Source organism: Ruegeria haliotis (genome assembly GCF_013377785.1).
Classification (GTDB): domain Bacteria; phylum Pseudomonadota; class Alphaproteobacteria; order Rhodobacterales; family Rhodobacteraceae; genus Ruegeria; species Ruegeria haliotis.
Genome location: NZ_JABXWT010000004.1, coordinates 1 through 115343, shown reverse-complemented (window position 1 = coordinate 115343; position 115343 = coordinate 1). Strand labels below are relative to the sequence as shown.

At 57.0% G+C, this 115343-nt stretch carries 103 protein-coding genes, 1 tRNA gene, 1 pseudogene and 1 riboswitch (1 of these 106 running past the window's edge); of the genes and pseudogenes, 46 read left to right on the top strand and 59 right to left on the bottom strand.

Features of this window, described 5'->3' with window-relative positions; all coding sequences use genetic code 11:
• Positions 1 to 403, bottom strand: the start of a protein-coding gene (locus HW561_RS11055) for a TonB-dependent receptor (protein WP_176864677.1). Its footprint begins 1637 nt before the window's first position; only the first 403 of its 2040 coding nucleotides appear in the window; the start codon lies at positions 401 to 403; the stop codon falls past the left edge of the window.
• 311 nt (positions 404 to 714) lie between these two features.
• Here HW561_RS11055 and HW561_RS11050 point away from each other — a divergent pair, with 311 nt between their 5' ends.
• From HW561_RS11050 to HW561_RS11035, 4 genes are read left to right on the top strand one after another with little or no spacing between them, the layout of a single operon-like run.
• Positions 715 to 1770, top strand: a complete 1056-nt coding sequence (locus HW561_RS11050; protein WP_176864675.1) for a hemin-degrading factor — start codon at positions 715 to 717, stop codon at positions 1768 to 1770.
• On the top strand, positions 1767 to 2621 hold the full coding sequence (locus HW561_RS11045; protein ID WP_176864673.1) for a heme/hemin ABC transporter substrate-binding protein: 855 nt from the start codon (positions 1767 to 1769) through the stop codon (positions 2619 to 2621). The genes HW561_RS11050 and HW561_RS11045 overlap by 4 nt, the downstream gene beginning before the upstream one ends.
• A complete protein-coding gene (locus HW561_RS11040) occupies positions 2608 to 3660 on the top strand; it encodes a FecCD family ABC transporter permease (RefSeq protein ID WP_176864672.1) in 1053 nt (350 codons plus the stop codon). Before HW561_RS11045 ends, HW561_RS11040 begins: the two co-directional genes overlap by 14 nt.
• A 4-nt stretch (positions 3661 to 3664) precedes the next feature.
• Positions 3665 to 4441 (top strand): heme ABC transporter ATP-binding protein, encoded by a 777-nt coding sequence (locus tag HW561_RS11035; protein WP_176864670.1) that lies wholly within the window; start codon positions 3665 to 3667, stop codon positions 4439 to 4441.
• An 8-nt stretch (positions 4442 to 4449) separates the two neighbouring features.
• Here the strand turns inward: HW561_RS11035 and HW561_RS11030 are convergent, their stop codons facing one another.
• Positions 4450 to 4686 carry a hypothetical protein gene (locus HW561_RS11030; protein WP_176864668.1) on the bottom strand — a complete coding sequence of 79 codons (237 nt, stop codon included), beginning with the start codon at positions 4684 to 4686 and terminating at the stop codon, positions 4450 to 4452.
• Positions 4687 to 5335: 649 nt separating this feature from the next.
• Between HW561_RS11030 and HW561_RS11025 the strand changes: the two genes are divergently transcribed.
• From HW561_RS11025 to HW561_RS11000, 6 genes are all read left to right on the top strand, one after another.
• A complete protein-coding gene (locus HW561_RS11025) occupies positions 5336 to 6640 on the top strand; it encodes an extracellular solute-binding protein (RefSeq protein WP_176864666.1) in 1305 nt (434 codons plus the stop codon).
• 69 nt (positions 6641 to 6709) lie between these two features.
• Positions 6710 to 7591, top strand: coding sequence for an ABC transporter permease subunit (locus HW561_RS11020; RefSeq protein WP_176864665.1), 882 nt, complete (start codon positions 6710 to 6712; stop codon positions 7589 to 7591).
• 11 nt (positions 7592 to 7602) lie between these two features.
• Complete coding sequence (gene ugpE, locus HW561_RS11015) at positions 7603 to 8496, top strand: sn-glycerol-3-phosphate ABC transporter permease UgpE (RefSeq protein ID WP_176864663.1); 894 nt, start codon at positions 7603 to 7605, stop codon at positions 8494 to 8496.
• A gap of 11 nt (positions 8497 to 8507) precedes the next feature.
• Positions 8508 to 9554, top strand: coding sequence for an ABC transporter ATP-binding protein (locus HW561_RS11010; protein WP_176864661.1), 1047 nt, complete (start codon positions 8508 to 8510; stop codon positions 9552 to 9554).
• On the top strand, positions 9551 to 10549 hold the full coding sequence (locus HW561_RS11005) for an endonuclease/exonuclease/phosphatase family protein (RefSeq protein WP_211198603.1): 999 nt from the start codon (positions 9551 to 9553) through the stop codon (positions 10547 to 10549). The genes HW561_RS11010 and HW561_RS11005 overlap by 4 nt, the downstream gene beginning before the upstream one ends.
• 143 nt (positions 10550 to 10692) lie before the next feature.
• Entirely contained in the window at positions 10693 to 11454 is a 762-nt protein-coding gene (locus HW561_RS11000) for an aspartate/glutamate racemase family protein (RefSeq protein ID WP_176864659.1), read from the top strand.
• Between the two features lie 21 nt (positions 11455 to 11475).
• Here HW561_RS11000 and HW561_RS10995 read toward each other — a convergent pair whose 3' ends face one another.
• Positions 11476 to 12174: a GntR family transcriptional regulator gene (locus tag HW561_RS10995; RefSeq protein WP_176864657.1), complete on the bottom strand. Its 699-nt coding sequence runs from the start codon at positions 12172 to 12174 to the stop codon at positions 11476 to 11478.
• 139 nt (positions 12175 to 12313) lie between these two features.
• On the opposite strand from HW561_RS10995, the gene HW561_RS10990 reads away from it, so the two are divergent.
• The 6 genes from HW561_RS10990 to HW561_RS10965 all read left to right on the top strand — a co-directional run bounded on the left by HW561_RS10990 (position 12314) and on the right by HW561_RS10965 (position 19564).
• Complete coding sequence (locus tag HW561_RS10990) at positions 12314 to 13564, top strand: NAD(P)/FAD-dependent oxidoreductase (protein WP_176864655.1); 1251 nt, start codon at positions 12314 to 12316, stop codon at positions 13562 to 13564.
• A gap of 61 nt (positions 13565 to 13625) precedes the next feature.
• Positions 13626 to 14606: a TRAP transporter substrate-binding protein gene (locus HW561_RS10985; RefSeq protein WP_176864653.1), complete on the top strand. Its 981-nt coding sequence runs from the start codon at positions 13626 to 13628 to the stop codon at positions 14604 to 14606.
• Positions 14607 to 14668: 62 nt separating this feature from the next.
• On the top strand, positions 14669 to 15196 hold the full coding sequence (locus HW561_RS10980) for a TRAP transporter small permease (RefSeq protein ID WP_328803272.1): 528 nt from the start codon (positions 14669 to 14671) through the stop codon (positions 15194 to 15196).
• 4 nt (positions 15197 to 15200) lie between these two features.
• A complete protein-coding gene (locus HW561_RS10975; RefSeq protein WP_176864652.1) occupies positions 15201 to 16514 on the top strand; it encodes a TRAP transporter large permease in 1314 nt (437 codons plus the stop codon).
• Between the two features lie 126 nt (positions 16515 to 16640).
• A complete protein-coding gene (locus HW561_RS24200) occupies positions 16641 to 17765 on the top strand; it encodes an enolase C-terminal domain-like protein (protein ID WP_176864650.1) in 1125 nt (374 codons plus the stop codon).
• A 65-nt stretch (positions 17766 to 17830) separates the two neighbouring features.
• A complete protein-coding gene (locus HW561_RS10965; RefSeq protein WP_176864648.1) occupies positions 17831 to 19564 on the top strand; it encodes a thiamine pyrophosphate-binding protein in 1734 nt (577 codons plus the stop codon).
• A gap of 76 nt (positions 19565 to 19640) precedes the next feature.
• On the opposite strand, the gene HW561_RS10960 is transcribed toward HW561_RS10965, so the two are convergent.
• Positions 19641 to 20507 carry a LysR family transcriptional regulator gene (locus HW561_RS10960; RefSeq protein ID WP_176864646.1) on the bottom strand — a complete coding sequence of 289 codons (867 nt, stop codon included), beginning with the start codon at positions 20505 to 20507 and terminating at the stop codon, positions 19641 to 19643.
• A gap of 116 nt (positions 20508 to 20623) precedes the next feature.
• Between HW561_RS10960 and HW561_RS10955 the strand changes: the two genes are divergently transcribed.
• Positions 20624 to 22174, top strand: coding sequence for a proton-conducting transporter transmembrane domain-containing protein (locus HW561_RS10955; RefSeq protein WP_176864644.1), 1551 nt, complete (start codon positions 20624 to 20626; stop codon positions 22172 to 22174).
• Positions 22175 to 22188: 14 nt separating this feature from the next.
• Positions 22189 to 24603 carry a YbcC family protein gene (locus HW561_RS10950; RefSeq protein ID WP_176864642.1) on the top strand — a complete coding sequence of 805 codons (2415 nt, stop codon included), beginning with the start codon at positions 22189 to 22191 and terminating at the stop codon, positions 24601 to 24603.
• A 38-nt stretch (positions 24604 to 24641) separates the two neighbouring features.
• Here HW561_RS10950 and HW561_RS10945 read toward each other — a convergent pair whose 3' ends face one another.
• From HW561_RS10945 to hutI, 18 genes are all read right to left on the bottom strand, one after another.
• The gene (locus HW561_RS10945; RefSeq protein ID WP_176864640.1) at positions 24642 to 25787 is read right to left on the bottom strand and encodes an iron-containing alcohol dehydrogenase; all 1146 of its coding nucleotides are present in this window, start codon (positions 25785 to 25787) and stop codon (positions 24642 to 24644) included.
• A complete protein-coding gene (locus HW561_RS10940; protein WP_176864637.1) occupies positions 25784 to 27166 on the bottom strand; it encodes an aldehyde dehydrogenase family protein in 1383 nt (460 codons plus the stop codon). Before HW561_RS10940 ends, HW561_RS10945 begins: the two co-directional genes overlap by 4 nt.
• Before the next feature lie 97 nt (positions 27167 to 27263).
• Positions 27264 to 28550 (bottom strand): glutamine synthetase family protein, encoded by a 1287-nt coding sequence (locus HW561_RS10935; RefSeq protein WP_235962869.1) that lies wholly within the window; start codon positions 28548 to 28550, stop codon positions 27264 to 27266.
• Positions 28551 to 28621: 71 nt separating this feature from the next.
• Positions 28622 to 29368 carry an N-formylglutamate amidohydrolase gene (locus HW561_RS10930; RefSeq protein WP_176864633.1) on the bottom strand — a complete coding sequence of 249 codons (747 nt, stop codon included), beginning with the start codon at positions 29366 to 29368 and terminating at the stop codon, positions 28622 to 28624.
• Between the two features lie 34 nt (positions 29369 to 29402).
• On the bottom strand, positions 29403 to 30176 hold the full coding sequence (locus HW561_RS10925; protein WP_176864631.1) for an inositol monophosphatase family protein: 774 nt from the start codon (positions 30174 to 30176) through the stop codon (positions 29403 to 29405).
• Between the two features lie 1066 nt (positions 30177 to 31242).
• Positions 31243 to 31998: a methyltransferase domain-containing protein gene (locus HW561_RS10920; protein ID WP_176864629.1), complete on the bottom strand. Its 756-nt coding sequence runs from the start codon at positions 31996 to 31998 to the stop codon at positions 31243 to 31245.
• Positions 31995 to 32615, bottom strand: a complete 621-nt coding sequence (locus tag HW561_RS10915; RefSeq protein WP_176864626.1) for a pimeloyl-ACP methyl esterase BioG family protein — start codon at positions 32613 to 32615, stop codon at positions 31995 to 31997. Before HW561_RS10915 ends, HW561_RS10920 begins: the two co-directional genes overlap by 4 nt.
• Positions 32612 to 33898, bottom strand: a complete 1287-nt coding sequence (bioA, locus tag HW561_RS10910; RefSeq protein ID WP_176864625.1) for an adenosylmethionine--8-amino-7-oxononanoate transaminase — start codon at positions 33896 to 33898, stop codon at positions 32612 to 32614. The genes HW561_RS10915 and bioA overlap by 4 nt, the downstream gene beginning before the upstream one ends.
• Complete coding sequence (gene bioD / locus HW561_RS10905) at positions 33895 to 34515, bottom strand: dethiobiotin synthase (RefSeq protein WP_176864622.1); 621 nt, start codon at positions 34513 to 34515, stop codon at positions 33895 to 33897. Before bioD ends, bioA begins: the two co-directional genes overlap by 4 nt.
• A complete protein-coding gene (locus tag HW561_RS10900; RefSeq protein ID WP_176864620.1) occupies positions 34512 to 35645 on the bottom strand; it encodes an 8-amino-7-oxononanoate synthase in 1134 nt (377 codons plus the stop codon). The genes bioD and HW561_RS10900 overlap by 4 nt, the downstream gene beginning before the upstream one ends.
• Positions 35642 to 36622: a biotin synthase BioB gene (gene bioB / locus HW561_RS10895; RefSeq protein ID WP_176864617.1), complete on the bottom strand. Its 981-nt coding sequence runs from the start codon at positions 36620 to 36622 to the stop codon at positions 35642 to 35644. Before bioB ends, HW561_RS10900 begins: the two co-directional genes overlap by 4 nt.
• A gap of 115 nt (positions 36623 to 36737) precedes the next feature.
• Positions 36738 to 37586, bottom strand: a complete 849-nt coding sequence (nadC, locus tag HW561_RS10890; protein WP_176864614.1) for a carboxylating nicotinate-nucleotide diphosphorylase — start codon at positions 37584 to 37586, stop codon at positions 36738 to 36740.
• Positions 37583 to 39151: an L-aspartate oxidase gene (locus HW561_RS10885; protein ID WP_176864611.1), complete on the bottom strand. Its 1569-nt coding sequence runs from the start codon at positions 39149 to 39151 to the stop codon at positions 37583 to 37585. The genes nadC and HW561_RS10885 overlap by 4 nt, the downstream gene beginning before the upstream one ends.
• 6 nt (positions 39152 to 39157) lie before the next feature.
• Positions 39158 to 40207, bottom strand: a complete 1050-nt coding sequence (gene nadA / locus HW561_RS10880) for a quinolinate synthase NadA (protein WP_176864608.1) — start codon at positions 40205 to 40207, stop codon at positions 39158 to 39160.
• A 200-nt stretch (positions 40208 to 40407) separates the two neighbouring features.
• A complete protein-coding gene (gene hutU, locus HW561_RS10875) occupies positions 40408 to 42090 on the bottom strand; it encodes a urocanate hydratase (protein WP_176864605.1) in 1683 nt (560 codons plus the stop codon).
• Positions 42087 to 42890 carry an N-formylglutamate deformylase gene (hutG, locus tag HW561_RS10870; protein ID WP_176864602.1) on the bottom strand — a complete coding sequence of 268 codons (804 nt, stop codon included), beginning with the start codon at positions 42888 to 42890 and terminating at the stop codon, positions 42087 to 42089. The genes hutU and hutG overlap by 4 nt, the downstream gene beginning before the upstream one ends.
• Positions 42887 to 44425, bottom strand: coding sequence for a histidine ammonia-lyase (gene hutH, locus HW561_RS10865; protein ID WP_176864599.1), 1539 nt, complete (start codon positions 44423 to 44425; stop codon positions 42887 to 42889). Before hutH ends, hutG begins: the two co-directional genes overlap by 4 nt.
• Entirely contained in the window at positions 44422 to 45633 is a 1212-nt protein-coding gene (gene hutI / locus HW561_RS10860; protein ID WP_176864596.1) for an imidazolonepropionase, read from the bottom strand. Before hutI ends, hutH begins: the two co-directional genes overlap by 4 nt.
• An 82-nt stretch (positions 45634 to 45715) precedes the next feature.
• On the opposite strand from hutI, the gene HW561_RS10855 reads away from it, so the two are divergent.
• The gene (locus HW561_RS10855; RefSeq protein ID WP_176864594.1) at positions 45716 to 47080 is read left to right on the top strand and encodes a formimidoylglutamate deiminase; all 1365 of its coding nucleotides are present in this window, start codon (positions 45716 to 45718) and stop codon (positions 47078 to 47080) included.
• A gap of 82 nt (positions 47081 to 47162) precedes the next feature.
• Positions 47163 to 47864, top strand: coding sequence for a GntR family transcriptional regulator (locus HW561_RS10850; protein ID WP_176864591.1), 702 nt, complete (start codon positions 47163 to 47165; stop codon positions 47862 to 47864).
• Between the two features lie 163 nt (positions 47865 to 48027).
• Here HW561_RS10850 and HW561_RS10845 read toward each other — a convergent pair.
• The 3 genes and pseudogenes from HW561_RS10845 to HW561_RS10840 form a co-directional block, all read right to left on the bottom strand.
• Positions 48028 to 48827: pseudogene (locus tag HW561_RS10845) on the bottom strand (aldehyde dehydrogenase family protein).
• A 46-nt stretch (positions 48828 to 48873) separates the two neighbouring features.
• The gene (locus tag HW561_RS23915) at positions 48874 to 49011 is read right to left on the bottom strand and encodes a hypothetical protein (protein WP_235962865.1); all 138 of its coding nucleotides are present in this window, start codon (positions 49009 to 49011) and stop codon (positions 48874 to 48876) included.
• A gap of 175 nt (positions 49012 to 49186) precedes the next feature.
• Positions 49187 to 50191 carry a LysR family transcriptional regulator gene (locus tag HW561_RS10840; RefSeq protein ID WP_176864588.1) on the bottom strand — a complete coding sequence of 335 codons (1005 nt, stop codon included), beginning with the start codon at positions 50189 to 50191 and terminating at the stop codon, positions 49187 to 49189.
• A 357-nt stretch (positions 50192 to 50548) separates the two neighbouring features.
• Here HW561_RS10840 and HW561_RS10835 point away from each other — a divergent pair, with 357 nt between their 5' ends.
• From HW561_RS10835 to HW561_RS10825, 3 genes are read left to right on the top strand one after another with little or no spacing between them, the layout of a single operon-like run.
• The gene (locus tag HW561_RS10835; RefSeq protein ID WP_176864586.1) at positions 50549 to 53725 is read left to right on the top strand and encodes a beta strand repeat-containing protein; all 3177 of its coding nucleotides are present in this window, start codon (positions 50549 to 50551) and stop codon (positions 53723 to 53725) included.
• A 59-nt stretch (positions 53726 to 53784) separates the two neighbouring features.
• Complete coding sequence (locus HW561_RS10830) at positions 53785 to 55542, top strand: type I secretion system permease/ATPase (RefSeq protein ID WP_176864583.1); 1758 nt, start codon at positions 53785 to 53787, stop codon at positions 55540 to 55542.
• Complete coding sequence (locus HW561_RS10825) at positions 55539 to 56909, top strand: HlyD family type I secretion periplasmic adaptor subunit (protein ID WP_176864582.1); 1371 nt, start codon at positions 55539 to 55541, stop codon at positions 56907 to 56909. The genes HW561_RS10830 and HW561_RS10825 overlap by 4 nt, the downstream gene beginning before the upstream one ends.
• Before the next feature lie 110 nt (positions 56910 to 57019).
• Here the strand turns inward: HW561_RS10825 and HW561_RS10820 are convergent, their stop codons facing one another.
• Positions 57020 to 57637, bottom strand: a complete 618-nt coding sequence (locus HW561_RS10820; protein ID WP_176864581.1) for a TetR/AcrR family transcriptional regulator — start codon at positions 57635 to 57637, stop codon at positions 57020 to 57022.
• 216 nt (positions 57638 to 57853) lie between these two features.
• On the opposite strand from HW561_RS10820, the gene HW561_RS10815 reads away from it, so the two are divergent.
• From HW561_RS10815 to HW561_RS10795, 5 genes are all read left to right on the top strand, one after another.
• Entirely contained in the window at positions 57854 to 58783 is a 930-nt protein-coding gene (locus HW561_RS10815; RefSeq protein ID WP_176864580.1) for an AEC family transporter, read from the top strand.
• Positions 58784 to 58886: 103 nt separating this feature from the next.
• Positions 58887 to 59720, top strand: coding sequence for an S-formylglutathione hydrolase (fghA, locus tag HW561_RS10810; RefSeq protein ID WP_176864579.1), 834 nt, complete (start codon positions 58887 to 58889; stop codon positions 59718 to 59720).
• Positions 59721 to 59723: 3 nt separating this feature from the next.
• Positions 59724 to 61181, top strand: coding sequence for a Si-specific NAD(P)(+) transhydrogenase (sthA, locus tag HW561_RS10805; protein WP_176864578.1), 1458 nt, complete (start codon positions 59724 to 59726; stop codon positions 61179 to 61181).
• Positions 61178 to 61633 carry a YaiI/YqxD family protein gene (locus HW561_RS10800; protein ID WP_176864576.1) on the top strand — a complete coding sequence of 152 codons (456 nt, stop codon included), beginning with the start codon at positions 61178 to 61180 and terminating at the stop codon, positions 61631 to 61633. Before sthA ends, HW561_RS10800 begins: the two co-directional genes overlap by 4 nt.
• 139 nt (positions 61634 to 61772) lie before the next feature.
• Positions 61773 to 62393: an HAD family hydrolase gene (locus HW561_RS10795; protein WP_176864574.1), complete on the top strand. Its 621-nt coding sequence runs from the start codon at positions 61773 to 61775 to the stop codon at positions 62391 to 62393.
• Between the two features lies 1 nt (position 62394).
• Here the strand turns inward: HW561_RS10795 and HW561_RS10790 are convergent, their stop codons facing one another.
• A complete protein-coding gene (locus HW561_RS10790) occupies positions 62395 to 63636 on the bottom strand; it encodes an MFS transporter (RefSeq protein WP_176864572.1) in 1242 nt (413 codons plus the stop codon).
• Between the two features lie 148 nt (positions 63637 to 63784).
• On the opposite strand from HW561_RS10790, the gene zapE reads away from it, so the two are divergent.
• Both zapE and HW561_RS10780 read left to right on the top strand, forming a co-directional pair.
• On the top strand, positions 63785 to 64846 hold the full coding sequence (gene zapE / locus HW561_RS10785; protein WP_176864570.1) for a cell division protein ZapE: 1062 nt from the start codon (positions 63785 to 63787) through the stop codon (positions 64844 to 64846).
• On the top strand, positions 64843 to 65748 hold the full coding sequence (locus HW561_RS10780; RefSeq protein WP_176864568.1) for a bestrophin family protein: 906 nt from the start codon (positions 64843 to 64845) through the stop codon (positions 65746 to 65748). The genes zapE and HW561_RS10780 overlap by 4 nt, the downstream gene beginning before the upstream one ends.
• A gap of 21 nt (positions 65749 to 65769) precedes the next feature.
• Here HW561_RS10780 and HW561_RS10775 read toward each other — a convergent pair whose 3' ends face one another.
• From HW561_RS10775 to HW561_RS10760, 4 genes are read right to left on the bottom strand one after another with little or no spacing between them, the layout of a single operon-like run.
• A complete protein-coding gene (locus tag HW561_RS10775) occupies positions 65770 to 67044 on the bottom strand; it encodes a bifunctional folylpolyglutamate synthase/dihydrofolate synthase (protein WP_176864566.1) in 1275 nt (424 codons plus the stop codon).
• Positions 67041 to 67973, bottom strand: coding sequence for an acetyl-CoA carboxylase, carboxyltransferase subunit beta (accD, locus tag HW561_RS10770; protein ID WP_176864564.1), 933 nt, complete (start codon positions 67971 to 67973; stop codon positions 67041 to 67043). The genes HW561_RS10775 and accD overlap by 4 nt, the downstream gene beginning before the upstream one ends.
• Before the next feature lie 59 nt (positions 67974 to 68032).
• Positions 68033 to 68935: a CPBP family intramembrane glutamic endopeptidase gene (locus tag HW561_RS10765; RefSeq protein ID WP_176864562.1), complete on the bottom strand. Its 903-nt coding sequence runs from the start codon at positions 68933 to 68935 to the stop codon at positions 68033 to 68035.
• Entirely contained in the window at positions 68922 to 72029 is a 3108-nt protein-coding gene (locus tag HW561_RS10760) for an ABC transporter transmembrane domain-containing protein (RefSeq protein ID WP_176864560.1), read from the bottom strand. The genes HW561_RS10765 and HW561_RS10760 overlap by 14 nt, the downstream gene beginning before the upstream one ends.
• Before the next feature lie 236 nt (positions 72030 to 72265).
• Here HW561_RS10760 and HW561_RS10755 point away from each other — a divergent pair, with 236 nt between their 5' ends.
• From HW561_RS10755 to HW561_RS10745, 3 genes are all read left to right on the top strand, one after another.
• Positions 72266 to 73027 carry a DUF6478 family protein gene (locus HW561_RS10755; RefSeq protein ID WP_176864558.1) on the top strand — a complete coding sequence of 254 codons (762 nt, stop codon included), beginning with the start codon at positions 72266 to 72268 and terminating at the stop codon, positions 73025 to 73027.
• 11 nt (positions 73028 to 73038) lie between these two features.
• Entirely contained in the window at positions 73039 to 73398 is a 360-nt protein-coding gene (locus HW561_RS10750; RefSeq protein WP_176864555.1) for a hypothetical protein, read from the top strand.
• Between the two features lie 78 nt (positions 73399 to 73476).
• Complete coding sequence (locus HW561_RS10745; protein WP_176864552.1) at positions 73477 to 75003, top strand: MFS transporter; 1527 nt, start codon at positions 73477 to 73479, stop codon at positions 75001 to 75003.
• A gap of 56 nt (positions 75004 to 75059) precedes the next feature.
• On the opposite strand, the gene HW561_RS10740 is transcribed toward HW561_RS10745, so the two are convergent.
• From HW561_RS10740 to gpmI, 3 genes are read right to left on the bottom strand one after another with little or no spacing between them, the layout of a single operon-like run.
• Positions 75060 to 76400, bottom strand: coding sequence for a S41 family peptidase (locus tag HW561_RS10740; protein WP_176864550.1), 1341 nt, complete (start codon positions 76398 to 76400; stop codon positions 75060 to 75062).
• Between the two features lie 6 nt (positions 76401 to 76406).
• A complete protein-coding gene (locus tag HW561_RS10735; RefSeq protein WP_176864546.1) occupies positions 76407 to 77540 on the bottom strand; it encodes a murein hydrolase activator EnvC family protein in 1134 nt (377 codons plus the stop codon).
• A complete protein-coding gene (gpmI, locus tag HW561_RS10730) occupies positions 77537 to 79054 on the bottom strand; it encodes a 2,3-bisphosphoglycerate-independent phosphoglycerate mutase (RefSeq protein WP_176864543.1) in 1518 nt (505 codons plus the stop codon). The genes HW561_RS10735 and gpmI overlap by 4 nt, the downstream gene beginning before the upstream one ends.
• Positions 79055 to 79288: 234 nt before the next feature.
• On the opposite strand from gpmI, the gene HW561_RS10725 reads away from it, so the two are divergent.
• Entirely contained in the window at positions 79289 to 80428 is a 1140-nt protein-coding gene (locus HW561_RS10725) for a DUF819 family protein (protein WP_176864540.1), read from the top strand.
• 3 nt (positions 80429 to 80431) lie between these two features.
• Positions 80432 to 81853 (top strand): pyridoxal phosphate-dependent decarboxylase family protein, encoded by a 1422-nt coding sequence (locus HW561_RS10720; protein ID WP_176864537.1) that lies wholly within the window; start codon positions 80432 to 80434, stop codon positions 81851 to 81853.
• On the opposite strand, the gene HW561_RS10715 is transcribed toward HW561_RS10720, so the two are convergent.
• The 4 genes from HW561_RS10715 to HW561_RS10700 all read right to left on the bottom strand — a co-directional run bounded on the left by HW561_RS10715 (position 81850) and on the right by HW561_RS10700 (position 85121).
• Complete coding sequence (locus tag HW561_RS10715; protein WP_176864535.1) at positions 81850 to 83520, bottom strand: sulfatase-like hydrolase/transferase; 1671 nt, start codon at positions 83518 to 83520, stop codon at positions 81850 to 81852. The genes HW561_RS10720 and HW561_RS10715 overlap by 4 nt on opposite strands.
• Before the next feature lie 71 nt (positions 83521 to 83591).
• Positions 83592 to 83828, bottom strand: a complete 237-nt coding sequence (gene nqrM, locus HW561_RS10710) for a (Na+)-NQR maturation NqrM (RefSeq protein WP_176864532.1) — start codon at positions 83826 to 83828, stop codon at positions 83592 to 83594.
• Positions 83829 to 83843: 15 nt separating this feature from the next.
• Positions 83844 to 84869, bottom strand: a complete 1026-nt coding sequence (locus HW561_RS10705) for an FAD:protein FMN transferase (protein WP_176864530.1) — start codon at positions 84867 to 84869, stop codon at positions 83844 to 83846.
• Positions 84870 to 84935: 66 nt separating this feature from the next.
• Positions 84936 to 85121 (bottom strand): hypothetical protein, encoded by a 186-nt coding sequence (locus HW561_RS10700; protein ID WP_176864528.1) that lies wholly within the window; start codon positions 85119 to 85121, stop codon positions 84936 to 84938.
• Between the two features lie 122 nt (positions 85122 to 85243).
• On the opposite strand from HW561_RS10700, the gene HW561_RS10695 reads away from it, so the two are divergent.
• On the top strand, positions 85244 to 85768 hold the full coding sequence (locus tag HW561_RS10695) for a CBS domain-containing protein (RefSeq protein WP_176864527.1): 525 nt from the start codon (positions 85244 to 85246) through the stop codon (positions 85766 to 85768).
• A gap of 76 nt (positions 85769 to 85844) precedes the next feature.
• On the opposite strand, the gene HW561_RS10690 is transcribed toward HW561_RS10695, so the two are convergent.
• The gene (locus HW561_RS10690; protein WP_176864525.1) at positions 85845 to 86609 is read right to left on the bottom strand and encodes a metallophosphoesterase; all 765 of its coding nucleotides are present in this window, start codon (positions 86607 to 86609) and stop codon (positions 85845 to 85847) included.
• Between the two features lie 182 nt (positions 86610 to 86791).
• Between HW561_RS10690 and HW561_RS10685 the strand changes: the two genes are divergently transcribed.
• Together HW561_RS10685 and tviB are read left to right on the top strand one after the other, a co-directional pair.
• Entirely contained in the window at positions 86792 to 87805 is a 1014-nt protein-coding gene (locus HW561_RS10685; RefSeq protein ID WP_176864524.1) for an NAD-dependent epimerase/dehydratase family protein, read from the top strand.
• 14 nt (positions 87806 to 87819) lie between these two features.
• Complete coding sequence (gene tviB, locus HW561_RS10680; protein WP_176864523.1) at positions 87820 to 89103, top strand: Vi polysaccharide biosynthesis UDP-N-acetylglucosamine C-6 dehydrogenase TviB; 1284 nt, start codon at positions 87820 to 87822, stop codon at positions 89101 to 89103.
• 61 nt (positions 89104 to 89164) lie between these two features.
• Here tviB and nqrF read toward each other — a convergent pair whose 3' ends face one another.
• Genes nqrF through HW561_RS10650 form a run of 6 tightly spaced genes read right to left on the bottom strand, consistent with a single transcriptional unit; the run spans position 89165 to position 95028 of the window.
• Positions 89165 to 90388 carry an NADH:ubiquinone reductase (Na(+)-transporting) subunit F gene (nqrF, locus tag HW561_RS10675; RefSeq protein WP_176864521.1) on the bottom strand — a complete coding sequence of 408 codons (1224 nt, stop codon included), beginning with the start codon at positions 90386 to 90388 and terminating at the stop codon, positions 89165 to 89167.
• A 13-nt stretch (positions 90389 to 90401) separates the two neighbouring features.
• Complete coding sequence (gene nqrE / locus HW561_RS10670; protein ID WP_176864519.1) at positions 90402 to 91010, bottom strand: NADH:ubiquinone reductase (Na(+)-transporting) subunit E; 609 nt, start codon at positions 91008 to 91010, stop codon at positions 90402 to 90404.
• Entirely contained in the window at positions 91010 to 91663 is a 654-nt protein-coding gene (locus tag HW561_RS10665; protein ID WP_176864517.1) for an NADH:ubiquinone reductase (Na(+)-transporting) subunit D, read from the bottom strand. Before HW561_RS10665 ends, nqrE begins: the two co-directional genes overlap by 1 nt.
• A complete protein-coding gene (locus HW561_RS10660) occupies positions 91663 to 92478 on the bottom strand; it encodes a Na(+)-translocating NADH-quinone reductase subunit C (protein WP_176864515.1) in 816 nt (271 codons plus the stop codon). The genes HW561_RS10665 and HW561_RS10660 overlap by 1 nt, the downstream gene beginning before the upstream one ends.
• Positions 92471 to 93679 carry an NADH:ubiquinone reductase (Na(+)-transporting) subunit B gene (locus HW561_RS10655; RefSeq protein ID WP_176864513.1) on the bottom strand — a complete coding sequence of 403 codons (1209 nt, stop codon included), beginning with the start codon at positions 93677 to 93679 and terminating at the stop codon, positions 92471 to 92473. Before HW561_RS10655 ends, HW561_RS10660 begins: the two co-directional genes overlap by 8 nt.
• A 5-nt stretch (positions 93680 to 93684) precedes the next feature.
• Positions 93685 to 95028, bottom strand: a complete 1344-nt coding sequence (locus HW561_RS10650; RefSeq protein WP_176864511.1) for a Na(+)-translocating NADH-quinone reductase subunit A — start codon at positions 95026 to 95028, stop codon at positions 93685 to 93687.
• Positions 95029 to 95326: 298 nt separating this feature from the next.
• Between HW561_RS10650 and HW561_RS10645 the strand changes: the two genes are divergently transcribed.
• The 3 genes from HW561_RS10645 to HW561_RS10635 all read left to right on the top strand — a co-directional run bounded on the left by HW561_RS10645 (position 95327) and on the right by HW561_RS10635 (position 97985).
• Positions 95327 to 96442, top strand: a complete 1116-nt coding sequence (locus HW561_RS10645) for a THUMP domain-containing class I SAM-dependent RNA methyltransferase (protein ID WP_176864509.1) — start codon at positions 95327 to 95329, stop codon at positions 96440 to 96442.
• A 117-nt stretch (positions 96443 to 96559) separates the two neighbouring features.
• A tRNA-Pro gene (locus HW561_RS10640) sits at positions 96560 to 96636 on the top strand.
• 704 nt (positions 96637 to 97340) lie between these two features.
• Entirely contained in the window at positions 97341 to 97985 is a 645-nt protein-coding gene (locus HW561_RS10635; protein WP_176864507.1) for a hypothetical protein, read from the top strand.
• Positions 97986 to 98120: 135 nt separating this feature from the next.
• Here HW561_RS10635 and HW561_RS10630 read toward each other — a convergent pair whose 3' ends face one another.
• The 3 genes from HW561_RS10630 to HW561_RS10625 form a co-directional block, all read right to left on the bottom strand.
• Positions 98121 to 98327, bottom strand: a complete 207-nt coding sequence (locus HW561_RS10630; protein ID WP_176864505.1) for a hypothetical protein — start codon at positions 98325 to 98327, stop codon at positions 98121 to 98123.
• A gap of 407 nt (positions 98328 to 98734) precedes the next feature.
• Entirely contained in the window at positions 98735 to 98893 is a 159-nt protein-coding gene (locus tag HW561_RS23910) for a hypothetical protein (RefSeq protein ID WP_235962864.1), read from the bottom strand.
• Positions 98894 to 98913: 20 nt separating this feature from the next.
• Entirely contained in the window at positions 98914 to 99498 is a 585-nt protein-coding gene (locus tag HW561_RS10625) for a class I SAM-dependent methyltransferase (protein ID WP_235962863.1), read from the bottom strand.
• 527 nt (positions 99499 to 100025) lie between these two features.
• On the opposite strand from HW561_RS10625, the gene HW561_RS10620 reads away from it, so the two are divergent.
• From HW561_RS10620 to HW561_RS10610, 3 genes are all read left to right on the top strand, one after another.
• A complete protein-coding gene (locus HW561_RS10620) occupies positions 100026 to 100283 on the top strand; it encodes a YjhX family toxin (RefSeq protein ID WP_176864503.1) in 258 nt (85 codons plus the stop codon).
• Positions 100284 to 100292: 9 nt separating this feature from the next.
• Entirely contained in the window at positions 100293 to 100814 is a 522-nt protein-coding gene (locus HW561_RS10615) for a GNAT family N-acetyltransferase (RefSeq protein WP_176864501.1), read from the top strand.
• A gap of 196 nt (positions 100815 to 101010) precedes the next feature.
• Positions 101011 to 101973 (top strand): formylglycine-generating enzyme family protein, encoded by a 963-nt coding sequence (locus tag HW561_RS10610; RefSeq protein WP_176864500.1) that lies wholly within the window; start codon positions 101011 to 101013, stop codon positions 101971 to 101973.
• 70 nt (positions 101974 to 102043) lie between these two features.
• Here the strand turns inward: HW561_RS10610 and HW561_RS10605 are convergent, their stop codons facing one another.
• The 7 genes from HW561_RS10605 to HW561_RS10575 all read right to left on the bottom strand — a co-directional run bounded on the left by HW561_RS10605 (position 102044) and on the right by HW561_RS10575 (position 109481).
• Positions 102044 to 102250, bottom strand: coding sequence for a hypothetical protein (locus tag HW561_RS10605; protein ID WP_176864498.1), 207 nt, complete (start codon positions 102248 to 102250; stop codon positions 102044 to 102046).
• Positions 102251 to 102320: 70 nt separating this feature from the next.
• A complete protein-coding gene (locus HW561_RS10600; RefSeq protein WP_176864496.1) occupies positions 102321 to 103526 on the bottom strand; it encodes an aromatic ring-hydroxylating oxygenase subunit alpha in 1206 nt (401 codons plus the stop codon).
• Entirely contained in the window at positions 103523 to 105592 is a 2070-nt protein-coding gene (locus tag HW561_RS10595; RefSeq protein WP_176864494.1) for an FAD-dependent oxidoreductase, read from the bottom strand. The genes HW561_RS10600 and HW561_RS10595 overlap by 4 nt, the downstream gene beginning before the upstream one ends.
• Before the next feature lie 66 nt (positions 105593 to 105658).
• On the bottom strand, positions 105659 to 106717 hold the full coding sequence (locus tag HW561_RS10590) for an ABC transporter substrate-binding protein (RefSeq protein WP_176864492.1): 1059 nt from the start codon (positions 106715 to 106717) through the stop codon (positions 105659 to 105661).
• A 13-nt stretch (positions 106718 to 106730) separates the two neighbouring features.
• Complete coding sequence (locus tag HW561_RS10585; protein ID WP_176864490.1) at positions 106731 to 107837, bottom strand: ABC transporter ATP-binding protein; 1107 nt, start codon at positions 107835 to 107837, stop codon at positions 106731 to 106733.
• A 10-nt stretch (positions 107838 to 107847) separates the two neighbouring features.
• Positions 107848 to 108633, bottom strand: coding sequence for an ABC transporter permease (locus tag HW561_RS10580; RefSeq protein ID WP_176864488.1), 786 nt, complete (start codon positions 108631 to 108633; stop codon positions 107848 to 107850).
• Positions 108630 to 109481: an ABC transporter permease gene (locus HW561_RS10575; RefSeq protein ID WP_176864486.1), complete on the bottom strand. Its 852-nt coding sequence runs from the start codon at positions 109479 to 109481 to the stop codon at positions 108630 to 108632. Before HW561_RS10575 ends, HW561_RS10580 begins: the two co-directional genes overlap by 4 nt.
• Before the next feature lie 144 nt (positions 109482 to 109625).
• Here HW561_RS10575 and HW561_RS10570 point away from each other — a divergent pair, with 144 nt between their 5' ends.
• A complete protein-coding gene (locus tag HW561_RS10570) occupies positions 109626 to 110273 on the top strand; it encodes a TetR family transcriptional regulator C-terminal domain-containing protein (RefSeq protein ID WP_176864484.1) in 648 nt (215 codons plus the stop codon).
• 436 nt (positions 110274 to 110709) lie between these two features.
• Here the strand turns inward: HW561_RS10570 and thiC are convergent, their stop codons facing one another.
• Both thiC and HW561_RS10560 read right to left on the bottom strand, forming a co-directional pair.
• On the bottom strand, positions 110710 to 112521 hold the full coding sequence (thiC, locus tag HW561_RS10565; RefSeq protein ID WP_176864482.1) for a phosphomethylpyrimidine synthase ThiC: 1812 nt from the start codon (positions 112519 to 112521) through the stop codon (positions 110710 to 110712).
• A gap of 109 nt (positions 112522 to 112630) precedes the next feature.
• Positions 112631 to 112751, bottom strand: a riboswitch (TPP riboswitch).
• Positions 112752 to 113084: 333 nt separating this feature from the next.
• Complete coding sequence (locus tag HW561_RS10560) at positions 113085 to 113705, bottom strand: LysE family translocator (protein ID WP_176864480.1); 621 nt, start codon at positions 113703 to 113705, stop codon at positions 113085 to 113087.
• 119 nt (positions 113706 to 113824) lie between these two features.
• On the opposite strand from HW561_RS10560, the gene HW561_RS10555 reads away from it, so the two are divergent.
• Positions 113825 to 114280, top strand: a complete 456-nt coding sequence (locus HW561_RS10555) for an Lrp/AsnC family transcriptional regulator (protein WP_176864478.1) — start codon at positions 113825 to 113827, stop codon at positions 114278 to 114280.
• 192 nt (positions 114281 to 114472) lie between these two features.
• On the opposite strand, the gene HW561_RS10550 is transcribed toward HW561_RS10555, so the two are convergent.
• Complete coding sequence (locus HW561_RS10550; protein WP_176864476.1) at positions 114473 to 114952, bottom strand: helix-turn-helix transcriptional regulator; 480 nt, start codon at positions 114950 to 114952, stop codon at positions 114473 to 114475.
• A 43-nt stretch (positions 114953 to 114995) separates the two neighbouring features.
• A complete protein-coding gene (locus HW561_RS10545; protein ID WP_176864474.1) occupies positions 114996 to 115157 on the bottom strand; it encodes a hypothetical protein in 162 nt (53 codons plus the stop codon).
• Positions 115158 to 115343 lie beyond the last annotated feature (186 nt).

The window sequence follows — 115343 nt, the reverse complement described above, 5'->3', positions numbered from 1 at the left end:
GCACGATCTCAATCCGTTCGATATCTGTCGGAGACACCAGCAATGGTGTCCCATAGCGATTGTGATCTGACAAACGCTGGCCATCGATCAGGATTGCAACCCGCTGAGAGTCCTCACCCCGGATACGGATGCGATCCAGATCGTTCTCGGTGGCCTGGACGCCTGGAACGTCCGACAACAGGTTTGCGACCGAGCTTGGCGCGATTTCACTGATCTCGTCTGAATCCACCACCGTGACGGACCCCGGGCTTTCGAACACCTCGGTGGGTATCCCGGTGCCGGTGACAATGATGTCGCCCAACTGGATCACGTCTTCTTCTTGTTCCTGCGCCCCCAGCGGCGCTGCATACATAGCGCCAAGCAGCGCCGCGGATGCGGTGGAAAGTTTAAGTACCGATTTCATGGTATCCCCCAGGTCTCTCAAATTGTCGCGCAGTGAGTGATGCACGTGCCGAATTCGGCGGTTTTTTGGTGATACCTGGCTGGCCGCTGGGTGGTTTACGACGGCTACTCCACTTGATTATCTCTGAGTTCTGCCATTTCGGCGGGGTTTCTATGGGACTTCATTTTCAAATACCATAGTTTTTTTGTAAGTTTTTACACCCGTGTCCTTGATACACCGCTCCCGAGCCTGTAGATCGGGCTCAAACGCGCACAGCCCGGCCGGTCTACTCCTAGCAAATTGCGCAGTCAGAAACTGATTTGGAGAAGACAATGGCTGATCTGGCTTTGCCAACCCCATCCGAAATCCGGGCGGTGCGCCTTGAAAATCCAAAAAAACGCGAGCGCGATCTTGCGGACCAACTGGGTATTTCCGAGGCGCAGTTGCTGGCGGCACATACCGGCCCGGACGTTGTCAGGATCAGTCCGAACATGGACCGGTTGATGCCATTGATGAACCAGCTGGGCGACGTCATGGCCCTGACACGCAATGAAAGCTGCGTGATCGAAAAGGTTGGTGTCTATGATGACTATCGTGGCGGTCCGCATGCCGCGCTGATCGCGAACCATGAAATCGATCTGCGCATGTTCCCTGCGCATTGGGTACACGGATTCGCAGTCACCAAAAAGCTGGAGGACGGCGCAGAGCGTCGTTCGATCCAGGTTTTTGACGCTGCCGGGGACGCCGTGCACAAGATTTTCCTGCGGGACACTTCGGTGATCGAAGAGTGGGACGCAATCATCGAAGATCTGCGGGAACCCGGCCAGCCGGATGTGCTGAACGTGGCACCCCGGACCGACGTGGAACCCGCCAAGATAGACGGGACCAAAACCGAGCAGTTGCGCGCAGAATGGGATAAGATCACCGACACTCATCAGTTCTTGCAAATGGTGCGCAAGCTCAAGCTGAACCGGTTGGGGGCGTATCGCATGGCTGGGGCACCCTACGTCCGCCCGCTGGCCCCGCAGGTGGTCGATACCATTCTGCATCGCGCCGCCGAAACCGGGCTGCCAATCATGGTTTTTGTTGGCAATCAGGGTTGCATCGAAATCCACACAGGCCCGATCAAAGAAGTCAAACAGATGGGCCCGTGGCTGAACGTTCTCGACCCGAGGTTCAACCTGCATCTGCGCAGCCACCGGATTGCCGAAGTCTGGCAAGCCACCAAGGCAACACGGCGTGGGGACGCGATCTCAGTCGAAGCCTTTGATGAGCATGGCGCCCTGATCCTGCAAATCTTTGGTGTGCTGGCAGACCCCAAAGCCGCCGACGAATGGAACGCGCTGGTTCTGTCCCTCGATGAACTGACAGAGGAGATCCCGGCATGATCCGCAAGATCACAGCCCTGTTTTCCGGGCTTAGTGTTGCGCTAATCTTAGGGACAGGTGCCACGCAGGCCGAACCTGCGGAACGGATCGTTTCTGCCGGTGGGTCGATCACGGAAATCATCTATGCGCTGGGTCAGGAACACAGGCTGGTGGCGCGTGACAGCACCTCGAATTATCCCGCCGAGGTCAGCGAATTGCCAAATATCGGGTATGTCCGCCGTCTGTCGGCCGAGGGGTTACTGTCCGTCAATCCCGACTTGATCCTAGCCGAAGAAGGCGCAGGGCCACCGGAAACTCTGGCCGTCCTTGAGGAAACCCAGATCCCGATTGTCAGCGTCCCAATGGGTCATAATCGGGCTGCAGTGATGGACAAGATCAGAACGGTTGCCAAGGCGCTGGACGTCCCCGAACAGGGCGAACAACTGGCGGACAGCGTGGGGGCCGCAATTGACTCCGCGACATCTCAGGAAGGGCTTGAGAACAAACGTGTTTTGTTCGTGCTGTCGATGCAGAGCGGCCGAATTCTGGCAGCAGGCACCAACACTGCAGCGCAAGGCATCATCGAAATGGTCGGCGCGACCAATGTGGTGCAGGGGTTCGAGGGTTACAAACCACTTGGAGACGAAGCCATCATCACCGCAGCCCCAGACGTCATTCTGATGATGGAAGCCGGCGGTTTCCTGTCAGTGCCGGACGCGGATGTTCTGGCCCATCCTGCAATCGCCGTGACTCCCGCCGGTCAAAACGGTGACGTGTTGCGGATGGACGGCATGCTACTGCTAGGCTTTTCCGTGCGCACGGGTCAGGCAATCACCGATCTTGCCGCCGGGTTGCGCGATGCCAACGGCTGAACAGATCAGCCCCGCCACAGTGTGTGACGGAGACCGCAGCGCCACAACCCGTCGTATCGTTTGGCTGTTGGGCGCGTTGTTGGCTGCATCCATGATTGTCGCGCTGGCAACAGGATCAGCTGGTACGTCCCTATGGCAGGCTCTTTCGGATGTGTTGCAAGGGCGCGAACTGTCCCTACGTGACCGGGTCGTTTTGCTGGACATTCGGGCACCACGCGTTCTCATGGGATGTCTAGTCGGCGCAGCGCTGGCCGTGTCAGGCGCGGTATTGCAGGGGTTGTTCAGAAACCCGCTGGCCGACCCGGGTATTGTAGGCGTCAGCGCTGGGGCGAGCCTGGGCGCGGTCGGTGCCATCGTTTTGGGCGGGGCCTTGGTCGTATGGACTGTCCCCGTATCCGCATTTTTGGGCGCCTGGATCACTACGATCCTTCTCTATCGTGTGGCGACGCGCCGAGGCCGCACATCTGTGGCTACAATGCTCTTGGCTGGCATTGCGCTAACCGCCTTTGCGATGGCGTTGACCGGTATCCTTGTCTATGTCGCCGACGATACTCAGCTGCGTGATTTTACGTTCTGGACCATGGGCTCGCTGGCAGGCAGCACTTGGAGCAAGATCTACGTAGCGGGACCAATCATCGCCATTCCGCTGTTGCTGACACCCTTTCTGGCAAAGGGATTGAATGGCTTGACGCTTGGCGAAGCGGCTGCCGGTCACATCGGGATTCGGGTGCAGCGCCTCAAGGCCTGTGCTGTTTTGATTGTCGCCGCAGCGACCGGAGCTGCGGTAGCGGTCAGCGGCGGGATCGGGTTTGTGGGCATTGTCGTGCCGCACCTGCTGAGATTGGCCTCGGGGCCGGATCATCGATATCTGTTGATCAACTCGGCCCTGCTAGGCGCCGCACTCCTGGTCATGGCCGATCTGATCTGCCGCGTGATCATCGCCCCAGCCGAGTTACCTATCGGCATCGTGACCGCCGTGATCGGCGCGCCATTCTTTCTGTGGATACTGCTGCGACAGCGCGGCATCGTGGACTTGTAAACCCGTGTTGAACGTCAGAAACCTCACCGTCAACCTTGGGCGACAGACCATTCTGGAAAACCTGACGCTGACGGCTCAGGTCGGTCAAATTACCGCTGTTGTCGGGCCTTCCGGCGCCGGTAAATCCACACTTTTAGCGGCACTGACCGGTGATTTGAGCTTTGACGGGTCCGTGACCCTGAACGGACATGACATCGCTCGGACCAGCACCACCAGATTGGCCGAGATCCGCGCAGTGCTGCCTCAGGCAACACCAATGAGTTTTCCATTCACGGTTCTCGAAGTCGTGCGCATGGGCCGGATTCACAAAACCATGAATAACCGGATGGCTAGCGAGGCCCTTACCCGTGTGGGCCTACATGGGTTCGAGGGGCGCTTTTATCAAGAGCTTTCAGGAGGTGAACAGCAGCGTGTTCAGTTGGCGCGTGTCCTTGTTCAAGTTTGGGAACCTGTCGCGCAAGGTAGCTCTCGCTGGCTGTTTCTGGATGAACCCGTGTCGAGTCTGGATATCGGGCATCAGTTGCAGGTCATGCGGATCATTCAGGACTTCGCCGTCCGCGGTGGTGGCGTCGTGATGGTGATGCACGATCTCAACCTGACTGCAATGTGCGCTGACAGTGTGATCCTTTTGTCGAACAAAATGGTCATGCACCAGGGGTCGCCAAGGGACACGTTTCGGGATGATCTTCTCAGCAGCGCATATGGTTGCAAAATCGCTGTGAACCGCGCGCCGGAAGACGGAATGTTCCTATTGCCTCAAGTCGCCTGCGCAGCAAGCTGATAGCGGGATCAAGAGCATCGTAGGCCATCAGCTCTGCCGCTTACCTGTTTGGTGTGAATGTGTACCTTGTGGCCCGAGGAAAGGGCGATCAGGATCGTTTCACTTTGCTGGCCGGGGTTCTCCAATCTACGTTCTAACAACCAGATGATATGCTCAACGGCCTGGCCTAGCGGATTGTTCACTTTGGGCGCCTCGACAATGCGACCGGGTAAGATCATCGGAACCCCAAATTTGCTGCACTGCATTACCAGCCTCTTCGATATGCTGCCACCGCCGAGAAACAGGGCATCCAACGGGTAACATAAAACATGCTCGATTGCCGTTTCAGCCCTTGCGCCACTGCCATCAATCAGGATCGGCTACTGGTTCAAAGCGCTCAGCTCACCCGCCAGCCCCGTTACAAATTCCATATTGTAAGCGCTGCGCGTATTCGCGACAGAGACCGCAACCAGATGTAAGCGACCATCTTTTACCCCGCGCCAGAGCGGTGGGCTGATAGCCTATTTGGATCGCGACGTTGTGTTTTCTTCGTTTGCTTGAATCAAAACAGGCACCCAGCGTAACGGCGCGTGATACGGCTGAACGGGAAACGCCCGCCGTATCTGCAACGGCTTGCGCGATCACTCTGCGCGACCTTTCGGCAGGTTTGTTACCCTCATCACTCGTGCCTCAAACACCCTCTACCCCCACGTAAATTATTAATATTGTTAAAAATGTTTCATCTGGCTGTCACACGATCCGCATATGCGACCACATGTGCATATTCCGGTTGCCCTTAGGGACACAGCCAGTTCGCACACGAATGAAATCACTATCGGGGCTGACGCTCTGAGTACTGGCGCGATGGCGTATCTAATCACATCGAACGGCGCCACCACCGCCCGGAGGATCAAAATGACAAATCTGAAGTTCAGCGCAACTGCTGCGGCGATCGCGTTCACCGCGACTGCAGCTTTTGCCGAAACCGAAATCACTTGGTGGCACGCAATGGGCGGCCAATTGGGTGAAACCGTCAACAAAATTGCCGATGACTTCAACGCCTCGCAATCCGACTACAAGATCACTCCGGTTTACAAAGGCAGCTACGAAGAAACGCTGACCGCAGGTATCGCATCGTTCCGTGCGGGCGAGCATCCCAACGTCATGCAGGTATTTGATGCTGGCGCCGCCACGGTAATCGGTGCAAAAGGCGCCACCATCCCCGTTCAAGACCTGCTCTCAGACAATGGCGTTGACTTCGACATCAACGACTACATCGCTGGCGTGCGTTACTTCTTTGCCGACAGTGATGGCAAGATGATTGGTATGCCGTTCAACTCGTCGACACCGATTATGTACTACAACGTCGATGCGCTGGCAAAAGCTGGTGTGACACCACCGCAGACTTGGGAAGAGTTCCAGGCAATCACGGCACCCGCCCTGAAAGAGGCTGGCTATGTCGCGCTCAGCCAGTCGCATCTGCCCTGGATCTTCACCGAAAATTTCATGTCGCGCCACAACCTGCCCTTTGCCACCAACAACAATGGCTATGACAGCACCGACACCGAAATTCTGGTAAACAGCGACGCGATCAAAGCCCATTTCACCGCTGTGACCGAGTGGCAGAAAGACGGCATGTTCGAATGGTTTGGCACCGGCTGGGGCGACAACCAAAAGCCTTTTGAGGAAGACAAAGTTGCCATGTGGCTCGGCTCATCCGGTTCGTTCGGCGGCCTGTTGCAGAAAGATCTGCCGTTCCAATTCAGCGCTGTTGAACTACCGTATTGGGAAAGTGTGATCGCAGAGCCTAAGCAAACCTTCATCGGTGGCGCGGCGCTGTTTGCGATGTCCGGGAAATCGGAAGAGGAAAACAAGGCAACCGCCGAATTCTTCCGCTTTCTGACCTCGCCTGAGACCCAGTACTTCTGGCATCAGGAAACCGGGTATGTGCCAATCACCGAAGCCTCCTACGAACTGGCAAAAAAAGACGGCCACTATGATCGCTTCCCGGCGGCCGAAATTGGTGTCACTCAGTTGTCGGCTGAGGCCGGAGAACACACCAAAGGCTATCGCATGGGGTTCTACGTGCAGATCCGCGACATCATGAACCGCGAATATGGCCGTATCCTGACCGGTGAGGTTGACGTCGAAACCGCGTTCAAAAACATCGAAGAGGAAGCCAACGAATTGCTGGCCCGCTTCGCAAAGACCCAGGGCTAAACCCCGGATCGCCCCCAAGATGGTCGCGCTTTTGGTGCGACCATCCCTCTTTTCTACACTGGACGGGTCATGAAACGCGCAGGCTTCGACAATATCTGGCTTCCGGTGGCGCTGCTGCTGCCACAATTAATGATTATCGCCATCTTCTTCTACTGGCCCGCAGCCTGGGCGCTGCAATCATCATTCTTTCTTCAGGACCCGTTCGGCTTCGGCTCGACCTTTGTGGGTGCCGATAACTACACCTCACTGCTGGGCAACAACCAATACAAGCGCATCGCGTGGTTCACGATTGTCTTCTCGGTTTTGGTGACATTCTTTTCTCTGGCCATCGCCCTGTTGCTGGCAGTCAAGGCCGACAAAGTGATCCGAGGTGCCAAGACCTATCGCACACTACTGATGTGGGTTTATGCCATCGCCCCGCCGGTTGCCGGCTTCCTAGGAATTCTGTTTTTTGATCAAAGCACCGGCCCGATGACCAAGTTCTTTCAGTCCTTCGGATGGGATTTCAAATTGGGTGTCGACTATAATGCGACCGCAACCGCAATGGTCATTGCCGCCGTGTGGAAACAGATTCCCGTCAATTTCATCTTCTTCCTGTCAGGCTTGCAATCCATCCCACGATCCGTGCGTGAGGCTGCGATGATTGACAACCGCTCGGCCACCGGCCGGTTCTGGCAAGTGACCTTCCCGCTGCTGGCCCCAACCGCGTTTTTCCTGCTGATCATCAACATCACCTACGCGCTGTTTGACACGTTCGGCATCATCGACGCGCTGATGAAGGGTGAACCGGGCAACAACCCGATGACACTGGTCTACAAGGTCTATCTGGACGGATTCCGTGGTAACGACCTGGGCGGATCTTCAGCTCAATCCGTTGTGTTGATGGTTCTTGTGCTGGTTCTCACCGTCTTTCAGTTCCGGCTGGTTGAACGCCGGATTCATTACACCTGAGGGGGCAGACAATGGCTGACACGACACTAGAGACACCCGCCGTCACCCAGCACCCCCGCAGAATTCGCTGGGAGACGATTGGCGATCACGTGGTGCTAATCCTTGGCTCGCTGCTGATGATGATGCCGCCACTATTGGCGCTGACAACGGCGAGCCATGATGCCGTCACCATCCATCGCGAAGGTCTGCAGCTGGCCTTGGGCGACGATCTGGGCAAGAACTTCCACGCTGCAATGTTCGAAAAGGGCGGCTTTACCCAGACTGTCGATGGCACGCTGATGTTGATGAATTCCTTCATCCTGGGCATCGGCTTTGCTGTCGGCAAAATCATCATCTCGATGATGGCAGCCTATGCCATCGTCTATTTCCGCCTGCGCTTTGCAACACTGGCCTTCTGGGTGATTTTCACGACATTGCTACTGCCGCTCGAAGTGCGCATCTTGCCGTCGTATGAGGCAATCCAGAAACTGGGCTTGACCAACACCTATACTGGCTTGATCGTTCCCTTGATCGCTTCGGCGACCGGAACGTTCTTTTTCCGTCAGTTCTTCATGTCAGTGCCCGAAGAGTTGGCCGAGGCTGCCCGCATTGACGGCGCCGGTCCGTGGAAATTCTTTGTCGATATCCTCGTGCCGCTCAGTCGGACGATGATTGCGGCAATCTTCATCATCATGTTCGTCTTTGGCTGGAACCAGTACCTGTGGCCAACCTTGATCACCACGGATGAAAGCTTTTTCACGCTGGTCCGGGGCATCAAACAGATCGTGCTGTCCTACACCGACAGTCAGATCCCCGAGCACGGGCAGGCCTTGGCCCTGGCCATCGTGGCGATGATCCCTCCGGTGGTCATCGTCGTCTTCTTCCAGAACTGGTTCGTCAAAGGCCTCACTGAATCCGACAAATAAGGAAAACGCGCATGGCTCAGGTTAATTTAGAGGGCATCATCAAGGTCTATCCCAACGGGCATCAGGCGGTCGAGACGACTAATTTCAACATCCAGGATGGCGAGTTCGTCGTTCTGGTTGGCCCCTCGGGCTGCGGTAAGTCCACCTTGCTACGGATGATCGCAGGGCTTGAAGATATAACCGAAGGGACACTTAAGATCGGTAACCGCGTGGTCAACGATGTGGATCCAGCGGATCGCGACATCGCAATGGTGTTCCAGAACTACGCGCTGTATCCGCATATGACAGTCCGCAAGAATATCGGCTACGGTCTAAAGAACCGCGGTATGCCCGCAGCCGAAATCGACGCCAAAGTGCAGGACGCAGCCAAAATGCTGAACCTGACCGAGTATCTTGACCGCAAGCCAGCGCAATTATCTGGTGGTCAGCGTCAGCGTGTTGCCATGGGCCGTGCGGTTGTCCGCGATCCGGCCCTGTTCCTTTTTGACGAGCCGCTGTCGAACTTGGACGCGAAGCTGCGCAACCAGATGCGGATTGAGATCAAGGCGTTGCAACGCCGTTTGGGCACTACGGCAGTATACGTAACCCACGATCAGGTCGAAGCGATGACCATGGCAGATCGTATCATCGTTTTAAGCGAAGGCCGGATCGAACAGATCGGCACACCTTCGGAGATTTACCACAACCCCGCCTCGATCTTCGTCGCCTCATTCATGGGCGCGCCTCCGATGAACTTGATCGAGGCTCAGGCAGATCAGGGGCAGGTTCGGATCAACGGTTATGATGGGCTTATGCCTGCACCGAAATCCGTAATCGGCCCGGTCACATTGGGTATCCGACCCGAGGATATCGAGTTGGACAGCCGGGGCTCTGTGCCATTTCGCGTAGACATTCTGGAAGAGCTTGGCGCACATCGCTTGCTGCACGGCGCGGTTGGTGGGCAGCCCTTCACCGTCATGGTCGGCAAGGATCACTCGGCCCGAATTGGCGAGACACATATTACCCTCAAGCCCGATGCATTGCGGTTGTTTGATGTCGAAACGGGAAAAGTTCTTTGATTACAGAAATCGTTAATGCACTGCCCGCCGTCACCCCGGGTCAACGGGCCAACATCCTGTCTGCTCCGAGCACTGCGGCAGCCCATCGGGGGTTGCTACAGGACATTCCCGCGATGAACGCATTGCAACTGGGCGGTACAGCAAGTACCGCGCGCTTGCCGGCAGAATTCAACGTCGCCGCATGGAATGTCGAACGTTGCCTGTTCCCCGAGGCAACGGCAGCACATCTGGGCCAGATCTCCCCAGATATCGTTCTACTGTCCGAGGTGGACCACGGAATGGCCCGCACCTCGCAACGTCACACGGCCGAGGTAATGGCGACTGAATTGGGCATGGTCTACGCCTTCGGTGTCGAGTTTCTCGAGCTTGATCTGGGCGGTCCGACCGAGCGGCGGTTCTGCAAGGACGATTTCAACACATTCGGCTGGCATGGCAACGCGATCCTGTCCGCGGTGCCATTTGAACGCACCGCACTGATCCGGCTGGACGGTCATGGCCATTGGTTCGCTGCCGATGAAGGGGCCGCCGACCCAGATCAACCGCGTGTCGGAGGTCGCATGGCCATCGCGGCCGTTGTACCCTCAAAAACCGGTTCCATATGTGTCGTCTCGACCCATCTTGAAAGCAACGCGGATGCTGCCCATCGTCATGCCCAGTTCGATGTTCTACTGAATGCGATCGACGCGTTTGCGTCAGGCCTGCCAGTGGTGATCGGCGGCGATTTGAATACCGGCAACCACCTGCCGCCGGATTTCAATTGGCAAAACGAAACCCTGTTCGGCTTGGCCCAAACGCGCGGCTATTCCTGGGATTTCACCACCGAAGGCCCTACCACACGGCCTAGCCTGATCACACCACACCCCCAGCGGGTGATGAAGCTGGATTGGCTGGCCGGACGTGATCTGACATGCAAGGAAAAGGGCTTGCTGACGTCAATCTCGGACGACGGAACCCCACTTTCGGATCACGATTGCGTCTGGTGCAGAGTGGGCTGAAGGACAGCCACCCTGACTGGAAACCAATGCCGACCTCAGTCGCTGCAGGAGCCTGCGCCTATTCCAAGCAGATTTCCGGATTGACACCTCAAAGAACTGTATACAGTAATGTCTACAAATCCTTGAGCAAAGGCAGAACGACGATGCACAGCTGTCACGGCGGCAAAACCGTCTATGGGGCCAATCTGGGTATCCTGATGCTGGAAACCCAGTTTCCACGTATTCCGGGGGACATCGGTAACGCCACAACCTGGCCCTTTCCGGTGCAGTATCGCGTCGTCCGCAGCGCCACCCCAGAGCGGGTGGTCAGAAATGACGCCCGTCAGCTTGTTGACGCGTTCATCGACGCGGCTCAGGATCTGGTTGCCAGCGGGTGTGACGGGATTACGACAAATTGTGGATTTCTATCCATTGTGCAGGATCAGTTGGCGCAAGCGGTGCCGGTTCCCGTGGCAACCTCATCCCTGATGCAGACCCAAATGGTTCAGGCAATGCTGCCACCGGGCAAACGCCCCGGCATCCTGACCATCTCGAAAGAAACGCTGACTGCCGCGCATCTTGAGGCTGCCAAGGTACCGCTTGATACACCAGTTATCGGCACCGAAGGTGGTCGCGTGTTCACCCGGGACATTCTGGGCGATGCGCCAGAGATCGACTTTGCAGCCTGTCGCGAAGACATGCTCGATGCCGCCCAACAACTGGTGACTCAGCACGAAGATGTCGGCGCCATCATTTTGGAATGTACCAACATGACGCCCTACGCTGCTGATGTGCGCAGGCAGACCGGCTTGCCAGTATTTTCAATTTATACATTCCTGCGCTGGTTCCATCAGGCATTGGTTCCCGACCGGTTTTCGCCCGATCTAGATGATCCGCTTCTTGGCCTGGCAAGACAAAGGTCCTAGCCCCGGAAAATCTGGAAGCGACTAAACCCCGGGTACATAAAGCTGCGAATACGCAACCCGGACCAACTCGACGGTCTGCTCACTGCGTCGTTCGATATGACTACGCAAAGCAGCGACCGCTTTGTCCACATTCCGTGCCTTGACCGCTTCGAGAATGGCCCGATGCGCCGACATCGAGGCCTGATCGGTACTGCCATCTGCACGGCGAACCTGAAGCAAACGCAGGTTGATGATCCGAACGTATCGGATGCGCTCGTTGACATTGCACAACAGCCTGATCAGCTCGCTGTTACGCGACAACGAGGCCAGTTTGATGTGGAATTCCTCATCCATGCGCAGCAACTCGTCCAGATCCGTGCAGGCCGAATAGGATTTTTCGACTTCGTCCAGATACGAAATGACCGCGTCGATGTCCTGATCCGCCGCGGATTCGATTGCCCGGATCAGCGCCTCGGTCTCAAGCGCACATCGCAGCTGATACAACTCAAAGACCTTCTCTGGACTCAGCGGGCGGCAGAAGAAACCCTTGCCCAATTCAAAAGTCAGAAACCCTTCGGACACCAACCGGTTAAGGGCCTCGCGCAGGGGTGTCCGGCTGACATCCAATCTTTTGGTCAACACAGTTTCATTCAAGCGCTCACCGGGCTTGAATTCAAAGCTGATCGCCATCTTGCGCAGCGCCTCATAAGCGCGTTCAACACTGCCTTCGGGTCGGGACATGATCTTCTCTGTTGTTTGAGTTTGCGCCTTTTACCAAAGACTACAGCAAAAGAAACATTTGTCTTCACAGAATTCTACAAGCCTGTATACAGATCAGAATATCATTTGAACCAACTGATTCTCGGGGCGGCGAGGGACTATGACTTCCAAGGGTGAGCAAGTGATTGTGGTCGGCGCCGGAATCGTTGGTGTGTCGACAGCAATCTGGTTGCGGCGCAAAGGTGTCGATGTCACCGTCATTGACCGCAACCCACCCGGCGACGCCAAGGCAACTTCATATGGCAATGCCGGTGTGCTGGCCGCCTGCTCGGTTGCCCCGGTGACAGCGCCCGGACTGCTGCGCAAAGGGCCGGGTATGACGCTGGACCCGAACTTTCCCTTGTTCCTGCGCTGGTCTTACCTGCCGCGTTTGCTGCCGTGGCTGCTACGGTACATGTCGCACGCCAACGACAAGGACACGCGCCGTATCGCGGCTGGTCTGACACCGCTGACCAGTGACTCGGTCGAACAACATGCGACGCTGGCACAGGGCACTAAGGCCGCTGGCTGGGTCCAGAACAGTGATTACAGCTTTGTCTACCCATCGCGTAACGCATTCGAAGCCGATGCCTACACTTGGATGCTGCGTAAGACAGCTGGTTTTGAACCAGAGATTTTCGAAGGGGATGCCGTCCGGGAATTCGAACCCAATCTGGCCAAAGATCTGAACCTGCTGGCCGTGATGCACGACCATGGCTTTAGCCGCGATCCGGGTGCCTATGTCGCAGCCTTGGCGGTCGAGGCCGAAAAGCTTGGGGCGACCTTCCGACAGACCGAGGTTGTGGATTTCCATCTGGCCAGCGGGAAAGTCTCTGCCGTGGTGACCGAGGACGGTACACTGACCTGTTCCAACGTGGTTCTGGCCACTGGTGCCTGGTCCAAGCCTCTGGCAAAGAAACTTGGAATCTCCGTGCCGATCGAGACGGAACGCGGCTATCATATGGAGTTTTCCGAACCCGAAAACGGGCCTTCGACGCCGATGATGATGACGACCGGGAAATTCGTGGCCACTCCGATGGAAGGCAGGTTGCGCTGCGCAGGGATCGTCGAGTTTGGCGGATTGGAGGCAGGACCATCAAAGGCACCGCTTGACCTGCTCAAACGCAAGGTTCTTGCAAGCTTTCCAAACCTGACATTCGAACGAGAACAAACATGGATGGGACACCGACCCGCCCCAAGTGACAGCCTGCCGCTGATCGGCGAGATCGGTGCCTCCGGAGTGTTCGCCGGGTTTGGCCACCATCACATCGGCTTGACGGCCGGACCCAAAACCGGCCGGATTCTCGCGGGACTGATCACACAAGACCGTATCAATATCGATCTGAGCGTGTACGATCCACTGCGTTTCTGAACCTAAACACCAATAAGCTCTGTCCACAGAGCACATAACCAAGGCAACAAGGGAGCCAAACATGTCCACAACACTTACCAAGCTCGCCGCCAGCGTCGCTGTCGTCACTGCATCATCCGTTGCCGTGTCGGCGGAAACCTGGGATATGCCGATGGCATATTCAGCCACCAACTTCCATTCGGCCACCGGTGCAGAGTTCGCGGAATGCGTGACCCAGGGAACTGGCGGGGCATTGACCATACAGACCCACCCGGGCGGCTCGCTTTACGCAGGGGCCGAGATCAAACGCGCCATTCAGACGGGTCAGGTCAATATTGGCGAACGCCTGCTGTCGGGTCACCAGAACGAAAACCCGCTGTTTGGCTTCGACTCGGTCCCGTTCCTGGCGACATCGTTTGAAGATTCCGAAAAGCTGTGGGACGTCGCCAAAGAGCCGCTGTCGGAACTATTGTCCGAACAGAACCTCCACTTGCTGTATTCCGTTCCTTGGCCCGGTCAGGGCCTGTATTTCGACCGCGAGGTGAACTCGCTGGCGGATGCCGAGGGTCTGAAGTTCCGCGCCTATAACGCCGCAAGCGCCCGGCTGGCGGAACTGGCTGGCATGCTGCCGGTACAGATCGAGGCTGCGGAGATCAGCCAGGCCTTTGCGACCGGTGTCGCGCAAGGCATGGTTTCGTCCGGGTCCACCGGATATGATCGCAAAGTCTGGGAAAGCCTGTCGCACTATTACGGCGTCGACGCGTGGATGCCGCGCAACTACGTCCTGGTGAACATGGACGCCTGGAACGGTCTGGACGAATCCACGCAGAACGTCATCAACGGTTGCGCGTCTCTGGCGGAATATGCGGGTGACTGGCGCTCGCTCCAGTACACCGAATTCACCGTAAACGAGCTGGCCAATAACGGTATGACCACCGGTCCTGCGAGTGAGGCGCTTGCAGCTGAACTGCGCGCTATCGGTGAAACGATGACCGGCGAATGGCTGGAATCGGCCGGTGATCAGGGCAAGCAAATCGTCGACGCGTTCAAAGCGGCGCAATAACCCTCTGACGACACCTGCTCTGACGCCAATACGGCGTCAGAGCACACGAAAGGAGGATCGCCGTGGCGTTTTTCAATCTTTTGCGCACTGTACTGGACGCCACATACCGATGGGCCGGATACCTTGCCGCTATCTTTCTGATCTTGATCTTGTTGTTTGTCGGTATGCAGATGATTTCCCGTTGGATCGGCGAGATTGTCGTCGGCGGCCCCGACTTTACCGGCTATTGCATGGCAGCCGCGTCATTCCTGGCGCTGCCCTACGCATTGAACAGTGGCAGCCACATCCGGGTGAACCTGCTACTGAACGCGATGGGCCGCTACCGCAGATATGGCGACATCTGGTGCTGGGCTGTTGCCAGCTATCTGACATTCCTGTTTGCGCGTTACGCGATCAAGCTGACCTATGAAAGCTACCGTTTCAACGATATCAGCCAGGGTCAGGATGCCTGGCCGATCTGGATTCCGCAGATGTCGATGGTTGTGGGCACTGTGTTGCTGGCAGTTTGCGCACTGGATAACCTGATCTGCACCCTCTTCGCGGGTAAAGACAACATTCGATCCGCTGCGGTCGATGCGCACGCGGAGTGACCTGATGGATCAGATTTACCTCGTACTCATCTTTCTGTTTGCCCTGTTCCTTTTGCTGGGATCTGGGGTCTGGGTGGCGTTGTCCTTGTTTGGCGTTGCCTATCTGGGACTTGAAATGTTCACCTCGCGCCCCGCTGGCGACGCAATGCTGACCCGAATCTGGACCGGCTCTTCCAGTTGGACCTTAACGGCACTGCCGCTATTCATCTGGATGGGAGAGATCCTGTTCCGAAGCCGATTATCGCAGGACATGTTCCGCGGTCTCAGCCCTTGGATGCAGCGACTGCCCGGCGGACTGGTCCACGTCAATATCGTGGGATGCACCATTTTTGCGGCAGTTTCCGGATCGTCGGCGGCCACGCTCACGACAGTTGGTAAGATGTCGATCCCGGAACTGCGTGCACGCAATTACCCAGAATACATGATCATTGGCACGCTGACCGGGGCTGCCACGCTGGGCCTGATGATCCCGCCATCACTGACCCTGATTGTGTACGGAGTGGCCGTCGAACAATCGATCTCGAAACTGTTCATGGCGGGCATTCTGCCGGGTATCGTTTTGGCCGGTATGTTCATGGCATATGTCGCGGGCTGGTCTTTCATTCGTCCTAAAGAAGTACCTGTGATTGCTGACAAGATGTCATTCGGCCAGAAGTTGAACGAAAGCCGCTTTTTGATCCCGATTATCCTGCTGATCCTTGTGGTTATCGGGTCAATGTATGGTGGGTTCGCCACTGCGACTGAGGCTGCTGCGATTGGCGTTGTCGGAGCCTTCATTCTGGCAGCGTTGCAAGGGTCACTGACCAAGGAAGCATTCATCGAAAGCCTTTTGGGTGCCACACGGACGTCAGCCATGATTGCATTCATCCTGATGGGGGCAATCGCACTGACGCTGGCCATGGGCTTTACCGGGCTGCCACGGGCGCTGGCCGAGTTTATCGAGGCACTGCAACTGTCGCGCTTCTCGCTATTGTTGGCGCTGATGCTGTTCTACATCATCCTCGGCATGTTTCTGGACGGTATTTCCTCGGTCGTGCTGACCATGGCGATCGTCCAGCCGATGGTCGAAGGCGCAGGCATTGATCTGATCTGGTTTGGCATCTTCATCGTGGTCGTTGTGGAAATGGCGCAGATCACCCCGCCGATTGGCTTCAATCTGTTCGTCATGCAGGGGATCACCCGGCACGAAATGGGTTATATTGCCAAGACCGCGCTGCCCTTGTTTCTGATCATGGTGGTGATGGTGTTCGTGTTGATCGGTTTCCCCGAACTGGCGACCTACTTGCCCGACAACATGGTAAATTCGGTTGGCCGATAGCGGGCCAACCGCCCCTGGATTTCCGACATGTTCATCGGTCGGAACGCACCCCGTGTGTCACGCCATGCAGCCTGTAGCGTTCTGGTTGTTCGACCAAAGTAACCCAACCCAAAGACGGAGAAGCGCGTGAGCGAACATAAAATCGAACAGTTTCGCGTTCACAGAATTTCCATTCCGGCCAAGGCCGTACATTCCCATGGCAGTGGCGATGTGGCTGGCATCACCGTCGCCATTCTGGAGATCGTCACAGACACGGGCATTACCGGCTGGGGTGAGGCTTCTCCATGGCCGGTGTTCACGGGCACCGCCGAGGGCAACGCGGCTGCACTGCACATCCACTTGCGTCCGCATCTGATCGGTCAGGACCCAGTTCAGGTCGAAAAGCACATGAACATGGCTGATAAGGTTATCGTTGGTCACCCCGAGGCCAAGGCGGCGTTGGAGATGGCTCTGCTGGACATCACTGGTCAGATCTGCGGCCTTTCGGTCTGCGAGCTTGTGGGCGGGCAGATGCGCGACAGCATGGGCATGAGCTTTTCCATCGCCAATCCGGATTTTGACGCCGATCTGGATGACATTGCGGCGATGTGGGAAGACGGCGTCCGCATCTTCAAATTCAAAACTGGCTTCAAGGACCATAAGTTCGATCTGATGCGCTGCGAGAAACTGCGCGAGATCTACGGCGACGAAGCGGATATTCGTGTCGACTACAATCAGGGCCTGCCTGCCTATGACGCCGTGCGATGCATTCGCGATCTCGAAGCATTTCGCCCGACCTTTGTGGAACAGCCGGTTAAAATGCACGAGCGTGAGGCTCTGGCCCATATCGCCCATGTAATCGATACTCCGATCATGGCGGATGAAAGCGTGTTTGACCCCAAGGGTGCGCTTTATGGCGTTCAACACAGAATTGCAGACATCTTCTCGCTCAAGATCATGAAATCCGGCGGCATCCGACGTGCGCTGGAAGTCGCCGCAATCGCTCGCGCCGCGGGTATCGAAGTTTACGGTGGCTGCATGTTTGAAACCGGGCTGGCCCACGCCGCCGGCACGCACCTGATGGCCGCTGTCCCCGATCTGCTGCTGCAATGCGAATTCTACATGGCCACCTACTATGCCGCCGAAGACATCCTGACCCAGCCTTTCCCCGTCAAGAACGGGCGCGTTTACGTGCCCACCGGGCCCGGCTTGGGCGTCAGAGTCGACCCCGCAATGCTTGAGAAATATGCCGTGGACACTCCTCTGGCCTAAATAAAAAACTGCAAATTTACTGCATACAAAACTGTATGCAGTATGCCTTTGAAAGGTGCAAATCAATGGAACATTCAAAAGCGGAACGGATGAATGGCGCTCAGATCATTCTGAAGATGCTGGAATTGCATGGTGTGAAACACGTCTTCGGATTACCGGGCGAAACCACCATTGGCTGGTACAAAGAGTGGCGCGCGAACAGCGATATCAAGTTCGTCCTGACCCGCGACGAACGCACCGCGTCTTACGCCGCTGAATCCTACGCCAAAATCACCGGTCGCCCCTGCGTGCTCGAGGCGCCCAGCCCCGGTGTGACCCATTGCACACCCGGCATCACCGAGGCTTACCTCAGCTCCGTCCCCGTGATCTTTTTCAGCTCAGACATTCCGATCAATCAGGACAAAAAGCACGGGCTGACAGGCATCGACCAGACCAAGCTGTATGACAGCATCTGCAAGGAATCCTTTGTGCTGACAAACGCCCGGGAAATCCCGTTTCTGATGCGCCGCGCCTTCCGTGTTGCCACCTCAGGTCGTCCGGCTCCGGTGCATATCCGCGTGCCAATCAACATCTTCGGCGAAGAAGCTGAGATCGAAGACCTCTATGCCGAGCCGGATTACAGCTTTTATCCGGCCCATCGGCCCGTGGCCGATCACAGTAAAATCCGCGCAACAATCGACGTGTTGCTGGCTGCGAAAAAGCCCGCCATCGTCTGTGGTCAGGGTGCGCTGATCTCCAAAGCCACCGACGCGATCCTTGAATTGGCTGAGCTGCTACAGATCCCTGTCGGTACCACCACCCCCGGCAAGGGTACGATCCCCGAAGATCATCCACTGGCCCTGCGGGTGATCGGTGGGCGCGGCGGCATGGAGTATTCGAACCAATACGTACACGACGCGGACACCATTTTCTTCATTGGCTCCAACACCGACAGCGCCGCGACCGATCATTGGAAGCTGTACGGCGATCCCAAGACCAAAACCTTCCTGCATCTCGACATTGCCGAGGCGCATGTCGGCAACAACTTCCCGGTGAAGGTCGGCTTGGTCGGCGATGCCCGCGCCAGCATTGAATACATGGTTGAACTCCTCAAATCCGAGCACCCCAATCTTGCCCGCGCACCTGTTGATCTGAACCCGATCAAGCAAACCGCACTGGACAAGGTGTTCAACTCGAACATTCCGATGCCCGAGGGCACGATCTCGCCAGTGAAATTGTCTCAGGTGTTGGACAAGATCATGCCGGATGACGCGGTGGTGACGTCGGAGCCGGGTGTCAGCGCGATCTACCCATCCGCCCTGTTGACGTTCCGCAAACCCGGTCGCCGCTATATCACCAACTATTCGATGGGCGCTTTGGGCTATTCCATCCCTGCCGGTCTGGGTGCGCTTTATGCCACTGACGGCCCGGTGATTTCATTCACCGGTGATGGCTCGTTCGGTTTTGTCATTGGTGACATGGAAACGCTCAAACGCAGCGGCAAGAACATCACGGTGATCCTGACTCGCAACGATACCTTCGGCTGGATCCGGGGTGAGGCGATCCTGTTGGACGACGTGGATGAACCCTGGGCCACCGATTTCGGGCGTGTCGATTATTGCAAGGTTGCCGAGGGTTTCGGGTTCAAAACCGACAAAATCACAAGCGAGGCGGATATCGAACCCATCCTATCCAAGGCCATTGCGAACCCCGGCGCGAATTTCATCGAGATGATGGTGCCGTCGCAGGACAAGATCATCCCTTTTGTCCCCAATTGGGTGCGCGCAGCACGGGCCAAGAACCTGCCCCACTTCTACTAGGCGCAGAATAGCCGGTTAAGGGTCAGACCATTTCAGCTAAGCGCTTTCTGTTCGGGCTGTCATGTCAAAGCCCGAACTATTGGTTCAGCAATTGCTGAACCAAGGGGTTGGGAAACCGGCGCCGGAACGTGACGGCGTGAAAATTCTCTTTGATGCGCGGATGTTCTTGTGCTTCGACCAATCGGCCTGACGACAATTCATCCTGAACCACAATCGGTGCGACCAGGGCCAACCCGATATCCTCGCGCGCCAGAAGGCGCAGCATTGCCATGTCGTCCACTTCAGCCGCAACTTGTGGGCGAACGGACATGCGACTGGCCATGGCATCAAAGGCAGTGCGGACGCTGTTGGTGGTGGTCGGCAGGATGAAGGGTTGCGTCACGAGCAATTCCTTGATCGGACTCGTTGGGTCCAATCGAGCCGGAGTGCCAACAATGCTGACTGGCTGCTCGGCCAGATGATGCGTCTCAAAATTGGTCAGACTGTCATTGGCAGGTTCATGGTTCATCAAAACCAGATCAAAATTGAGCGTTTCCAACCCTTCGAGTAATTCGCTGGGGCTGCCGGACCGCAAGATGACCTCAACATCAGTGCGTGCCAAGATCGGCCTCAGGAAACCGATCTGAAAATTCCGTGACAGAGTGGCCTGAGCCCCAACACGCAAAGCTTGCCGGGTGTTGTCTGCATCCTGCAAAGTGGCCACAAGCTCTCGACCTGTCGCAAAAATTGCATCGGCATGGTCCAAAGCGATGCGCCCGGCCTCAGTCAGGTGCAGCTTGCGTCCGCGCCGTTCGAACAGGAGATGGCCCAGACGTTCTTCAAGCTCTTTGATCTGAACAGACAGAGCGGATTGCGACAGATTCAGACGTTGTGCGGTACGGGTCAGGTGTCCGTCATGGGCGACGGCCCAGAAATACCTCAGGTGATGATAGTTCAATGGCATACTGTTTCATTTATTAGAACGATAACTGACAAACAATGAATTTTTCACAACCCGCGTTCCAAAATATGTCCTGACATACGGGCCGATGCAGCCCGAAATCCAAAAGGACATGCACCATGAGCCACCTGTTTCTTCCAATGCTAAGTCCCTTGATCCTGCTGGTTGTTGCCTATCACGCCAGCCGCCGTCCCGGCCTGCGCCCAGGCAACGTGCCGAATTTGGCCGAATGGGCAGCTTTGGCAGCGTTCGCGGTTTCAACTGTGTCGGCTGCACTGCTTGTGATGCAGGGAGAGGGCACTTCGGGGTTGATCGGGCTCTGGGGTGTGGGGTTTTCGGTACGTTTGGATGCAGTAAGCGCACCGATGCTGGTGCTGGTCAGCTTTATCGGCTGGATCGTTCTGCGCTATTCCGCCACCTGCATGGATGGCGAGCCGCGGCAGGGCGCGTTCACTGGCTGGATGTCTGTCACTTTGGCTGCGGTGCTACTGCTGGTAATGTCCGGCAATCTGGTACAACTTCTGGCCGCGTGGATTGCGACCAGCCTCGCCCTGCACCAACTGTTGTTGTTCTACCCTGAACGCGCTACCGCACGACGCGCGGCGCGTAAAAAGGCTGTGGTCGCCCGGATCAGCGAAGGCGCTTTGACACTGGCCGTGCTGCTGCTGATCCTGGGTTATGGTACAACTGATATTGCCACCATCCTGTCTTCAGCCCAGCCCAACATGACGACCATCGTCGCCGCTTTGTTGATCGCAATCGCTGCCATCATGGCCTCGGCCCAATTCCCGATCCACGGCTGGCTGACCGAGGTGATGGAGGCACCAACACCGGTCTCCGCTTTGCTGCATGCAGGCGTGATCAACGCTGGTGGGTTCCTGTTGATCCGGTTTGCCGATGTCATGTTGACAGCACCGGGGATTATGGCGCTGCTTGTCATGCTGGGCGGATTCACTGCGCTGTTTGGCGGGTTGGTGATGTTGACCCAACCGGCAGTCAAAACATCGCTGGCGTGGTCCACCATTGCACAAATGGCGTTTATGATCATGCAATGCGGTCTGGCCTTATTCCCGCTGGCGCTGCTGCACATCGTGGCCCATTCGCTCTACAAGGCCCATGCGTTTCTTAGTGCGGGCGAAGCCGTGCGCAACATCGCTGCAATCCGCAGACCCGGCCCTGTCGCGGTCCCGAGCGCCCGAAATGTGCTGTTCGCCTTTGCTACTGGCATCCTCATCTACGGTGCGGTGGCCACGGTCTTTGGCATTGATGGGAAATCCATTCAGGCGATTGCACTGGGGGTTATCTTGATCTTCGGCGTCGCTTACTTGCTGGCGCAGGGCTTTGCCGATGCCGCACCCGGAGCTCTGACCCGCCGCACGGCAATTTACGCAAGCGTTACATCGGTCAGCTACTTTCTGCTGCAAATGACCACCCAACACCTGACTGCGGGAACGCTGCCTCCCACCCCTGCCCCGGAGCCTTTGGAATGGGCGTTGATCATCCTTGCGCTCATCAGCTTTGGGGCTGTCGCTGTGGCGCAATCAACCTTCCCGCTATGGGCGTCACATCCGGCCGCTGCCGGTATCCGTGTGCACCTGTCAAACGGGCTTTATGCAAACGCAATCTTTGATCGGCTGTTGGACGAGTGGTCCAAGCGTCAGGCTGCGTAAAAAGGGAACATCAGATGTATATGAAACACGAAAGCTACCCAGCGGCCCTTTTGGAACTGGTTGCGATTGCCGAGGATGCAGTCCGGCAGATCCCGCCTCTGTTTCCTTTGACTTCGAGCGTTGCGGTCAACCCTTTCCTTGGTCAGACAAACGAGACCCTCGCCGTGACCGCTGCCCGTCTGGGCCGCGTCGCAGGCGTACACCTCACGCCGAAACGGTCAGTCTTCGCCAAAAAGCTGGCTTCAAAGGATATACTCGAAATCGACCTCACCGAGGCGATATCGAGCGTCGAAAACCGGTTTGATCCCCCCAGCCTGGAAGATGTCAAAGCAGCGTTAAGGCGTGAAGCCCCGCCCTTGGCGCCGCTACCAACTGTTGCCGATCTGGCGGCTGAAATTTCAGGCATCGACTGGCCCGGTCTGATCGAAGAACGGATTGGCGTGTGGGCCGCCAGCCACTTCGACCAAGGGCAGGCCCTATGGCAACCCAACCGCACCGGCGGGGCCTTCACTGCATGGCGCGAGTTTGCCTCGCGGGATCTGACGCCGGAAATTCATGGGCTGAAAGGGTTTGGCGCCTTTGTTGCTGGGACCAGCCGATCGGCATGGCGGGCGATTGGCCGGGCCTCCGAAGCGCTTGGCGTGACATCCGAGGCGGCTGGAACAGCGTATCACCGCTGGCTCATTACATTGGGCGGCTGGGCACAATATGCTCGCCATCTATTGTGGCAGGCCGAGCTTGAGGGCCAAACCGACACTAGCACATCCGAATTGCTGGCCATCCGGATGGTGTTTGAAGAGGCGCTGTTTAATCGGTATCACGACCAGATCGCCGACCGCTGGGTCGAAACCATCGCCCGGCACAAAGCTCCGATTACACCGTCCCGGGATTTGGTAATCGATGCCATCTTGCAAGATGCAGCCGAGCGCGCGCAGCAGCGACATCTGAGCCGGATCCTTGCTAAGGGTAAACCCGGCAAGGTCAATGATCGACCCCTTGTGCAGGCCGCCTTTTGTATCGACGTACGGTCCGAGGTATTCCGCCGCGCGCTTGAAACCCAAGACGCAAGGATTGAAACCATTGGCTTTGCCGGATTCTTCGGGTTGGCCAGCGCACATTCGACTACGGGTTCCGACGTAACCGAGTTGCGCGGGCCTGTGTTGTTGAACCCCAACGTCGCTTCATCCGCGACCGAGGGCGCACGTTCTGACCTCACCCGCCGCCATACCGCCCGGGCCAAACGGGCCTGGGGCCGGTTCAAAATGGCCGCCGTGTCGTCCTTCGCTTTTGTCGAGGCAACTGGCCCCGTTTACGCCGGAAAACTGCTTCGAGATGCGTTGTCTATAGGAGCTGGATTTGAAAAACTCGAACCTGCGCCACAGCTGGACCCGTCGATTGATCTGACCGCGCGGATCGACATGGCAAAGTCAATTCTGAATGCGATGTCATTAACCGACAACTTTGCGCGCATCACCTTGCTGGCTGGCCATGGTGCGGATGTCATCAACAATCCACATAAAAGTGCCCTGCAATGCGGTGCCTGCGGAGGTCATGCTGGTGATGTCAACGCCCGGCTTCTTGCTGGCCTGCTAAACGACAATGCTGTGCGCGACGGGCTCCATGAGGTGGGAATTGAAATACCACCCGACACGCTCTTCCTGCCTGCTCTTCACCACACCACAACGGATAGGGTTACCCTGTTTGATCAGGATCGCGCCAATGATGGCCTGTGGATGAAGGAAATTGAAAACCTGAAGGACTGGCTGGACAAGGCCGGGCAGCTGGCACGGACCGAACGCGCGCGCCGTCTACCCCGCGCCAAGCGTGCTGACGATATAGCGCGCCGCGCAGTTGATTGGGCCGAGTTGCGCCCCGAGTGGGGGTTGGCAGGGTGTCGGTCCTTCATAGCCGCACCGCGCAACCGAACCAGTGGGACAGCTCTGGCCGGTCAGTCTTTTTTGCACAGTTATGACTGGCACGCGGACAAAGACTTCGGAGTGCTGGAATTGATCATGACCGCGCCAGTTATTGTCGCAAGCTGGATCAGCCTGCAATATTACGGCTCAACCGTCGCCCCCGACTTGTTTGGCGGAGGTAACAAGCTGTTGCACAACGTCGTTGGCGGCATTGGTGTTGTAGAAGGCAACGACGGCGCCTTACGCCCAGGTCTGCCTTGGCAGTCAGTGCATGATGGCAAAAAGTTGCAGCATGATCCGTTGCGTCTATCGGTGATAATAGAAGCGCCGCGTGAAGCCATGAACAACGTCCTTGACCGGAATGCGAGCGTCAAAGAACTGTTCGATAATCGCTGGCTGCATCTGATTGCGATGAACGAAGACGGTGCCTTGGCATGGCGCTATCATCGGGATCTTCAGTGGGTTCCGATGCCAGACGATGCTGGCATCGACCACGCTGTCGCAGCAGCGTAGGCGAAAAGGGTCCGGTTCGGTCACCGGACCCTTTTACGTTACAAAGCTGTTTTGAACAGTGTCGTCAGGTTGTCCTCGGTCAGCTTGATCGGGTTGCCGCCACAAGACGGGTCGATCAGAGCGCCCTGGACCAGTGTCGGGATCGATGCTTCTGTCACGCCCAGATCGGACAGGCGACGGGGAATGCCCAGTTGGTCGTTGAAGTCCTGAACAAACGCCCGGAAACCGTCAAACCCGCCGTCAATACCCAGGTAAGCGGCAGCAGTGTCAAACCGGTCTGCGATTGCGGGGGCATTAAAATCCAGTACGGCTGGCATGCAAACCGCATTAGTGGTGCCGTGATGGGTGTTGAACACCGCGCCGATCGGGTGGCTCATTGCGTGGATTGCGCCCAGCCCTTTCTGGAACGCGGTCGCACCCATTGCGGCCGCGCTCATCATATGGGCTCGGGCTTCGATGTCGGTTCCATCCGCGTAGGCGCGCGGCAAGTAGTCCTTAACCAGCCGCATCCCTTCCAGCGCCATACCCTGGCTCATCGGATGGTAATGCGGGCTCGAGAAGGCCTCGACACAATGGGCAAAGGCATCAAGGCCCGTACCCGCAGTGATGAATTTGGGCATACCCACAGTCAATTCCGGATCGCAGATTACCACCGCCGGCAACACCTTCGGATGGAAGATGATCTTTTTGACGTGTGTTTCGGAATTGGTGATGACACTGGCGCGTCCCACTTCCGAGCCAGTGCCAGCAGTGGTCGGCACGGCGATGATCGGGGCGATGGCATCCGCATCGGCGCGGGTCCACCAATCACCGATGTCCTCGTAATCCCAAACGGGCCGCGTCTGACCAGCCATAAAGGCGACCATCTTGCCCAAATCCAACCCCGAGCCACCGCCAAAAGCGATCACACCATCATGCCCGCCCGCCTTATAGGCCGCGACACCGGCATCCAAGTTCATCTCATTGGGGTTCGGGTCAACATCACTGAACAGGCCGCGCCCCAAACCTGCGGTCTCAAGAATGTCCAGCGTCGCCGTGGTGATCGGCAAATCAGCCAACCCCTTGTCTGTCACCAGCAGGGGTTTCTTCATCCCTGCAGCCGCGCAGGCCTCGGGCAGTTCCCGGATACGTCCGGCACCGAATTTGATTGCGGTCGGATAGGACCAGTTTCCTTGCAGGCTCATGTCGTCACCTTCTTCAGATGGTAGGATTTGGGGCGTGTCAGATTGTGATAGCCGATGACGGACAACCCTCCACCACGCCCGGTATTCTTGCAGCCGGTCCAGCACAGGCCCGGGTCCAGATAGTCGGCCCGGTTCATGAACACGGTGCCGGTCTCAACCTGATCGCCCACCCGCGCCGCGCGGTCCACATCGCGGGTCCACAGGCTAGCGGTCAGGCCGAACTCACTGTCGTTCATCAGTGCAATCGCCTCCGCGTCCGAGGACACCTTCATGATCCCAACAACCGGGCCAAAGCTTTCGTCCCGCATCACCCGCATGTCGTGGGTCACATTGGTCAGAATCTGCGGCGTCAGATAAGCGCCGCCATCATCCCCAGCAAAGGTGTCGATATGCGTTACGGCACCTGCCGCAACGGCCTCGGCAATCTGCGCGCGCACCTCATTGGCAAAGCGCACATTGGCCATCGGGCCCATGGTGGTCCCAGCGTCCAGCGGATTGCCCAGTTTATAGCCTTTCACGATCTCAACCGCCTTTGCGACGAAATCATCATAAAGCCTCTCATGCACATAAATTCGCTCGATCCCGCAGCAGCACTGGCCCGCGTTGAACATCGCCCCATCGATCAGCGTGTCCACGGCCGCGTCCAGATCGGCGTCCTCCATGACATAGCCCGGGTCCTTGCCGCCCAGTTCGGTGCCCACACCGGTAAAGGTGCCCGCTGCCGCGCGCTCCATCGCCTGACCGCCGCCGACCGATCCGGTAAAGTTCACAAAGTCGAACGCATTGCCCGCAATCAGATCGTTGGTCACGTCGTGGCTCAGAAACACGTTCTGAAACACATCCACTGGCACCTCCACCGCATGAAAGGCGTGCGCCATCCGCTCGCCCACCAACAGCGTCTGGGTGGCATGTTTCAAAACCACCGTGTTGCCTGCGATCAATGCCGGCGCCACGGTGTTGATCGCTGTCATATAAGGATAGTTCCAAGGGGCCACCACAAATACCACCCCATGCGGGATGCGTTTGATATAGCGTTTGAACGTCTTATCCTCGCCCACGGCAATATCTGTCAAAGACGTTTCCGCAATCTCCGCCATATGGCTGGCGCGTTCATTGAATCCACCGAACTCACCCCCATAGCGCACCGGGCGGCCCATCATATGCGCCAGTTCGGGCACGATCTCTTCATTCATCGCCCCAACAGCAGCCACACCCGCCATCACCAGATCAATACGCTCCTGCAACGGTCGCGCCGCCCAATCCGCCTGCGCGACCCGAGCCCGCACCGCAACCTCAAACGCCGCGTCCCGAGACAGCGCCTCACGCTCAGCAAATACCGATCCGTCGATCGGAGAGATACATTTCAGTGTCTGAGCCATCCCAACCTCTTGACTGTTCGCAGGGCGCACCCTGCTTCATCTTTTCACAAATACTCTCGCCGAAGGCCTCCGGGCGCGCACGCCCGGACCTGTCAGCTCAAGCCCGCTCAAATCCGCGGGCAATTTCCCAATCGGTTACCACGCGCTCAAACTCTTCGATCTCGACCTCAGCCGCGCGGGCATAATGATCAACCACCTCATCCCCCATGGCACCCCGCAACATAACCGAACCATGCAACGCATCGCGCGCCGCACGCAGGTTGCCCGGGATCATGCCAGTATCCCCCTGATAGACATCGCCGGTGGTGGGCGGCTGTAACTCCAACTCTTCCTCAATGCCCGCGATCCCCGCTGCCAGCATCCCGGCCATCGCCAGATAAGGGTTCATGTCCGAGCCCGGAATGCGGCATTCCACCCGCACCGCCTTGGTGCCATCGCCGCACAACCGGTATCCGGCGGTACGGTTGTCCACTGACCAGATGATCCGCGTGGGCGCGAAAGTGCCCTTCATGAACCGCTTATAGCTGTTGATATAGGGCGCCATGAAACAGGTGTAATCAGGCGCATATTTCAGCAAACCCGCCATATAGCTTTTCATCAGCGCCGACATGCCCAGCTTATCGTCCGCATCGTAAAACGCAGGCTTGCCATCGGCCCAAAGCGACTGATGCACGTGCGAAGAACTGCCCACCTTGTCATGATGCCACTTCGGCAGGAAGGTCGCCGCATGGCCATGCTGCCAGGCAATTTCTTTCACCGCGTTCTTGGCAATCGAGTGGTATTCAGCCGTCTCCATCGCAGGCGCGTATTTGATGTTCAGCTCTTCCTGCCCGGCCTCGGCCTCACCCTTTGAATTCTCAACCGGAATACCCGCATCCCAAAGATGGTTGCGGATCGGGCGCATCACATGCTCTTCCTTAGTGGTCTGCAGGATGTGATAGTCTTCGTTGTAACCCGAGATCGGCTCCAACTCGCGGAAGCCTTCCTTGCGGATCTGGTCAAAGCTTTTCTCGAACAGGAAAAACTCCAGCTCGGTTGCCGTCATCGCATCATAGCCCATGGCCTTCAGGCGATTGACCTGGCGTTTCAGGATCGAGCGTGGCGCATGCGGCACCTCTTCGTGCGTGTGATGATCCAATACATCGCACATCACCATCACCGTGCCATCCAGCCACGGCACCGGGCGCAACGTATCCAGATCAGGCTTCATGACATAATCGCCATATCCCCGCTCCCAACTGGTCGAGGCATAGCCATCCGGCGTCGCCATCTCCAGATCGGTGGCCAGCAGATAGTTGCAGCAATGCGTCTCTTCCCACGCACCTGCCACGAAATGCCCCGCATGAAACCGTTTGCCCATCAACCGGCCTTGCATGTCGACCATGCACACCAGAACCGTATCAACCTCACCCGCTGAAACCTGGGTCTTGAGATGCTCGAATGTGAGAGCTGCGTTCACGATGCCTCCTCCTTGATATCCTGCATGGCCGGCTCCAACAGGGCCAGCACCTCACGCGCCACCGTGGCGACCTGCGCGTCCGAGCGCAACAGATCGTTGCGCACTTCGATCATGACATTCGCCAATCCACGGCTGAGCGCATGCAACCGAAGCGAATGGGTGACGCCGTCCATCGGTCCATAGGGTTCATTCCGTTCAACACGAACGCCCGAAACGCGATCTACATGGTCCAGCATGGCGTCCACCAGACGGCTATCCTCGTCATGCAACAACCCCACCTCAACAGTGCGGGGCTTGCCTAAATAGACGGGGGTGAACGAATGCACCGTTACTAAAATCGTGTCAGGTCCGCGATTGTCCAGAACCTCGGACACAGCCGCGCAGAACGGTGTGTAGATCGCCGCCACGCGCGCGTCGCGTTGCGTCTGGCTCAGCCCGATATTGCCGGGCACCTCGATCAGTTCCGATTTCTCGGGCATGGCACTGGCGGCCTCGGGCGGGCGGTTGCAATCATAGACCAGCCGCGACACGGTTGAGGCCACGGCTGGTGCATCCAGCGCCTGCGACAAGGCCAGCGTCAAAGCCCGCGCACCGGGATCCCAGGCCGCATGGCTCAATTGATCCGCATCGGACAGTCCCAGAGCCTGACACTCAGGCGGCATATAGGCGCTGGCATGCTCACACAACAAAACGACACGTCCGGCGCCGTTTGGGTTCGTGATTTCAACAGGGGCGAGGTTCATGGTTTCTCCGGGCAACTCAGGCACAGCGGGGCCTCTACGTGTTCACAAGTTCAAGCAGCTCGGCGTGCAATTCACGCGTCGCAGCTGAAACAACGGCACCATCGGATTCAAGTGTCAGCGGATGGCCCTGCCAATCAGTCATCACGCCTCCGGCGGCCTCAATCAGCGATGATACCGCAAGAAAATCATAAGGCTGCAAGTCGTAATCCACGACTGCATCTACGTGGCCTGAAGCCAGCAGCGCATGAGGGTAACAGTCATAGGCAAATCGGCGCGTCTGCCCGGCCTGCATCAGTCGGCTGAACACTTCAGGGTAATCCCGATAGATCTTGTCACCCTCGTTCACATACAAAATTGATTGATCCAGTCTCGTCGTACTCGATACGTGGATGGGGTGACCGTTCAGCGCCGCCCCCTCGCCAACAACACCAATATATGTCTCGTTCAACGCTGGCATCCCAACGACGCCCAGCTGCGCCTGCCCATCAATCAGATGCGCCAAAAGAAAACCGAACAGGGGGTGGCCGGACAAAAAGGAACGCGTTCCGTCAATGGGATCAATGACCCACATATGTCGCTCATCACCGGCATCTCTGCCGTGCTCTTCACCAAAAACACCATGACACGGGAAATGCTGTTTCAGATACGAGCGCACCTCTGCTTCGACGCCTTTGTCGGCCTGGGTAACGGGGCTTTCATCCTGTTTGAATTCGACACCCAGAGATCCTCGGAAATAGCGCATGGCAGACCCGGACGCGATTTCCGAGATCTTCTGTGCGTGCTCTGTCAGCGCATTCGCCTCCAACATTTCCCAGTCCTTTCGGCAGGGGCAACCTTCTGTGATGAAGGAGATACCAATGCCTTTTTAGTTATCGAAGAGTTGCAAGTGCAAAGCCCGTTTCGGAATCATGACACCAGTGAATTTGCAATACTATCGGCGGATCATCAACGTAAATACACGCTCATATCAACAAAAACCCACATCACTGTTGGCAAATGTCTGAATTTGAAACCTCATATGCCCCCCCGTGCCGGTACCCAACCCTCTTTCCATCGGCGTGCGATCCGGATCGATATCGAATGCGCAGTGGCGGCCTGCCACTTGACCTCGGTCCAACGCGCCTCGTTACAAACCAGCCGCAACCCGCCATTCATTTCCCACCCAATGCAAGGCCGGTTTCCCCTTCAATCTTGCTGTATAGATCAACGGAATAGCCCAGCAGCTGGGTGATGTTTGAGCAAATCGTCCGAGACGGAGGGTCCGCAACAACTCTCCAGCACTCCGTCTTCCTAGTCAGGTGACAGACCATTGTTCGACACCGGACAGCGCATATTGGGCTCACGCCGACCGACGGATTACTGAGGCACTCGGCTGAGTACGGCGGGGATTCTACGAACTCACTATCATACTTTGCGGGCACCCAATGGAGCACGTAAACTCATAGCATGATGGAGTCCTGCCCTTGATAAGCGGGTTCCAACCTCGCAAACAAAGCCGCATACGTGCCCAACCGGAGCCGTCTCGACCACCGCAAACTCTTCGGCGCAGTCCCTCAGAGATTCTTAATTGGGCGATGTAATCGGCCAGACCGTATTCGACGTTATATCCTGCCTCGGCCTACGCGACCCACGCGCATTGTGATCATAGTGATCTGTTTGTCGCCATAAATTCAGCCATCGCCGCCCATACTCTGGCCTCGCAAACAACAGCCGGGCTTTCATGACAGGTGGCAAAAAGCCTGGAAGACATGCGCTTGTGACATTGGAAGCGCCCAGCAGGATTAACCAGTTCCTCACGGATGCCAAGCCATCTCGGGACACTCAGAACTTGCTGGCAGCAAACGAAATCAATCTTGGCGCGACTGAGTGAGAGTCTATCCCTTTCGGGCGATAATCCAGACGGGGTGATAGGTCAGTGACACCCCCTTTGGTGTCTCGAAATATCGGATATAGTCAGCAGTAAATCGCGCCAACGTGGATTTTGTCCAAGCGCCTTTCGCCCGACCATTCACACCAGTTTTTCGCAAATACTCCAGCACATGACGCGGCGTGGCAAAGTGTGACTTTCGCAGGCTTTCTCCGACTGCGAGCACCTGCAGCTTTGCACCCACGGCGGCAGCCAGAACTTCTGGTCCACACAGGCCCGGCGCACGGGCAGTGGACCCGATCTGAGTGAGTTCTTGATATTGCTTGGGTCCGAACCCGGAAACGGCCAGCCACCCTCCCGGCGCAAGGCCACGTGCCGCCTTGGCGAGAAAATCGGCCGGATCATCCATCCACTGAATCATCGAAGCCGAGGTCAACAGATCGACGTTTCGGGGCCACCTCACATGCCGTGCATCCCCGGCAACAAAATTGGCACCGGCTGCATCCGCCGTATCCCGGGCTTGAGAGGCAATATCATTGACGCTCAACCTATCGAAGCTGAAGTTTTTGCACAGCAATCGGGTCAGGTGACCCGTGCCACAGCCCAGTTCGAACGCAGCACCAAAATGACTCGGCGCGCCATGGCCGCGCAATTCGGTCACAAGTCGGTTGGCAACCCAGGCCTGTTGGCTGGCCGCGTCATGATAGGTGTCAAAACTTCGACTAAAACTGCGTTGCACCTTTTCTGTAAGCTGTAGGGTCATACCAACCACTCTGCCCAGTTTTGCCCAGGCTTGAACGGCACATGCGGCCCGGCCGTGCGTTTGATGACGTTTGAGCGGCTCCTCCATGCGGCGTCCTGTGCCGCGGTCGGAACAATGCGATCACGATCCGGAATCCAGATCCGGTCAAAGCCGGGATCGGCAGCGGGGCCACGCGCAATAACCGAATGCAACTCAGACCGCGCCGCTTCGACATTCAACGCGGGAGGATCGCCGGTCAATCCAGCCCTTCTGCAAAACTTGGCAAAGCTGGCCCGAGACAGCTGGTCTGCCGTGGCGCGTATTACATCGGGTGCAATGCCGTATTCGGCACTGGCAGGATGCAGCGTTCCACTGACCGCAATCATCCGACTGGGTTTGAACCCTGTACGCCGCAGCCAATGCGCGGCAGACACAACCCCAAAGGAAAAGGCCAACAGATCGACCCGGTCGAATTGCGCCAAATCCGGTAGAGGGTCATCAAGGCAGGTGTAGTCTTCTGCCAACAAGACATTTCCAGGCTCAGTCAATCCACTGAATGGCCGCGCGCCAAGCGCCCATCCCCCGAATACAAGGATCAGGTCGGATTGCTCTGATCGTGCCAACCACTGGTGCTTCATCTTGCACCTCCGGCAAGGGCGACCATGGCCGCCGTTACGCGGCTCAATTCATCCGGGGAAATGATAAACGGCGGCATGCAATAGATGTTTCGCCCAAACGGGCGCAGCCAGACACCGGTGTCGGGCGCAAGCTTATGGGCGATGGATGCATCCACCCGGTCCTGCATTTCGATGACACCGATGGCGCCGAGCACACGAACATCAGCCACGCCCGGCAGGTTGCGGGCAAGGGACAGTTCGTGGTTCATCTGACGGGCAATATCCGCAACTTCCTGCCGCCAGTTGCGAAGGCTCAATTGATCCAGACTGGCCACCCCGGCAGCGCAAGCCAACGGGTTGGCCATATAGGTCGGCCCATGCATAAGAACGCCCGCCTCGCTTTCGCCGATGCCACGTGCGACCTCCTCGGTCGCTACCGTCGCGGCCAGTGTGATGTGACCGCCTGTCAGCGCTTTGCCCAAACACAAAATGTCTGGAACAACGCCGGCGTGGTCCATCGCAAACATCTCGCCGCTGCGCCCGAACCCAGTGGCAATCTCATCAAAAATCAACAGCACATCATGCGCGTCACACATCGCACGCGCCCCGCGCAGCCATGCGGGGTGATAGAAGAACATCCCCCCTGCCCCCTGCACCACTGGCTCCAAGATCAACGCTGCGATCTTGGAACCTTTGGTTTCGAGCAACTGCTCCAATGCATCCAGCCCATTCTTTGCGGGATCTTCTAACCAATCCTGATCAAACCGGATAGCCGGGCGTGGCAGAAAGTGCTGGATCGACAACGCGCCGCTAAAAAGCCCGTGCATGCCGTTGACCGGATCACAGACGCTCATCGCTTTCCATGTGTCACCATGATAGCCGCCGCGGATTGTGGCAAACTCTGTCCGCTCGCTGCGCCCTTTGGCAATCTGGTATTGCACCGCCATTTTCAGCGCGACTTCAATCGCGACCGAGCCGCTATCGCTGTAAAAGATACGGTCCAGACCAGCGGGGAGCATTTTGATCAATCTGCGGCCCAGCTCGATGGCAGGCTCGTGGGTCAGTCCGCCAAACATCACATGTGGCATCCGGCCCAGCTGCTTTTGCATTGCGTCAATGATGGCAGGGTGGCGGTGCCCATGTACGGTGCACCACCATGATGACATAGCGTCGATCATTCTGACACCATCGTCTCGGGTCAGCCAGACGCCTTGCGTTTCCGCAATCAGATGCATCGGACCGGGCTCCAGAACATGCGTGTAGGGGTGCCACAGATGACGGGCGTCAAACTCCAGCGGGGTCACAGGAACCTCCGTATTGCTTCGATGTCGATAGCCGTGAATGCGTCCGAGAGGGTCTGTTGGGTCAATTCTGCAAGGAACGGCAAGCGCCCCAAATGCCGGACATCGCACATCTGGACGATGGTCTGTTCGACCTCGGGCTGTGGGTCCCCGACAAAAGCGACGCCTGCAACCTCACACCCTGCATTGCGCAGCGCCATCAAAGATAGCGAAGTATGGTTTATCGTTCCCAATGCCGTGCGCGCGACCAGAATGACCGGAGCGCGCCATTGTGCAAACAGATCAAGATAGAAGGCCTGACGGTTGAGAGGCACCATGACACCCCCCGCCCCTTCGACGACCAGCGGTCCATCAACCTGTGGCAGGGCAAGTCGCGACAGATCGATCTTGACCCCCATATCCTCGGCCGAAAGATGCGGCGAGGCCGGCAGGTTGAGGCGATAGGTCTCCGGCAGCACTTCTGCACCCGAAAAACTGCGCACCGTTTCGCTATCGGTTGCATCCTCCAGGCCCGATTGCACCGGCTTCCAATAGCAAGCGCCCAGCACCGCAGTCAGCCCCGCCGCAAAGACAGTCTTTCCGACACCCGTGTCGGTTCCCGTAACGATCAACGCGCTCATGCGACCTCCGATTGATGCGCAGCGAGTGCAGTGAACAGCGTGGTAATATCCTCGAGTTCGACATTTCCGGTGATCGAAATCCGCAACCGGGATGTGCCACGCGGAACCGTTGGGGGGCGTATGCCGCGAACGTCAAAGCCTTGCGCCTGCAATGTGGCGGCGAGCGTCATTGTACGCGCCTCATCACCCAGCACGACAGGAATGATCTGACTGTTCAGGGCGGTCGCACCAACACCCATGCGCTGCGCGGCATCGTGCGCATGACGCATGCGGTGCTGCGATGCCAGAACAAGGCCGTCATCCGCTGCTAGCTCTTTTATCGCAAATCGCACCAACGCCGCATTCAACGGTGATGGAGAAGTGGCAAAGATGAAAGGTCGCGCGCGATTGATCAGGGCGTCGATCATCACCTTGGCCCCGCAGATCAACCCGCCCGAGACACCCAGCCCTTTGCCACAAGTATGCAGGGTCAGGGTTTCAGCGTTCATACCATGTGCCAGACCCCGTCCACAGGCCCCAAAAACTCCGGTGGCGTGGGCCTCATCGACAACAAGAATAGCGTTAATCCGGCGGGCCATCGCGGCAAGATCATCCAACGGCGCCAGATCGCCTTCCATCGAATAGACGCTTTCAACTGCGAGCCAGACTTGACCCATGCCACCTGCAGCACGCCAATCACCAGCCACCTGATTGGCATCAGCGACATCGTTATGACGAAACGCGCGGGTATCTGCCCGACCTGTGCGCATACCTTCATGAGCGCTGGCGTGAATCAGATCGTCGTACAGCACCAGATCTCCGGCCGCTGGCAGGGACGAAAAGAGGGCCTGATTGGCCTGAAACCCACCACCCATGAACAACGCAGCCTCAGCCCCGAAAAAGGCGGCGGCTTCCTGCTCCAACGCCTCATGTTCGGCGTGATTGCCACGCAGCAGGCGCGAACCACCGGATCCGATCGGGACACCACGCCCCAACGCCTCTTGTGCCGCCTGTCGCAAGATCTGTGACTGGGCCAGCCCGAGATAGTCGTTCGACGCAAAATCCAAGCCGTGCGCGGGCATCAAGACCCGGCGCCGATGCCGGGCCTCAAGCACGCCGAGCATGGAGTCCAGCCGATCGACTGCGTTCATTCGGCCGCTTCCGTGCAGGTCTGCTCATCTGCCTGCTCAGCTTGGAGACCAAGCTTGGCAAAGAGGACATAATCGTTGTCTTCTTCGGGGTTTTCAGCCGTCAGCAGTGTGTCGCCCACAAAAATCGAGTTCGCACCCGCCAGAAAGCACATGGTCTGCATCTCGTCACTCATCTCGCTGCGACCAGCAGACAGGCGCACGTAAGAGGTGGGCATCAGGATACGGGCAGTGGCAATCACGCGCACAAACTCGATCGGCTCGATCGGCTTCGCATCGGCCAGCGGAGTGTCCGCCTGCGGCATCAGCATGTTAATCGGAACCGAATCCGGCGGTGGCGTCATGTTGGCAAGCGTCAACAACATATCGATCCGGTCTCCGGTGTGCTCTCCCATCCCCAGAATACCGCCGGAACAGACCTTGATCCCAGCGTCTTGCACACGGTTCATCGTATCGATGCGATCGGAAAATGTACGGGTGGTGATAACCTCAGAATAATACCGCTCCGACGTGTCGATATTGTGGTTGTAGTAGTCCAACCCCGCGTCGCGCAGCTGAACCACCTGAGTGTCGTCCAGCATGCCCAACGTCATACAGGATTCCATGCCGAGCGCTTTGACCCCTTCGACCATCGCCACCAGCGCACCCATATCCCGCGCCTTGGGTTCGCGCCATGCCGCACCCATACAGAACCGCGTCGCACCGCCATCACGGGCCTTGCGCGCTTCGGTCAAGACGCGTTGAACCTCGATCAGTTTTGACGCCGGCAAGGTCGATCCGTTTCTGGCCGATTGCGAGCAATAGGCGCAGTCTTCGGCACACCCGCCCGTCTTGATGGACAGCAGTTTCGAGGTCTGGATCTTATTGGGATCAAAATGCTCGCGATGCACGGTTTGTGCCCGGAAGAGCAAATCCATCAACGGAAGGTCATGAACGGCTTGCGCGGAGTCTCGGGTCCATTCGGAAGAGGGGATCTTCATTTTATCTATAAAATTTCCTGCAGCTTGCGTTGCCGTGGATTTATTATCGATAAAACTTCATCACGCAACACCCCTGCCTCAAATCAACCAATTTGACGCACGGATCCGCTTGTCGTCAGAAGTCCAGGCCCAGATCGACCGTACGGGCGGAATGGGTCAGCGCACCGGATGAGATATAATCCACCCCGGTCGCCGCAATCGACGCGACCCGGTCGACCGTCACATTCCCGCTGGCTTCGGTTTTTATACGGCCGTCAACCATCGCAACGGCCTTGCCCAGCGTTTCGTTATCCATGTTGTCCAACAACACGACCGAGGCACCGCCAACCTCCAACACCTCGGCAAGCTGATCCAACCGGTCCACTTCGATCTCGACCGCCATCATGTGGCTGGCCTGAGCCTTGGCGGCCTCCAGCACCTGACGGATGCCACCCGCCGCCGCAATGTGATTGTCCTTGATCAAAATCGCGTCGGACAAGGAATAGCGATGGTTGAAGCCACCGCCGTGCAACACAGCCAGTTTCTCAACACTCCGCAGTCCGGGCGTGGTCTTACGCGTGCAGGTAATGCGCGCATCGGTGCCCCCGGTCTGCGCAACAAACGTCGCCGTCTGAGTTGCGATCCCGGTCAGGCGGCCGGCAAAGTTCAAGGCAACCCGCTCACCCGAGAGAATAGACGCGACGGCCCCTTTGATTGTCATCAGCGTGTCGCCCCGTTTGCACGGCGCGCCATCCTTGACATGGGTTTTTATGTCCAACGACGGGTCTACCAAGCAAAAAGCAATCACCGCCACCTGCATACCCGACACAATGGCATCTTCACGCGCATTCAACCGGGCCTCATAGGTTGTACCATCAGGGATCACCACGCGCGTGGTCACATCGCCATAGCTGCCAAGATCCTCCATCAAAGCGTTGCGGATCATCGGCTCGAGGATCAGATCAGGCAGGGTAGCAAAACTCATGATATTTCCTTGCAGGCTTGGCCCCGAATGACGAGCGCGTCAGACAGGTGCATCCGGGATCGCTCACCTTGCCCGTTGGCAGTTTCGGGAAAATCGGATCGTTCATGCGCGCCGCGGCTTTCTTCGCGGATCAGCGCACTGGCCGCTATCAGCGTGGCGGTGGCACACATGTTTCTGAACGTCGGATCATCGGCGTGATCCGCCTCGAGCGCCGCAATGGTCTGAAGCGCCCGGATCAGCCCGGCGCGATCCCGCACCACGCCCACATGACGGGTCATGACCTGCCGCAACTCCTGTACAGCCACCGAGCTGGCAGACATGCCAGCGTTGGCAAATCGAATATCCAGCGGGGCGGCATCGTCGACGGCAGGCAGAATACCTGCAATACCGTCGGCACAAATGCGAGCATAGACCAGCGCCTCTAACAGACCATTCGATGCCAGCCGGTTCGCACCGTGTAGGCCGGTCGAAGACGCCTCGCCACAGACCCACAATCCGTCAAGACTGGCCCGGCCCTGCGTATCCGTGTCAATTCCGCCCATATGGTAATGCGCAGCGGGGGCAACCGGGATTGGGTCTTGCGTCGGATCGATACCATTGCTGAGGCAATAGTCGACAACGGCAGGGAACAGTTCGGTGATACGCTCCCCCAAGGCGGCCCGCGTATCAAGCATTGGTCGATTACCCGCCTGCACTTCGGCAAAAATTGCGCGGGCCACGACATCGCGCGGGGCAAGCTCCGCATCTGGGTGGATGGCTTGCATGAAGCGCACACCATGCTTGTTGATCAGGGTCGCCCCCTCACCGCGCAAGGCTTCGGTCGCCAGAGGCGCGGGGTCGGCGCCCACGTCCATAGCTGTGGGATGAAACTGGACAAACTCGGCATCCGCGATCAAGGCACCGGCGCGCGCAGCCATTCCGATAACCTGCCCACGAATACGTGGCGGATTGGTGGTCAGAGCATAAAGCCCACCCGACCCACCGCCCGCCAGCAGCACAGCAGGACCGTGCACCGTCACGGTGTCCGAACCACCCTCGGATGCGTCCTGAACCGCAACGCCGGTAACGCGCGCATCCGCCACCCCCAAACCGACAGCAATTACACCTTCCAGAACCTGAATAGACGGCGTTTCGCGAACCCGTTCGATCAGGGCCGCCATGATTTCGCTGCCGGCTTGATCACCCTTCACCCGCACCACACGGGCAAAACTATGGGCTGCCTCGCGCGACAAAACGTAATCTCCGCCCTTGGTACGGTCGAACGGTGTGCCCATCGTCGTCAGATCGAGAATGTACGCGCGTGCTTCGCGGGTTACCAGATCGGCAACATCAGGCGCGACCATCCCAGCCCCGGCTTTCACGGTGTCTGCCGCGTGGCTTTCAGGACTGTCCGCGACGTCCATCGCTGCGGCCACACCACCCTGCGCCCAGGCCGAACTGGCCCCCTGCCCCAACGGATCGGGCGAGATCACGACCACCGGACGCGGCGCAAATTTCAACGCAGCATAAAGCGCACCAATACCCGCACCCACGATGATGACACGATCCGTGGTGATGTCCGTCATGTCAGATCAGAGACCAAGCTTGCGCGACAGGTCAATCATCGCCTGCACCGACTTGCGCGCCTTGACGGCCACATCCTCGGCGACTTCGACCTGCCCCTCCATCGTGTGCAAAACGAACAAGATCTTTTCCAGCGTGATTTTCTTCATGTAGGGGCACATGTTGCAGGGCCCGACAAAATCGACCTCTGGCAATTCATCCGCAATGTTCGAGGCCATAGAGCATTCGGTGATCAGCATCGCACGCTCGGGTTTTTCGTCATGCACGTATTTGATGATGCCGCTGGTCGAGCCGGAGAAATCGGCCTCGGCCACCACATCGGGGGGACACTCGGGATGAGCAATCAGACGCGTACCAGGGTTCCACTCGCGGAATTCGCGCAGATCCTGCGGCGTGTATTGTTCGTGCACGATGCAAGAGCCCGGCCAATACACAACATTCTTGTGGCTTTCATTGGCTACATTTTGCGCCAGATACTGATCCGGCGTCATGATGACCGTATCGCTGTCCATCGCGTTCACGATCTGAACCGCGTTGGAGGAGGTACAGCAGATATCCGAACCCGCCTTCACCTCGGCCGTGGTATTCACATAAGAGACAACCGGTGCGCCGGGGTATTTGACGCGCATTTCATCGATTCCCTCGGCGGTGATCGATTCTGCCAGTGAACAACCCGCCTGCATATCCGGCATCAGAACAATCTTTTGCGGGCTCAGAATCTTGGACGTCTCGGCCATGAAATGCACGCCGGCCTGTACGATCACGTCCTCTTCGACCTCACTGGCTTTCATCGCCAGCTGCAGGCTATCGCCGACAAAGTCTGAGACGCCATGAAAAATCTCAGGCGTCATGTAATTGTGCCCCAAGATCACAGCGTTACGCTGTTTCTTAAGCACATTGATCGCGCGGACATAAGGGGCATATATGGCCCAGTCCGGCGGGCTGACCACGCGGTCCATACGCGCGTAGATATCCTGCATTTCGTTGGCCAAAGTGGCCGAAGGGGCGAGGTCGTATTCGTCCGAAAGAACGGAACGGACAGTTGAAAGATCGAGCAACGGACGAGCTACCTTTTCAGTTGTCGTTGGCCTGGCGGGCTACTTAGGAACGTAGGCCTAGCCGATACATTCCATTTCTTAAACCGCAAATTTCGGCGTTAGCGCTAAGGTGTTCTGACAAATTCAAAGGCAACCCGGACAGGGCCATAAAGTTGGTAGTGGTAAAAGCCGGAACGCTCAACACGTTTCGGCCGTCGAATTCAGCCCAAAATGCCGGGCAGACGCAGGCCATGGTCGCGCGCGCAGTCTTTTGCGTCCTCATAACCTGCATCGGCATGACGCCAGACACCTGATGCCGGATCGTTCCATAGAACACGCTCCAACCGCTTGGCCGCCGCGTCGGTCCCATCTGCACAGATCACAACGCCCGCGTGCTGGCTAAAGCCCATCCCAACGCCGCCACCGTGATGCAGCGATACCCAGGTCGCGCCCGAAGCCGTGTTGACCAGCGCGTTCAGCAACGGCCAGTCTGACACGGCATCCGAGCCATCCTTCATCGCTTCGGTCTCGCGATTGGGTGAGGCGACCGAACCGCTGTCCAGATGGTCACGCCCGATGACAACGGGCGCTTTTAATTCACCACTACGCACCATCTCGTTGAAGGCCAGACCGGCCTTGTGGCGATCTCCCAGACCGATCCAGCAGATCCGCGCAGGCAGGCCCTGAAAGGCGATGCGGTCTTGCGCCATATCCAGCCAGTTGTGCAGGTGCGTGTTCTCGGGGAACAGCTCTTTCATCTTGGCGTCGGTTTTATAGATATCCTCGGGATCACCTGACAACGCGCACCAGCGGAATGGACCGATGCCGCGACAGAACAGCGGGCGGATATAGGCCGGGACAAAACCGGGGAAGGCAAAGGCGTTCTCCAACCCTTCATCCTGAGCGACTTGTCGGATGTTGTTGCCATAATCCAGCGTCGGCACATCCGCGTTCCAGAAATCAACCATCGCAGCCACGTGCTGCTTCATCGAGGCACAGGCCGCCTTTTCAACTGCTTTGGGATCGCTTTCTCGCTTGTCTTTCCACTGCGCCATCGACCAGCCCAGCGGCAGATAGCCATTGATAGGATCATGGGCCGAGGTCTGGTCAGTCACAATATCGGGCCGCATACCACCCGCTTGCATGCGGCGGTAGATTTCGGGGAATATCTCGGCGGCATTGCCCAGCAAGCCTACAGACTTGGCCTCTCCCGCCTTGGTCCAGCGGTCGATCATCACAAGCGCCTCATCCAGAGTCTCGGCCTTTTCATCCAGATACTTGGTGCGCAGGCGGAAATCGATGCTGTCGGAGTTACATTCAACCGCCAGACAACAGGCACCGGCAAACACTGCGGCCAAAGGCTGTGCACCGCCCATACCACCCAGACCTCCGGTCAGGATCCACTTGCCGGTGAGGTCACCGCCATAGTGCTGACGCCCCGCCTCGGCAAAGGTCTCATACGTGCCCTGCACGATGCCCTGCGTGCCGATGTAGATCCACGATCCAGCCGTCATCTGGCCGTACATCATCAAGCCCTTCTTATCGAGCTCGTTAAAATGATCCCAATTGGCCCAGTGTGGCACGATGTTCGAATTGGCGATCAATACCCGCGGTGCATCCGTGTGGGTCTTCACAATCGCCACCGGCTTGCCCGATTGCACCACCAGCGTTTCGTCCTCTTCCAGATCCTTGAGGCTGGCAATGATGGTGTCAAAATCCTTCCAGGTCCGCGCGGCACGGCCAATGCCGCCATAAACCACCAGTTCATGCGGGTTCTCGGCCACATCGGGATGCAGGTTGTTCATCAGCATCCGCATCGGGGCTTCGGTCATCCAGCTTTTGGCGTTCAGCTCGGGGCCTGTGGGCGGGTATACGTCACGGGTATTCTTGCGGGGATCGGTCATATCTTTCCTCCGGTCTGCGGGGCCCAATCGGCCAGGCTTTCGAGAATATCTTTCAGGTGAGCGCGCATTCGATCTGCCTTGCCTGTATCAAAGGTCCAAGGTGGGGCTTCGGCACTCAGATACGTGCTTTGTGCCAGCTCCATCTGAATTGCGTGAAACCCATTGGCTGGCTGTCCGTAGTGGCGCGTGGTCCAGCCGCCTTTGAAGCGACCATTCAGAACCAAGCTGTAGCCTTCCGCCGCCTGACATATCGACATCACACGGTTTTCGATTTCCGGGTCACAGGTGGCGCCCAGATTGGTACCAACATTGAAATCCGGCAACACATCGTCGAACAGGAAGGGAACCCGTGACCGGATCGAATGGCAATCGTAGAGTATGGCAAAACCGTGGATCGCCCTTACGCGATCCAGCTCGGCCGCAAGCGCTGCATGATAGGGCGCATGAAAAACGTCTCGCCGCTCTGCGATATCTTTTGCCGTGGGTGGAATATCCCAGATATCCTGCCCATCGAAATCTGTCAGCGGCACAAGCGTTGTTGTGTTTTGCCCCGGATACAGTGACGTGCCCGCTGGGTCACGGTTTGCATCGATCACGTAACGGTGGAATGTCGCACGCACCATCGTGGCATCCGGCAAGACCCCGTCATAGAGCGTGTGAATGTGCCAGTCCGTGTCTGCCAGCGCCTTGCCACAGGCGTTCAGCTTTGCATCGATCGTTGCGGGTACAAATGTGCCCGTATGCGGCAACCCCAGAACGACCGGACTATTACCCCGGCTGATTTCGACAGGATCGGTCATGCCCCTAGCTCTGGCATTTCGACCCCGGTGCCACGGGCGATCTCACCGCTGGCGATCAGGACCGAGGCTGCCTCAATATCCGGAGCGGCATATCGGTCATCTTCCAAGCTTGGCACAACCGCGCGCAGACGCGCCATCACGCTTTGCAGCGCCGCACTTGTTGGCAGCGGCGCGCGGAATTCGATCCCTTGCGTGGCACACAACAATTCGACCCCCAGGATACGCTCAAGATTCGTGACCATCTGCCCCAAACGTCGTGCGCCATGCGCCGCCATCGAGACGTGGTCCTCCTGATTGGCAGAAGTTGGCGTGCTGTCCGTCACACAAGGATTGGCGAGATGCTTGTTCTCGCTCATCAATGCGGCGGTGGTCACCTCGGCAATCATATAGCCTGAATTCAACCCTGGATTAGGGGTCAGGAACGGCGGCAGATCAAAGCTCAGCACCGGATCGACGATCAGGGCGATGCGACGTTGTGCGATAGCACCGATTTCCGCCAAAGCCAGTGCGATCATGTCGGCGGCAAAGCCCACCGGTTCAGCGTGAAAATTCCCACCCGAGACAATCAGTCCTGTCTTGGACAAAACCAGAGGATTGTCGGTGGCAGCATTGGCCTCGATTTCCAGCGTGGTTGCGGCCTGCCGCAGCACATCCATGGCCGCGCCGACAACTTGCGGCTGACAGCGAATGCAATACGGATCCTGCACCCGCGTATCGCCGTCACGATGGCTTTCGCGAATAACCGAGCCCGCCAAAAGGGCGCGCATGGTGGCACCCGCCTCGATCTGACCCCGATGACCCCGCAACGTATGGATTTCCGGCTGCAAGGGGGCCGTCGAGCCCATGATCGCATCTGTCGTCAGCGCCGAGGTGATCAGCGCGCTTTGCGCCGCCTGCCAGGCCCCAAACAGCCCTGCCAGCGCGAAGGCAGTCGAGAATTGCGTGCCGTTGATCAGCGCCAGTCCTTCCTTTGGACCCAGTTCTACGGGGTTCAACCCTGCGGCGGTCAGCGCCGCATCGCCGGGCATCACGGTGCCTTCGAACTCGGCCTCGCCCGCACCCATCATGACAGCAGCCATGTGGGACAAGGGCGCAAGATCGCCCGACGCGCCCACCGACCCTTGTGCCGGGATCACCGGTGTCACGCCAGTTTCAAGCATCCCTTCCAGCAAATCGACCAGTTCAAGCCGAACACCCGATGCGCCGCGACCGAGGCTAAGCAATTTCAGCACCATCATCAGGCGGGCATGGGCGCGGGGGATCGCAGGACCGACCCCGCAGCAATGGCTGAGGATCAGGTTTCGCTGCAATGTGGCGGTATCTTCGGGCGCAATCTTGACGCTGGCCAGTTTTCCAAAGCCGGTATTGACGCCGTAAACCGCTGCATCTCCGGCGGCGGCGTCGGCGATGCGCTGATGCGCTGCCTCAATGGCAGGGCGACAGGACGGGTCCAGCCGCACGGCGCATTCTTCTCGGAATACCTGCTCAAGCTGGTGCAATGAAACTGAGCCAGGGATCAGGGTCAGGGTCGTCACGGATTACCTCCGGAAATTCGGGTGTGAAGGGGATTAAAACCGATGCGATAAGACAGCTCGGCCGGATGGGTTGCATTCCAGACCGCCAGATCCGCACGCAGGCCCCGGGCGATCTGGCCGCAATCGGTCAGACCCAGCGCGCGCGCGGCGTGGACCGTGACACCCTGCAGGGATTCCTCGGGCGTCATGCGGAACAGCGTGCAGCCCATGTTCATCGCCAACAGCAACGACGTCATCGGTGCCGATCCCGGATTGCAATCGGTGGCCAGCGCCATAGGAACGCCTGCCTCACGCAACTGCTCGATTGGCGGTGCCTGCGTTTCCCGCAGAGTGTAGAAGGCCCCAGGCAGGATTACAGCAACGGTGCCCGCGCTGGCCATCGCGTCAACACCATCCTGATCGAGATATTCAATATGATCCGCTGACAAGGCGCCATAGCTGGCCGCCAGTTTCGCTCCGCCCAGATTTGAGAGCTGCTCGGCGTGCACCTTGATGGGCAAGCCCATCTCTTTTGCGGCATCGAACAGCGGAACCAACTGGTCCGGCAGGAATGCAATCCCTTCACAAAATGCGTCAACCGCATCGACCAGACCTTTCAGGTGCGCTTCCTTCAGGGTCGGGATGCACACGTTTTCGATGTAATCCTCGGCGCGACCTTTGTAATTGTCCGGCACCGCGTGAGCGCCCAAAAAACTGGTCACGACACGGATGGGCCGATGACCCGACAGCGCGCGTGCGGCACGCAGCATGTTCAACTCTGTCTCGCGATCCAGCCCATAGCCAGACTTTACCTCGATGACCGAAACACCCTCGGCCAGCATGGCATCTACGCGCGGCAGGGCTTGTGCAACCAATTCCTCCACACTCGCCGCGCGCGTGGCTTTGACGGTCGAGATGATCCCACCACCTGCACGTGCCACCTCTTCGTAGCTGGCGCCGTTGAGGCGCATCTCGAACTCCTCAGCCCGATGCCCGCCATGCACTATATGCGTATGACAATCGATCAGCGAAGGCGTGACTAAACGGCCTTCTAAAGAAACCCGCGCCAAATCTGCATATTCCACAGGCAGTTCAGCCGCGCGTCCAACCCATGCAGTTTGTCCATCCACAACGGCGATCGCAGCGTCCTCGATCAGCCCATACGGCGCAGGGCCCGACGCCATCGTCGCAGCGTTAAGATCTGTAAAAACCCTGCCAAGCGCTTGCATTGGACTCTCGACCTCTCTGCATTTCTCTCTTTTCTAGTACAAATCATTATGCAATATGTCTATCCATAAAATGAGGTGGAAGATGACTGCTGTCTTTGCAAAACGCGCCTTGCTGGGCGCAGGTTGGGTGGAAAATCTGCGGCTCGAAATAGAAGGTGGATACATTTCGAACCTGTACCCGGACAGCAGTCCACAAGGCGGCGACGCCACCGTCGATACTCTGCTGCCAGCGCTGGCCAACCTCCACAGCCACGCTTTTCAGCGCGCTATGGCCGGCATGACGGAATACCGAATGGCCGGGCGTGACAGCTTTTGGACGTGGCGCGATTTGATGTACCGCTTTACTGCGCATCTAAGGCCCGAGCAGGTTCAGGCCATCGCAGCCTTGGTTTATATGGAAATGCAAGAGGCCGGGTATGCCTCGGTCGGAGAGTTCCACTACCTTCACCATCAGCCAAACGGCACGCCCTATGATCACCTCGCAGAACTGTCAGACCGGATCATGGCCGCAGCAGACGAAACCGGGATCGGCCTGACCCATTTGCCGGTCCTGTATTCTTATTCAGGCGTTGGGCAAAAGCCGCTGGAGGTTGGACAGCGACGGTTTGGCAATGATGTCACCCGCTATTGTTCTTTGGTCGAGCAGGCCACCGAAACCCTATCAACACTGCCCGGGGATTGCCGTGTGGGGATCGCGCCGCATTCCCTGCGGGCCACGTCGCCCGGTGACTTGACTGAAGTTCTGAAGATCCACGCAACCGGTCCGGTCCACATCCATATCGCTGAACAGCCCAAGGAAGTGGCTGAGGTCCAGGCCGGGCTAGGCGCGCGTCCGGTTGAGTGGCTTTTGAATAATGCACCCGTTGACGCGCGATGGTGCCTGATCCACGCCACTCACATGACAGATCAGGAAACACGGGACATGGCCGCCAGCCAAGCTGTGGCCGGGCTGTGCCCGATTACCGAAGCCAATTTGGGTGATGGTCCATTCAACGGTGCGATTTACCTGGAGGCCAGCGGTGCATTTGGGGTCGGATCCGATTCCAACGTGTTGATCTCTCTGACGGAAGAATTGCGCACGCTGGAGTATTCTCAGCGCTTGCGTGACCTGTCGCGAAACGTTTTGGTGATGGGCGAGGGCTCTGTCGGGCAAGCCGTCTATTGCGGTGCAGCCGCGGGCGGAGCGCAGGCCTTGGGGCGGCCCGCCGGGCGGATTGCCAAAGGCATGCTGGCAGACTTGGTCGCCATCGACAGTCAGGATCAGGCGCTTTGCAGCCTCAAACCGGAGCAGTTGCTGGATGGGCTGGTCTTTGCCGCAAAAGATCATGTGGTGACGGATCTCTGGTCAGCCGGCCGCCATAAGGTACAAAGCCGCCGCCATGTTGCAAGAGACCGGATTGTTGCCAACTATCGAGCAGCCATGACCAACTTGCTGTCCAACCTATAAATGGCGCGATCAAACACTTTGCGCGTTACCAAAATCTTCGACATAATATGAATATGCATATTTTAATTTCTGCGAGCCACATGTGACAAACCAAAAAAGCGTCAGTTTTCAGGACATTCGCGAAGAGGTGATAGACCGCATCCAGACACGGATATGGCCGCAGGGTAGCCTATTGCCGACCGAGCTGGAGTTGGCCGCTGAATTCGGCTGTGCCCGAGCGACGGTAAACCGGGCGCTGCGCGAGCTTGCCGAACAGGGGATCGTGACCCGCAAGCGCAAGGGAGGCACGCGGGTTGTCACAACGCCCGTAAAACATGCAAAGTTGCCGATTGCGGTCGTGCGCCAAACCATTGAAGACATGAATGCGGGGTACCGATATGCCCTCGTCAGCCGCACTCTGATCGATTGCCCGGCATGGTTGCAGGCAAAACTTGGCATTCCCGAAGGGGCGCAGGTGTTGCATCTGCAGTGCATGCATCACGCCGACAATCGCCCATTTCAGTTCGAAGAACGCTGGATCAATGTCAACGCGGTCCCCCACGTGATGGATGAGGGTTTTCTGACCGTAGGCCCAAACGAATGGCTGTTGGCCGAAGTCCCGTTTTCCAATGCCGAAATCGCGTTTTCTGCCGTTCCTGCCACAGGTCACCTGCAGGAGTTTCTGTCCGTGCCGACAGGAACACCATTGTTTCAGCTTGAACGCACGACATGGTTTCGCAACGATCCGGTCACATTCGTTCGCATGACCTTCCACCAAGGTTACCAGATGCGTACCACTTACTGAGCTTTGTTGCCTTCGCGACCAAGATCCGTCTGGACGTACTGAACTAAAAAAGACCCACTTTGAAACAGCTAAGCGATGGACCCCGTCACAGGACACTGCGTGATCGAGGTCGGGGTCAAGGGGCTGGGCCCTCAGAGCTAGATTGCCGGGCAAACATAACAGATTATTCTGGCCAGGGCAGAGGGTAGGTTTTGACATTTGGGAAGAACTTCATCGCCTCGATGACACCTTCCTTCACACCGTTATCGCTGTCCTTGATCCCGCCGAAAGAGGACATTTCGATGCGGTAACCCGGTTGTTCCCAGATGTTGCAGGTGCCGACATCCAATCCGTTGATGTACGCGATTGCCCGATTCAGATCGTTGGTGCGAACACCAGCGGACAAACCAAACGCGGTCCCGTTCGAAATCACCATCACCGCGGCATCGCTATCCGGCACTCGTACGGTGGGAACGATCGGGCCAAAGGTTTCTTCCATCACCAACTCGCTATCATGAGGCACCCTGTCGATCACGATCGGTGGCAGCAATGCGCCATGCCGGTCCGGATGATAAAGGATTTCGGCCCCTTGGTCCGCTGCCTTATAGACCCGGGCCTCGAAAAGTTCCACCGCCTCAGTGTGGATCACGCAGCCCAACTGTGTCCGGGGGTCCTGCGGATCACCAAAGCGGATGGCCTTGACCTTTCCAGAACCATAGGAACGAACCTGTCGGCCACACTGTCCTGAATCAGAATACGTTTGATCGCCGTGCAGCGCTGACCAGAATTCCCGGTGGCACCCGCGACCGCAATCGTGGCGGCCTTATCCAGATCGACGTCATCAAGATCGTTCAGAACAATCAGCGGGTCGTTTCCGCCCAGTTCCAATGCCTACCACTTGTACCCCGTTTTCGCGGCGATCATCTTGCCCACCGAAACACCGCCCGTGAAGGTGATAATATCGATATGGTCATTGGTGATCATCTCATCACCGATATCCTTGGGCCATCCGGTGACCACCTGAAACATCTCAGGCGGCAAACTGAAAGACGTCCTGCGCACGCTGCGTCTCGTAAGTCGCATGCTGGTGGCAGATACCCAACTCCGATATTAGCCACTTTGTCAGGTAATCGCGTTTCTCTCCGATAAGCTCACCAGCACGTCGCAAAATCTGGCTGCGCTCATATCTACTCAGGTCTGAGGGGAAGTTGGCCGCGATATCGAACGCCTGCCGCAGAGGTGAGACATGATCAAGCTATCCCATATCCGGCGGCAACACCGATAGAACCGCAGTTCGCCTTGCGCCAACACCTTGCTTGAAGAGCGTAAACCAACATTGGGGCTCAGTTGTCAGAAATTGCTATCTCCAGCGGCAGGTTTGAAGGTTGCGCTGTTTTCGTACTGCCAGAAGCATTTCCAGAGGAATAGTCCGGCTGAAACGTCGGAATGACACCCTTTGGCGGCTGCTCCAGAATATAAGTGCCAATCGACGCTAACATCGGCTTGCGGGGGCAATTTGGGCGGGTGGCCGCGCCCAGATCACGCAGATGGCCGGGGGCATCGAAGGGGATAAAACACAGCGGCCAGTTGTCTCGTTTGAACTGTTCTGCCGCCAGTGCCGAGACAATCGTGCAATCATCCGAATGACAGATATGCCTGCAGATCGTCTCGAACCGTAGCGCGGTCAGATCAAAACGCTTGCCAATCCGGGTCGAGGAATCCTGTTTGGGCAACCTGTCTTCAAGTTCATAGCCGAAACTGTGCGGCAAACGGATGAAGTCATGCGCCGGTACGTCCTCGGGGGCGATAGAGGTCAATGTGCACAGCGGATGACCCTCGCGCACCGCCAGAAACAACGGTTCGGACCACATCGAGGTGAAATCCAGCGCCGCACCGTTATTGTTCTTCGCGACCAGCGCCATGTCCAGCGTGTGATCCTCGACCATTTGCAGCATATTCTGCGGCAAGTCTTCGATCAGTGTCACCCGCATTCGTGGAAACACAGCGCCAAACAGCTCGGAGAAATACTTGGTCAGATACGGTGCCAATGTCGGCGTCAGACCGATGTTAAGGGGCACGGCTTCGGGATCCCTGAACTCGGTTGCCGTATCGCGGATCTTCTGGGCGTCATTCAGAATGCGCCCGGCAATTTCGACAATACGCGCGCCGCAAGCCGTCGGGCGGACCTCATTGTTCAGACGCAGAAACAGATCGGCACCCAATTCCTGCTCCAGCTTCTTGATCTGGTTCGACATTGCGGGCTGGGACACATTGCAGGCAATCGCGGCCTGGCTGAACTGACCGTGTTTTGCGATTGCAAGGACGTATTCCAGATCTCTGATGTTCATGGGGTACACAATTCACTGTTCAAAACAAACACCAGTCTAGCAGAGAAATACCATCAGGGGTCGGGATTCAGAAGCCTTGGGCAGGGATTCCGCTGGGATTCGCGTCACATTCGTTAACAAATCTGTCAATTCTCGAAAGTGAATAGGTCGCAAGCCGCGTACGCCCTGTCAAAACCGCCTTGTTTCGTGGGGCCCATCTTGGTCCAGCCTCACAGAGTTCGTGAGTATTCGCATCCGTTATACACCCGATTTGCACTGTGAATTTCAGCTGCGCGTCAGCAGAGCCTACTCCTTTGATGTGTCGGCACCCCAATGTACCGGGCCGCCTGCACAACGCAACTTTTGACGGAGTGATCCATGCTGTCCCAATTCCTTGAAGGCCTGCGCGCCCGTCTCTTGACCACATCATCCTTGGCGCAAGAGACAACCCGCGATGGCCAGACCTTGTTTAACAATTTCTTCCAAAACACGGTGGTGGACGACACCCCTGCCTTTGTTCTTGCGAATGATTTTTCCCGTTTGCTGAACTTTGGGCAGATCACCACCACCAACGCGGCGGCAGCCGTTCAGGCGCAGGGCGAAGACGTTGACGTCTTCAACTTCCGCTCAGGCCGGATCGAAGCCAATAGCGGGCCAGACGCATTGGCCAGCGGCGTTCAGGTCACAGGCAGCGCCTCGGCCCGTAATTTCGGTGACATCGCGGGCGAGTTCAACGGCGTGCAGTTTGCGGGCTCTGGTAGTTCGGGCAGCCTGGATAATTTCCGGGGCGGCACGATCAGTTCGGACAGCCGCGCGGTGGACATTCAGGGCCAGGGCGTCGATGTGCGCAACTTCGGCGACATCATCGGCACCGGTGACCAGCGCAACGGCACGATCTACACCAACAGCACGGCCGAGGATGTGACGATCTCGAACTTCTCGGGCGGCACAATCGATGCCGGCGCGGACAATCAGGGCGCCGGCATCTCGCTGCAAGTCGGGGATGAGATTGGCGACCGTGTTGATACCGACGTTTTCAATGGCTTTGGCGCGACCATTCAGGGGCGCGGTCAGGCGGCGTCGAACACCACTTTGGCCGGTGACGGCATCCGCATCGACGATGGCGCCGAAGGCACCATTCTGGACACCCAGATCATCAACAGCGGCCTGATCTCGACCGAGAGCAATCAGGGCACCGCTGCCGGTATCCGCATTGCTGATGGTGCCAATGCCGAAGGCGAGATCCTGAACACCTCGACCGGTGTGATCGAAGGTCCGCGCAATGGCCTGTATATCGGTAATGGCGAACACGATCTGGACGTGCTGAACTTTGGCACCATCCAGTCGGGCAGCCGCGCAGTGAACATCGACGGCTCAGGTGTTGATCTGATCAATGGCGGCGATATCCTCGGCACCGGCGATCAGCGCAACGGCACCGTCTATGCCGACGACACCGCCCGCGACTTTTCGATCAACAACCTGACGACCGGTACGATTGACGCAGGCGAGCATAATGACGGCGCTGGCATCTCGCTGTCTTTGGCCGAGGACGGCAACGGCGAGGTCGAAATCGACAACGCTGGCACCGTCGCAGGTCGTGGGAACGCGGGCGCTGCCCTGGGCACAGCCGGTGACGGCATCCGTCTGGAAGGCATTCGTCAGGAAGGCGGCGGCTTTGCATCAGCTTCCTTCACCGGAACGATCACCAACAGTGGCACGGTGTCCTCGGAAGGCGCAAACGGCACCGTCGGCGCATTCCGCGCGGTGAACAACGTCAATTTCCAGGGTCAACTGGTGAACGAGGAAACCGGCGTATTCGCAGGCGGTCAGAACGGCGTCTACTTCGGCACCGGTGATCACAGCGGCGGATCGTTCGTCAACCGTGGCACAGTGACCTCGGACAGCCGTGCAGTGAACATCGATGGTGAGGGCCTTGAGGTCATCAACGAAGGCGACATCCTCGGCACCGGCAATCAGCGCAACGGCACTGTCTACGCGGATGGTACGGCTGACAACTATACCTTCAGAAACTCTGGTCTGGTGGACGCAGGCGAAGGCAACAATGGCTCAGCCGTTGCGCTGCAAACCGGCGATGTGGCGGGGGATGTGGTTTCGGCTGCCGTCCTGAATACAGGCACCTTGCAAGGGCGCGGCGACGCTGTCGAGGGCAATCAGGTCGGCGACGGTCTGCGCCTTTTCAGCAGCCAGGACGATGCATCCCTTGCCGGAGTGGTCGTCAACGAAGGCCTGATCGCAGGGTCGGATACCTCGGATGCCGCAGCAGGTCTGCGTGTGGACGGTGGCCTGAACCTGTTGGGCGCTGTCCTCAACGAAGGTGAAATCCGTGGCACCGTCAATGCCATCGATGCCTCGGATGCGGGCACCGTGACGATCATCAATGACGACGAAGGCGTGATCAACGGCAATGTGTTGCTGAGCGATGGTGACGATGTCTTTGTTGATCTGGGTACCACCAATGGCGACATCTTTGGCGGTGCGGGTGATGACGTGCTGGTTGCAGGCGATGCGGACAATGTTCTGACCGGTGGTCTGGGCAATGACTTCATTGACGGCGGCGACGGTATCGACACAGCCGATTTCTCGGATCTGGATGTCGGGGTCGAGGTGCGGCTGGACGCCAATGGCAACGGCACAGCCACCCGCGACACAGGCTTTAACGTCTCGGTCGTGGATGCGGTTGTCGTGGCACCGGACCAGTTCGGATCGAACATCGCCGATGGCGCTGCCTTTGTGGAACAGGCTGTACAGGGTAACCTGTATTACAACATCCACACCTCTGACTTTCCCGCCGGGGAAATCCGTGGGCAACTGCTGGTCGACGGCGATGTGACCGAAAATGGCATCCGCACTGTCACACTCAACAGCAGTCTGGACGCAGCGCAGGAACCGGGGCCGACCTCGGACAGCGATGCGACTGGTGAGGCAACAGTTGTCATCACGCAGGACCTCAACACCGGCCAAGTGACCTATTCCAGCGAGCTGAGCGTTGTGGGTCTGAATGAGGCCGACCTGAGCACGCCGATCCCGGGTGTGGTCTCGGCCATCCATCTGCACAATGCACCGGCGGGCGTGAACGGCCCGGTCGTGCAGGATACGCTGGTGGATGCGGGTGCCACGCTGGATGTGGACGCCATCGGTGGCACAGGGGTCATCGGTCAGGATGTCATCGACAACCAGATCGAAACCGATGTGCTGCGGTCCATCGAAAATGTCATCGGTTCGGATGAGGATGACGTGATCATCGGAAGCGATCTGGACAACATCCTGATTGGTGCGGGCGGCGACGACACTCTGGTCGGCGGCGAGGGATCTGACACGTTCCAGTTCAGCGCCAATTTCGGCAACGACGTGATCGAAGATTACGAGGTCGGTCTGGATCAACTTCAGTTCAACGATTTTGGTCCGGATTTCAACACCCCGGTGAACGTCTCGCAGGATGGCAATGACACCCTGATCTCATTCGGCAGCGCAGGTTCGCTCCGGTTGGCGGGCGTGGACAGCGCCGATCTGACCGAAGACGACTTCGTCGCGTAAACGATCAACAGCGGGGCGGCACACGTCGCCCCGTTAGCCACACCGGAAAGGGTCCTCACATGTTACAGAAATCCAATCCCGTCCAGACTGCCTGGGCTTCGCTGCGTAAGGGCTTTGTCGCGGTCGCTTTCTTCAGCTTGTTCCTGAACCTTTTGATGCTGGCCGGACCGTTGTACATGCTGCAGGTTTATGACCGGGTCCTGACCAGCCAGAACGTCGAGACACTGATCGCGCTGTCCATTCTGTTGGCTGGTGTGTTCCTCGTCATCGCTTGCCTGGACTTGATGCGGATGCGCATTCTCGGCCGTTTGGCCGCCCGGTTCGAGATGGCCGTGGGGGGCCCCGTTCTGGGTGCCGCGATGCGCCGCCGGGTGCAAGGCAACAGCGAAGCGGGCGAAAATCTGGTCGAGGACGTGAACGGCTTTCGTGAGTTCATCTCGGGCACGACCCTGACCGCCTTTTTTGATGCACCCTGGATACCGATCTATTTGATGGTTCTGTACGTGTTGCATCCCCTTCTTGGCCTGCTCGGACTGTTCGGAGCGATCACCCTGACCATCATGGCGCTGATCAACAACGCCCGCGCACGCGCACCGATGCAGCAGGCATCGCAGGCGCGTGGACGCTCGGATGCTCTGTTCGACACCAGCGACCGCAACGCCGAAGTGGTGCATGCGCTTGGTATGAAATCTGATCTGCTCCGTCGCTGGACGGCTTTGCAGATTGACGCGCATCGGCACAAAACCCGCGCCGCTGATCGCGTTGCCGGGTTCTCGGTGATGTCCAAGACCGTTCGCATGGGCCTGCAATCCGCCATCCTGGGGCTTGGTGCTGCACTTGCAATAACTGGCGAATCCACGGCCGGCGTGATGATCGCCTCTACCATCGTGTTGGCCCGCGCCTTGTCTCCGATTGACCAGTTGATCGGCCAATGGCGCACGTTTCTGGCCGCACGCGGCTCTTACACCAAAATCAAGGCACTGACCGAGGAGTTCGCGGAAACGCCACCCAACCTGCACCTGCCACGCGCCTTCAAGACTGTGGATGTGAAAATCGCGCAGGCCGGACCGCCGCGCGCCATCAACGCCACCGTGCGGGCGATAGATTTCAGCCTTGCCGCAGGGGATGTGCTGGCCGTGATCGGCCACAGCGGCTCGGGCAAAACAACGCTGGGAAAAATGTTGGCGGGTATCTGGTTCCCACAGCGGGGCGAAGTTCTGCTGGATGGCAGCCCGATGTCCAAATGGAACCACGAGGATCTGGGCAAGCAGATCGGCTATCTGCCACAGGACGTGGAACTGTTTGACGGAACCATCCGCGAGAACATCGCCCGGTTCTCGACCGCCATCGACGATGCCGAGGTGCTGCGCGCCGCACGCGAAGCCGGTATCCACGACATGACCAGTGCACTACCTGATAGCTATGAGACCCGGATCGGACATGGTTTCTTTCTGTCCGGTGGACAGCGACAGCGGTTGGCTCTGGCGCGGGCGCTTTATGGTGATCCGTTCGTACTGGTGCTGGACGAGCCGAACTCGGATCTGGATGCCGAGGGCGAACAAGCCTTGCGTGATGCAATCCTGTCGGCACAGGCCCGGGGCGCGATTGCGATTGTCATGACCCACCGCCCGGCCACATTACAGGCCGCCAACAAGGTGATGGTGATGCGCAACGGTACCCAGACCCAGTTCGGTGACAAGGACGATGTACTGAAAGTCAACCGCCGCAACGTGCTGGACAGTCAAGCAAAATCGCCCACTGCCGCGCCAGTGCCGCACCCTGCACCCACAACTCAGATCACAGGAGCTGCCCAATGACACAGCTTGTTCCCCGCAATGCGTCCGGCCATGCGATGTCCGTGCAGGACGCGCAGATGATCGATATCACAGACGCAACCCCGCGCATCGGACGCTATGTGCTGTTCGGGATATGTACGTTGCTGGTTTTTGTCGGCGGCAGCGTTTACTGGGCTTTTGCATCAAAACTTGATGGCGCCGTTGTTGCCCCGGCCTCGTTCGTGGTTGAAGGTGACCGCAAGACGGTTGAGCATCTGGATGGCGGCATCATCCGCTCGATCCTGGTCGCGGACGGAGAGTTTGTTCGCAAGGGCCAACCACTGATCCGGCTCGATAGCACTGATATCGATGTGGATCTGAGCGTTCTGGGCAGCCAACTGGGCGAGCTATCCGTCCGCCGCGCCCGCCTGCTGGCACAAATGGCGGGGCAATCCGGGTTCGATGAATCCACTGCCCTGACGGCCTTCGAAGATGGCATGGACCGGCTGCACTGGTATCCGGCCTACCTGACACAGAAGCAATTGTTCAACGCCGAGGCCCGCGCCCGCCGCACCGAGGCTCAAATCAACGAACAGCGCATCACCGGCCTGAAGGATCAGATCGACGGGTTGAATGAGCAGCGCCGCACGACGCAAAACCAGATCGAGATTACCCACACAGAACTGGCCAACCTGCAATCACTGCTGGACAAAGGTCTTGTGGCGGTCACTCGGGTCAGTGCCCGGCAAATCGAGCTGGAGCGTCTGTCCGGCGTCGATGCCGCGCTGCGCACCCAGATCGCGCAGGCAGAAAACCAGGTGCACGAGCTGAGGCTGACACTGATCAGTCAGCAGAAACTGCGGGACGAAGTTTTCGCCGGAGAGTTGGCGATCGTCGAAGCACAGCTTGATCTGATTCGGCCACAATTCGCGGGCAGTTCTGAGCGCCGCAAACGGATCGAAGTCGTAGCCCCAACCAGTGGTCGTGTCGTAAACCTTGGTGTTTCGACAACGGGCGGCGTGATCCGACCCGGCGAACGCATCATGGATATAGTCCCTGCTGATCAGGCACTCATCGTCGAGGCGCGGATTAAAACCGGCGATATCGACAAGCTGAGGGTCGGGCAGGCAACCCGTATCCGGCTGTCCGCGTTTGCCCAAGCCGACGTCCCCGAGGCCAGCGGTCAGATCTTTGACATCTCAGCCGACGCGCTCGAGGACGAACGCACCGGCGAGGCTTACTTCAAAGCGCGGGTCAAGCTGGACGCCGAACAGCCCGACGCTGTCACCGCGCTGGAGTTGGTTCCGGGCATGCCCGCCGACCTGTTCGTCAATACCGGTGAACGCGCCGTGATTGCCTATCTGGCGCAACCCATCAGCGACCGTCTGGCCAAGACCTTTATCGAATAAGGATTTTTCAAATACCTATGCCTTTCAGGGAACCTTTACCGAGTAATACATTTTAATGAGTGAGAGATGGTCTGTGCCCCAAAATCCGGCGTGGACCATCTATTTTTTAGTCAAACGCCGTAGCGGGCCATGAACATGTCCACTGCCTGCAGCGCGACCTCGTCTATCTCGGTTTCGCTAAAGTCGTTCTGTATCCCAAAGGCCGCGCGGGTCCAGATCCGCACCTTGCAGAGTTCAGAGAATTGTTCCGCAGCTATATGGACATCCTCGATCACCAACTCGCCTTTGAGCACGGCCTTTTCCAGATACTCCGCCATCTGACGCTGCCCGTTCTGCGGCCCGGCCTCGTAAAAGGCCTGCCCCAGTTCAGGGAACCGGTCCCGTTCGGCGACGCAAATCCGAAAAACCTGCTGCGCGAAATCCGAGACCAGAAAGCGCGTCAGCTGTCTGGCCGTGATCGTCAGAACCTCGCGTGCGGGTTTGGTTTCGTCGATCATCGAAATAACACGTTCCGCCATACGGCTGCATTCGGTCTGGGCGACCTCCATGAAAAGCAGGCGCTTGTCCGGGAAATAGCTGTACAGCGTCGCCTTGGAGACGCCCGCCGCGCGTGCGATGTCATCCACGCTTGCCCCTTCAAACCCATCCGCCATGAAAACCTCGCGGGCCCCGCGCAAAACCTGGTCGAATTTCCGGCCTGTGCGCAGGATGGTGGCGGTCTGGGTCATGTCATCTCCTCAGATAGGGGGTGGAATGCAGCTTATAAACCGCTCGGTTCAGATACAACGATTCTCAGGACATTCAGGCAGGTTGGCCCAGGATTCCCGACATTTTCGACCAAACTTGCGCCCGCTGAACAAGCACCGCGACATATTCGATGCAATAATAATCAGCGTCCAGTCCGAGCGCTTGCGGCAAGCTCAAACCATGCTAGGACTTTGCGCATGGTCGAGATTTTTCTGCGCACGCTTCCCTTTTTTGCGATCATCGGCCTGGGTTATTGGGCTGGGCGCACCCGATTTTTCACTGCCGAAGCCACGGCCTACCTGACAAAGTTCGTATTTTATTTCGCATTGTCCGCGATGTTGTTCCGCTTTGCCGCCACCCTACCCTTTGCCGAAATTTTCAATGGCAGGCTGATCATTGGCTATCTGATCGGAACTGCCGCCGTTTATTCGGTGGCCACCTGTGTGGCGTGGCTTCGAGGCCTCGACATTCCCACCGCCGCCGTCGAAGCACAGTGTGCCGCCATCGGGAACGTCGGATTTCTTGGGTTACCCATGCTCGCGCTGCTGTTTACGCAAGCGGCCATCGGGCCGGTGATGCTGGTACTGACGGTCGATCTGGTGGTCTTTTCATCTCTGATCGTCATCCTGATCAATGGTGGGCGGGACGGAAGATTGACGCCTTCCACGTTTCGACTGATCGGATTGGGCTTATTGAAAAACCCGATGATCGTGTCCATTTCTGCGGGCCTTATCTGGTCAGCATTGCAAGTTCCGGTTCCGGAGCCACTGAACGATTTCCTGACCATTTTGGGCGGAGCAGCAACCCCCGGAGCTCTGTTCGCCATCGGCGCATCTCTGGCGGGAAAATCGGCGGAACGGGTGCAGGTCGCGGGCTGGCTTAGCTTTTGCAAATTGGTCATCCACCCGGCCTGCGTGGCCATTGCGCTGATCTGGTTGATCCCGATCGACACCTTCCCCGCAACCGTCGCCATCGCAGCTGCGGCACTGCCGGTTGCAGGCAACGTCTATATGTTGGCCGCGCATTACGGGGTAGCACCGCACCGGGCATCGGCTGCGATATTGCTTTCGACCATGGCCAGCATTCTGACAGTGCCTCTGATTATCGCCTGGGTCGGCACTCCGTAGTCTTCATCTTTTCGAAAAATACTCACGCCGAAGGCGCTCGGACTTTACGCCGGGCCCTTGGATCGTTAGCCATGTCGCAACTCTAACGTAAGGACGAAGCCTGATGGAAACCCTTTCGGAAAATGCATGTTTTGGCGGCGTACAGGGCGTGTACCGCCATGCCTCCTCGACCTGTCAATGCGATATGACCTTTGGCCTGTTTCTGCCCGCCGAAGCAAAGGACGGCCCTGTTCCGATCCTGTGGTATCTATCTGGCCTGACCTGCACCCATGAAAACGCCATGACCAAGGCCGGAGCCCAGACCTGGGCGGCCGAGCAGGGCATCGCTGTTGTGTTCCCCGATACATCGCCGCGCGGCGAAGGTGTGGCCGATCACGCGGATTATGATCTTGGCCAGGGCGCCGGGTTTTATGTAAACGCAACTCAGGACCCCTGGGCGCCACACTTTCAGATGTGGGACTATGTGGCAGAAGAGCTGCCTGCCCTGCTGGCCGAGAACTTCGCCATCGACAGCGACCGTCAGGCCATTACCGGGCACTCAATGGGCGGCCACGGCGCGCTGACGCTGGCGATGAACCTGCCGGGACGGTTCCGCTCGGTCTCGGCCTTTGCGCCGATTTCCAACCCCACCGGCGCGGATTGGGGACGCAAACAGCTGAGTGCTTATCTGGGTGAGGATGAGGCCGCTTGGGCCAAGCACGATGCGTCCCTGATGATGAAGGAAACCGGCTTCGATGGCCCGATCCTGATCGACACTGGGGCCGACGACCAGTTCATCGACCTGCTGCGTCCCGAAGCGCTGGCACAGGCCATTGCCGAACGTCGTCAGCAGGCGATCTATCGACTGCAGCCGGGCTATGATCATTCATATTTCTTTGTGTCCACCTTCATGGAAGACCACGTCACCTTCCATGCCGAGGCGCTGTACGGAGACTGATTGATGAGCAAATATGATTACGACCTGATCATTATCGGGTCCGGCCCATCAGGGCGCTCGGCCGCAATTCAGGCAGGCAAGTTGCAGCGACGCGTTTTGGTGATTGATCGCAAAGACCGCTTTGGCGGGGTGTCCGTCCATACCGGCACGATCCCGTCCAAGACCCTGCGCGAGACCGTGCTGAATCTGTCCGGCTGGCGCGAGCGCAGTTTTTATGGCCGTTCCTATCGGGTCAAGGATCAGATCCGTGCCGAGGATCTTAAGGCTCGCCTCCATATGACACTCGATCACGAGGTCGATGTGTTGGAACACCAGTTCAACCGCAACCACGTTGAAACCCTGAACGGGCTGGCCACGTTCGTCGGGCCGCACGAGGTTGAGGTTGCCACCGATGCGGGCGAGACCACGCGCCTGACCGCAGCCAAATTTCTGATTGCGACCGGGACCAAGACCTATCGCCCGGACTATGTTCCCTTCAACGGCAAGACGATCGTTGATGGTGATGACTTTCTGGAAATGGCGGAAATCCCGCGCTCGTTGGTGGTGATCGGCGCCGGGGTGATCGGCGTTGAGTACGCCACCATGTTCTCGACCCTGGACGTGCGGGTGACGCTGATCGAGCCGCGGGACACGTTTCTGGACTTCGTCGACAGTCGGTTGATCCATGATTTCACGCATCAAATCCGCGAAAACGGTGTTGATCTGCGATTGGGATCGGCGGTCGAAAAAATCGAAGATGCAAATGGCCATGTCGAAGTAACGCTTGAAAACGGTCGCCACGTTCGCGCCGAAATGCTGTTGTTCGCCGCCGGGCGCATGGGCGCTACTTCTTCGCTGAATCTGGACGCGGTTGGGCTGGAAACCGACCATCGCAACCGGATCAGCGTAGATCGCAAGACCTATCAGACCGCCGTGCCGCATATCTATGCAACCGGTGACGTGATCGGGCATCCTTCGCTGGCCTCGACTTCGTTGCAACAGGGGCGCGTGGCCGCATGCCATGCGCTGGAAACGCCGACCTTGCCGGAAAGCCCGTGGTATCCTTATGGCATCTATTCGGTGCCCGAGATTTCCACTTGCGGCATGTCCGAAGAGGAATTGCAGGAACGCGGCATCCCCTATGAGGTGGGCGTTGCACGATTCCGCGAAACATCGCGCGGACATATCATGGGGTTGGAGCATGGCATGCTGAAGATGCTGTTCTCGCTGAAAACCCGCCGGGTGCTGGGCGTGCAGATCGTAGGCGAAGGCGCGACCGAGCTGATCCACATCGCGCAGGCGGTTCTGAACCTGAAGGGCACCGTGGACTACTTCGTGCAGAACACGTTCAACTATCCGACCCTGGCCGAGGCCTACAAGATCGCCGGTCTGGACGCGTTCAACCGCATGCCGATCCCCGAAGAGTTCAAAGTGCGCAAGAAAGCCGCAGAACCCGCCAAGAAGGAGGCCAAAAAGGCGTGACCACGGTTTATATCGATGGCGATGCCTGCCCGGTAAAGGCCGAGGCCGAGCGGGTTGCAACGCGGCACAAGATACCGGTCGCGCTGGTGTCGAACGGCGGGTTGCGGCCATCGGCAAACCCTTTGGTGCAGGTAGTCATCGTCGCGGAGGGCGCGGATGAGGCGGACAAGTGGATCGCCGACCGTTGCGGACCCAAAGATGTGGTCATCACCTCGGATATTCCGCTGGCCGCGAAGTGTGTCGAGGCCGGCGCGCGCGTGTTGCGCCCGAATGGCGAGGCGTTCACAGCGGCCAATATAGGCCAGCAGCTTGCGATGCGCGATCTGATGGCAGACCTGCGCGCCGCCAATCCGTTGGGGGCCGGAGGTGGCGGGAAACCGTTTGGAAAGGCGGACCGGTCGCGTTTTCTAGACGCTTTGGAACGGGAGATACGCGCGGCCAAACGAGGGTAACGCTCCCGCCAAGAAGAAGGGCATCACAGATGCACCTCTTACCGTTGGGCCAAGCAGCGCTACGCGCTGCGGTTGAACCTTGAACATTCGTACCGGGATTGGTTCAGTCACGGCACGAACCCAACAACAGGATCGTCATATGTCTGTAGAAGCCGTTGTTTTCGATATCGGCAACGTTCTGATCGAATGGCAACCCGAACGCTATTATGACCGCGTGATCGGCGAACAGCGCCGCCGCGCCATGTTTGCCGAGGTTGACCTGCATGGCATGAACGATCTGGTCGATCAAGGGCACCATTTCACCGACACGATCTATCACTGGGCTGAAAAATATCCTCAATGGCGGGACGAAGTTCGGATGTGGCACGACAATTGGATCGAGCTTGCCGCGCCTGCGATTCCACACTCAGTGCGCCTGCAGCAGGCATTGCGGGCCAAGGGCATCCCAGTCTTTGCGCTGACCAATTTCGGGGTGCAGAATTTTGACTATGCAACCACAGTCTATCCGTTCCTCAACGAATTCGACCGGCAATATGTCTCGGGTCGAATGAAAACCGTCAAACCTCATGTACCTATCTACGAGATGGTCGAAGCCGACTGCGGCGTGCCACCCCACGCCTTGCTGTTCGCCGATGATCGGATCGACAACATCGAGACCGCACGCGCGCGCGGATGGCAAACGCATCACTTCCAGGGGCCTCAAGGTTGGGCGGACCGGCTGGTGACCGAGGGGTTGCTGTCCCCAGACGAGGCCACGTAGATCAGGCTGCGGCTGGCGTCGCGCTGCGGTTCTCGCGGATCGGCAGGTGGACAATGGCACTGAAAGCTCCGATGGCAACGCCGATCCACCATACCGCAGTGTAGTCTCCGTATTGGTCATACAGGCGGCCACCCAACCAGATACCCAGAAAACTGCCGATCTGATGGCTGAAGAAGATAATGCCGTAGAGTGTTCCCATGTACCGCAGACCGTAGAGATGCGCGACCAGCCCCGAGGTCAGCGGTACAGTCGCCAGCCAGAGCGACCCCATCACCAACGAGAAAGCGATCACCGAGAGCGGTGTAATCGGAAAAATGATAAACGCCGCCGCCGCAAGCGTTCGGAACGTGTAGATAGTGGCCAGCAGGTACTTCTTGGGAAAGTGATTGCCCGCCCACCCGGCGAGAAGGGTACCACCAATATTGGCGAAGCCGATCAGTGAAATGGACACGGCGCCAAGGGCGGATGTTGTCGTGATGCCGATGGAATGCAAGACTCCGCCAGGCTGGATTGGCCCACACATCTCGGTCACGAAGGCCGGGAAATGGGCTGTGATAAAACCAAGCTGATAGCCGCAGCTGAAAAATCCCAGAAAAATTAGCGCATAAGAGGGATCGCGGAGTGCTTTCCCAAGGATCTGACCCATGCTTTCTTCCAGCTCGACCCTGCTGATGGGTTGCGGGGCGCGCATGAATGGCAGCGTCAATATCAGCGCCAGAATCGCAATTGCGAAGACGATAAAGACGTGTTGCCAGGGCAGAAAACTCAGCAGCCATTCAGCAATCGGCGCACCAAGAACCTGACCAAAGCTACCGGCTGCGGTGACGATGGCCAGAGACATGGATCTGTTTTCGTCGGAGGACGCGCGGGCCACTACGGCCAGAACAACACCAAACCCGGTTCCCGCGATACCAAACCCGACCAGCCACGCATACATCTGATGCTCGAACGGCGTGACGGACCATGCCGACAAAACCATACCAGCGGCATAGGTCAGCGCCCCCAGAACGATTGCGCGGCGGTCACCTACCTTTTCGGCAATGGCGGCGAAAATCGGCTGTCCAATGCCCCATGCGAGGTTCTGGATCGCGATAGCCAGTGAGAAATCAGTGCGCATCCAGCCGAATTCGTCAGCGACCGGGATCTGAAACACGCCGAACGAGGCCCTCACGGCGAAATTCACCGTGATGATGATGCATCCAACGATCAGAATTGGATTCAGCAAACGGACAGATTGGGGCATAGGGGCCTCGGAGGTTCAATTGCATAACATTAAGAGGTTTGAATCCAGGGTCAAATCAGCAGATTTGCGGCCACGGATAAGCAAAATTGATGCGCCGTTCAAAATGGTTTCTTTTCAAGGCGCAAGCCGGAAGGTATGGCTCGGGCTTATGACGGATCTGATTTCGCTATACGAGGCCCGCATCGCCGAGGGCACCTTGACCCGGGACGACGCGCAAGACGCTGTTCTTCCACATTTCGAGCGCATTCGAACCGCCCTGGCTGAGCCGGTAAAGCGGGGTTTCTTTCGCAAAGCACCGCCACCGCCCAAAGGTCTTTATCTGTGGGGTGGTGTCGGACGTGGCAAATCCATGCTGATGGATATGTTCGTAGATACGTTGGGCGACATTCCGGCACGCCGCGTCCATTTCCACGCCTTCATGCAGGAGATCCACGCAGGCATGCACAAGGCCCGAAAGGACGGTGTCGAGGATGCACTGGCGCCGGTGGCGAAAGAAGTTGTGAATTCCGTTCGGCTGCTGGCCTTTGACGAGATGCAGATCACGGACATCACGGACGCGATGATCGTCGGTCGCCTGTTCGATTTGTTGCATGACGGCGGTGTGGTGGTAATCACAACATCGAACCGTCATCCGGATGACTTGTACAAGGATGGGCTGAACCGACAGCTGTTCCTGCCTTTCATCGCCCATATCAAGGAGCAATTGCAGGTTTGGGAACTGGTCTCACCCACGGATTACCGCCAGAACCGGCTGAAGGGTGAGCCAGTGTATTTCTCTCCGATCGGTCCGGAGGCGCGGCAGAGCATTCGCGCAGTGTGGAATGACCTGGCCGGTGGCCCCGCCGATCCGTTGGTGCTGCAGGTCAACGGGCGTGCTGTCGAGCTTCCAGCGTTTCGAAACGGCGTGGCGCGGGCCTCGTTCTATGATTTGTGTGGCCGAATGCTGGGGCCTGCCGATTATCTGGCCATTGCTGAAGAAGTGAAGGTTCTCGTGCTCGAGGACGTTCCGCTCCTGTCGCGCAACAACTTCAACGAAGCTAAGCGATTCGTTACCCTGATTGATGCTCTATATGAGGCCAAGGTGCGTTTGATCTGCTCTGCGGCCGCAGAGCCCGAGATGCTGTATGTCGAAGGCGAAGGTACGTTCGAGTTTGAACGCACAGCCTCGCGCCTACGGGAAATGCAGGATCAGAATTGGGGTCAGGAATGATTCTTCGGGACACTCCCAGCAGGTGGGAGATCTTTCTGATCCTGAACGGTTCGATCGTGCCACAAATTCTGCCCAATATCATCGGCGCAGCAATGTGGGCCCTGATCGTTCTGCTGCTGGATCAAATGGTCAGCTGGGTGCCGCGCATCTCAATCGGAGTGATGGGGGTATTCGGCCTGTCTTTGTCTCTATTTCTGGGTTTCCGCAACAACGCGGCCTACGACCGGTGGTGGGAGGCGCGTAAGATCTGGGGCAAAATGGTCGCGGATGTCCGCAGTTTCGCGCAAGAGCTGCGGATTTTCGCGAATAGCCATGAAGACGAAGAATTCATCCTGACCCATATTCTGGCCTTTCATCATCTACACCGGGGTCAATTGCGCAGAGACGATGTCCGGAATGATGTCACGCATTGGGTCGGCACAGACGCGGCAGAGCCCCTTATTGCGGATGTGAACGCCCCGAATGCGGCGCTGCGGGCCATTTCCGGTCGATTGCGCAAGATGTCTGAAGCGCGCAAGATCGACGGGTTTGGGCAGAAGGCGCTGGCGGAACGATTGGCGTGTTTCCCGGCGGCTCAAGCAGGCAATGAACGATTGCTGACAACGCCCCTGCCCTTTGTCTATTCCTTGTTGGTTTGGCGCACGACCTACCTGTATTGCCTGTTGTTGCCTTTTGCCCTGTTGGACAGCGCTGGCTGGTTTGAGCCGCTGGTGGCAGCCGTGGCGGCTTATGTCTTTTTTGGTCTCGCGCAGGTGACGCATGAGCTGGAGCACCCGTTCCGCGACAAGGCCGCGGGCATTCCCTTGTCAGCCCTATGCCGAACCATGGAAATATCAGTGTGCAACGCGCTTGGTCGCCCCGCACCCGATCGGCTTGAGCCAGTCAATTACATTCTTGAATGAGGGTCGAGGCCGAAACCGGTCCTATCCGTTTTCGCGTAGAATGTTGCCAGCCAGATAGAGAGAACCGCAAATCAGAACGCGAGCCTGCGGGTCTTTTTCAACAATATCCCTCAGGGCTTCATCCACACTGGCAGCCGTCGATGTTGGCAGACCAACTTTGGCAGCGGCAACAGCCGTCTCTTCGGCACTGAGTGTGTTTGCCTCGCCCGGTATCGAGACAGCGGTCAGGCTTTGGGCCTGCTTGGCCAGCGGGGCCAGATAGCCAGTAACGTCCTTTGTGTTCAGCATACCGCAGATCATATGGGTCGGACGTTGGGGAAGCTTGGCCAGAACATCAGCCAGAGCGAGCCCCGCAGCAGCATTGTGGCCACCGTCCAGCCAGAGTTCTGCCTGTGGTGCCGATTGCACAAGCGGCCCGGTTTTAAGGCGCTGCATGCGGGCGGGCCATTCGGCGCCGGTTACAGCAGCCTCATAAGCGGCATCGCCCAGTTGTAGATAGCGCAGAACGGCAAGCGCAGCACCAGCATTCTGGATCTGATGCGCGCCCAGCAAATTCGGAAGCGATAAATCCCGCAGGCCGGTTTCGTCCTGATAGATCAGACGGCCATTTTCCTCGTGCACATGCCACTGTTGGCCATACGCGATTAGCGGCGCACCCAGGCGCGCGGCAGTGCGTTCAATAACGTCCATCGCCTCATCCGGTTGAGGGCCGACAACGCAGGGAACGCCCCGCTTGATGATGCCGGCCTTTTCCGCTGCAATCTTTGCAAGCGTATCGCCGAGAAACTGTTCGTGATCGATCGAGATCGGCGTAATGACCGTCAGCGCGGGTTTGTCGATGACGTTGGTGGCGTCAAGACGCCCGCCCAATCCAACCTCGAGCAGAGTGTAATCCGCTTTTGACCGAGCAAAGGCCAGCAAGGCGGCACAAGTCGTGATCTCGAAATATGTGATGTTCTCGCCATTATTGGCGGCATAGCATTCGTCAAGAACACCACTCAGATCGGGCTCGGAAATCAACTCTCCAGCCAAACGGATACGCTCGTGAAACCGCGCCAGATGTGGTGAGGTATAGGCATGCGCGGTCAGTCCTGCGCCCTCAAGCCCGGCCCGGATCATCGCCTGCGTCGAACCTTTACCGTTGGTTCCGGCGATATGGATCACGGGCGGCAGCTTGTCCTGCGGATTGTCCAAAGCGGCCAGCAGGCGCCAGACCCGATCCAGTGTCAGGTCGATAATCTTGGGATGCAGTGCCATCATCCGGTCAAGGATAAGGTCGGATGTCGGCGCGGTCATTCCTGACCTGCGTCCTCAGCTGGAGCGTCTTCGGCGGGTGCCTCGGGTTCAGGCGCTGGCAGATCGCCTTTGACCGCTGGCGGCAGATCCATCAGCATGCGTGTGATGGTAATCAGCTCATCCCGCATCTTGGTGCGATTGATGACGCGATCCAGCATGCCATGATCCAACAGGTATTCGGCGCGCTGGAACCCTTCGGGCAGTTTTTCGCGGATTGTCTGTTCAATAACCCGGGGCCCGGCAAAACAGATCAATGCGTTGGGTTCGGAAATGTGCACATCCCCCAGCATCGCATATGAGGCCGTAACGCCGCCCGTGGTCGGGTGGGTCAGGACGACGATATAGGGCAGGTTCGCCTCTTTCAGCATCTCGACCGCAACGGTGGTCCGGGGCATCTGCATCAGGCTTAGGATACCTTCCTGCATGCGCGCGCCGCCCGCAGCCGAGAACAGGATCAGCGGCCGCTTCAGCTTGACCGCTTCTTGGGCCGCCGCGATGATGGCATTGCCGACATACATGCCCATCGATCCGCCCATGAACGAGAAATCCTGCGCCGCCGCGACGATCGGCGTCCGGCCAATCTCGCCTGCAGCGACCAGCATCGCCTCTTTCTCACCCGTTTTCTTCTGCGCTGCTTTCATGCGATCGGGATACTTTTTCTGATCGCGGAATTGCAGTGGGTCGTCCTTGGGGGCGGGAACATTCACCTCGGTAAAGATGCCGCCATCAAACAGATGGTTGAAACGGTCACGTGGCGTGATGGCCATGTGATGATCGCATTGGGTGCACACATTCTGATTTTCCGCCAACTCGCGGTGAAACAGCATCGTTCCGCATCCGGTGCACTTGTGCCAAAGATTTTCCGGCACTTCGCGGCGCGAAAAGATCGAGTTGATCCGGGGGCGGACGTAGTTTGTGATCCAGTTCATATCGGAACCTTGCTGATGCGGCGTTGACGTCAAATAAGACGCTACGGCAGGAATTGCAATCAGCGCCTGATAGCAAGGCGCGCGGTCAGCCAGCAGACAAGCATCACTGCGAAATCCACATACAGCCAGGGCCGCAACATTTCGGTATCCGCCATATCAATGGGCAGAAGAAACAGCGCAAGCCCGCTGAGGTTGCCGGGCAGAGAGATGAGCAACAGCGCAATGACATTGTTGAAGAAATGCAGCGCAATAGCCGGCCCCAATGTTCCAGCCCTTGCCGTGAGGTCCGAGGCGAGCAGACCGAAAAGGCAAGACCACGCGGCGATCAACAGCGCATTATCCCCGGCTGCGGCAGGTGCATAGTGGCCAGCCGCAAACAGAACAGACGGCAACCCCATCCAGATGACCGGCGACCGGAACCTTGCTGCCAGAGACTGCTGGATATACCCGCGAAACAACACCTCTTCGGAGCTGATCTGAATCAGCACCGCAGCGGCAGAGAATGGCAACAGGAACAGCCAGGTCGACAGAGCCATGTTCTGCGTCAGCGGCGCACCCATGTCATAGGGCGGTAACGCTGCGACCAGCACACCCAGGATCAGCAGCGCCCGAAAAACCTGCCAGAATTGACGCAAACCTTGGCTGTAGGGGCCCAAAATCGAGCTCAGAGACCGATTGTGTAATTGCCGTGCGACGACGGCAACCCCAAGAGTTACGAACCCAAAACTGGACAGCAAGACAAGCATGGCCAGAGGGGATGCACCTTGCAGAAACTCCACGGCCCAGTCATTCGGACCCAACCCTGCAACCACAGCGATGAAAACCAGGTTCAGCGCCGTGATAAAAAGTCCGATCAGGACCAGGCCAACCAACAGGCGCCAAAGTTCGGGTCTGGCGCGCGCTGTCCTGACCAACTGTTCGTGCGCTGAATACGCAATGGGTGCGTTTTCAGGCATTGTCATCCACACCCTCGACTTGAACCGCGGCTGAAACCTCTGGGAACACGTCGCCCGGCTCTCGGGCCGCATTGATTCTGTGGGACAGGGTCGTCAGATACCCGGCCACCGTCTGCAACAGTTGTACAGCTACCGAAGCATCGCTTTCGATCACGGCCCGTAATTCCTCGGCCCCGATCCGCAGGAAGGAGCAATCGTTGATCGCCACCAGATCCAGTTGCCTCGCTTCACCCGTTATGATGGACAGATCCCCAATCAGGCGCCCCGGTTCGATGATGGAAATTGGCCTCTTGCGGCCATCTTCGTCCGACAAGTCCAGTTGGGCCTGCCCTGAGATGCACAGATACGCGGCGTCCGGCATCTGGCCCCGAGCGAAGATCACCTGCCCTGCGGCGACATCGTACCATTGGGCCGAGAACGCCAGCAAACGCTGGTTCCGGGCATCGATACCCGAAAACAATTCTGTCGCAGAGATCACCTCAAGCTTTCGGCTCAGATCAGCCGAAGCCCCCTCTTCATGAACAATCGAAGTTCTCGAGACACCATCGATACGGCCATCCTTGATCTCGACAAACAGATCGTATGCTTCGGGATGGGCAAAATGATCCTCCATGAAGATCATGATCGAATCGGGCAGCAGCTCTCGCAGTTTCAACCGCGTGCGCAACCGGCTTTCCGAGTCGTGACTGGCCAGAGCTTTGTCCAGGATCAAAACATCTGGGCGCTTAATCCCGGCGCGTGAAAACGCGGCACGTTCCTGAAACACCGTTGGCAGGTTGTTTCCACCCAGACCCGACGGCAAATCATAAATGATTGCAGCCGCCCTGCGGCGCAAGCCGGCCTCGTTCATTGCCGCGGCCACAACATCTTCGATCTCTTCCATATGCGCCCCGGCCATCAGTGAAACCCGCCCATAGAGCGCGTTTTCCATGACCGACAGGCGCGGGATGTAGATATCGGGTGACACGGGGATAAACATGCCGTTCATCGCATTGCGTAACCGGTCGGCCTGCCCCTTTCGGATCGTCAGGATCTTGTCTTTGTACTCGTCAGGGAAATCGGGTCCGATCTGTTCCGCCGTCAACAGGAACGGCACTGTCAATAGTAAGGAACGTTCTTCAACGCTCAACGAGGCTTCGCCCTTGGCCTTGCGACTGTCTTCGATATCCAGCAACCGATGATACATATCCTTGGACATGCCCAGCCGCAAAAACAGAGGGTGGTCGGTGCCGTCCCGGCCAAACGTCTGGTTCAGCGTTTCCAGAACAGCGTTCGAGATGCTCATGGCGTCGTCCGCCAGGTCATGCGCGCCAAGCATCGACAAGAAGCGCCCGTCACCGGCTAGAATGTCCGGAGAGATATCTCGTGACGGCGAAGCAAACAGCAAGTTGCCGCCCAACGGTACAGCCGGGTTAAAACGGTCCGGATCGAACCGATAGACATATCGATCCAGATCTTTTTCACGCAGCCGTTCGGCGACAGTCTCACGCAGGTTGATGATCTCTTGCGCCAGAACGGGATGCAATTGAGGGTCGAACTGAGTGCGCAATGTTCGGCGGAACATGAACTCGTCGATGCCCATCGCCTCGACCAATTGAAACCACCAATCGCGGATATCGTCGATATCATCCAATCCAGCCAACCCCGGATTGATCCATTCGTCCGACAGCGAATCCGGCGGATTGCCCGCGCGGACAGCTTCGATCTGCCTGCGGGACGGGGCCTTGGTGGCGTCAGCTTCGTGTTGTGGCCGGGTGCGCAGCGGCATCATCAGGTTGTCACCCAGCGTCCCGTCAAACAGATAGGGCCGCGAGTAGGCATACCCGATCCGCGCCGCGATCACGGACTGATGCAGATCCCGCAAATTATGCCCGCCCATAACCACATCGCCCTGAACCGGCAGCAGCTCTCGTGTCAGCAGCTGACCCAAGGCATTACGTTCCGAGGCATGGGTCGATTGGATTGCCACGCGTGCGCCTGCAGGAATAGTCAGATCGAGATCTTCCAGAATGGTTTTGCCATCATTGTCGCGCACTGTGACATTGCGAAGCTCGATATCACCGGACAGATGCGGGATCGTGTCGGGCTCACCTTCGAAAAGACGCTCAGGGATCATGTTTTTGGGCGCGAAGCGTTCCGTCACGATTTCCCAGCGCAACGACATGTCCTGCACCTGGTTGTAATAGGTCAGCAGATCCTTCCACGGACCGCTCAGATCCTTGTACGCCCCAAGCGCCGCCACCAGAGCACCCACCGTTACCTCACCTGTGATCGCCAGATAGCCGCCGACCGAGTAGAACAGGAACGGCGTCATCTGAGTGATCAGATTGTTGAGGAACTTCATAAAGAATTTCTTGTTGTAGATCTTGAACCGGATCTCGAACAAGGTGCCCAAACGATGGCTGAACTGGGCCAACCGATACCGCCAACCGCCATTGGTGCGCAGGTCGCTGATCCCCGCGGCGCTTTCCCCGATTTCCGAGCTTAGGTGCCGAACCTCTTGAATGCGTTCTTTGTTCAACAGATTGATCTGGCGTTGTAGCTTCGGGATCAGCCAGGCCTGCAAGGGGATCAGCGCGATACTGGCAAGGCCAAACCACACGCTCTGCATGAACAGAAAAGTAACGATAGTCATCATCTGACCGAACTGAAAAACCGGCTGCGCGATGGCATCGCCCATCAACCCGCCCATCGGCTCGGCCTCGGAGGTGATCATCGACACCAGTTCACCCTGGCTGGTGGTCGCAAAATAAGCCTTCGGAAACCGCATGGCGCGATGAATCAGCGTGAATCGCAGGCGACGCAGCATGCGTTCTGCCAAAATGCCCTTCATCGTATTGATCCGCATTTTCATCAGCCCGCTGGCGATCACTGTCGCCAAAAAAGCAAAACAAAGGATCAACAAGTACTGCACCTGCGTCACCGTAAAGCCCCAGATCGTCACAGTATCGCCGGGCGCACCGATAGCGTCGTTGATGATCTGTTTGGGTAATTCCAGCGAGGCATAGAGAAACGGAAACGACAATACCGTCAGAAACAACAGAACAAGCTGCTGTTTCTTCGAGTGTTTCCAGATGAACGCGAACAGAGTGGGTTCCATACCGGGGCCTTGTCTTTAATGAAGTTGATACGCGGCGGTTCTGGGGATGACCCACTTTTGTCAAGTGACAGACGGTAAGCACTGACCCGGCGTATTGCAAGAATGGACACAGGCTCTTGTGCGCGTCCAACCCAAGCGATTCACATTTGGGGAACACGAATCGACCATTGTTTCATTCCGGGTTTGTCCCGCACTCAGTCTTTGACTAAAGAGGGTCAACTTTGGACGATGGGGCCATGGGCAGGATTCTTGACCGCTTTATTCACCGCAAGGTACTGGGACGCTGGGGCAAAGCCGCGCAACAGGCAGCGGATGCGCCGCAGTCACAACTGCGCCTGCAACGCGATCAGGCGCGCAGTCTGCGCATGCATCTGGATCGTTTGGTGCATGTCGCCGATGGTCGCCTGGCCAGACCTCAGATCGGATCGGCACAGTTTCCAAAGCCCGTCGGCACGGACTGGAGCTGGCGACCGGATTTATGGCGGGGACCATTGGCGCGACCCGGCATCGCCTCGGCATCGCGCAAGGCAACAATTGACCAGCAGGTGACGCTGTTTCACGATTGCCCCCAATCGGAAATTGCTGTCCGGCAAATCCGAAACAGGAAAGAAGGCGATCTCGCGCCCTTCAGTCTGGCACTGGAAGTGTTCAGTTTTGAAGGCTCTTTCTTGTCGCTTTCAATCGAATTACCCAATGAGGCCGCGCAGGATCTGACACGGCAACATCTGATGCGCATAGATGCCCTGATCGACAGCGAACGGGCGACAGACGTTTTCGCCCGCCTCAATATCCAACACGGGCCCAACACCGAACAGGTGTTACGCAAGATGGATCTGTCAGCCTCATCAAATGTTGTGGATTTCGATCTGGCACATCTTCCCCTGAATGAACGGCGCATCGAAAAGATCTGGCTGGACCTGATTTACGATAGCCCGCGGATGAACCGTATCGTTCTGCGCGACCTGACCTTTTGCCGCCACCACCGAGCCGATTTGTGAGACGCCCAGACATGACGCAACCAACCTTGACACCCATCCGGTTCGAAAACGGCATCTGGCAAGGGCATGTCCAAGCTGAAGCCGAACCAAAGCTTGAGGCACGCTATCTGGGAGAGACCTTGGATGGGATAGAGCTTTCGCCTGCCGAAGACGGTTGGGATTTGCGTGTTCCGATCCCCGTCACCGCTCTGTCCGAAGGGGTACATTGCTTTGTCATCGTCGACGTGACCACAACCCGCAAGCTTGCCGATTTCACGGTGATTGCCGGTGCGCCTGCCGCAGATGATCTTAGGGTCGAAGTCGAGTTGCTGCGAGCAGAACTGGACATGTTGAAGCGAGCGTTTCGCCGAATCTGTCACGACGGCGAGTAGGCCGCAGCGGCTGGTTCTCCTATCTTTTCATTGTTTTCCATGCATCAATAAGGCATCCGGAACAACTCGGGCGCCGCAATGGACCGCAGCAGTATCATAAAAGTCATCGCCTTGATGGTGACGGGTTTTGGCATCGGTATCGACTTTACCGGCGCTCTGATGTTGGTTCCGGCTATCGAAAACTCATTCGACGCCGATATCACCAGCACGCAATGGGTGTTGAATATCTATGCCCTGTTTTTTGCCATGACCATGGTTGCCGGTGGACGCCTCGGCGACATGTACGGGCATCGGAAGATCATGATCATCGGCCTGTCGATCTTTCTGTTTTCCTCGATCCTGTGCTTCGTCGCACCCAACCTTGATTTTCTGATCGGTGCCCGTGCGTTGCAGGGCATTGGGGCGGGATGTATCTGGCCCTGCACTCTGGCATTTGGGGCAACGAAAGTTTCCAAACCGGAACATCGCGCCCTGGTGATGGGCTTGATCCTGGCCGGTGTTACCAGCGGTAATGTGTTCGGCCCGATGATCAGCGGACTTGCTGTGAGTTTTGGCGAATGGCGGTACTTTTTTCTGGCCAACGTGGTGTTTTCCTGCATCTCGATGGCCACGGCGTTGCTTCTGATGGAGCGTGAGACCGAGCACAAAAAGGGAGAGCATATTGATTTCGCGGGTATGGCTATCTTGTCCTTTGCCGTCTTGCTGTTGCTATACGGGCTGGACATGGGGGCGGATTGGGGATGGACGTCGGTTCCGTTATTGCTGCTGTTCTTTGTCAGCGCGGTCCTGTTCACGTTGTTCCCAAAAGTAGAAAAGCGGGTAAGAGAGCCGCTTTTGCTGCCCCAGATGATGCAGAATCGAGAGTTTCGGATTACCCTCGGCCTCAACATGTTCAACGTATCCGCAGCCTTCGTTGCTTTGCTATACTTCCCACAATACATGCAAAAGGTTCTGGGCTGGTCGACGTTTGAATCGGCGCTGGGGCTAGCGCCGCTGACGGTTTTGCTGGCCGTGGGTTCGATCGTGTCCGGCACGCTTTACAATGATTTTGGTCCCAAACGGTTGCTGCTTTGGGGGTATCTGATTGCCACGATAGGGTCGGCCAGCATCGTCGTTTTGCCCACCGGATTGGGATATTTCCAGATACTACCCGGTATGGCGATGATCGGGTTAGGCGCGACACTGACAGTGGGACCATCCGGCACAGCCGCAGTCTGCGCCGTCAAACCTGAACGCGCAGGGCTGGTGGGCGGCCTGAGCTTCATGACTCATCTGGTCTATGGGGCAATTTCTGTCGCCTGCGCCACAGCAATCATGTATGTAGCCAGCCTGTCCAATCTGGGTCACCGTCTGGCCGCAGCCGGCATTGACATGTCAAAGGCGGATCAGAAGGTGTTGAACGGCGGAACGCTCGACACCACCTCTGCCCGCATGGTGATGAAAAAGCTAAGCCCCGACGAAATCGAGAAGGTTAAAGATGCCATTGCCTCGGCCTTTGACAGCGGCATGAGCATGGCGTTTGTCTTTTCGACTATTTCCGTATCCGTCGGGGTCGTTCTGGCCCTTATGCTGGATGAGGACAAACTGCACAAAGTAGAAAGCTGACACTGGTAGCTAGACGAAAAAGGGCCGCGTCATCCGCGGCCCATTCTCAGTCAGACTTACTGGGACGGCCCGTTCGGGTTAAAGGCCGACAGACCTTTGAGGATGTCGATGGCGTAGGCCAGTTGGTAATCCTCTTCGCGCAGTTCGGCGGTTGCCTCGGCTTTGGCGCGATCTTCTTCGATCTGGCGGATTTCATCCTCGCTGAGACTGTCATTGTTCAGGCTGCCCCGCAAATCTGCCTCGGACCGGGTGCGGGCGTTGGTTTCCTCTTCCTCAGGCTCAGGTGCCGGGCGCGGCTGTTCAACGATGATATCAGGGCTGACTCCAAGCGCCTGAATCGACCTTCCTGACGGTGTGTAGTAACGCGACGTGGTCAGGCGCATCGCACCGTCACCGCGCAGCGGCATCACCGTCTGGACCGAGCCTTTGCCAAAGCTCTTGGTGCCAACAACGATGGCGCGGCGATGATCCTGCAGCGCACCCGCCACAATCTCCGAAGCCGAGGCCGACCCACCATTGATCAGAACAACAATCGGCTTGCCTTCGGCCAAATCGCCGAGGGTCGCATTGAACCGCTCACCTACTTCCGGGTCACGACCACGAGTTGAAACGATTTCACCTTCGTCCAGGAAGGCATCGGACACCTTGATGGCTTGCGTCAGCAGGCCGCCGGGGTTGTTGCGAAGATCCAGCACAACGCCGTTGACCTTCTCGATGCCGCCAGCTTCGGCGATCTGTTCTTCCAAACCTTCCTGCAGGTTGGGGAATGTCTGGTCGTTAAACGTGGTTACGCGCAGCACAACACTGGTGCCCTCGGTGCGGGCACGGACAGCGGTCAGCGTGATCGTGTCACGAATTATCGGCACATCGAACGGTTCCGACTCGCCTTCACGCACCACGGTAATGACGATCTCGGACCCCACCGGGCCGCGCATCAGATCGACCGCCTTGTCCAGGGTCAGGCCCAGAATGCTTTCCCCGTCCACATGGGTGATGAAATCACCCGCTTCGATCCCGGCTTCATCTGCGGGCGTATCGTCGATCGGAGAAACGACTTTGACAAAGCCCTCTTCCTGCGTGACTTCGATCCCAAGACCGCCAAATTCGCCACGCGTCTGCACGCGCATCTGTTCCGCGTCATCCGGCGACAGATAGCTGGAATGCGGATCCAGCGAGGTCAGCATGCCGTCAATCGCGGCTTCGATCAGCTCTTCAGGCTCGACCTCTTCGACATACTGGGCGCGAATGCGCTCAAAGATATCACCGAACAGGTCAAGCTGTTGATAGACACTGGCCTTGTTCTCGGCCTCCTGCGCCAGCAGGGGACCTGCGATCTGAGTGGTTGCAATTATGCCTGCCACGGTTCCGGCCAAACCGGCCATCACAAATTTCTTCATACTCGTTTATCCATCCTTGTCGGTCCGAAACCATGATTCCGGGTCCACGGGGCTGTTATCCTGTCTTACCTCTATATAGAGCGTTTCTGACCGGTCAGTTCCAGTGCCATCACTTGTTGTTGACAAAATTGCGCCGATTTCCGGTGTTTCACCCGGCATCAGGCCCACGGGTGTGCCCTCGGGGATCACTTGTCCGGGCTCACCATAGACTTCTTGCAGGCCGGAAAAAACGAACAACAGCCCGGGTTGAGGTTCGAGGATCACCAGATTCCCCAAATCCAGCAAAGGCCCGCGATAGCGTATCGTGGCAGCGGTTGGCGAGGCGACCAGCGCACGTGGGCGGGTGCCAAGAACCAGACCGGGACGGGTGACCCCCGCCGCGTCGGTCTCACCCGCGCGATGTAGCAGGATGCCCTGAACAGGCAGCGAAATATCGCCCTTCCTGTCCGAAATACTGGCATCGGTTTCAGCAATTTCGCCCTCCGAGATTTCGGCGAGACCACTTGCGAACCCGTCCAGCGTTTCGGTCGAGGAAATAAGGATTGCCGTACGCACCGGGTCTTCGACAAACCGGCGCGGCAAATCCGTTCGGTCGGCGATAGCTTCACTAAGCCGTGTGCGGGCGTCTTGCACACCACTCAGTCCTTGCGTCAGGGTGTCGGCGGCATTTTGCTGTAAAATACGCAAAGTCTGCACCTCTTGCAGATCCTTCGCCAAGGCCTCCGCCTTCGCGTTCAATCCCGGCGTGACCTCCGAGAGCATCATGCCAGTGCGCGCGGCCCCCAGCGGCCCCGATGGGTGCAGCATCAGAACGGGTGGTGCAGTCGTTTCAATCGTTTGCAGCACGCCCAGCAATTGGGCCACGTCCTTTTCACGCGCGCGCAATTCAGCGGTTAGCTGCGCCTCACGCGTGGCGGCCTTTCGTAGTCCTTCGCGCATGGCCGCAAGACCGGCCTCATAGGCCTGTATCGTCCCGGTCAGCGCGCGCACCCGGTCGCGGGCGCTGTCAGCTTCGGTCAGTGCAATCGAGGCCTGCTCCAACATCGCCGCGGCCTCAAGAGCCGCCTGCGAGGGGTCGGTTTGACCTTGCGCCGGAATGGCCCAGAGCAGAGATGCCGCAAAGGCCGAAAGCAGTTTCATGACAGCAGGCTTTCCCCGGTCATCTCCGGTGGTTTCGGCAGGTCCATCAGATCCAGCAACGTTGGCGCCAGGTCCGACAGACGCCCTGTGCGCAGTTGTGCGCCCTCAGGCCCCCTGACCAAAGCAACCGGCACCGGGTTGAGCGTATGCGCGGTGTGCGGCCCACCGGTTTCCGGGTCCACCATCATCTCGCAGTTGCCATGATCGGCAGTAATGATCATGGCTCCACCGACCTTCTCCAAGGCCGCAACAACCTGGGCCAGCCCTTGATCGACAGCCTCACAGGCCTTGATCGCCGCTAGCAGATCTCCGGTATGCCCCACCATGTCCGGGTTGGCATAGTTGGTGATGATCAGGTCATATTCTTCCTCGATGGCTTGAACAAATTTTGCGGTCACTTGAGCCGAAGACATTTCGGGCTGCAAGTCGTAGGTCGCCACTTTGGGTGATTTCGGCATGAAGCGGTCTTCGCCTACCTCGGGGGTTTCTTTGCCACCGTTGAGAAAAAAAGTCACATGTGGGTATTTCTCAGTCTCGGCCAACCGGAACTGACGCAGGCCCTGTTTGGCAACCCATTCGCCTAGCGTATTCGCAATGGCGCGTTTGGGGAAAACGGTCGTCATATACGCATTATGGCCATCCGAATACTCGACCATGCCCAGCAACGCCGACAGCTTTGGGCGCGGACCGGTTTCAAAGTCAGTGAACCCCGGCTCAGCAATGGCGCGCAGAATCTCGCGGGCGCGGTCGGCGCGGAAATTCAGACAGAAGAACCCATCACCATCTTTGACGCCCTCAAATCCATCCAACACTGTCGGCGTGACGAACTCGTCAGTCTCGGATTGATTATAGGCGTGATCCACGGCGGCATGTGCGTTGCTTGCCGTCCGACCTTGCCCGTTGATCATCGCGTCATAAGCCTCGCCGACACGTTCCCATCGATTGTCACGGTCCATAGCGAAATAGCGCCCGGTGACAGTGACAATGCGCGCGCCCTTGGGCAGTCGCCCCTCAAGCTCGGCAATATAGGTGAATGCGGATTTCGGCGCCACGTCACGCCCGTCGGTCATAGCATGCAGCGCTACGGGAACTCCGGCATCTGTGATGGCTTTCGCTGCGGCGACGATGTGATCCAGATGCCCATGCACGCCACCGCTCGAGATCAGCCCCATCAAATGGGCGGTGCCGCCCGAGGATTTCACATCCGCGATGAATGTTTGCAGAGCTTTGTTTTCGAAGAATGATCCATCCTCAATGGCCAGATCTATCTGACCCAAATCCATCGCCACAACACGGCCCGCACCGATATTGGTGTGCCCAACCTCAGAGTTGCCCATCTGCCCGCTGGGCAGCCCCACGTCCGGGCCATGGGTGATCAGTGTTGCATGCGGTCCGCTGGCCATGATCGCATCAAAGGTGGGTGTGTTCGCAAGATACGGCGCATTGGCCTGCGTGTCTTCGGACAAACCCCACCCATCAAGAATACACAGGACAACGGGTTTGGGGGTGGGCATCAAATATCTCCGGTTACTGCTCTTGCGTCATCTTCTATCGTCTGGCTGCCGGAGGGTGAACCGTCTTTGCTGAGATTGACGCAGATTTAATCGAAACCTTAAACAAACGGATGCAGGCCCGCTGCCAACGGGATTTCGGGAATTCTTTACATAATTTCGTCGCGAACCTTACGTCACACCGGCTTGCCGGACCCCACTACCGCTGCCTAGTCTTGCCGAGGGGAGAGATGTTTCATGCAACCAGACGCCATAGGTTTCGCGCTGATCTATCTGCTGGTCCCAGCAGCGCTCATCTTGCTGACGCACCGGTCAGACATTGCAGCACGGCTGGGGCCAATTGTTCTTTGCTACATGGCCGGGTTGTTGCTGGGGTTGTCCGGCTTACAGCCCGCCAGCCTTCAGCCGGTGCGTGACACAATCATCGAGGTCAGCCTCGGCCTTGCCTTACCGCTGCTGTTGTTTGCAGTGGATTTACGGTCCTGGGGTCATATCGCCGGATCCGCAATCCTGTCCATGGCACTTGCTATAGTAGCGGTGGCTGTGGTCGCGACGGCGCTATATTTCCTGTTCCACGCCGGCGGCACCGACCAAGCCGAGCAATTGTCAGGCATGGCTGTGGGCATGTATACGGGCGGTCTGGCCAATATGGGGGCAATCAAACTGGCGCTCGACATCCCCGAAGGTCGGTATCTGCTGTTCGCGACCGTGGACACGGTTGTCGGCGCCGGGTATCTGCTGTTTGTTCTGACGCTTGCCCCGGTCGTCATGGGCCGCTTCCTGTCACCCTTCACCGGATCGCTTGAGGATCAGGCAGAAGAATCCAACAAAGCTGCACCGAGCAAACAAAACTGGGTCATTCAGGGTCTGATTGCTGTCACAGGATCGGCCCTTTGCGTTGGCGCGTCATTGGTGCTAGCCCCAATTTTGCCGATTGCCGAGCCGCAGATCATGGTTGTTGTTCTGCTGACCACATTCGGCATTCTGGGATCTTTGACACCTTCTTTGCACCGGAATGTGGCTGCGCCGCATATGGGCATGTATCTGTTGTATGTTTTTTCGTTCAGCGTCGCAGCTTCGATGGATTTGGCCCAACTGCAGGCGGTGGATCTGTCCGTACTGTTCTTTGTGCTGATCGCGACATTTGGCAGCTTCGCCCTGCACGCCGTTCTTGCCCGGTTGGCGGGTATTGACCGTGACACATTCCTGATCACCTCAGTGGCAGCGGTCATGTCGCCCGCATTTGTCCCAATGGTCTCCCGCAGCCTGCGCAATCCGGCAATATTGATGTCTGGTATGGCCACCGGCATTCTGGGTTTTGCCATAGGGAATTATCTGGGTATTTCACTGGCTTTGCTGCTGGCCGGGAAAGGATAGAATATGGAACACCAGAAGCTTCCAGAGATGGGTCGGGCCGAAGATGACATATTGGGGCAACTCAAATCCTTTGCCGACAACGATCCAAATTATCGCGACGGACGAACCTGGAGCCTCGTCTATCATCTGGATGATGCACACGACGCTTTCATTGCCAAAGCCTACAGCGCGTTTTCTTCGGCCAACGGGTTGAACCCGGCGACGTTTCAAAGCCTGAAAAGAATGGAGAGCGAGATTATCTCGACAATGGCCGGGTTGCTTCATGGTGGCCCGGACACCTGCGGCGTGGTCACGGCGGGCGGCACCGAAAGCTGCCTGATGGCGGTCAAGACGTATAGGGACATGGCGCGCAAACAACGCAAAGTGACCCGGCCCAACATGATCCTGCCTAAAACCGCCCATGTCGCCTGGTTCAAGGCAGCCGAGTATTTCGGGGTCAAAGCGCGTATTTTGCCAATGACGGCGGAGTATGCAACCGACATCTCCAGACTGAAGCGCATGATCAACGCCGGCACGGTGATGATCCTTGGATCCGCGCCGGAATACCCACATGGCACCATCGATCCGATTGCCGAAATGGGGGCGATTGCGCAATCCAAGGGTATCTCTTTGCACATCGACGCCTGCGTTGGTGGCATGATCCTGCCGTTTATGGAACGCAACGGCGTTGACCTGCCTGATTGGGATTTCCGTATTCCGGGTGTCACGTCAATCTCGGCAGATCTGCACAAATACGGCTATGCCGCCAAAGGAGCCTCGACGATTCTGTACCGAAATCTGGAGTTGTTAAAGCATCAGATGTTCGTCTGCCAAGATTGGCCCGGCGGTGTCTTTGCATCACCCGCCCTGCTTGGGACACGCCCCGGCGGCGCCTACGCCGCCGCTTGGGCGGTGATGCAAAAGTTGGGCGTTGAAGGCTATTGCCGATTGGCGCGCGATACATGTGACGCGGTCGACAAGCTAAAGACAGGCATCGCTGCTATCGACGGTCTGCGTGTTTTGGGCCATCCACAGGGGCCGTTGCTGGCCTATGGTTCCACCGACCCTAAACTAAACATCTACGCGGTGGCGGATCAATTGGAGCAGGCGGGGTGGAGCATCAACAGGGTGCAAAACCCCGACGGCATTCACTGCATGGTCACCGCCAAACATCTTCATGTGGCTGACGAATACCTGGCCGATCTGGCGCAAGCTGTTGCAACGGCGCGCGCACATCCGGAACTGGCCAAGACCGGAGGTGCTGCAACCTATGGCATGATGGCTCATGTCCCCTTGCGTGGGATGGTAAAATCCAAAGTGTTGGACGTTTTTGCCGAAATGTACCGCGCGGGTGGTGGTGCCTTGACGTTGAACGACAGCAAACCGCCAAACTTGATGGAGCGCGGTATGGCCCGTTACGTGCAATGGAAAACCCGACGCGGCTAGTCTTTCAGATAGCTTTTGTAAGGCTGTGCCTTTCGACTGCGATATTTAACCGTCAGATCGAGCGGAGCATCGTTTTCGTCGTACACCCCGACAACAACCCCCCTGCCCCGGCTCTTTGTCCGCATCTCGATCAATTGCTGCTCGGACCGGGTGGTCCGCTGCGACGTCCGGCGGGTCCAGGCAAACAGGTGATCATACATTTCGGCAATCACATCGCCATGATCGGCGCTGTCACCGAGATCGGTCAGCTCATTCGGGTCGTTTTCCAGATCAAACAGAAGCGGGCGATATCCGCCCTCGCAATGGATCAGCTTCCACTTTTTATTGGCCACCATGAACATCACAGCATCGCGGACCGAGGCATTCAGCATGTCTGCAATCGGTGAGGCTGAATAATCGTATTCGCAAAGCACAACGTTGCGCGAGGTCTCGTCTGCCTTTCCATGCAGTATGGGTCGCAGGGAGTGGCCTTCAAGAATGTGACCCGCAAACTCACCTCCGGCAACATCGACAAAAGTGGGCGCCAGATCAATGGACTCGACCAACGCATCACTGACCACTCCACGCGTCGCGTCTGCCTCAGGCGAGGGATCGTAGATGATCAACGGCATTTTGGTCGAAGCATCCTGGAAGAAAGTCTTTTCACCCATCCAATGGTCGCCCAAAAAGTCGCCATGGTCCGAGGTCAGCACGATCATCGTATCCGCCATCCGCCCGGTCTGTTCCATCCAGTCGAATAGCCTCCCCATCTGATCATCCGCCTGTTTGATCAGACCCATATAGGCCGGGATCACCGCCTCTCGCACATCCTGCCGCGAGAATGTTTGCCCGATTTTCGTATCCATGAACGCCTTGAGCACGGGGTGCGCGTTTTGGCGTTCAGAGTCCGATCGCACCACCGGCAAGACATGCTCGGGCCCATACATCGACGCATAGGGTTCCGACACAATGTAGGGCCAGTGCGGTTTAATAAAGCTCAGATGACAGCACCACGGGCCGTCGTGGGTTTTCATGAACTCCATGCCACGACCGGTCAGGTAGGGCGTTTCGCTGTCTTCCTCGGCGATATTTGCGGCCTCGGTCGAGTTTTTCAGGAACCAGCCCGACAGAACGTTGCCGTCCTCGTCCAGCCCCGAGTTGGCGAAGTCGTGCCAGGGATTGTCGCTCTCATAACCTTTGGATTTAAGAAACGTGTTGTATTCCTTTGCGCCGTCCGAGTCATAATACCCGTCCGGCCCTTCGGGCAGCATGCCGTCATCACGCTCGAAAACATCGAACCCACATTCTGCCACCCGGGCACCGATCAGACTGTCTGGTTCCAATCCCAGCCGGGCCATCCCCTCGGCATCCGCGCGCATATGTGTTTTGCCGACAAGCCAGCAGTCCATTCCTGCCTTGCGCAAGTGATCGCCCATCGTCATCTCGCCGACTTTCAGCGGGATACCATTCCAGGACGCCCCATGAGAATGCACATAGCGTCCAGTATAGGTGGACATGCGTGAGCTACCGCAGATCGGAGATTGGATATAGGCGCGATTGAACCGCACGCCCTTGGCCGCCAAGCGGTCGATATTCGGCGTGTGCAGGTGCTGATGACCGTAACAGCTCAGATAATCCCAGCGCAGCTGGTCGAACATGATGAACAGGATGTTTTTGGCTTTGGCCAATTTTGCACTCCCCGAAGTATGTCAGAGACTTACTTAGCCATTTCTGCCCTCAGAACGAAGTGGAACCGCCGCTAGGCTTGCCGCTCCATCTGCTCCAGCATCTTTTTCGCGCGCTTGCACTGCAGCTGATCCCGTAGCGGGCTGTCCGGATCGACGTCTTTTTGGCAGACCACGCATTTATCCGCGCCCGAGATCGCGTTCAAACCACCGCAGCTGCCCTTGATGGTCTTGCCCATCAGCATGACACCCAAGGACATGCCGACCATGATGATCATCAGCAATACGAAGGCCAGAATAAAGGTGCTCATCGCGGTTCCTACCTGTCAGTTGGTTCCAAGTGCGTCTTTGAAGGCGGTGCTGTGTACGGTGATATAGGCTTCGTCACCGCCTGTCACATCCCGCGAGATAAAATACACGGCAAGTTTATGCTTCTCTGCCAGTTCCAGACCCTTTTCCTGCCCCAGCGCCAGCATCGCGGTCGCCCAGGCATCGGCCATCATCGCATTGTCGGCCAGAACGGTCACGGACGTCGTATGATGCGTGATCGGGCGTCCTGTCGTCGGGTCAATAATGTGCGAATAACGCACACCGTCCTGTTCGAAGAAATTCTTATAGTCGCCCGAGCTGGCCATGCCAAGATCGTCCAGCGATACGATCAGTTGCACGCTTTGCGCGCCCGCTTCGGGCTTTTCGATACCGATCCGCCAAGCCTCGTCTTGATCGTTCTGACCCTTGGCCACGAGATCGCCGCCGATTTCGACCAGATAATCTTCGATTCCCGCGTCGCGTAACGTCGTGGCCACCGCATCAATGCCATAGCCCTTTGCAATGGCGGACAAGTTGATTCCGACTCTGGCATCAGATTTCGCCAATGTACCCGCCTCGCGGTCCAGCGTCAGAAGCCGGTTTTGACCCACGCCGTTCAGTGCGGCCTGAATGTCGGTGTCCGAAGGCACCGGATCTTCGGGTGTACGCGGGCCAAAGCCCCAAAGCTCGATCAGCGGCCCGAGGGTCACGTCAAATGCACCGCCCGTCTTCTCATGCACCTCATTCGCGGCGGCCAAGACCTGCGCGAATTCTTCGGAGACAGGCATCGGATCAGTACTGATTGAGGCCGAGAACGTGGAGACTTCGGAATTTGAATCCCAATTCGACATCTTGGCGTTGACCTCGGCCAGCGTCGCTTCGACGGCCTGAGCAAGAGTGGCCTCGTCCAGATCTTCCCCAATGGCAGTGATGTTGAAGGTGGTCCCCATCGTCTCGCCTGACAGACGGACCACTTCGGGTTCCTTGTCAAACAGGCAGCCGGAAACAAGTGTTGCTAAGGCCAATACAGGCAAAAGACGCATTGGGCGTTCTCCTGGGAAATCCGTGCCCGGCATATGCCAGCGCACCCTATCAGAGTCAAACCGCGATCAGAGTTTCAGCGGCACAAAGCCGAGCACCAGAAGACCGATGCCTGCCGGAACTCCAAACAACCACGCACGCTTTTGCCACCCCGGTGATTGCTGTTTCCACGCCATCCGGAAATTGTGGCCACATACGACCACCGCAAAGAAAATCAGCGCGGCCACGGGTGGTGTAAGATACAGATCATTCAAAGGCTTGGGCTCCTGCGTTTGGCTCTGGATTTTGCCGATCCGAGCATTTGCACCCTATACAGGTCGTTTAGCTGCGCTAAGGTGAAAGGGAAAGGCATTGCAATAGCAGGAGGAGATTGCCCATGGCCCCAAGCTCTTATCAGCCCCCGACACGTGGCGACAAGGCAGAAGCTGGCACCTACAGTCAATCGGTCGATTCAAATCTGTCGCATACCCATACGACCGTGGCTAAACTGCTTGAGGGCAAAGGCGATGCGGTGTTTTCGGTACGCCCCAATGATACGATTCATTCGGTGGTGAATACCCTCAAGGAAAAGCGGATCGGTGCAGTGGTCGTTACCGACCAGAACGGAACGCTGCAGGGCATCCTGTCCGAGCGGGACATCGTGCGGCGCATGGCGGATACGCCGGGACAGACCCTGCCGCAATCGGTCCAGGACCTTATGACGCGCGAGGTTCAGTCCTGTACGCCCGAAGACCTGCTGAATGACGTGCTGAAGACCATGACCGAAGGCCGCTTTCGCCATATGCCGGTTCTCAAAGACGGCAACCTTCACGGCGTCATCACCATCGGCGACGTGGTGCATTTCCGATTGAACGAACTGGAATACGAAGCCCTGCGGATGAAGCAGATGATTGTCGGATAGGGTTTGAACCTGCGTCTTTCCGGATACAAGCCCAACTGGGCCTGTCCGTCTCGACGCAGCTACACCTCTGACATGCCTACCCGGTAGACGTGAACCGCACGCCCCCTTTGAAAATCTCGGCAGCCGTAAGCCGATTTGTTGCAAATGCGCCGGTATCGATAGACACGATCCCGTTTTTCGCCTGCGCATGACCCACAATCGTGTGCCCATGTACCACCCATTGCCCATCCTGCCGGGGTTGACTTGGAAACATGGGATGGCCCCATAAGCAATTCTGGCGGGCTTGGTCCTGCACCGGCTGTTGCGGATCCAGGGCAGCATGCACCACGGTCACATTGCCACTGGTCCACGTCAGAGGACGGTCTGCAAGCCATGTCAGCAATTCATCACCCATCGCCCGCTGCAATTGGTCAGCGATGGCGATTGCATCGTCTCCGACAGCCGCCTCACTGGTGCCCTTGACTCCGAACGAGGCCAGCGTTCGCACACCGCCATTATGCAGCCATAGCCGTGCCGCCCATTTTGGATTCTCGACAAAGCGCAACAACATCTCTTCATGATTGCCCAACAGGCAGACCACCCTGCCATCCGAGCTTTTGCTTAGATGATGAAGCTGGCGCAGGACCTGCGCGCTGTAATCGCCCCGGTCCACATAATCACCGACAAAAATCAACGGGCAGTCATCGTCAAGGCGGGCCAGAAGCGACTGCAGAAGATCAAGCCGCCCGTGGATATCACCAACCGAGATAAACCGCTCGTCCGGCGCGATCTCGGACACAAGAACATCCACGTCCTGCGCCGTATCCTGCCTGAACAGCCCTCTGATCCAATCTTTTACCATGCGTGTTTATCCCTACCCGCCTCGAACCGTGACGACAATCGGCAAATCCCCGGGGTGCCAATTGGTTGATTACAGCTGTCACACGCTTGATATGACACCCGACACGGGAAAATCCCCTTGACCTCGCACCGGGGAACGTATCCCTGATGGGCGCAGAGTTCTAAATTGTGGTCGAGGGCATTATGAAACGGGTTTTGGTTACGGGTACGGCAGGTTTTATCGGGTTTCATCTGGCAAAGTTGCTGTTGTCCGAAGGGTTCCAGGTTCACGGCTATGACGGCATGACGGATTACTATGACGTCACCCTGAAACAACGACGCCATCAGATGCTGCTGCAGACACCGGGTTTCACAGCAACCGAAGATCTGCTGGAAAACCACGACCGCCTGATGCAAGTCGCGGATGAGTTTCAGCCCGAGATCATCGTCCATCTCGCAGCACAAGCCGGCGTACGCTACAGTCTGGAAAACCCGCGCAGCTATATAGATTCCAACGTCGTAGGCACCTTCAACGTGATGGAGGTCGCCCGCCAGCACAAAGTCGATCACCTGTTGATGGCCTCAACCTCATCGGTCTATGGCGCCAACGAGGAAATGCCCTTTACCGAAGTGGAAAAGGCCGACACTCAGCTGACGATTTACGCTGCCACCAAAAAGGCAAACGAAGCGATGGGCCATTCCTACGCCCATCTGTGGGACCTGCCGACCACCATGTTCCGGTTCTTCACTGTCTACGGCACGTGGGGGCGCCCGGATCTGGCACTGTACAAATTCGTCGATGCCATTCTGGATGGCCGTCCGATCGACATCTACAATCACGGCGACATGTATCGCGACTTTACCAATGTAGACGATCTGGTGCGCGGCATTCGGTTGTTGGTCGATGTCCCTCCGGTCCGACCCGCCAGTGCGGATGAGATTGAAGACGGCGACAGCCTGTCCCCCGTCGCGCCTTACCGCGTGGTCAATATCGGCAACGGTGACAAAGTGAGGCTGATGGATTTTGTCGAAGCCATCGAAGCCGCTGTGGGCAAAGAGGCGATCCGCAATTACATGCCAATGCAGATGGGGGATGTTCCCGCGACATGGGCCAACACGGACCTGTTGCAACGCTTGACCGGGTATCGCCCACAGACGGACTTCAAGGATGGGATCGCCGAATTCGTGGACTGGTTCCGTGACTACCACGGCAAGTGACCTAGGGCGCCTGAATGTTTGAAACAAATCCCACCACACGCAAGATTGCTGTCATCGGGCTGGGTTATGTTGGCCTGCCTTTGGCGGTTGCCTTCGGGAAAACCGGTTCCGTTGTCGGGTTTGACATCAACCCTGCGCGGATCGATGCCCTCCGCGCGGGTCAGGATGCCACGCAAGAGGTCGAACCTGATGATCTGGCGGAGGCAACCAGCCTGACGTTTACAACCGATGTCAGCGACCTGACGTCCTGTGACACTTACATTGTCACCGTTCCAACGCCGATAACTGCGGGCAAACAACCGGATCTGAAACCGCTGCTGAGCGCGTCGGAAACCGTTGGTGGGGTCCTGAAACCCGGAGATCTGGTCATCTATGAATCCACGGTCTATCCCGGCGCAACCGAAGAAGACTGTGTCCCGGTGCTGGAACGCGTCTCTGGTCTGCGTTTCAACAAGGACTTCTTTGCCGGATACAGTCCGGAACGCATCAATCCCGGGGACAAAACCCACCGGATTGCCGATATCTGCAAGGTCACGTCAGGTTCTACCCCGCAAGCTGCGGATCTGGTCGATGCGCTTTACGCCCGGATTATTTCCGCGGGGACCCATAAGGCCGAAAGCATCCGCGTGGCCGAGGCCGCAAAAGTAATCGAAAACACTCAGCGCGACCTGAATATCGCCCTCGTCAACGAATTGGCCATGATTTTTGGCCGGATGGACATCGACACGGATGCAGTGCTGCGCGCCGCAGGAACCAAATGGAACTTTCTGCCTTTCCGACCCGGTCTGGTCGGCGGGCATTGCATTGGGGTGGACCCCTACTACCTGACCCACAAGGCCGAAGCCGTCGGGCACCACCCTCAGATCATTCTGGCCGGTCGCAGGCTGAATGACAGAATGGGCGATTATGTGGTGTCGCAATTGATCAAGCGGATGATCCGCGAAGGGATTGATGTAGGCGGCGCGCGGGTGCTGGTGATGGGACTGACGTTCAAGGAAAACTGCCCAGACCTGCGCAATACGCGTGTCGTTGATATCATCGAGGAATTGCAGAGCTACGGTGTGACCGTGGATGTGCATGACCCACATGCAGATTCTCAAGCCGCGCAGGCAGAATATGGGCTTTCACTGACAGATCAGCCCAAACAGGGCACCTATGACGGGGTCGTCCTGGCCGTTGCCCATCAGGAATATCTGGCCCTCGCCCCCAACCAATTCCGGCTATACGGCAAGCCAAAAAGCGTTGTCTATGATATCAAATCCTGCCTCCCGCGCGAGGCCAGCGACCTGAGGTTGTAGACGGGAAAGCAACCTTGTCAAAAAAGGAAACCGGCGCTTGATGCGCCGGCTTTTTTGTCTGCTACCCGCCGAAATCGTCAAGCATGATATCTTCACGGTCCACGCCCATATCCAACAGCATATTGATGACCGATTGGTTCATGATTGGCGGACCACACATGTAGTATTCGCAATCCTCGGGCGCAGGGTGGTTCTTGAGGTATTCGTCGAACAGGACATTGTGGATGAAGCCGGTATAGCCTTTCCAGTCATCCTCGGGCTGAGCGTCCGACAGTGCCACATGCCATTCAAAGTTATCGAATTCCTCGGCCAGCGTGTCGAAATCCTCGACAAAGAACATCTCTTTCTTCGACCGCGCGCCGTACCAGAAGCTGATCTTGCGGTTGCGGTTCTCAAGGCGTTTGAGCTGATCAAAGATATGGCTGCGCATCGGCGCCATGCCGGCGCCACCACCGATGAACACCATCTCTTTCCCGGTTTCGCGGGCGAAGAATTCACCGAACGGACCTGAAATAGTGACCTTGTCACCCGGTTTCAGGTTAAAGATATAAGACGACATCTGACCAGCGGGAATACCCTCAGACCCCGGCGGCGGTGAGGCTACACGGACGTTGAGCATGATCATGCCACGCTCATCAGGATAGTTCGCCATGGAATAGGCACGCTCAATCGGCTCAGACACCGTGGATTTGTACTGCCACAGATTGAACCTGTCCCAATCCTCGCGATACTCCTCCTCGACATCAAAATCGGTATAGGCAAGTTGGTGTGCCGGGGCTTCGATCTGGATGTAGCCACCAGCGCGGAAATTCACATCCTCGCCTTCGGGCAAATCCAGTGTCAAAGCTTTGATGAAGGTTGCCACGTTCTCGTTCGACCGAACGGTGCATTCCCATTTCTTGACGCCAAATACCTCTTCAGGAACTTCAATGTCCATGTCCTGTTTAACCGCAACTTGACAAGACAGCCGGTCGCCGCAGGACGCTTCGCGCTTGGTGATGTGGCTTTCCTCGGTCGGCAGGATCGACCCGCCGCCCGAATGTACACGCACACGACATTGCGCACAGGTGCCGCCGCCGCCACAGGCCGACGGCACGAACAGTTTTTCAGCCGCCAATGTTTGCAGTAATTTGCCGCCCGCAGGTACCGAGATAGTCTTTTCGCCGTTGATTGTGATGTTCACATCGCCGGTCGATACCAGTTTCGAGCGCGCCGCCAGAATGATCGCAACCAGCGCCAGAACGATGACGGTAAAAAGGGCAACGCCGAGTGAAAAAGTTTCCATTCCCTTGCCCTCCTTACAGCTTCACGCCCGAGAAAGACATGAAGGCCATCGCCATCAGTCCCGCGGTGATGAAGGTGATACCCAGACCCTGCAAGCCATCGGGAATATCCGAATATTTCAGCTTTTCGCGCACGCCCGCCATCGCGGTGATGGCCAACGCCCAGCCGAAGCCCGACGAGATGCCATATGTGGCTGCCTCGGCAAAGTTATAGTCACGCTCTACCATGAACAGCGAACCACCCAAGATGGCGCAGTTCACAGTGATCAGCGGCAGGAAAATCCCCAGCGCGTTGTAAAGGGGTGGAAAATACTTATCGAGCACCATTTCGAGGATCTGCACCATCGCCGCAATTACGCCGATATACGAGATCAGGCCAAGGAAGGTCAGATCCACATCCGGGAACCCGGCCCAGGCCAAAGCGCCCGGCTTCAGCAGATAGGTCAACAACAGGTTGTTGGCCGGAACGGTAATGGCTTGCACGACCATGACCGAAATCCCCAGACCCAGCGCGGTTGAGATCTTTTTCGACACGGCGATGAAGGTACACATGCCAAGGAAAAAGCTGAGCGCAAGGTTTTCGACAAAGATGGCCTTTACGGCCAGAGAGATAAGACCTTCCATCAGTGTGCCTCTGCCTGCTGGATTTTGTACTCGCGGTCTTCGACCTGGTTCGGTTTCCATGTCCGGAAAGCCCAGATCAGCAGACCGATCACGAAGAAGGCGGACGGCGGCAGCAGCAGCAGGCCGTTGGGTACATACCACCCCCCGTTGTTCACGGTCTGCAGAATTGTCACGCCGAACAGGCTGCCTGAGCCGAACAATTCACGAATGAAACCAACCAGCATCAGGATCAGACCATAGCCAAGGCCGTTGCCGATCCCGTCGATGAACGATGCCACCGGTGGGTTTTTCATGGCGAACGCTTCGGCGCGGCCCATCACGATACAGTTGGTGATGATCAGACCGACAAAGACCGACAGAGTTTTTGAGATCTGGAATGCGTAGGCCTTGAGGATCTGATCGACCAGAATTACCAGCGAGGCGATAATCACCATCTGCACGATAATCCGGATCGAACCGGGGATTTGATTGCGCAGTATCGAAATAAACATCGATGCAAATGCGGTCACAAACGTCACCGCCAGCGCCATCACGAAGGCCACCTGCAGGGACGAGGTCACCGCCAATGCGGAACAAATACCCAGCACCTGCAAGGTGATCGGGTTGTTGTCGACCAGCGGATCGACCAACAGCTCTTTCTTTGTCTGGGACATCAGAGATCTCCTGCTTGCAGTTTGGCCAGGAACGGGCCATAGCCCGCGTCACCCATCCAGAATTTCACCAGATTATCAACACCGACCGAGGTCAGCGTCGCACCGGCCAGCGCGTCGATATAGAAATCGGGTCCGGCAGCGGGTTGTGACTTGGCGACGGTGATTTGCAGATCGCCCGCATCATCGCGCAGTTTCTTGCCATTCCACAGCGCTTTCCAGCGCGGGTTGTCCACCTCGGCCCCAAGGCCCGGTGTTTCACCATGTTGATAGAATTGCAGGCCGTAGATATCGTTGCCGTTGTTCTCCAGCGCGATAAAGCCATACAGCGTCGACCAAAGACCATAACCGTGCAGCGGCAGGATAGCTTTATCCAAAGCGCCCGCATCGTCACGCAACAGATAGATCACGCGATATTTGGCTTTGCGGCCAATGCCTGCCGGGTCATCATCCAGCGCAACGCTTAGTTCAGGGTCACTGGCCGCAGCCAGATCGTCAAATGTAGCCGGGTCGAACTGATCATCGACGAAATCGCCGGTGGCGAGGTCCAGCACATGCGGCTCGAACGCTGCGAAGGCTTCTGTCACGTCGATACCGGGCTCAAAGACCCCCGCCACCTGCAACACGTTGACCTGCTTGTCCTTCAGCTTATTCGCTTCTTGTACGGGGCGCAGGCTGACAGCAGCAGCCGACACGATCATCGAGGCGACAAGACAAACGGCAACCGCGACAAAGATCGTCTTGCCAACGGAATCCGGTGAGGCCGCCAGAAAACGGGCAATCGCGCCCTTGGGCTTTCGGGATTGCGTATCAGACATGGCGACGCGCCCTCCGTTTGATGTTGGCCTGAACGACGAAATAGTCGATCAGCGGCGCAAACACGTTGCCGAACAGGATTGCCAGCATCATGCCTTCGGGGAAAGCCGGGTTCACCACACGGATCAACACAACCATGACACCGATCAGCGCACCGTAGACATAGCGGCCCACATTGGTATGGCTGGCCGAAACGGGTTCGGTCACCATAAAGGCCAGACCAAAGGCATAGCCGCCCAGTACGACATGCCAGTACCATGGCATTGCGAACATCGGATTGGTGTCGGAACCGATCAGGTTCAACAACCAGGTAAAGGCGATCGTTCCAGCCAGACAGCCCACGATCAAGCGATAATTGGCGATCTTGGTCAGCAGCAGGAAGGCCAGACCGATGATACAGGCCAGTGTAGATGTCTCGCCAAAGCTGCCCTGAATGGTGCCGTAAAACGCGCTCCACCATGTAATGCCGTCCGCGGCCAGTGCCTGAAAGCCATCAGCCGCCGAAACCGCCAGCGCGGTCGCACCTGAAAAACCATCAACGGGCGTCCAGACTGAATCGCCCGACATCTGAGCAGGATAAGCAAAATACAGGAACGCCCGGCCGACAAGCGCGGGGTTGAGGAAGTTTTTGCCAGTGCCACCAAAGACCTCTTTGCCAACAACCACACCAAAGATAATCCCCAGCGCGACCTGCCACAGGGGCGTCGTTGCGGGCATGATCAGCGTGTAGAGCATTGAGGTCACGAGAAACCCTTCGTTCACCTCATGGCCGCGCACGGTGGCGAAGACGACCTCGAAGATACCGCCCGCGATCAAGGTGACGATGTAGATCGGCAGAAAATACAGCAATCCGTGCGTCACGTTGGCAAAGATACTGGATGGGTCCAGCGAAATGCCGAACATCTGCAAAAGGGCAACCCGCCAGCCGGTTGCGGCATCCGCCCCCAGCGCCGCGATGGCCGAGTTCGCCTGATATCCGGTGTTCCACATTCCCCAAAGAATACAGGGGATCGTGGCAATCACGACATAAGTCATGATCCGCTTCATATCCACGTATGACCGTGCGTGAGGAGCAACAGAAGTGACGGCCTTCGGAGTGTAGATGAAGCTTTCCACCATCTCGTAGATGGGGAAATACTTCTCGTACTTGCCGCCCTTGGTAAAGTTCGGCTCGATCCGGTCAAAGAAGCTGCGCAAACCCATTCGGCTCAGCCCTCCTTTTCAATTTTGGACAGACAGTCGCGCAGCGCCAGCCCGTATTCATATTTCGCCGGACAGGCAAAGCCCACAAGGCCGAGGTCCTCTTCGTCCAGCTCTAATGCACCCAGCGCCTGAGCGGTGTCGGTGTCCATAACCAGCAACGCACGCAGCAGCTGCGTTGGCAGATAGTCCTGCGGCATCAACTCTTCGAACGTGCCGGTCGGCACCATGGCGCGACGTCCGCCGTTCAGGTTGCTGGTAAAAGCATAAAGCTTTTTGGCAAATGCCGAGCCCAGCACCGGCTGCACGGCGTATTTCGAAGGCATCGGAAGAATCCAGCCCAACGTGATCTGATCGTGGTCTTCACGGATAATCGTGATCTGACGCGCGAAACGACCGAGATAAGCTGTCGGTCCTTCTGCATGTTTTCCTGACAGGATCGAACCCGAGATGATGCGCGCCGTGCCATCCACGTTAACCTCGTCGCGTGTCAGATCCTCGGTCGAAGCCCCCATGACCGTGCGGATCAGGCGCGGCTGACGTGCACCCGGCCCGGTAAGTGCGATGACGATATTGGGATCCAGATGACCGGTCTGCATCAGGCGACCAATAGCGATCACGTCCTGATAGCCGATGGTCCAGACCTGTTTGTCGCCCGCCAGTGGTTCCAGAAAATGGATGTGCGTTCCGGCCAGGCCTGCGGGGTGCGGTCCGGAAAAGGTTGCAACCTCAACGCCCGGCACATCTCCACCTGGAACAGTCTCACCGTCCCTATGGCACAGATAGGTCTTGCCCTCGGTCAGTTTCGCGATTGCACTAAGCCCAGCCGCAAAGGCATCTGCTGCATCCGCGATAATCACTGCGGCGTCAGCGGCCAGCGGCTCACTGTCCATTGCAGTGACGAAAATTGCAGACGGCTTGCTGCCAGGCACCGGGATCTTTGAATACGGGCGTGTACGGAAGGCCGTCCACAAACCAGCGGCGCACAGCTTTTCGGCCACACCGTCGGAACTGTCCGCATCACCGATGCCTGAAAAGTCGATGCCCATGTCGTTAACATCCGACACTTCGATGACGACGCTTTGCAGGACGCGCCGCGCGCCCCGGTTGATGGCGATAATCTTACCGCTGAGCGGGGCCGCTATCATGGCCTCAGGCGCGTCCTTGTGACAGAACAGCGGCGTGCCGCGCTGAACCTCATCACCTTCCTGCACCAGCATGCGCGGCTTCAGACCAAGATAGTCTGATCCCAATGCTGCAACGGTCGAAAATTCTGGCCCCGGTTGGATTTTCTGCTCAGGAGCACCCTGAACCGGCAATTCCAGCCCTTTTTTCAGTTTGAAAGTTTGCATATCGCTACTGTCTTCCAAGCCTCTTCCCTGCGCCTGCTATATCTTACCACTTATTCGTGGCCTTCAAATAGCGCGGATTGCTTCGCCAGCAGGGTCGCAAAAGCGCCATAAACCGGCTGAAATCCGCACGCGTTACTCTGATCACGGACCCTTTACGCGGCGACGCTTCGAAACGCAAACCTGTTACCGCTGAAATCAACACAACACAGTCACTTTCTTCTGAACGCGCAACGACGCGGCCAAAATAGCACAAAAAAAGCGTGTCGCGCCTATTTTACTTCCGGTGTAAGCAAGCGGAATGGAAAAATCTGACACCCTTGAAATCTTTTTGGTCGCGACACCCGGCCTCGAAGCCCCACTATGCGACGAGGCCATCCAAAACGGATTCGCCGAGGCCCACAAAGTCCCTGGCGGCGTCAGTTGCCGAGGCGACTGGTCCGAGGTCTGGCGCGCCAATCTGTGTCTGCGCGGCGCCAACAAGGTATTGGTACGATTGGGCAGCTTCCCGGCGGTGCATCTTGCACAGCTGGACAAACGAGCGCGCAAATTTCCATGGGCAGATTTCCTGCGCCCTGACATCGCCATCAAGGTCGAAGCCACCAGCCGCAAGTCCCGCATTTACCATGCTGGCGCCGCCAAACAACGGATTGAAACCGCAATTTCAGAAACGCTGGGTGCGCCCATTTCTTCCGAAGCCAGCCTGCGCGTCTTGCTGCGGATCGAAAAGGATCTGTGCACGCTTTCTGTCGATACTTCCGGGGACCCATTGCACAAACGCGGCCACAAACCCGCCATCGCCAAAGCCCCGATGCGCGAAACCATGGCCGCGATGTTCTTGCGTGAATGCGGGTTTGACGGATCCGAACCGGTTCTGGACCCCATGTGCGGCTCAGGTACTTTCGTGATCGAAGCCGCCGAGATAACCTTGGGCTTGCAACCTGGCCGCTCGCGCCGTTTCGCGTTTGAGGATCTTGCGGGATTTGATGCACAAGCCTGGCAAGCTCTGCGCCAGCATGGCGCGGTGCCGGACATAGATCTGACCTTTATAGGTTCGGACCGTAATTCCGGAGCCATAGAAGCCGCCAGCACAAATGCCAACCAAGCTGGGGTGTCACACATTACCCGTTTTACCCAACGCGCAGTCAGCGACATAAAACCCTCCGAGGGTCCAGCCGGGTTGGTCATCGTCAATCCACCCTATGGCGCACGGATCGGCGACGAAAAGCGCCTGCGATCCCTGTATGGTAGCCTCGGCAAAGTCCTGATGTCCCGATTTTCGGGGTGGCGTGTGGGCATTGTAACCAGCAGCGCCTCACTCGCCCGCTCGACGCGCCTTCCCTTGCTGCCAGCCGGGCCTGTTGTTGATCACGGAGGCACTAAAATCCGGCTGTATAGAACGGATCCGCTGCCGTGATATCTGCGCGAAAACCGGCTAGTTTACATTAGGTCATTGCGACATGAACCTTCGGGAATAGGCTTCAGAATTCCTCTTGCACATCCAAATCCTCGGGTATAGATCACCCGCCACGGTCGGAGTGTAGCTCAGCCTGGTAGAGCACTGTCTTCGGGAGGCAGGGGTCGGAGGTTCGAATCCTCTCACTCCGACCAATAAAATCAAGATGTCAAATGCAGAGATATTTTGCCTTTTGACCAGTTAACTTACCTTTCCGCCAACAAAAGTTACTTCTCGCAGTCTGAATTACTGCTACTTCAAACGCTCCTTTTGAAGTAATCGGTCCTTACCGGATGAGGTGGATAGTTCCTGCTCCGTCGGCATCGAACGCGCCAAAGTGCAGTTGTTACCAAAAAGAGGTGCGTGTAGTCTTTCGACCTAAGCGGCAATCAACCCTCCCGCTCGAACCCGTCTTCCTGAACATCGGACCGATGACGGACTACGCTGAAATGCTGACCGTTTAAGCAGGCAATGTCCGGATTGCGCGGGATCACGGCTCGCTGCATCAGCGAAGCTTTGTATGCCGGTGGAGGTCTGCTTAGGGCTCAAACCAGTCATCTGACGGTTTCGGTTGGACATCCTGCCGGTTCAGACGGCATCAAGGTCAGCTGAGCGGACTTAGCGGCACTGGTCGAACCCTGCTTGTTGCGGCATACATTGAATGAGATGATCGCCAGCAAACGCTCGAAATCGCGTGATGATCGGCTTAAGAAAGGAATGCAGATTGGGCGAAAGTGATCTTGGCATACTGTATGCGTTGCTCATTTTGTCGCCCTACATCGCGGTAGGCGTGTTTTGCCTGATTGGGGTGTTTCTTCTATTCCGGAGTGGGCGCACGCCAAAGATCCTGGGAAGTGGCATGCTGGTCGTTGCTGCCATAGGGGTTTTCGGAATTCCTGTCCTGAACAGCATTCTGCAAAATCGCACAACGAATGAATTTCTCGCGGACGCCGTGTTGCCAGAAGCCATCAAGATGTCAAATGCCAGCGTTCTTGTCGCTGGATCACAATCTCCGAACTGCGCCTTGATATGCGCGATGATGATTGATGGCGGATATGCCTCGAAAGTTTTCGAAGTTAGGGTGGGTCAAGGTCCTGCCGAAGAAATCTATCGCCCTGGCCCGTACGACCTGACCAACTTGGAAGGGTTTGTTCAGGATGCGAACGGAAGGCCGCTGGTTGCGGAACTGGTTTCTCCTGAAGTGACATTCGTTCTTTTTAACGAAACACACTGGCTAGCCTATCACGACGAGCAATCATACCTTCAGTTCCCTGAGTCGACCTATAGTGGCGTATTCCTATTTCGAGTTACTGACCCTCGTGCTTTCGATATTTCGCAAGCTGAGCTTGTTCTGCGCATCTATCAATCCGAACAGAAGGCAGGTAAGTTCCTTTGGTTTTCCGAAACCACCAATGATCGATCCGTACCGAGCGATGCGCAAATCTCAAGAGTTTTCGAGGCTGCTTTGTCAAAGGGCGCATCCCTGACTGCCGTAGAACAGTGAGTTTAGTAGGGTCTGTTTTGGGGCCAGACCGGTCATCTGACAACTTCTATCGGGCATAAGGCTGGTCGGTGGTGTCCAACGACCGCTGAGCGGACTGCAGCTGCCATTCGCTTCAGCTGCACCGACTTATTTTACTTAGTCTTCGGCATCCCACCTCAAATCTTTGGCAGGAACAACTTCGCTTCCCATGTTCTGGATGAATGCAGCCTCTATGTCCTTTTTATGCTGGTCACGAAAACCCAAGTTCGAACCCGGGTTGTAATTTTCAGCTAACATCACCCATTCAGAAAATTCACTCGCAGACACGTTCCCATATTCAGGAATGAAATGTGTTACATGCATTGGTTTTCCGTCGATGACGCCTCCACAATATCCATAACGGACGCAAACAAAGTCCATTAGTCCATCAAATCGATTTTGGGGCATTTCATACTCGACACGCTAGAGCTGTCGTGTGGCGCTAGATGAGCGCAGTTGAATTCTGGTAGCTCATCAATACCGCAGCGAACAGCTGAGCGTAAAGGGCCATTTTGCTCATGATGTGTTGTAACTAGGGGCTCGCAGCTGACATTCGATCATTTCACTCAAACAATTGACGGGCACCTAGGCGGCCAATGTCGGCTAAGTGCTGAGAGCGGCCCAATGCATCCGCAGAAACTCAGCCGAAAGGTAACGGCGGCTCAGGGCTCAAACCACCTGTCTGAACCCACTGCAGAGAATGGCCGCTCCGAGGAAACGCAGTTGTTTGGCTAAGGCGTATCTTCCGAAAGCGCTGAAGGTTTATGCCCAGCAACGCTGGTTGCACAGCCAAATACATGTTTTTTCAGCGATACTGTTAGGCCAGCATCGCGCAATGCTTCCGCCATATGAGCGCTACTTTCAAAATTTCGAATGTAGGTGCCGATCATGCTAAAATCGTGAGCGCCCTTTAGGAAAAGCCGTTCAATCTGCGGCAAAGCCTATCGAGGTAGAATCGGTAGAGCGGGCGTAGCATCCAGCCTTTAGGGTCTGACGCCTCAATCAATGAAAAGCTGCCACCCGGTTTTAAGATACGTGCAATCTGATTGGCCAAAACGGTTTGCTGGCTGGTATCGAAGGTCTTTAGGCCAAAAGTTGAAACGACAAGATCGGCATGATCTACGGGTAGATCGGTCTGTAATGCGTCGGCCTCAAGGTGAGTAATCTTGTGAGCAAATTCGCCGTGCAGCCGTTCAACGGCCTCTAAATGCATACGGTGCGAAATATCTAGCGCTGTGACTGTGTCGAGATTCGGGAAACGGCGTAAAAGATGTGGCCAAACCTCTCCCGTACCTGCCATTAGATCAACCGCGATAGCACCGGATTGCTTAGGAGGGATCAGGCGGGCAACGCATTGACGTCGCCACAGATAGATAAAGCCAAAGGAACTTACAGCACTCCATTTTCGATAGTTCGAGGAACACCTATCAAACAAGTCAGCAACAAATGCTGGATCATAAATGTTTTGGTTCGCTTCGTTACTTTGGCTTGTCATGAGATCGCCAGCTTTCCTGAAATGAAATCACTACATATTTGGATTGGAACACCATGCCACGCTAAAAGCAGCCGTTAGCGCGAGCACGCGAATGGCAGAAAAGTCCCGCTCACACGCTATTAGCAATCTGGTTTTGAACGTTCGGAATGTGCATTCGCGGCCTGCTGCGTGAGCGAAAGACCGAAGCGTGATCAACGGCTGCTTAGGGCTCTTACTACCAGTTAAAGCGCTTCGCAGAGAATGGCGGCAGAGAGCCCATACTCCCACAGTGGTGTGTCGCAGCGAATGCCCACATTGTGACACCCCTGAAAAATTCTGCCACCCATATTGACCCAACTTGGGTGAAGGCCTATCTGCTCTCCACGTCTGAGGCGGCGCGCCTCACTCGATGGAGATTTTATGAAAGAGTCTCGGGCCTAACGCCCGTTCCTGGCGAAGCAAATTCAGGAACACCAACATTAATGGGCACACTCACGCGCGACGCTGAGTGTCCTGTTTCTGTATTTTCGTAAAATCGAGACATCCCAATGAATATCTCAAAGCACGAACAGCGTGTTTTGCATGAACTCGCGCTCGGCGGGTCGATCCATCACGAACGTTTGGCAAATGGCAAAATCCACACCATCACATGCTACACCCGCAACGGACATGTGTTGGAAAATTGCACACTCACCGTCTTTCAATGCCTTCTGAAGCGGCGCTTCATTCAATCAAAGAATGGTCGACCCTACCGGGCAACTGCCTCAGGGATCAAATCCGTGCACGCCCAAATGAACCAAAGATAGGAAAATCCCATGACACAAACAGATATTGAAGCCATTTTGGAAGTTCATCGCTTGGCATTTGGTGAAGCTGAAGGCGCGGAAATCGCACAGCTGGCCAAGGATTTCCTCGATCGCCCGGATACGATCTCAATCAGCGCCAAACGCGATGGGAAGATTGCTGGAAACGTGCTGTTCACACCCTTTGTCTTCAAGGACCATCTTGCCACAAAATGTTACCTGCTGGCGCCTTGCGGGGTGTCACCAGAATATCAAGGCCGTGGTGTTGGCAAGGAGATCATGGAAACGAGCATACGCCAACTCACGTCCACCGGAGCAGACGCTGTGTTCGTGTTGGGCGTGCCGACGTTCTATCCTCGGTACGGGTTTGCCCAGACTGACAAGCAAACACCATACCCTGACTTGTTGACAGCGACCGAGGCATGGATGGCACTCGAGTTGACCCCGGGAACAGTCGAGAAACTGAGCGGCCAAACGATAGCGATCCAGCAGTTCATGCAATCGCATTGGTGGGATACATCGGGACGCGGATAACACCACGCCTGCAAACAACCAGATATTCGACAGTGCGTGTTAACGGGCTTAGAATCGTGGCTTATCGCAGACGGAGCGCACTGACCAACAAGGCAGACGTATTTTTTCAATTGCAACCACTGGGTGTATGCGCGTTTATTCGACGACAAAAAAGAGCAACCGTTTTTGTCACGACAGGCCTCAGGAAATAGCTTCGATGAAACTAAAAATTGCGGCTCTCACGGGAGCCTTGCAGGTCGTCGCTCTGCCAGTTGCAGCGGAGTATCTTCTAACAGACGGGACCGAAGTCGCGCCGCTGGAAATGTTCCAGGAATGTGGTGTCTGCCCAGAAATGATCGCCTTGCCACTCGGTCAGTTCTTAATGGGTGGGTCACCAGGAGAATCCAGACGGAATTTTCACTTCGACGGGTCGGGAAACATGCGTCTGGCAACGTCCGAAGACCCATATATTGCGCACCATGAAGGGCCGGTACATTCAGTTACGGTCGACATTCCTTTTGCAATGGGCAGAAACGAAGTGACTCACGACCAGTGGATGGCATGTGTCAACGATGATGGTTGCAATGGACACATTCCCCAAGATTATGTCCTTGTACCTCGTGAACCTCGTGCGAAAGCCACTGGGAGCTTCCCTGTGATCGATGTGTCGTATATCGACGCGCTGACTTACACCGAGTGGCTGAACGAAAAAGTTGGAGCCCAGGTCTATCGTCTGCCGACTGAAGCGGAATGGGAATACGCCGCGCGGGCGGGAACTCAGACTCCCTTCGCTCAGGGCGAAGAAATAACGACGGATCAAGCGAATTTCCTAGGTAGTTCAACAGAGGAAATGTTGGGGGAAGAACGCCCGGAGCTTCTATCGCGCGACAAACCGGTGCGGGTCAACGAGTTGGATGCGGCCAACAACTGGGGTTTGCGCCACATGTCTGGAAACGTCGCGGAACGAACGCTGTCTTGCCGAACCGAAAGCCACGCGGGTTGGGCAACCACAAGCGTCTATCATGAAATGGCGAGGCTCCCAGAATGTAAAAACCGTGTGACAAGAGGCGGTGCATATTGGGCCGCGATGGATTTTTCGCGTGTTGCTGCTCGTGGATCTGCTCGACCTTCAACCAGAACCACGAAAGCAGGTTTCCGCATTTTACGTGAATTAAAATAAGCAAACATTGAAAGGTGATTACAATGACGTGCGATCATTCCAATCAACCCGTTGAAGACGACGGGGACGCTTACGGCCCGTAGTCGATCTGAACGCACCACTTACCCGCCGACCCGTCGATCAACCGCTTGCCGGTCTCTGTTGTTAGGTAGATCCCACGGGAGGATTCAGTGAAAGTGCGTTGGTTTTTACCAATATGGGCCATTCTTTCCCAAGGATGGATGAAATTTTCATTATCCCATTGCCGGATACTGCTGAAATCATTTTTCAGGGTCATTTGAATTGCTTTCAGTGGATGAGGGGATCGCGATTTGGCGTTGACCTGCGGCCTGTTTTATCCGGCAATATCAGCGCGGGCTGATCATCGTTTTGTAGAACCTGTAGAAATCGTTGATGGCCCACTCCATGTCCGCCAGAGGCCCGGGTTCAAAAAAATGCGAATTCACCCCCGCCTGATTGTGCCGGATGATGCGTTCATCATCCTGTGAGGTCACATGCCAGAGCCATGTCAGATCTTCGCTGTTGTAATCACGACCTTCTTCAGCGTCCTTCCTGACCATCCAGACGACCTGAATGTCGGTTTCCTGAATGGTTCGGGGGACAAAGCGATAGCCGACAACATGATCCGAGTAGATCAAGAAATAGTTCAGAATACCCAACACGATATCGGTCGCACCGCCGTCATAATCGGTCAGATTGCCCAGCAGCGGAGCAAGCGGTTCGCCCATTTTGCTGCCCGTCTTGAAACCTTCGTACAAGGGGTAGCGCCGGTAATACACCTCGCTTCCCGGCGAAAGCGCGTGTTCACCGGTCAGGTCCAACACTTGATTAGGCAGCCCGGCAGCCACCGCGCGTTCATACATGGCTGGCAGGAGCGCTTCCATTTGTTGTGGAGATTTCAGTGTATGTGAACGCGAATACTCCTGATGCGCGGGTGCGCAATGGTAACATTCGAGATAATTCTCTACCGCCAGTTTCCAGTTCGCTGGCACCGGATAGTTTGCTGTATGAACCACCTTGAGGTCTTCAAAACCAAAAGGCGCGGTAAGCGGAGCAAGCTGGCCAAGCGCCTGGTCCATAGGCGGGGCTTCGGCGCTAGGGCAAACCAGGATCAGCCCCTGAAAGATCTGCACGTGCGCAGGTTTCAGCCCCCAATCTTCCGGGTTGAAATCCGGCCCCATTTCGCGACCTGCGCGTAACTCGCCCGACAGCTCATACGTCCAGGCATGATAGGGGCAGACAAAGACCCGCGCTTTCCCTGCGCCTTCCACGCATACGCGCGACCCGCGATGCCTGCAAACATTGAGATGCGCACGCACATCCCCATTGCGATCCCGGACGATGATCAGTGATTCTGGGCCATAATCGAAGAGAAAGTAATCCCCCGGTTCCGGGATCTGACTTTCGTGACCTACCCAGATCCAATTCCGGTTCCAGACATCGGCAATGTCGCGATCAAAAACCGCCTCGGATGTGTAAAACTCCCGCGGCAGCGCGTATCCGGGCGTGTGTTGACCTACGAGTTCATTCAAATTTGCGGGCTGCGACGTCATGGAGTACCTCCTTCGGCAAGAGAGATGATTTCACGGCGGAACCAATCCTGATTTATGTCCGCCTGAGCGCGTTCAAAGTTTCGGGCCGCCATGTGTCCTGCATAAACAGCATCCGCAATCAAGGCCGGCCCGGCGGCGTCGCCAATCAACTCGCGCGTGGTCAAACCCTGATCTTGCAGGGCGTCATAAAGCGCAGTTTCGCGTAGCCTTTCAGTGACCAGTACAGCGGAACGGCATCCGATCTCGCGGATGTTCTCTGTGAAGCAACAGGCGATTTGCATCTTTTCGGCGTTGAGCGCAGACAGGGTGTGATTGCAGATGATTTCCACACCCAGCTCTAACAGGCGCGCCTGAATGCGGTGTTGTTCAAGCGTCAGAACGGTGAAGGAAGAAACCAGGCTTTCAGGCGTGACAAAGATCACATGATGCCCATCCAAAGCCAGTTTCTCTGCCAGTACTCCGGCGATGTAGGCGTGGTCGTCGTCGTAGATCGCGACCGTTCCGTCCGATGGATGGGTCCCCATCATGATGTCGTCCGGAGTGAGAACCGTAGTGTTGCCCGCTATTTTCGGCGGGTTGCGGAGCGTGTTGCGCCCGATCCCGTCCGCGCGCCAACGCGACCCCGTCGCGACGAACACATTTGGAATACCCAACTCCAGTACGTCCTCTTTACTCAATGCGCTCTGAGTAAAGATCTGAACGTTTCCACGCTGGCGCAGATCGTTCAGGCGGTAATCGGCGACCCGCATCCAGGCACCCAGGCCCGGCAGGCCACTTTCGCGCAGCACCCGGCCACCGGGCGCGTCTGAGGCTTCGGCAATCGTCACCTGATAGCCGCGCCGCGCCAACTGCATGGCGCATTCCAGGCCCGCTGGCCCCGCGCCAACCACAAGCGCATCGCTTTGCGCCGCCTTGGGTGCGATACGTTCCGGATGCCAGCCGCGCCGCCATTCCTCGCCCATTGTTGGGTTTTGGGTGCATCGAATGGGTGCGCCCACGCTATCGGCCATGACGCAGATGTTGCACCCGATACATTCGCGAATTTCATCGATCCGGCCTTCGCGGATTTTCTCTGGCAGAAAGGGATCAGCAATGGACGGCCGCGCGGCGCCAATCAAGTCAAGCTGCCCTTTGCGGATCAACGACACCATCGTATCTGGTGAGGTCAACCTGCCCACACCCACCACCGGTTTGCTGGTCACGGATTTGACGAAAGCAGTGTAGTCGTTCTGATATCCATCTTGCGGCTGAAACCGCGTTGTCATGGAATCGTTAGCCCAATTGGACACATTCACATCCCAAAGGTCCGGCATTTCCGCCAGCATTTCCACAACTGCGCGGCCTTCTTCCGCGGCCTGCATACCATCCGAGCCCAGCATTTCATCGACAGCAAAGCGGAAAGCCACCGCGCAGGTGTCGCCCACAGCGTCATGCGTCTCTTCAATCAATTCACGGGTCAGGCGCACGCGGTTTTCCAGGCATCCGCCATATTCATCACTGCGCTGGTTCATATGTGGCAGCATGAAATGCTGGGGCAGCGTCATATCGTGACCGGCATAAACATAGATGATGTCAAACCCAGCGTCCCTCGCACGGATTGCTGCCTCGCGATGCCAGCGCCGCAGGTCGCGAATGTCAGATTTATCCATTGCGCGGGCTTGCTTGGGAAACGCTGCACTCACGGACATATCAGACGGGGCCAGAACCGGTGCGCGGCTGAAGAGGTTCTGCGCGTGATTGCCATTGTGGACCAATTCGATTGCGGCCAATGCGCCCTTGTCGTGCACGGCCTCGGTCATCAACCGGAGCGCGGGGATGTCTCGGGCGTCCCAGAGCCTGTTTTCGGCAAAAGGTGACAGGTCCGACGTTGGATGAATCTCCGTCTCCTGGTTGCTGACAACCGCCCATCCGCCTTCGGCCTTCATTGCGCGCATTGCGGCTTCGGCCTGGGGGCGGACATGCCCCATCCCATTGCAATGAGGCACCTGGAAAAAACGGTTACGCGCCGTGACCGGTCCGATCTGGACTGGTTCGAAGAGCACAGAATACCTGCTCGCCTCGGACATGAGAACGCCTTTTTAAACTGAGTTTGCCCGGGCACCTGAACAGCCCCCGGACGGGATGTTCAGCGATCAGAAGCCGGATTTGATACGCTCGAACTCTTTCAGCATCTTGGCCTCAAGCGCGGGATCAACTGCGTCAAAGAACAGGCTGCCTTCGAAGAATGCTTTGGGGTCATCAAACCCGTATTGCGCAATCAAATCCTGATCCGAAATGGCATAGGCTTCGGCATTAGCATGAGGATAACCCCAGCTTTCGATGATGTATTTTCCGCTGGCCGCATCGGAAAGTGCATTCAGTTGGTCATAGATCTGATCCACCGGTGTAGTCGATGATTTCAGATGCACGTAACCGCACACCCATGTGGCGATACCCTTGTCAACGTCCCGCATCATCTTTGCGGGCGTTTCGTTCCAGATCAGGTTCAGTTCCGACTGGTTCCAGGCCCAACCCATTTCGAGCTCACCACTGGCCATAGCTTGATCCATTTGTCCGGCGTCAGACCAGTAGAAGCGGACATTGGGATGAACCGAGCGCAGGTAATCCGACGCGGCCTGGAACTGCTCATCGCTCAAGTTTGTATAGTCTGCAGCGTTGCCGGTCGCCAGCGAGGCCAGCGCATAGGCGCTTGAGGCAGCGTCAGGGATCGCGACCTTGCCCTGATAGGCAGGGTCTGCCAACAGTTGCAGCGAGATCTGGTCGTCTGCGATTTTATCAGTGCGATAAATCAGCCCTGTATTGCCCCATTCGAACGGCAACATGTAGACCTCGCCGTCGATAACAATACCATCGACATCTTTGATCTCGGCGAGCATTGCATCCCAGTTATCCAGCTTCGACGGATCAAGCGGCTGGATCAGATCAGCCGCCACCCATTTACGCACCGCGTCCGAACAGGGATGCGCCAGATCTGCCTCAAAACCCGATTGAAGTTTTGTGAAGGCCTCGTCCTGGCTGCCGAAGAAGGTGTAGGTGGGCGCGGCACCATGTTTTTCCATGTACGCGCCAAAAAAGCCCTGATCTTCATAACCAGACCAATCAAACACCTTGAGTGCAGCCCCATCTGCCAGCGCAACCCCGGCGCTTAACATGGTTGAAAGGGCCATGGCCCCTGTGGATCTCAATTTCATGGCTTTCTCCCTATTATGATTTTATCGTGTTTTGGCCCAGATCAATGATTGAAGTGCTTTGCACACCAAGCCAGATCGGATCGCCGGGGCGATGATCGACCGTGTGAAAGTAGTTAGGCACCGATGCTGCGATCGGCTTTTCGACGCCGTCCACCTGAACGTGGTAGTGCACATTCTCGCCGTAGAAGGCGACATCGCGGACCTTGCCCTGGACCGTGCCATCATAATCCTCGGGCTTTTCGCGTGAGATTTCCAGTTGCTCGGGGCGAATGCCGATTTCAATGTCGCGGCCTGTCTGGGCAACATTTGGGTTCTTTTCGATGTCCAGAATACCGAAACAAGGTGTCGTAACGGTCAGACCCTTACCGTTCTCTTCAGTGACGTGAGCGGGCAGGAAATTCATCTCTCCGATGAAACTCGCGATGTTTCTGTTGCAAGGTTTGGCATAGAGTGTGGGTGGCTCATCGACCTGTACCAGTCGACCATCAAACATTACCCCAATCCGGTCAGACATCGTCATGGCCTCATACTGATCATGTGTCACCATGACGAAGGTGATGCCCAATTCCTGCTGCAAATGGCGCATCTCGAACTGCATCTGCTCGCGCAGTTTCTTGTCGAGCGCAGACAAGGGCTCATCCAGAAGCAAGACCTTGGGTCGCATCACTAATGCTCGTGCAAGTGCCACACGCTGACGTTGCCCACCGGATAATTCGGTGGCGCCGCGCTCCTGAAGACCGCCAAGTTCGACCATTTCAAGCGCTTCGGTCACGCGTTGGTCGATTTCGGACTTCGCAATGCCACGATTTCGCAGCCCATAGGCCACGTTGTTTCCGACGTTCAGGTGGGGGAAAATGGCGTAGCTTTGAAACACCATGTTTGTCGGGCGGCTGTTTGCGGGAATTCCCTCCATATCCTCCCCATCAATGAAGACCTTTCCCGCACTCGGCTCTTGAAAGCCCGCGATCATGCGCAGCGCCGTGGTTTTTCCACAGCCGGACGGCCCCAGTAGGGAAAAGAACTCACCCTCGCGCAAATCCAGATTTAGATCGGAGACAGCGGTGAAATTTCCAAACCGTTTTTCGACCCCCTGAAGCTGGATGATGTTTTTCTCAGTCATGGGCGGCCCCTCATATCGTCGACTTGGTGGAACGGCGGCGGAAATACTCGGCCACCACCAGCAGCGCGACAGAAGCCAATAGCAGGAGCGAGCCAAGCGCCAGCGTGTTTGGCAGCTTTGCAGGGAAGCGGATCTGGCTCCAGATATAGACAGGCAGCGTCGGTTGGTTGCCGGACAGGAAAAAGGCCAGTACGAATTCGTCAAAGCTGACCGTGAAGGTCACCAGCAGGCTTGCCACGATTCCCGGTGCCACGATGGGCAGGGTCACGCGCCGGAAGGTCTCAATCACGCCCGAGCCCAGGTCAAACGCCGCCTCTTCCAGCGAAGGATCAAAATCATCGAATGCAGACTTCATGATCGACACGGAAAACGGCAGGGCCAGGAAGGTATGCCCCAATGCGACTGCTGTCAGTGACGGTTTGATGCCGATCGAAATGAACAAAACCAGCATTGACGAGGCCACTATGATGCCCGGAATGACAAGCGGCAGCATGACCAACCCTTCAGAGGCTTTCTTTCCCCGAAACCGATACCGGACATAAGCGCGTGCCGCAAAGAGGCCCATGGATGTGGCCAGAAGCGAGGCCACAAATCCGACCAGAAAACTGTTCATAAGCGCCTGGATCAGCGTTTCCTGGCCGGCGAGCTGGCGATACCATTCGAGCGTCCACCCCTTGATCGGAAAGGCGACGATCGTGCCGTCATTAAACGAAAAAAGAGGCAGGAACAGTACCGGTAGATAGAGAAATACCAGATAGAGGAAAGCATAAACAGCGAGACCATTGGGGCGTTTCATCGTATGCGCCTCCCCAAGCTTGTTGACGACAGCACAAACAGGATAGCGACAAAACCGACAGACATCATCGCCAGCAACGACAGCGTTGCCCCAAGCGGCCAGTTGTTTGCGGCGCCAAATTGGACCTGGATAAGATTGGCGATCATCTTGCCGTCTGATCCGCCGACTAACGAGGGAGTCACGTAGTCTCCGACCGTTGGGATAAAGATGATCAGACAGGCGGCAATGATTCCAGGAATGGTTAATGGCAGTGTCACGCGCAGGAACCGCTGGACCGGTCCGTTGCCCAGGTCCGTGGCCGCTTCCAACAGGCTTAGGTCGATTTTTTGGATTGAGACATAAATGGGTAGGATGGCAAACGGGGCCCAAGCGTGCGCTAGGGTTAGGACCACTGCGAACTCATTATACAGAAGAAACGTCAGGGGCTCATCGATCAGCCCGAGGCCCAAAAGGGCGGAATTCATTACACCGTTGAAGCCAAGGATCAGCTTCCATGCGAAGACACGCAGCAGGTAGCTGGACCAAAAGGGGATGGTGATCAGCAAGAGCCACAGGGTCTTCCGTTCTGCCCTAAGCGCGATGAAATAGGCGATTGGGTATGCCAGCGCCACGGTGGCGATCGTGACGGTCGCCGCAATGAGTATGGAGCGGATCATCAGATGCCGCACCAGCGGATCGGTAAACGCCTCGCGGTAATTAGCAAGCGTGGGGGTGCGGTCGACCGAAACATATGTCTGTGTCCAAAGCGAATACGCCACCAGTATGGCCAATGGCGCTGCGACCAAAAAGCCAACATAGAGCGTCGCAGGCGCGCTCAGTGTTAGTCCTTTAGTTGCTTCGCTTCGCATGTGGCCCAGCCCTATTTAATCGCCGCTGTGATCGAAAGATTTGAAATGGACGATCGTCCATTAAGTATTGTCTCGCCAGTGCGGTTGTGTCAATCTTTCTTCTGAAGGGCTGATTTTGGCTCTGCACATGAGGCCACGAGATTGATGTCAGCGGACGCAAGAACCGATGCTAAACCGTCAGGGAGATCGTCAATACGTGACCCGGATAACAATCGGCGTGCGTTGATTGCGGCGACGTTGGACACGATCGCCGAAATCGGCATTACAGACACCACGGTCAGCAAAATCATCCAACGAGCCGGCCTGTCGCGCGGCATGATCCATTTGCATTTTGGTGGCAAAAATCAACTTCTTGCAGCGGCGGCCAAGTCTTTTGCCGAAGAGTACTTCACTGAGATGGACAAGCTGGTCCAACAGGCCGGAAACGACCCAGAATCAATTGTCATGGCTGTGGTCCGGGCCGATCTTGGCGACGTTCTTATGAATGAACGTTCAACCCGGATCTGGCATGCTTTCCGGGGAGCCGCGAATACCAATGGCAGCATCGCACTTTTCAGTAGTACACGAGACAAAAGGCTACGTACGACCATCCACACGGCGTTCAAAACAATTGCAAAAGACTACGGTGACGAGGATGATTCCATTCTTGCACGTGACGCTACATTTGGGCTTCTGGCTCTTCTTGAAGGGATGTGGGTGGACTACCTCTCCAACGCAAACGAGTTTTCGCGCGATGTCGCCACGTCGATCATTCGACGCTTCATAAAAGGGCTCTTCCCACATCATTTTTAGGCAAAGCTGGCCCTAACTATTTCTCGCTGTGGTCACGGTGTCCGCATAGCTGCCGAACGCTCTGAGGGGGCAGACATTCGACAATCCCAAACCAGCCATCCGTACTGAGCGCAGAGAACGACAGGAGAGAGCCCTCAACAGAAATGTCAAAATCGTGCTGCGAGCGCACTCAACAAGGAAACCGCCGCAGCCGCGAAAATTTGCGCGCTGCCTTACTGCGTGACAACCGGCCATTCAGGTAAACCGCAGCAAAGATCTGATGCTCAATGGAACAAGTTGCGGACTCAGACGACTTTTGCTGACGCGGCTGCTGCTTATGCTGCAATAGCTCGCACCTACGGCAGGTTTCACCCTCGCACCAGGCTGCCAGCAAATCACGAACACGGGTTGTCAACCGGAGCCGCGGCAGCCTCAAAACCGACCCCTGCAATGGTAATCATTCGCTGGACCCTAGGGTGGTTTTGTCGACAGGCATGTAAAGATCGCCCTCTGCACGGTACTTTTCCGCCATCGCCTCCATACCCTCTTTTTGCGCTTCGGCCCGGATGTCATGACTGATCCGCATGGAGCAGAATTTCGGCCCGCACATGGAACAGAAATGCGCAACCTTATGGGCCTGCTTGGGCAGGGTCTGGTCATGAAAATCCCGCGCGGTGTCGGGATCAAGCGACAGGTTGAACTGGTCCTCCCAACGGAATTCAAACCGGGCACGCGACAGCGCATCATCGCGCCGTTGTGCCCCCGGAAGACCCTTGGCCAGATCGGCGGCATGGGCGGCGATTTTATAGGTGATCACCCCGGTTTTCACGTCATCCCGGTCGGGCAGGCCGAGATGTTCCTTGGGCGTAACATAGCACAGCATTGCACAGCCAAACCAACCGATCATAGCAGCCCCGATGCCACTGGTGATATGATCATAGCCCGGCGCGATGTCCGTGGTGAGGGGGCCAAGCGTGTAGAATGGGGCCTCGTCACAGCACGCCAGTTGCTTGTCCATGTTCTCTTTGATCTTGTGCATGGCAACATGGCCAGGGCCTTCAATCATCACCTGACAGTCTTTGGCCCATGCAACTTTGGTCAATTCGCCAAGGGTTTCCAACTCGGCAAACTGCGCCTCGTCATTGGCATCCGCGATCGAGCCGGGGCGCAATCCGTCACCCAGAGAAAAGGCCACATCATAGGCGCGGCAGATATCGCAGATCTCTCCGAAATGCTCGTAAAGGAAGGATTCGCGGTGGTGGTGCAGGCACCATTTGGCCATGATTGATCCGCCACGGCTGACGATGCCGGTCACGCGGTTCACCGTCATCGGTACCATGTGCAGGCGGACACCGGCGTGGATGGTGAAGTAATCCACCCCCTGTTCAGCCTGTTCGATCAAAGTGTCGCGGAACACCTCCCAAGTCAGGTCTTCGGCGATGCCGTTCACCTTTTCCAGCGCTTGATACATCGGCACTGTACCAATCGGAACCGGGCTGTTGCGGACAATCCATTCGCGGGTGTTGTGGATGTTGCGGCCCGTGGACAGGTCCATCACGGTGTCGGCACCCCAGCGAATGGACCACACCATCTTGTCGACCTCTTCCTCCATCGAAGAGGTGACAGCAGAGGTGCCCATGTTGGCGTTGATCTTGACCAGAAAGTTGCGGCCAATAATCATCGGCTCGGATTCAGGGTGGTTGATATTGGATGGAATAATGGCACGGCCTGCGGCCACTTCGTCCCGCACGAACTCGGGCGTTACATAGTCAGGAATATTCGCACCCCAATCATTGCCGTCCCGATGACAGGGTGCAAGCCCGCTCAGTTGGTTCTCACGAATGGCGATGAATTCCATTTCGGGAGTAATCACACCGGCGCGTGCATAGGCCAGTTGCGTGACGGCTTTGCCATCTTTGGCGCGCAGAGGCCGGGGGCGGACCGGAAATGCAGGGGTAAGCCGGTCGCCTTCAACAAATCCGTTGTCTTCGGGTTTGACGTCGCGACCGTCGTAGTCCTCAACATCACCACGCGCCGTGATCCACGATTTACGTAGCGGCGCGAGGCCCTTGCGAATATCAGTGGCAACATCAGAGTCCGTGTAAACGCCAGAGCTGTCATAAACCGGCAAGGGTTGTTCGCCCGCCGTTGGATGCACCGAAATTTCACGCATTGGAACACGCACATCCACGTGCAATGTGCCATTGACGTAAATCTTGCGCGACGCGGGTAAGGCACCTGCAGTGATTTTGGGATTGGGAATGTTCATTTTTGGTGCTCCTCAAGCAATTACTCAAAAAGACACCAGATGAGTTTCGGCTTGGGAAACAGGCGGGTCATGCGGCTCACCAATTCAGTTTGCACATCGGAATAGAGGGTAATGTGCGCCCTTAGCTTCCTACGCCAGTATCAACTGGGTCAGGTTCAAAGGGTCGCGACACTGCAGCAATGCTGCTATTCGCCTCTCAGGCCCTCGTTGGGCCTCCCCTGCGTAAGGTTTGAATAACCAATAGATGGGTCGAAAACAAGGCTGAACCCAACTGACCGTCATTTCTGCAGTATCGGTCGGAATGTACTCTTTGTCCGCATCTTGATTGTTAATACCGAGTGCAGAGAATGGACAAATTGAAAGTAGAGATTAACAGGGGTGTTTAATGTCAGGTTCGGTGATTTACGCTGCAGCACCGAAATACCCGGCTGTAAACGTGATAGCTTTCTGCGTGAGCAAAAGGTGGGTTTGTCCGCACTGCGTTAAACCGCGATACCGCTTTGAACGTCAGCTAGAATAGATCATCCTGTCACAAACTGACCCAATAAGCCGAATTTCACAGACTAAGTCAGTTCAACTAACAACTTGATTGCAAAGCCAACGAGGACCACCCCTGAAACTTGACGGAACGTGTCATACCTCGCCTGCCTCATAAACCGGGTTCTCAAAAGGTGTGCCAGTGCTGAATACGTGCTGAGCGACAGGATAGACAATCCGCAATAGGTCAGGATCAGAACTCCCGCTTGCAGAGCTAGACCGCGTTCCGGGTCCAATACCTGCGGAAACAGAGCCATGTAAAAAAGCAGGGCCTTAGGGTTTGTGGCGGCAAGCAGGAATGCTTCCGAAAACAGTTTTCTCGCACCAACGGAGACATCCGCTGAATTGTTCAGCGACAGGAATTCCTTCTTGATCAGCAGCCTGACGCCAAGCCAGGTCAGATAAGCGATGCCCAGCCACCGAAAGAGAGACCAGACAACACTGGAAGCCATCACAAAGGATGCAATACCAGCCGCACAGACCGCACCGCCAACCGCAAGACCGAGGGCATTTCCGAATATCGTAGGCACAACCCGCTTGCCGCCCAACTGTACAGCTCGGCGCACAGTATTCAGATTGGCCGGTCCCGGTGTAACGATGTTCACAGCTGAAACGGTCGCGAAAGATACCCAAAGCGCCAAATTCATGTTTTCTCCTGATGTTGAAATCGTGTTGACGGGAGAATATCTGCTGGCGGGTACAACGTACTTTCGGAAAGGGAAGCATTGATCCAGTATCTCCAACGTAAAATGAGGCGAAGCGGGAAATGGAGTTCATACTGAAAAGTGCGTTGGATGACCTTGATCGAACCATTTTGGGTGCGTTGGTCCGTGACGCTCGTATCAGTTGGAAAGACCTCGCCGCTGAGGCGGGCGTCTCATCACCGACCATCCGTGATCGCGTAAAGCGACTACAGGACACAGGTGTTGTTCAAAATTTTGTCGTGGAAATCTCGCCAGCCGCACTCGGATACGTTCTTGAAGCAGTGGTGAGGTTTCGACCGTTACCCGGCAAGCGTCATGTACTTGAGCAACAGATTCAGGACACCGACCGAATTGTCCAATGCGATAAGGTCACAGGCGAGGATGGATTCGTGGCCCGCGTGTTGCTGAAGGAAATAGGCGAGCTGGACCCCTTGTTGGAAGTCTTCGGACGGATGGCAACAACGAATACGTCGATTGTGAAATCTAGCCCAGTGAGAATGCGCCCACCTCCATTTTAACTTCAAAAGCGGCCATTTGCGTCCGCGCGTCGAAATAGTGCTTTGTTCCGAAGGAACTACTCTGATCCAAACCGTGGACCGACAGGCAAAAGGGTCGCGCGAAACCGCGCCCTAAAGCTGACCTGTCAATCGAAGGCCAAATGCTGTCCGAACGTAGATGGGTGCCATAGCTCCATGAGATCCTATTTGGGCTTAAAACAGGAGATCCTCAACGAGCTGAGAGATCAATTGGCTTTTGCCCGATACTCCCGCTTTTTTGTAAATCGCAGTACATTGAGCCTTAGCGGTTCCAATTCGGGTTTGCCTCAAGTCGGCGATCTCAGCCATGGACATCCCTTTGAGAACAAGCCATGCGATCTCTGCTTCTGCAACAGTCAGGCCGAGCTTCTCAAAATACGCCTCTACTACTGTTGTGAATTCGCCGGACGTGATCCGGCGGGCGGTTTCGGCACGGTGGGTCGCTTTTTGTGCCACGAGGGCAAGCCTGACCCCCAGAAATGCACCCAAAATAAGCCCGATGCTGGCACCTGCTTCGACAAGCTCTCGCACATTCCAACGCAACGGAACCGATGGGATACCTAAGATGGATGCCAGGATCTCCCACAGGAAATACGCACCACACAGGCACTGGATAAGGACAAGAGTCCACACAACCCATGCACGGTCCATCATGCGCGGCACCGTAAGCAGGGAAATTCTGTGTCAGCAGGTTGTCTCATATTGGATCACCCACCGTTTTTTCCCTTGCCACCAGGTCCGCCAGACCCTTTGGGGCCATCGGATTTGCCGGCACCTTTGGGGCCGCCATGCGCGTTTGGTTCACCCGGTTGGGCGCGTTCATCTGGTTCATTTTGTGGTGACACAGAATGCTCGCCATCATGAGGCTCCTTCGAGAACCTTTGGTCCCGCAAAACCTCTCCTGACGTACGGTTCAATACGACCTCGCGCAGCTCATCATGATCGCTCGCAGTGATGACGATGCGGTGCTAGGTGTTTGATCCCAAGGTTTGATGGTGCGATCCATTCGTTGAAATGGAAGGAAGCATTATGGGACAAGTACGTC

Excerpts from the sequence above, each read along its gene's own strand:
- HW561_RS11050 (WP_176864675.1), top strand. The coding sequence starts at position 715 with ATGGCTGATCTGGCTTTGCCAACCCCATCCGAAATCCGGGCGGTGCGC.
- HW561_RS11045 (WP_176864673.1), top strand. The coding sequence starts at position 1,767 with ATGATCCGCAAGATCACAGCCCTGTTTTCCGGGCTTAGTGTTGCGCTA.
- HW561_RS11040 (WP_176864672.1), top strand. The coding sequence starts at position 2,608 with ATGCCAACGGCTGAACAGATCAGCCCCGCCACAGTGTGTGACGGAGAC.
- HW561_RS11030 (WP_176864668.1), bottom strand. The coding sequence starts at position 4,686 with ATGCAGTGCAGCAAATTTGGGGTTCCGATGATCTTACCCGGTCGCATT.
- HW561_RS11025 (WP_176864666.1), top strand. The coding sequence starts at position 5,336 with ATGACAAATCTGAAGTTCAGCGCAACTGCTGCGGCGATCGCGTTCACC.
- HW561_RS11020 (WP_176864665.1), top strand. The coding sequence starts at position 6,710 with ATGAAACGCGCAGGCTTCGACAATATCTGGCTTCCGGTGGCGCTGCTG.
- ugpE (WP_176864663.1), top strand. The coding sequence starts at position 7,603 with ATGGCTGACACGACACTAGAGACACCCGCCGTCACCCAGCACCCCCGC.
- HW561_RS11010 (WP_176864661.1), top strand. The coding sequence starts at position 8,508 with ATGGCTCAGGTTAATTTAGAGGGCATCATCAAGGTCTATCCCAACGGG.
- HW561_RS11000 (WP_176864659.1), top strand. The coding sequence starts at position 10,693 with ATGCACAGCTGTCACGGCGGCAAAACCGTCTATGGGGCCAATCTGGGT.
- HW561_RS10995 (WP_176864657.1), bottom strand. The coding sequence starts at position 12,174 with ATGTCCCGACCCGAAGGCAGTGTTGAACGCGCTTATGAGGCGCTGCGC.
- HW561_RS10990 (WP_176864655.1), top strand. The coding sequence starts at position 12,314 with ATGACTTCCAAGGGTGAGCAAGTGATTGTGGTCGGCGCCGGAATCGTT.
- HW561_RS10985 (WP_176864653.1), top strand. The coding sequence starts at position 13,626 with ATGTCCACAACACTTACCAAGCTCGCCGCCAGCGTCGCTGTCGTCACT.
- HW561_RS10975 (WP_176864652.1), top strand. The coding sequence starts at position 15,201 with ATGGATCAGATTTACCTCGTACTCATCTTTCTGTTTGCCCTGTTCCTT.
- HW561_RS10965 (WP_176864648.1), top strand. The coding sequence starts at position 17,831 with ATGGAACATTCAAAAGCGGAACGGATGAATGGCGCTCAGATCATTCTG.
- HW561_RS10960 (WP_176864646.1), bottom strand. The coding sequence starts at position 20,507 with ATGCCATTGAACTATCATCACCTGAGGTATTTCTGGGCCGTCGCCCAT.
- HW561_RS10955 (WP_176864644.1), top strand. The coding sequence starts at position 20,624 with ATGAGCCACCTGTTTCTTCCAATGCTAAGTCCCTTGATCCTGCTGGTT.
- HW561_RS10950 (WP_176864642.1), top strand. The coding sequence starts at position 22,189 with ATGTATATGAAACACGAAAGCTACCCAGCGGCCCTTTTGGAACTGGTT.
- HW561_RS10945 (WP_176864640.1), bottom strand. The coding sequence starts at position 25,787 with ATGAGCCTGCAAGGAAACTGGTCCTATCCGACCGCAATCAAATTCGGT.
- HW561_RS10940 (WP_176864637.1), bottom strand. The coding sequence starts at position 27,166 with ATGGCTCAGACACTGAAATGTATCTCTCCGATCGACGGATCGGTATTT.
- HW561_RS10935 (WP_235962869.1), bottom strand. The coding sequence starts at position 28,550 with ATGGTCGACATGCAAGGCCGGTTGATGGGCAAACGGTTTCATGCGGGG.
- HW561_RS10930 (WP_176864633.1), bottom strand. The coding sequence starts at position 29,368 with ATGAACCTCGCCCCTGTTGAAATCACGAACCCAAACGGCGCCGGACGT.
- HW561_RS10925 (WP_176864631.1), bottom strand. The coding sequence starts at position 30,176 with ATGTTGGAGGCGAATGCGCTGACAGAGCACGCACAGAAGATCTCGGAA.
- HW561_RS10920 (WP_176864629.1), bottom strand. The coding sequence starts at position 31,998 with ATGACCCTACAGCTTACAGAAAAGGTGCAACGCAGTTTTAGTCGAAGT.
- HW561_RS10915 (WP_176864626.1), bottom strand. The coding sequence starts at position 32,615 with ATGAAGCACCAGTGGTTGGCACGATCAGAGCAATCCGACCTGATCCTT.
- bioD (WP_176864622.1), bottom strand. The coding sequence starts at position 34,515 with ATGAGCGCGTTGATCGTTACGGGAACCGACACGGGTGTCGGAAAGACT.
- HW561_RS10900 (WP_176864620.1), bottom strand. The coding sequence starts at position 35,645 with ATGAACGCAGTCGATCGGCTGGACTCCATGCTCGGCGTGCTTGAGGCC.
- bioB (WP_176864617.1), bottom strand. The coding sequence starts at position 36,622 with ATGAAGATCCCCTCTTCCGAATGGACCCGAGACTCCGCGCAAGCCGTT.
- nadC (WP_176864614.1), bottom strand. The coding sequence starts at position 37,586 with ATGAGTTTTGCTACCCTGCCTGATCTGATCCTCGAGCCGATGATCCGC.
- HW561_RS10885 (WP_176864611.1), bottom strand. The coding sequence starts at position 39,151 with ATGACGGACATCACCACGGATCGTGTCATCATCGTGGGTGCGGGTATT.
- hutU (WP_176864605.1), bottom strand. The coding sequence starts at position 42,090 with ATGACCGATCCCCGCAAGAATACCCGTGACGTATACCCGCCCACAGGC.
- hutG (WP_176864602.1), bottom strand. The coding sequence starts at position 42,890 with ATGACCGATCCTGTCGAAATCAGCCGGGGTAATAGTCCGGTCGTTCTG.
- hutI (WP_176864596.1), bottom strand. The coding sequence starts at position 45,633 with ATGCAAGCGCTTGGCAGGGTTTTTACAGATCTTAACGCTGCGACGATG.
- HW561_RS10855 (WP_176864594.1), top strand. The coding sequence starts at position 45,716 with ATGACTGCTGTCTTTGCAAAACGCGCCTTGCTGGGCGCAGGTTGGGTG.
- HW561_RS10840 (WP_176864588.1), bottom strand. The coding sequence starts at position 50,191 with ATGAACATCAGAGATCTGGAATACGTCCTTGCAATCGCAAAACACGGT.
- HW561_RS10835 (WP_176864586.1), top strand. The coding sequence starts at position 50,549 with ATGCTGTCCCAATTCCTTGAAGGCCTGCGCGCCCGTCTCTTGACCACA.
- HW561_RS10830 (WP_176864583.1), top strand. The coding sequence starts at position 53,785 with ATGTTACAGAAATCCAATCCCGTCCAGACTGCCTGGGCTTCGCTGCGT.
- HW561_RS10825 (WP_176864582.1), top strand. The coding sequence starts at position 55,539 with ATGACACAGCTTGTTCCCCGCAATGCGTCCGGCCATGCGATGTCCGTG.
- HW561_RS10820 (WP_176864581.1), bottom strand. The coding sequence starts at position 57,637 with ATGACCCAGACCGCCACCATCCTGCGCACAGGCCGGAAATTCGACCAG.
- HW561_RS10815 (WP_176864580.1), top strand. The coding sequence starts at position 57,854 with ATGGTCGAGATTTTTCTGCGCACGCTTCCCTTTTTTGCGATCATCGGC.
- fghA (WP_176864579.1), top strand. The coding sequence starts at position 58,887 with ATGGAAACCCTTTCGGAAAATGCATGTTTTGGCGGCGTACAGGGCGTG.
- sthA (WP_176864578.1), top strand. The coding sequence starts at position 59,724 with ATGAGCAAATATGATTACGACCTGATCATTATCGGGTCCGGCCCATCA.
- HW561_RS10795 (WP_176864574.1), top strand. The coding sequence starts at position 61,773 with ATGTCTGTAGAAGCCGTTGTTTTCGATATCGGCAACGTTCTGATCGAA.
- HW561_RS10790 (WP_176864572.1), bottom strand. The coding sequence starts at position 63,636 with ATGCCCCAATCTGTCCGTTTGCTGAATCCAATTCTGATCGTTGGATGC.
- zapE (WP_176864570.1), top strand. The coding sequence starts at position 63,785 with ATGACGGATCTGATTTCGCTATACGAGGCCCGCATCGCCGAGGGCACC.
- HW561_RS10780 (WP_176864568.1), top strand. The coding sequence starts at position 64,843 with ATGATTCTTCGGGACACTCCCAGCAGGTGGGAGATCTTTCTGATCCTG.
- HW561_RS10775 (WP_176864566.1), bottom strand. The coding sequence starts at position 67,044 with ATGACCGCGCCGACATCCGACCTTATCCTTGACCGGATGATGGCACTG.
- accD (WP_176864564.1), bottom strand. The coding sequence starts at position 67,973 with ATGAACTGGATCACAAACTACGTCCGCCCCCGGATCAACTCGATCTTT.
- HW561_RS10765 (WP_176864562.1), bottom strand. The coding sequence starts at position 68,935 with ATGACAATGCCTGAAAACGCACCCATTGCGTATTCAGCGCACGAACAG.
- HW561_RS10760 (WP_176864560.1), bottom strand. The coding sequence starts at position 72,029 with ATGGAACCCACTCTGTTCGCGTTCATCTGGAAACACTCGAAGAAACAG.
- HW561_RS10755 (WP_176864558.1), top strand. The coding sequence starts at position 72,266 with ATGGGCAGGATTCTTGACCGCTTTATTCACCGCAAGGTACTGGGACGC.
- HW561_RS10750 (WP_176864555.1), top strand. The coding sequence starts at position 73,039 with ATGACGCAACCAACCTTGACACCCATCCGGTTCGAAAACGGCATCTGG.
- HW561_RS10745 (WP_176864552.1), top strand. The coding sequence starts at position 73,477 with ATGGACCGCAGCAGTATCATAAAAGTCATCGCCTTGATGGTGACGGGT.
- HW561_RS10740 (WP_176864550.1), bottom strand. The coding sequence starts at position 76,400 with ATGAAGAAATTTGTGATGGCCGGTTTGGCCGGAACCGTGGCAGGCATA.
- HW561_RS10735 (WP_176864546.1), bottom strand. The coding sequence starts at position 77,540 with ATGAAACTGCTTTCGGCCTTTGCGGCATCTCTGCTCTGGGCCATTCCG.
- gpmI (WP_176864543.1), bottom strand. The coding sequence starts at position 79,054 with ATGCCCACCCCCAAACCCGTTGTCCTGTGTATTCTTGATGGGTGGGGT.
- HW561_RS10725 (WP_176864540.1), top strand. The coding sequence starts at position 79,289 with ATGCAACCAGACGCCATAGGTTTCGCGCTGATCTATCTGCTGGTCCCA.
- HW561_RS10720 (WP_176864537.1), top strand. The coding sequence starts at position 80,432 with ATGGAACACCAGAAGCTTCCAGAGATGGGTCGGGCCGAAGATGACATA.
- nqrM (WP_176864532.1), bottom strand. The coding sequence starts at position 83,828 with ATGAGCACCTTTATTCTGGCCTTCGTATTGCTGATGATCATCATGGTC.
- HW561_RS10705 (WP_176864530.1), bottom strand. The coding sequence starts at position 84,869 with ATGCGTCTTTTGCCTGTATTGGCCTTAGCAACACTTGTTTCCGGCTGC.
- HW561_RS10695 (WP_176864527.1), top strand. The coding sequence starts at position 85,244 with ATGGCCCCAAGCTCTTATCAGCCCCCGACACGTGGCGACAAGGCAGAA.
- HW561_RS10690 (WP_176864525.1), bottom strand. The coding sequence starts at position 86,609 with ATGGTAAAAGATTGGATCAGAGGGCTGTTCAGGCAGGATACGGCGCAG.
- HW561_RS10685 (WP_176864524.1), top strand. The coding sequence starts at position 86,792 with ATGAAACGGGTTTTGGTTACGGGTACGGCAGGTTTTATCGGGTTTCAT.
- tviB (WP_176864523.1), top strand. The coding sequence starts at position 87,820 with ATGTTTGAAACAAATCCCACCACACGCAAGATTGCTGTCATCGGGCTG.
- nqrF (WP_176864521.1), bottom strand. The coding sequence starts at position 90,388 with ATGGAAACTTTTTCACTCGGCGTTGCCCTTTTTACCGTCATCGTTCTG.
- nqrE (WP_176864519.1), bottom strand. The coding sequence starts at position 91,010 with ATGGAAGGTCTTATCTCTCTGGCCGTAAAGGCCATCTTTGTCGAAAAC.
- HW561_RS10665 (WP_176864517.1), bottom strand. The coding sequence starts at position 91,663 with ATGTCCCAGACAAAGAAAGAGCTGTTGGTCGATCCGCTGGTCGACAAC.
- HW561_RS10660 (WP_176864515.1), bottom strand. The coding sequence starts at position 92,478 with ATGTCTGATACGCAATCCCGAAAGCCCAAGGGCGCGATTGCCCGTTTT.
- HW561_RS10655 (WP_176864513.1), bottom strand. The coding sequence starts at position 93,679 with ATGGGTTTGCGCAGCTTCTTTGACCGGATCGAGCCGAACTTTACCAAG.
- HW561_RS10650 (WP_176864511.1), bottom strand. The coding sequence starts at position 95,028 with ATGCAAACTTTCAAACTGAAAAAAGGGCTGGAATTGCCGGTTCAGGGT.
- HW561_RS10645 (WP_176864509.1), top strand. The coding sequence starts at position 95,327 with ATGGAAAAATCTGACACCCTTGAAATCTTTTTGGTCGCGACACCCGGC.
- HW561_RS10635 (WP_176864507.1), top strand. The coding sequence starts at position 97,341 with ATGCTGGTCGTTGCTGCCATAGGGGTTTTCGGAATTCCTGTCCTGAAC.
- HW561_RS10630 (WP_176864505.1), bottom strand. The coding sequence starts at position 98,327 with ATGCATGTAACACATTTCATTCCTGAATATGGGAACGTGTCTGCGAGT.
- HW561_RS23910 (WP_235962864.1), bottom strand. The coding sequence starts at position 98,893 with ATGATCGGCACCTACATTCGAAATTTTGAAAGTAGCGCTCATATGGCG.
- HW561_RS10625 (WP_235962863.1), bottom strand. The coding sequence starts at position 99,498 with ATGACAAGCCAAAGTAACGAAGCGAACCAAAACATTTATGATCCAGCA.
- HW561_RS10620 (WP_176864503.1), top strand. The coding sequence starts at position 100,026 with ATGAATATCTCAAAGCACGAACAGCGTGTTTTGCATGAACTCGCGCTC.
- HW561_RS10615 (WP_176864501.1), top strand. The coding sequence starts at position 100,293 with ATGACACAAACAGATATTGAAGCCATTTTGGAAGTTCATCGCTTGGCA.
- HW561_RS10610 (WP_176864500.1), top strand. The coding sequence starts at position 101,011 with ATGAAACTAAAAATTGCGGCTCTCACGGGAGCCTTGCAGGTCGTCGCT.
- HW561_RS10605 (WP_176864498.1), bottom strand. The coding sequence starts at position 102,250 with ATGACCCTGAAAAATGATTTCAGCAGTATCCGGCAATGGGATAATGAA.
- HW561_RS10600 (WP_176864496.1), bottom strand. The coding sequence starts at position 103,526 with ATGACGTCGCAGCCCGCAAATTTGAATGAACTCGTAGGTCAACACACG.
- HW561_RS10595 (WP_176864494.1), bottom strand. The coding sequence starts at position 105,592 with ATGTCCGAGGCGAGCAGGTATTCTGTGCTCTTCGAACCAGTCCAGATC.
- HW561_RS10590 (WP_176864492.1), bottom strand. The coding sequence starts at position 106,717 with ATGAAATTGAGATCCACAGGGGCCATGGCCCTTTCAACCATGTTAAGC.
- HW561_RS10585 (WP_176864490.1), bottom strand. The coding sequence starts at position 107,837 with ATGACTGAGAAAAACATCATCCAGCTTCAGGGGGTCGAAAAACGGTTT.
- HW561_RS10580 (WP_176864488.1), bottom strand. The coding sequence starts at position 108,633 with ATGAAACGCCCCAATGGTCTCGCTGTTTATGCTTTCCTCTATCTGGTA.
- HW561_RS10575 (WP_176864486.1), bottom strand. The coding sequence starts at position 109,481 with ATGCGAAGCGAAGCAACTAAAGGACTAACACTGAGCGCGCCTGCGACG.
- HW561_RS10570 (WP_176864484.1), top strand. The coding sequence starts at position 109,626 with ATGTCAGCGGACGCAAGAACCGATGCTAAACCGTCAGGGAGATCGTCA.
- thiC (WP_176864482.1), bottom strand. The coding sequence starts at position 112,521 with ATGAACATTCCCAATCCCAAAATCACTGCAGGTGCCTTACCCGCGTCG.
- HW561_RS10560 (WP_176864480.1), bottom strand. The coding sequence starts at position 113,705 with ATGAATTTGGCGCTTTGGGTATCTTTCGCGACCGTTTCAGCTGTGAAC.
- HW561_RS10555 (WP_176864478.1), top strand. The coding sequence starts at position 113,825 with ATGGAGTTCATACTGAAAAGTGCGTTGGATGACCTTGATCGAACCATT.
- HW561_RS10550 (WP_176864476.1), bottom strand. The coding sequence starts at position 114,952 with ATGATGGACCGTGCATGGGTTGTGTGGACTCTTGTCCTTATCCAGTGC.
- HW561_RS10545 (WP_176864474.1), bottom strand. The coding sequence starts at position 115,157 with ATGGCGAGCATTCTGTGTCACCACAAAATGAACCAGATGAACGCGCCC.